General features: G+C 45.2%; 96 protein-coding genes, 2 tRNA genes, 1 rRNA gene, 3 riboswitches and 1 other annotated feature (1 of these 103 running past the window's edge). Of the genes, 24 read left to right on the forward strand and 75 right to left on the reverse strand.

Going from position 1 to position 115,343, the window contains the following annotated elements:
* The 46 genes from HFE01_RS21265 to HFE01_RS21490 all read right to left on the reverse strand — a co-directional run.
* Positions 1-176 (reverse strand): 16S ribosomal RNA (locus HFE01_RS21265); the annotation flags it as partial.
* Between the two features lie 547 nt (positions 177-723).
* Complete coding sequence (locus HFE01_RS21270; RefSeq protein ID WP_167438379.1) at positions 724-2,397, reverse strand: LysM peptidoglycan-binding domain-containing protein; 1,674 nt, start codon at positions 2,395-2,397, stop codon at positions 724-726.
* A 158-nt stretch (positions 2,398-2,555) separates the two neighbouring features.
* Positions 2,556-3,440: a branched-chain-amino-acid transaminase gene (ilvE, locus tag HFE01_RS21275; protein ID WP_107734833.1), complete on the reverse strand. Its 885-nt coding sequence runs from the start codon at positions 3,438-3,440 to the stop codon at positions 2,556-2,558.
* 17 nt (positions 3,441-3,457) lie between these two features.
* Positions 3,458-4,357 carry a prephenate dehydratase gene (gene pheA / locus HFE01_RS21280; RefSeq protein ID WP_107734834.1) on the reverse strand — a complete coding sequence of 300 codons (900 nt, stop codon included), beginning with the start codon at positions 4,355-4,357 and terminating at the stop codon, positions 3,458-3,460.
* Complete coding sequence (gene thrB, locus HFE01_RS21285) at positions 4,354-5,322, reverse strand: homoserine kinase (RefSeq protein ID WP_107734835.1); 969 nt, start codon at positions 5,320-5,322, stop codon at positions 4,354-4,356. Before thrB ends, pheA begins: the two co-directional genes overlap by 4 nt.
* 27 nt (positions 5,323-5,349) lie before the next feature.
* Entirely contained in the window at positions 5,350-6,636 is a 1,287-nt protein-coding gene (locus tag HFE01_RS21290; RefSeq protein ID WP_107734836.1) for a homoserine dehydrogenase, read from the reverse strand.
* 42 nt (positions 6,637-6,678) lie between these two features.
* Positions 6,679-7,116 carry an ACT domain-containing protein gene (locus HFE01_RS21295; RefSeq protein ID WP_013372659.1) on the reverse strand — a complete coding sequence of 146 codons (438 nt, stop codon included), beginning with the start codon at positions 7,114-7,116 and terminating at the stop codon, positions 6,679-6,681.
* A gap of 158 nt (positions 7,117-7,274) precedes the next feature.
* A complete protein-coding gene (gene obgE, locus HFE01_RS21300) occupies positions 7,275-8,585 on the reverse strand; it encodes a GTPase ObgE (protein WP_107734837.1) in 1,311 nt (436 codons plus the stop codon).
* A 13-nt stretch (positions 8,586-8,598) separates the two neighbouring features.
* Complete coding sequence (locus HFE01_RS21305; RefSeq protein ID WP_103042560.1) at positions 8,599-9,336, reverse strand: Spo0B domain-containing protein; 738 nt, start codon at positions 9,334-9,336, stop codon at positions 8,599-8,601.
* A 146-nt stretch (positions 9,337-9,482) separates the two neighbouring features.
* Complete coding sequence (gene rpmA, locus HFE01_RS21310) at positions 9,483-9,800, reverse strand: 50S ribosomal protein L27 (protein ID WP_013311590.1); 318 nt, start codon at positions 9,798-9,800, stop codon at positions 9,483-9,485.
* A 5-nt stretch (positions 9,801-9,805) separates the two neighbouring features.
* Positions 9,806-10,144, reverse strand: a complete 339-nt coding sequence (locus HFE01_RS21315; protein ID WP_016818432.1) for a ribosomal-processing cysteine protease Prp — start codon at positions 10,142-10,144, stop codon at positions 9,806-9,808.
* 13 nt (positions 10,145-10,157) lie between these two features.
* Positions 10,158-10,469 (reverse strand): 50S ribosomal protein L21, encoded by a 312-nt coding sequence (rplU, locus tag HFE01_RS21320; protein ID WP_013311592.1) that lies wholly within the window; start codon positions 10,467-10,469, stop codon positions 10,158-10,160.
* A 13-nt stretch (positions 10,470-10,482) separates the two neighbouring features.
* Positions 10,483-10,569 (reverse strand) — a sequence feature (ribosomal protein L21 leader region).
* A 96-nt stretch (positions 10,570-10,665) separates the two neighbouring features.
* Entirely contained in the window at positions 10,666-11,850 is a 1,185-nt protein-coding gene (locus HFE01_RS21325; RefSeq protein WP_107734838.1) for an Rne/Rng family ribonuclease, read from the reverse strand.
* A 48-nt stretch (positions 11,851-11,898) separates the two neighbouring features.
* Positions 11,899-12,777: a M50 family metallopeptidase gene (locus tag HFE01_RS21330; protein ID WP_016818430.1), complete on the reverse strand. Its 879-nt coding sequence runs from the start codon at positions 12,775-12,777 to the stop codon at positions 11,899-11,901.
* Positions 12,770-13,615: a peptidoglycan DD-metalloendopeptidase family protein gene (locus HFE01_RS21335; RefSeq protein WP_107734839.1), complete on the reverse strand. Its 846-nt coding sequence runs from the start codon at positions 13,613-13,615 to the stop codon at positions 12,770-12,772. The genes HFE01_RS21330 and HFE01_RS21335 overlap by 8 nt, the downstream gene beginning before the upstream one ends.
* 292 nt (positions 13,616-13,907) lie before the next feature.
* Entirely contained in the window at positions 13,908-14,705 is a 798-nt protein-coding gene (minD, locus tag HFE01_RS21340) for a septum site-determining protein MinD (protein WP_107734840.1), read from the reverse strand.
* Positions 14,706-14,708: 3 nt separating this feature from the next.
* Positions 14,709-15,371: a septum site-determining protein MinC gene (gene minC, locus HFE01_RS21345; protein WP_017427422.1), complete on the reverse strand. Its 663-nt coding sequence runs from the start codon at positions 15,369-15,371 to the stop codon at positions 14,709-14,711.
* A gap of 82 nt (positions 15,372-15,453) precedes the next feature.
* Entirely contained in the window at positions 15,454-15,984 is a 531-nt protein-coding gene (mreD, locus tag HFE01_RS21350) for a rod shape-determining protein MreD (protein WP_013372670.1), read from the reverse strand.
* Positions 15,984-16,805, reverse strand: coding sequence for a rod shape-determining protein MreC (gene mreC, locus HFE01_RS21355; RefSeq protein WP_016818427.1), 822 nt, complete (start codon positions 16,803-16,805; stop codon positions 15,984-15,986). Before mreC ends, mreD begins: the two co-directional genes overlap by 1 nt.
* Positions 16,806-16,860: 55 nt before the next feature.
* Positions 16,861-17,895, reverse strand: coding sequence for a rod shape-determining protein (locus HFE01_RS21360; RefSeq protein ID WP_013311600.1), 1,035 nt, complete (start codon positions 17,893-17,895; stop codon positions 16,861-16,863).
* Between the two features lie 106 nt (positions 17,896-18,001).
* Positions 18,002-18,694 carry a RadC family protein gene (radC, locus tag HFE01_RS21365; RefSeq protein WP_017427420.1) on the reverse strand — a complete coding sequence of 231 codons (693 nt, stop codon included), beginning with the start codon at positions 18,692-18,694 and terminating at the stop codon, positions 18,002-18,004.
* Between the two features lie 14 nt (positions 18,695-18,708).
* Positions 18,709-19,317, reverse strand: coding sequence for a Maf family protein (locus HFE01_RS21370; protein WP_102998278.1), 609 nt, complete (start codon positions 19,315-19,317; stop codon positions 18,709-18,711).
* Between the two features lie 22 nt (positions 19,318-19,339).
* Positions 19,340-19,582 carry a DUF4321 domain-containing protein gene (locus HFE01_RS21375; RefSeq protein WP_013372674.1) on the reverse strand — a complete coding sequence of 81 codons (243 nt, stop codon included), beginning with the start codon at positions 19,580-19,582 and terminating at the stop codon, positions 19,340-19,342.
* A gap of 121 nt (positions 19,583-19,703) precedes the next feature.
* The gene (locus HFE01_RS21380; protein WP_107734841.1) at positions 19,704-20,981 is read right to left on the reverse strand and encodes an SPOR domain-containing protein; all 1,278 of its coding nucleotides are present in this window, start codon (positions 20,979-20,981) and stop codon (positions 19,704-19,706) included.
* 166 nt (positions 20,982-21,147) lie between these two features.
* Complete coding sequence (gene murC / locus HFE01_RS21385; RefSeq protein WP_038978209.1) at positions 21,148-22,527, reverse strand: UDP-N-acetylmuramate--L-alanine ligase; 1,380 nt, start codon at positions 22,525-22,527, stop codon at positions 21,148-21,150.
* A 6-nt stretch (positions 22,528-22,533) separates the two neighbouring features.
* The gene (locus HFE01_RS21390; protein WP_107734842.1) at positions 22,534-23,910 is read right to left on the reverse strand and encodes a bifunctional folylpolyglutamate synthase/dihydrofolate synthase; all 1,377 of its coding nucleotides are present in this window, start codon (positions 23,908-23,910) and stop codon (positions 22,534-22,536) included.
* A 36-nt stretch (positions 23,911-23,946) separates the two neighbouring features.
* On the reverse strand, positions 23,947-26,613 hold the full coding sequence (locus HFE01_RS21395) for a valine--tRNA ligase (RefSeq protein WP_107734843.1): 2,667 nt from the start codon (positions 26,611-26,613) through the stop codon (positions 23,947-23,949).
* A gap of 434 nt (positions 26,614-27,047) precedes the next feature.
* The gene (locus HFE01_RS21400; protein WP_107734844.1) at positions 27,048-28,379 is read right to left on the reverse strand and encodes a LysM peptidoglycan-binding domain-containing protein; all 1,332 of its coding nucleotides are present in this window, start codon (positions 28,377-28,379) and stop codon (positions 27,048-27,050) included.
* A 125-nt stretch (positions 28,380-28,504) separates the two neighbouring features.
* Entirely contained in the window at positions 28,505-29,434 is a 930-nt protein-coding gene (locus HFE01_RS21405) for an RluA family pseudouridine synthase (protein ID WP_107734845.1), read from the reverse strand.
* On the reverse strand, positions 29,431-30,735 hold the full coding sequence (gene hemL / locus HFE01_RS21410; RefSeq protein WP_107734846.1) for a glutamate-1-semialdehyde 2,1-aminomutase: 1,305 nt from the start codon (positions 30,733-30,735) through the stop codon (positions 29,431-29,433). The genes HFE01_RS21405 and hemL overlap by 4 nt, the downstream gene beginning before the upstream one ends.
* A gap of 31 nt (positions 30,736-30,766) precedes the next feature.
* Positions 30,767-31,765, reverse strand: a complete 999-nt coding sequence (hemB, locus tag HFE01_RS21415) for a porphobilinogen synthase (protein ID WP_016818416.1) — start codon at positions 31,763-31,765, stop codon at positions 30,767-30,769.
* 48 nt (positions 31,766-31,813) lie between these two features.
* Entirely contained in the window at positions 31,814-33,370 is a 1,557-nt protein-coding gene (gene cobA, locus HFE01_RS21420; protein ID WP_167438378.1) for a uroporphyrinogen-III C-methyltransferase, read from the reverse strand.
* 4 nt (positions 33,371-33,374) lie between these two features.
* Complete coding sequence (hemC, locus tag HFE01_RS21425; RefSeq protein WP_107734848.1) at positions 33,375-34,301, reverse strand: hydroxymethylbilane synthase; 927 nt, start codon at positions 34,299-34,301, stop codon at positions 33,375-33,377.
* A 1-nt stretch (position 34,302) separates the two neighbouring features.
* Positions 34,303-34,950 (reverse strand): precorrin-2 dehydrogenase/sirohydrochlorin ferrochelatase family protein, encoded by a 648-nt coding sequence (locus tag HFE01_RS21430; protein ID WP_107734849.1) that lies wholly within the window; start codon positions 34,948-34,950, stop codon positions 34,303-34,305.
* A gap of 8 nt (positions 34,951-34,958) precedes the next feature.
* Positions 34,959-35,786, reverse strand: a complete 828-nt coding sequence (gene ccsA, locus HFE01_RS21435; protein ID WP_016818412.1) for a cytochrome c biogenesis protein CcsA — start codon at positions 35,784-35,786, stop codon at positions 34,959-34,961.
* A gap of 16 nt (positions 35,787-35,802) precedes the next feature.
* Positions 35,803-37,197: a glutamyl-tRNA reductase gene (gene hemA / locus HFE01_RS21440; protein WP_016818411.1), complete on the reverse strand. Its 1,395-nt coding sequence runs from the start codon at positions 37,195-37,197 to the stop codon at positions 35,803-35,805.
* A 246-nt stretch (positions 37,198-37,443) separates the two neighbouring features.
* Positions 37,444-37,842 (reverse strand): adenosylmethionine decarboxylase, encoded by a 399-nt coding sequence (gene speD / locus HFE01_RS21445; RefSeq protein ID WP_025365654.1) that lies wholly within the window; start codon positions 37,840-37,842, stop codon positions 37,444-37,446.
* 265 nt (positions 37,843-38,107) lie between these two features.
* Positions 38,108-38,695 (reverse strand): non-ribosomal peptide synthetase module, encoded by a 588-nt coding sequence (locus HFE01_RS21450; protein ID WP_167438377.1) that lies wholly within the window; start codon positions 38,693-38,695, stop codon positions 38,108-38,110.
* 287 nt (positions 38,696-38,982) lie between these two features.
* Complete coding sequence (gene yihA / locus HFE01_RS21455; protein WP_013372691.1) at positions 38,983-39,594, reverse strand: ribosome biogenesis GTP-binding protein YihA/YsxC; 612 nt, start codon at positions 39,592-39,594, stop codon at positions 38,983-38,985.
* 18 nt (positions 39,595-39,612) lie between these two features.
* Positions 39,613-41,949 carry an endopeptidase La gene (lon, locus tag HFE01_RS21460; RefSeq protein WP_044788190.1) on the reverse strand — a complete coding sequence of 779 codons (2,337 nt, stop codon included), beginning with the start codon at positions 41,947-41,949 and terminating at the stop codon, positions 39,613-39,615.
* A gap of 110 nt (positions 41,950-42,059) precedes the next feature.
* Positions 42,060-43,787, reverse strand: a complete 1,728-nt coding sequence (gene lonB, locus HFE01_RS21465) for an ATP-dependent protease LonB (protein ID WP_167438376.1) — start codon at positions 43,785-43,787, stop codon at positions 42,060-42,062.
* A gap of 217 nt (positions 43,788-44,004) precedes the next feature.
* Entirely contained in the window at positions 44,005-45,123 is a 1,119-nt protein-coding gene (ispG, locus tag HFE01_RS21470) for a flavodoxin-dependent (E)-4-hydroxy-3-methylbut-2-enyl-diphosphate synthase (RefSeq protein WP_017427410.1), read from the reverse strand.
* A 110-nt stretch (positions 45,124-45,233) separates the two neighbouring features.
* On the reverse strand, positions 45,234-46,490 hold the full coding sequence (gene clpX / locus HFE01_RS21475; protein ID WP_013372695.1) for an ATP-dependent protease ATP-binding subunit ClpX: 1,257 nt from the start codon (positions 46,488-46,490) through the stop codon (positions 45,234-45,236).
* Positions 46,491-46,502: 12 nt separating this feature from the next.
* Positions 46,503-47,093 carry an ATP-dependent Clp endopeptidase proteolytic subunit ClpP gene (clpP, locus tag HFE01_RS21480; RefSeq protein ID WP_016324659.1) on the reverse strand — a complete coding sequence of 197 codons (591 nt, stop codon included), beginning with the start codon at positions 47,091-47,093 and terminating at the stop codon, positions 46,503-46,505.
* Positions 47,094-47,502: 409 nt separating this feature from the next.
* Positions 47,503-48,816, reverse strand: a complete 1,314-nt coding sequence (gene tig / locus HFE01_RS21485; protein ID WP_107734850.1) for a trigger factor — start codon at positions 48,814-48,816, stop codon at positions 47,503-47,505.
* 143 nt (positions 48,817-48,959) lie between these two features.
* Positions 48,960-49,892 (reverse strand): hypothetical protein, encoded by a 933-nt coding sequence (locus tag HFE01_RS21490; protein ID WP_107734851.1) that lies wholly within the window; start codon positions 49,890-49,892, stop codon positions 48,960-48,962.
* 237 nt (positions 49,893-50,129) lie between these two features.
* Here HFE01_RS21490 and HFE01_RS21495 point away from each other — a divergent pair.
* Both HFE01_RS21495 and HFE01_RS21500 read left to right on the forward strand, forming a co-directional pair.
* Positions 50,130-50,203, forward strand: a tRNA-Arg gene (locus HFE01_RS21495).
* A 214-nt stretch (positions 50,204-50,417) separates the two neighbouring features.
* Complete coding sequence (locus HFE01_RS21500) at positions 50,418-51,182, forward strand: exodeoxyribonuclease III (protein WP_016818629.1); 765 nt, start codon at positions 50,418-50,420, stop codon at positions 51,180-51,182.
* A 73-nt stretch (positions 51,183-51,255) separates the two neighbouring features.
* Here the strand turns inward: HFE01_RS21500 and HFE01_RS21505 are convergent, their stop codons facing one another.
* The 5 genes from HFE01_RS21505 to HFE01_RS21525 all read right to left on the reverse strand — a co-directional run bounded on the left by HFE01_RS21505 (position 51,256) and on the right by HFE01_RS21525 (position 58,994).
* Entirely contained in the window at positions 51,256-54,495 is a 3,240-nt protein-coding gene (locus tag HFE01_RS21505; RefSeq protein ID WP_107734852.1) for a cellobiose phosphorylase, read from the reverse strand.
* 18 nt (positions 54,496-54,513) lie between these two features.
* Positions 54,514-55,860, reverse strand: coding sequence for a GH1 family beta-glucosidase (locus HFE01_RS21510; RefSeq protein WP_107734903.1), 1,347 nt, complete (start codon positions 55,858-55,860; stop codon positions 54,514-54,516).
* Between the two features lie 23 nt (positions 55,861-55,883).
* Entirely contained in the window at positions 55,884-56,702 is an 819-nt protein-coding gene (locus tag HFE01_RS21515) for a carbohydrate ABC transporter permease (RefSeq protein ID WP_107734853.1), read from the reverse strand.
* Positions 56,702-57,595, reverse strand: a complete 894-nt coding sequence (locus HFE01_RS21520) for a carbohydrate ABC transporter permease (protein WP_016818625.1) — start codon at positions 57,593-57,595, stop codon at positions 56,702-56,704. The genes HFE01_RS21515 and HFE01_RS21520 overlap by 1 nt, the downstream gene beginning before the upstream one ends.
* Before the next feature lie 70 nt (positions 57,596-57,665).
* A complete protein-coding gene (locus HFE01_RS21525; protein ID WP_107734854.1) occupies positions 57,666-58,994 on the reverse strand; it encodes an ABC transporter substrate-binding protein in 1,329 nt (442 codons plus the stop codon).
* A gap of 294 nt (positions 58,995-59,288) precedes the next feature.
* Here HFE01_RS21525 and HFE01_RS21530 point away from each other — a divergent pair, with 294 nt between their 5' ends.
* Entirely contained in the window at positions 59,289-60,329 is a 1,041-nt protein-coding gene (locus HFE01_RS21530) for a LacI family DNA-binding transcriptional regulator (protein WP_019688423.1), read from the forward strand.
* A gap of 84 nt (positions 60,330-60,413) precedes the next feature.
* Here the strand turns inward: HFE01_RS21530 and glpK are convergent, their stop codons facing one another.
* Complete coding sequence (gene glpK / locus HFE01_RS21535; protein ID WP_016818622.1) at positions 60,414-61,907, reverse strand: glycerol kinase GlpK; 1,494 nt, start codon at positions 61,905-61,907, stop codon at positions 60,414-60,416.
* A gap of 31 nt (positions 61,908-61,938) precedes the next feature.
* Positions 61,939-62,763, reverse strand: coding sequence for an MIP/aquaporin family protein (locus HFE01_RS21540; RefSeq protein ID WP_167438375.1), 825 nt, complete (start codon positions 62,761-62,763; stop codon positions 61,939-61,941).
* Between the two features lie 318 nt (positions 62,764-63,081).
* On the opposite strand from HFE01_RS21540, the gene HFE01_RS21545 reads away from it, so the two are divergent.
* The 4 genes from HFE01_RS21545 (at position 63,082) to HFE01_RS21560 (ending at position 67,808) form a co-directional block, all read left to right on the forward strand.
* Positions 63,082-64,563, forward strand: coding sequence for a PTS transporter subunit EIIC (locus HFE01_RS21545; protein ID WP_107734855.1), 1,482 nt, complete (start codon positions 63,082-63,084; stop codon positions 64,561-64,563).
* Between the two features lie 197 nt (positions 64,564-64,760).
* Positions 64,761-66,050, forward strand: a complete 1,290-nt coding sequence (locus tag HFE01_RS21550) for an ABC transporter substrate-binding protein (RefSeq protein WP_107734856.1) — start codon at positions 64,761-64,763, stop codon at positions 66,048-66,050.
* A 33-nt stretch (positions 66,051-66,083) separates the two neighbouring features.
* Positions 66,084-66,959 (forward strand): carbohydrate ABC transporter permease, encoded by an 876-nt coding sequence (locus HFE01_RS21555; RefSeq protein WP_016818618.1) that lies wholly within the window; start codon positions 66,084-66,086, stop codon positions 66,957-66,959.
* Positions 66,960-66,980: 21 nt separating this feature from the next.
* Positions 66,981-67,808, forward strand: coding sequence for a carbohydrate ABC transporter permease (locus HFE01_RS21560; RefSeq protein WP_107734857.1), 828 nt, complete (start codon positions 66,981-66,983; stop codon positions 67,806-67,808).
* 546 nt (positions 67,809-68,354) lie between these two features.
* Here HFE01_RS21560 and HFE01_RS21565 read toward each other — a convergent pair.
* From HFE01_RS21565 to HFE01_RS21580, 4 genes are all read right to left on the reverse strand, one after another.
* The gene (locus HFE01_RS21565) at positions 68,355-69,818 is read right to left on the reverse strand and encodes a radical SAM protein (protein WP_235332727.1); all 1,464 of its coding nucleotides are present in this window, start codon (positions 69,816-69,818) and stop codon (positions 68,355-68,357) included.
* 34 nt (positions 69,819-69,852) lie between these two features.
* Complete coding sequence (locus HFE01_RS21570) at positions 69,853-71,508, reverse strand: ATP-binding cassette domain-containing protein (protein ID WP_243208230.1); 1,656 nt, start codon at positions 71,506-71,508, stop codon at positions 69,853-69,855.
* Between the two features lie 268 nt (positions 71,509-71,776).
* The gene (locus HFE01_RS21575; protein WP_044787399.1) at positions 71,777-72,424 is read right to left on the reverse strand and encodes a hypothetical protein; all 648 of its coding nucleotides are present in this window, start codon (positions 72,422-72,424) and stop codon (positions 71,777-71,779) included.
* Positions 72,418-73,746, reverse strand: a complete 1,329-nt coding sequence (locus tag HFE01_RS21580; protein ID WP_044787398.1) for a radical SAM/SPASM domain-containing protein — start codon at positions 73,744-73,746, stop codon at positions 72,418-72,420. Before HFE01_RS21580 ends, HFE01_RS21575 begins: the two co-directional genes overlap by 7 nt.
* Positions 73,747-74,521: 775 nt before the next feature.
* Between HFE01_RS21580 and HFE01_RS21585 the strand changes: the two genes are divergently transcribed.
* A complete protein-coding gene (locus HFE01_RS21585) occupies positions 74,522-75,268 on the forward strand; it encodes a LytR/AlgR family response regulator transcription factor (protein ID WP_226888824.1) in 747 nt (248 codons plus the stop codon).
* Positions 75,269-75,618: 350 nt separating this feature from the next.
* Positions 75,619-76,287, forward strand: coding sequence for a sensor histidine kinase (locus tag HFE01_RS21590; RefSeq protein WP_243208231.1), 669 nt, complete (start codon positions 75,619-75,621; stop codon positions 76,285-76,287).
* A gap of 125 nt (positions 76,288-76,412) precedes the next feature.
* On the opposite strand, the gene HFE01_RS21595 is transcribed toward HFE01_RS21590, so the two are convergent.
* Entirely contained in the window at positions 76,413-77,831 is a 1,419-nt protein-coding gene (locus HFE01_RS21595) for an alanine/glycine:cation symporter family protein (RefSeq protein WP_039269192.1), read from the reverse strand.
* A 157-nt stretch (positions 77,832-77,988) separates the two neighbouring features.
* Positions 77,989-78,083, reverse strand: a riboswitch (glycine riboswitch).
* An 11-nt stretch (positions 78,084-78,094) separates the two neighbouring features.
* Positions 78,095-78,179, reverse strand: a riboswitch (glycine riboswitch).
* Between the two features lie 168 nt (positions 78,180-78,347).
* Entirely contained in the window at positions 78,348-79,805 is a 1,458-nt protein-coding gene (locus HFE01_RS21600; protein WP_167438374.1) for a glycoside hydrolase family 1 protein, read from the reverse strand.
* Positions 79,806-80,016: 211 nt separating this feature from the next.
* On the opposite strand from HFE01_RS21600, the gene HFE01_RS21605 reads away from it, so the two are divergent.
* From HFE01_RS21605 to HFE01_RS21620, 4 genes are all read left to right on the forward strand, one after another.
* Positions 80,017-80,988, forward strand: coding sequence for a LacI family DNA-binding transcriptional regulator (locus tag HFE01_RS21605; protein WP_019688430.1), 972 nt, complete (start codon positions 80,017-80,019; stop codon positions 80,986-80,988).
* 233 nt (positions 80,989-81,221) lie between these two features.
* A complete protein-coding gene (gene licT / locus HFE01_RS21610; protein WP_016818607.1) occupies positions 81,222-82,070 on the forward strand; it encodes a BglG family transcription antiterminator LicT in 849 nt (282 codons plus the stop codon).
* 226 nt (positions 82,071-82,296) lie between these two features.
* Positions 82,297-84,153, forward strand: a complete 1,857-nt coding sequence (locus HFE01_RS21615; protein ID WP_167438373.1) for a beta-glucoside-specific PTS transporter subunit IIABC — start codon at positions 82,297-82,299, stop codon at positions 84,151-84,153.
* A 134-nt stretch (positions 84,154-84,287) separates the two neighbouring features.
* Positions 84,288-84,803 (forward strand): thioredoxin family protein, encoded by a 516-nt coding sequence (locus HFE01_RS21620; RefSeq protein ID WP_016818604.1) that lies wholly within the window; start codon positions 84,288-84,290, stop codon positions 84,801-84,803.
* Between the two features lie 190 nt (positions 84,804-84,993).
* Here the strand turns inward: HFE01_RS21620 and HFE01_RS21625 are convergent, their stop codons facing one another.
* Positions 84,994-86,349, reverse strand: a complete 1,356-nt coding sequence (locus tag HFE01_RS21625; protein WP_090890481.1) for a sugar phosphate nucleotidyltransferase — start codon at positions 86,347-86,349, stop codon at positions 84,994-84,996.
* A 160-nt stretch (positions 86,350-86,509) separates the two neighbouring features.
* On the opposite strand from HFE01_RS21625, the gene HFE01_RS21630 reads away from it, so the two are divergent.
* Entirely contained in the window at positions 86,510-87,205 is a 696-nt protein-coding gene (locus HFE01_RS21630) for a response regulator transcription factor (RefSeq protein WP_016818602.1), read from the forward strand.
* 40 nt (positions 87,206-87,245) lie between these two features.
* On the opposite strand, the gene HFE01_RS21635 is transcribed toward HFE01_RS21630, so the two are convergent.
* From HFE01_RS21635 to HFE01_RS21645, 3 genes are read right to left on the reverse strand one after another with little or no spacing between them, the layout of a single operon-like run.
* Positions 87,246-91,673, reverse strand: a complete 4,428-nt coding sequence (locus HFE01_RS21635) for a hypothetical protein (protein ID WP_107734861.1) — start codon at positions 91,671-91,673, stop codon at positions 87,246-87,248.
* A gap of 52 nt (positions 91,674-91,725) precedes the next feature.
* Entirely contained in the window at positions 91,726-93,459 is a 1,734-nt protein-coding gene (locus tag HFE01_RS21640) for an ATP-binding protein (protein ID WP_107734862.1), read from the reverse strand.
* On the reverse strand, positions 93,456-93,902 hold the full coding sequence (locus tag HFE01_RS21645) for a hypothetical protein (RefSeq protein ID WP_016818599.1): 447 nt from the start codon (positions 93,900-93,902) through the stop codon (positions 93,456-93,458). Before HFE01_RS21645 ends, HFE01_RS21640 begins: the two co-directional genes overlap by 4 nt.
* A gap of 45 nt (positions 93,903-93,947) precedes the next feature.
* Between HFE01_RS21645 and HFE01_RS21650 the strand changes: the two genes are divergently transcribed.
* The gene (locus tag HFE01_RS21650; RefSeq protein ID WP_016818598.1) at positions 93,948-94,652 is read left to right on the forward strand and encodes a response regulator; all 705 of its coding nucleotides are present in this window, start codon (positions 93,948-93,950) and stop codon (positions 94,650-94,652) included.
* On the opposite strand, the gene HFE01_RS21655 is transcribed toward HFE01_RS21650, so the two are convergent.
* From HFE01_RS21655 to HFE01_RS21670, 4 genes are read right to left on the reverse strand one after another with little or no spacing between them, the layout of a single operon-like run.
* On the reverse strand, positions 94,620-95,531 hold the full coding sequence (locus tag HFE01_RS21655) for a glycosyltransferase family 2 protein (protein ID WP_044787385.1): 912 nt from the start codon (positions 95,529-95,531) through the stop codon (positions 94,620-94,622). The genes HFE01_RS21650 and HFE01_RS21655 overlap by 33 nt on opposite strands.
* The gene (locus tag HFE01_RS21660) at positions 95,491-96,717 is read right to left on the reverse strand and encodes a glycosyltransferase family 4 protein (protein WP_045244846.1); all 1,227 of its coding nucleotides are present in this window, start codon (positions 96,715-96,717) and stop codon (positions 95,491-95,493) included. The genes HFE01_RS21655 and HFE01_RS21660 overlap by 41 nt, the downstream gene beginning before the upstream one ends.
* Entirely contained in the window at positions 96,714-97,967 is a 1,254-nt protein-coding gene (locus tag HFE01_RS21665; protein ID WP_103042564.1) for a polysaccharide biosynthesis protein, read from the reverse strand. Before HFE01_RS21665 ends, HFE01_RS21660 begins: the two co-directional genes overlap by 4 nt.
* A gap of 4 nt (positions 97,968-97,971) precedes the next feature.
* Positions 97,972-99,093, reverse strand: coding sequence for a glycosyltransferase (locus tag HFE01_RS21670; protein WP_016818594.1), 1,122 nt, complete (start codon positions 99,091-99,093; stop codon positions 97,972-97,974).
* 395 nt (positions 99,094-99,488) lie between these two features.
* Here HFE01_RS21670 and HFE01_RS21675 point away from each other — a divergent pair, with 395 nt between their 5' ends.
* From HFE01_RS21675 to thiE, 5 genes are all read left to right on the forward strand, one after another.
* Positions 99,489-101,210: an NAD-dependent malic enzyme gene (locus tag HFE01_RS21675; RefSeq protein ID WP_167438372.1), complete on the forward strand. Its 1,722-nt coding sequence runs from the start codon at positions 99,489-99,491 to the stop codon at positions 101,208-101,210.
* A 69-nt stretch (positions 101,211-101,279) separates the two neighbouring features.
* Positions 101,280-101,382, forward strand: a riboswitch (TPP riboswitch).
* 132 nt (positions 101,383-101,514) lie between these two features.
* Positions 101,515-102,204: a thiaminase II gene (gene tenA / locus HFE01_RS21680; protein ID WP_025365674.1), complete on the forward strand. Its 690-nt coding sequence runs from the start codon at positions 101,515-101,517 to the stop codon at positions 102,202-102,204.
* 25 nt (positions 102,205-102,229) lie between these two features.
* Complete coding sequence (gene thiM / locus HFE01_RS21685) at positions 102,230-103,075, forward strand: hydroxyethylthiazole kinase (protein ID WP_167438371.1); 846 nt, start codon at positions 102,230-102,232, stop codon at positions 103,073-103,075.
* Positions 103,072-103,902: a bifunctional hydroxymethylpyrimidine kinase/phosphomethylpyrimidine kinase gene (gene thiD, locus HFE01_RS21690; protein ID WP_031462102.1), complete on the forward strand. Its 831-nt coding sequence runs from the start codon at positions 103,072-103,074 to the stop codon at positions 103,900-103,902. The genes thiM and thiD overlap by 4 nt, the downstream gene beginning before the upstream one ends.
* Positions 103,899-104,588: a thiamine phosphate synthase gene (gene thiE, locus HFE01_RS21695; protein ID WP_167438370.1), complete on the forward strand. Its 690-nt coding sequence runs from the start codon at positions 103,899-103,901 to the stop codon at positions 104,586-104,588. Before thiD ends, thiE begins: the two co-directional genes overlap by 4 nt.
* A 411-nt stretch (positions 104,589-104,999) precedes the next feature.
* On the opposite strand, the gene HFE01_RS21700 is transcribed toward thiE, so the two are convergent.
* Positions 105,000-105,341: a winged helix-turn-helix transcriptional regulator gene (locus HFE01_RS21700; RefSeq protein WP_019688443.1), complete on the reverse strand. Its 342-nt coding sequence runs from the start codon at positions 105,339-105,341 to the stop codon at positions 105,000-105,002.
* 104 nt (positions 105,342-105,445) lie between these two features.
* Between HFE01_RS21700 and HFE01_RS21705 the strand changes: the two genes are divergently transcribed.
* A complete protein-coding gene (locus HFE01_RS21705; RefSeq protein ID WP_167438369.1) occupies positions 105,446-106,357 on the forward strand; it encodes an arginase family protein in 912 nt (303 codons plus the stop codon).
* Between the two features lie 135 nt (positions 106,358-106,492).
* Here the strand turns inward: HFE01_RS21705 and HFE01_RS21710 are convergent, their stop codons facing one another.
* Positions 106,493-106,747, reverse strand: coding sequence for a hypothetical protein (locus HFE01_RS21710; RefSeq protein WP_143069147.1), 255 nt, complete (start codon positions 106,745-106,747; stop codon positions 106,493-106,495).
* A gap of 65 nt (positions 106,748-106,812) precedes the next feature.
* On the reverse strand, positions 106,813-107,781 hold the full coding sequence (locus tag HFE01_RS21715) for a LacI family DNA-binding transcriptional regulator (protein ID WP_117289135.1): 969 nt from the start codon (positions 107,779-107,781) through the stop codon (positions 106,813-106,815).
* Positions 107,782-107,968: 187 nt separating this feature from the next.
* Here HFE01_RS21715 and HFE01_RS21720 point away from each other — a divergent pair, with 187 nt between their 5' ends.
* Positions 107,969-109,312 carry a 6-phospho-beta-glucosidase gene (locus HFE01_RS21720; RefSeq protein WP_113050795.1) on the forward strand — a complete coding sequence of 448 codons (1,344 nt, stop codon included), beginning with the start codon at positions 107,969-107,971 and terminating at the stop codon, positions 109,310-109,312.
* A gap of 217 nt (positions 109,313-109,529) precedes the next feature.
* On the opposite strand, the gene HFE01_RS21725 is transcribed toward HFE01_RS21720, so the two are convergent.
* A tRNA-Arg gene (locus HFE01_RS21725) sits at positions 109,530-109,603 on the reverse strand.
* Between the two features lie 175 nt (positions 109,604-109,778).
* Between HFE01_RS21725 and HFE01_RS21730 the strand changes: the two genes are divergently transcribed.
* Entirely contained in the window at positions 109,779-110,072 is a 294-nt protein-coding gene (locus HFE01_RS21730; RefSeq protein ID WP_016324668.1) for a magnetosome magnetite crystal formation protein family, read from the forward strand.
* A 309-nt stretch (positions 110,073-110,381) separates the two neighbouring features.
* Here HFE01_RS21730 and HFE01_RS21735 read toward each other — a convergent pair whose 3' ends face one another.
* Positions 110,382-110,741, reverse strand: coding sequence for a hypothetical protein (locus tag HFE01_RS21735; protein WP_031462108.1), 360 nt, complete (start codon positions 110,739-110,741; stop codon positions 110,382-110,384).
* Positions 110,742-110,904: 163 nt separating this feature from the next.
* On the opposite strand from HFE01_RS21735, the gene asnB reads away from it, so the two are divergent.
* The gene (gene asnB, locus HFE01_RS21740; protein WP_113050794.1) at positions 110,905-112,749 is read left to right on the forward strand and encodes an asparagine synthase (glutamine-hydrolyzing); all 1,845 of its coding nucleotides are present in this window, start codon (positions 110,905-110,907) and stop codon (positions 112,747-112,749) included.
* A 166-nt stretch (positions 112,750-112,915) separates the two neighbouring features.
* Here the strand turns inward: asnB and HFE01_RS21745 are convergent, their stop codons facing one another.
* The 3 genes from HFE01_RS21745 to HFE01_RS21755 all read right to left on the reverse strand — a co-directional run.
* Positions 112,916-113,548, reverse strand: a complete 633-nt coding sequence (locus HFE01_RS21745; RefSeq protein ID WP_102998249.1) for an XTP/dITP diphosphatase — start codon at positions 113,546-113,548, stop codon at positions 112,916-112,918.
* Positions 113,548-114,309, reverse strand: coding sequence for a ribonuclease PH (gene rph, locus HFE01_RS21750; protein WP_013372747.1), 762 nt, complete (start codon positions 114,307-114,309; stop codon positions 113,548-113,550). Before rph ends, HFE01_RS21745 begins: the two co-directional genes overlap by 1 nt.
* A 93-nt stretch (positions 114,310-114,402) precedes the next feature.
* Positions 114,403-115,343: the 3' portion of a GerMN domain-containing protein gene (locus HFE01_RS21755; RefSeq protein WP_102998248.1), read on the reverse strand. It continues 118 nt past the right edge of the window; 941 of the gene's 1,059 nt are visible here — the last part of the coding sequence; the start codon falls outside the window, past its right edge; it ends in the stop codon at positions 114,403-114,405.

Consider the following 115,343-nt stretch of genomic DNA (forward strand, 5'->3'; position numbering starts at 1 on the left):
GTATTAGCTACCGTTTCCGGTAGTTATCCCTGTCTTGTGGGCAGGTTGCCTACGTGTTACTCACCCGTCCGCCGCTAGGTTGTTTAGAAGCAAGCTTCTAAACAACCCCGCTCGACTTGCATGTATTAGGCACGCCGCCAGCGTTCGTCCTGAGCCAGGATCAAACTCTCCATTAAAGACGTTACAAAGTAACGTCAACCTGTTTCATCTTCATCCACTCCAAGGAGAAGAACCGAAGATAAAACAATATAGAAAGAGCGATTAGCTCATTTTGAAACTGACGAGATAAAATATCTCTTTTGGATTTTGTAAACAAAATCCGTACTCACTCGTTGTTCAGTTTTCAAAGATCAAACCTGCGTAACTCTTTACTCTAACTCACTTCGTTTCTTCACCGCATCTCAGCGGCGACTTAAATAATATATCATGTTTCTTTTATCTTTGCAACATTTTTTTAAGAGAATTTTTCAATAAATTCTAATTTGTTTTTATGTTGCTAATTATCTTGTAAAAGACAACTATAAGAATATACCACATGACTATGCTAATTAGCAACATCTTTTTTAGTGACATTATTCATGTGTAGGATTACTGCATTAAAAAAAAAGAGACTATCATTCTCAACTAGCAGAATAACAGCCTCTTTAACATTTATTCCTTTCACCTTATGACTAACAAATCGGGACAGTAATAGCGTTTACCTCTTTCTTATATTTTTCTGCGTCAGTCATTAATCCATGGATTTTGACGTGCACGAGCACTATAGGATGAGGAGCGAGATCTTCCTCCTGTCGATTTACGGGATTTATGCTTCTTAACAGTAGCATGTTCACTTGAAACCTTGGCTTTAGATGTTTCTTCCTTGGATGTACTGCTAGAGTTGTCTTTTGATTTGCCTTTAGACGCGCTATTGTCTTTTTTTGAAGAAGCACCTTCATTTTGCGATGGAATAGTCAGATTGTTACCTACCTCTTGCGTTCCCGGAGAGGCTGGCGCCGACTCGATGTTTCCTTCCCGGCATCCACAGTCTGGCATAAACATATAGGGCGTTGTATATCCCTCTAATGGATACATAGGTGCATTTCCATGTGCGAACGGATGATATGGATGATTCGCGGCGTGTTGAGCCATTGGTTGGCTAAAGTCGGACACGTATCCACTTGCAGGCATACTATATTGTGGTCCTCCCCATGCGTTGCCCCACTGGCTACTCTGGACTGCACTCTCTGGTTGCTGCTGCGGACCCCCTTGGTGGATAAATGGAGGATAGACAGGATAGGATGTATTTTCAGACGCTTCATGACTCGGATAATATCCAGGGGTGCAGCAGCAATCTGAATAGGCAGGATAAGGTGTGGGATGAGCATGTATGGGTGCTGCTGTCTGCACAGGTCCCCAGCACCATGGATGCTCACAGTCATGATGATAGCCCTGATCTGCAACTACAGTAGGAGAGGCATGTTCTGCAAAGGAAGTATTTACAGGAGCATTCCCCCAATTCTGAGGAGACCCAATCCCCGGATACAACGAGTTCGGCATTGCATTTATTGGCGGACTGTAATCAAATGTCGGTTGCTGTAATGGCCATGAGGAATTTTCCATCGGCTTCGAGCTTGTGCAGCCACAAAACTTTTCAGTTACAGGTTGCTTTTCGATATTAATTGGAAGCTGCGGTTTAGGTGCAATCGGTTGAGTGACTATAGGTTGGGTGACTATAGGTTGCATTTGTTGAGGTGGGGCAGTTTGAGTAATTATGGGCTGCAATTGAGGTGGAGCAGGATTTACGGGCGCCATATTGACAGGTGCCATGTTCACGGGTGCCATATTGACGGGCGCCATAGGAGCTTCAGGCAGTTTTAATTCAGGAAGCTTAGGAGGATTCACTGTTTCTTTCGGCTGTGTCATTTCTTCTTTAGGGCTAGGTATATTCTCCGGTTTAGGCTGTGTTAATTCCGCCTTGGGCTGGGTAAGTTCTTCCTTGGTCGGGGATTCGGTTTTAGGCTGTGTCATCTCTTCTTTCACTGCGGTATTTTTTTTATTCATAGAAAGATCAGATGCGTTTTCTTTGTAGTGTGGAATATTAACTGTTTCTCCAACCAGAAGTGCGTTCGGGTTTTTAAGTTGGGAATTGGCATCAATAATTATCTTAAGCGGTACATTCCACGCCTTGGACAACTTCCATAACGTATCACCTTGCTTAACCTTGTGTTGATAGACCGTTGACGGCTGTGTTTCCATCGTAACAGGATCTGTCGGAATTTTGATCTTCTCACCGATGCTCAACTGATTAGGGTCTGCCAATTGGGGATTGGCGGCAATAACTTTCTCTAGTGTCACATTATACTTCTGTGCCAGTAAGTATAGAGTGTCACCTTTTTTGACGATGTGTATTTTCACAGGTCACAAACCTCCTAGACTTTCGTTCGGGCGGGATAAACGCCCGGCTTCTGTTATTACATCCTATGCACCTCCCGGGCGAATGACCCCCTACAAACAAAAAAATCCTCTCAACCGAATACTCTTACAAGCATTCAGTCAAAAGGATCTCGATTATTTTAGTCCTGCCACACTTTATAGCCATCCTGATCCACAATCTTCCGGAACTCAGCCAGAAGCTCCAAAGTCACTGGACCAGCAACACCGGAGCCAATCGTACGACCATCTACTTCATAAGCTGCAATCACTTCTGCCGCAGTTCCCGTAAAAAACACCTCGTCCGCGACATATACATCATGCAATGTAAAAGGTTGCTCCTTAAGCGAATATCCAAGCTTAGCACACAAATCGATGATAGCATTACGAGTAATCCCCTCAAGCGCTCCCAAATAACAAGGCGGTGTGTACAACACTCCATTTTTGACAATGAAAATGTTGTCAGCAGAACCTTCCGTCACATATCCTTGGGAATTGAGCATAATAGCCTCACCTACACCAGCATAGTTAGATTGGATCTTCACCAGGATATTGTTGAGGTAGTTCAATGATTTAATCTTTGGATTCAAAGCATCCGGGATGTTGCGACGCTGAGAGACAGAGATTGTCTTCAGGCCTGTCAAATAAGCTTCTTCCGGGTAAATGGCGAGCTGCTCGACGATAATGATGACACTCGCTTTTGCACAACGAAGGGGATCCAAACCTAGATTTCCAGCACCACGGGATACAACCAATCGAATATATCCATTACGCATTTCGTTAAGGCGAATCGTTTCAGCCATGGCTTCCAACATTTCATCAGGAGACAACGGAATGTTCAACTGAATAGATTTCGCAGAATCATACAGACGCTCTAAATGCTCCTTACATTTAAAAATATTTCCGTTATAAATACGAATACCCTCAAATATACCGTCTCCGTACAAGAAACCATGGTCATATACGGAAACCTTTGCGTTCTCCTTAGTTACATGCCGCCCATCCAGATAGATCCATTGTTCTGCCATTACAACCACACCTCCGATTAATCTTCCTTCAAAATAGGTTCGATCGCTGCTTCAACATACTTGTAGCTTGGATAAGAGCCAAGAATGCGTACATGGCACCCCAAAGCCTCGATCTCTGCAAAGGCTGCCGGAAGCAAAACGGAATGCAGAGATTCCAGAACTTCAATGTAAAAATAATAATTCCCCAATTGCTTTTTGGTCGGACGCGATTCAATACGAGACAGGTTTAACCTGCGCCATGCAAATGCAGATAAAACCTGATGCAGCGCTCCCGGGAAATCCTGTGGCGGCGTGACCAAAATACTGGTTCGCTGGCCTTCTGGCGTACGCGGGAACCTTACAGGTTCATGTCCAATCAAGACAAAGCGGGTAAAATTGTTATCGTGATCCGTCACCTTGCTGGCCAAAATGTCCAATCCGTGTTTGGCAGCCGCAAGCTTGGTTCCGAGAGCGGTCCAACCTTTACCTGGGTTATGTTTAACAATTTCGACGGCTTCGGCCGTACTTCCTGCACTCTCCAGCTCAGCTTGAGGAGCGAAAGCTTGTATGAATTCTTTACATTGGGGAAGCGCTACAGGATGGGACATAATTTTGACTACTTTGCTCAAATCCAGCTCGTCCTGATCCCCAAGAAATTCACTACGATGTCCAATAAGATTTTGAATCGAAGGATATACCCATTCCGCCTGCATTGGAATGTCTACCTCATGTACAAGCCAGTCCATATGCAAACTCACAGAGCCGTCAATCGTATTTTCAATAGGAATTACACTATAGTCTGCCTGTCCCTTGTCTATTGCCTGAAATACGTCTGCTATATGTTTGTAAAATAGAAGTTCACAGGGTGTATCTCCTAACAAATATTTAATCGCTTCATGAGAAACAGTCCCCTCAGGAAGAAGTGCAATTCGTTTCATATCGTAAGTTCCCCTTTAATCATATCCATAAAAGGGTGTGTATTCCCTTCTGTATATACTTTAACCCCTTCAACCTCTGGGCTCAATTTCAAAACAGACGCAGTGATCCCTTCTTTGTTCATTGTCTCCGTTAAATACAGTTCTAGCTCCGCTTTGCGATTTTCCCGTTGATCCATCAATGCCAGCAACGTCGGTCCAGCACCACTAAGGGCCACACCCAATGCACCATAATGGTGCGCATCCTGTAGGATCTCTGTCATACCCGGCACTAGTGCCGCGCGGTAAGGCTGATGAAGCTGATCCCGCATCGCTTCGGCGATTAGATCTGTTCGGCCCGATGCCAATGCCGCTACCAGCATTGAAGCATGACTTATATTATATACAGCATCCTTCAAGGATACGTGGGTAGGCAGGACCTCTCTGGCCTTCGACGTAGACAGTTGAAAATCTGGAATAACTACCATTACCTCTAGATTAGCATCCGGTTCAATCCGTAAGTGCTTGGCATGCTCGCCATCCCACATAGCAGTAATAATACCACCAAACAGAGAGGCTCCGACATTGTCCGGATGCTTTTCGATAGCGCTTGCCATGTCAAATAGCTTGGAATCCGACAGAGGCGAGCCAATCAGCGTATTAGCAGCCACCAGGGCACCTACAATGGCGGAAGCACTGCTGCCCAAACCACGGGTAAGCGGAATATCCGAGTACATCGAAATTTCCAGCTCAGGAACAGATACACCTGCTTCACGAAAAACCATTTGTGCTACCTTGTAAATCAAATTGGTTTTATCTTGGGGAACGCCATTCATTTGATCTCCGTACAGATGGAAAGCTGTCTGCTCGGCCTCTTTTAATTCAATCCATGCGTATAGAGACAACGCCATGCCCAATGTATCAAAGCCAGGTCCTAGGTTAGCTGTACTCGCAGGCACGCGCACTCTTGCTGTTTTCAAAACGGTCATACAGATGATTCCTCCTGCTTTTATTGACTATCCCTCTACCCGATATACACTCTTGATGCGGCGAATCACGTCCAAAGTTTCAAAATGCTCTAAAACCTTTTTCATACTTGCTTTGCTAGCTAAATGAGTCACGATAATAATTTCAGCATCGGGATTAGTCTCATTCGGTTGCTGCACGACAGATGCCAAACTGACATTGAATTCAGCAAATACCTGCGTAATCTGTGCCAATACCCCCGCTTTATCATCCACGTGCAAAAGCACGAAATTTTTGAAATACACGTCTTCGTCATTGCTAATTTTTTTAGGATTGTAGGGTACGATTGCTTTAAGCCCATTTACGCCGAGTTTGAGGTTTTTCACTACAGCCACCAGGTCAGCCACAACTGATGTAGCTGTTGGCATTTCGCCTGCACCTGCACCATAAAACATGGTTTCACCCACCGCTTCACCATGTACATAAACTGCGTTGAACACCCCGTTCACCGAAGCCAATGGATGCTGCTTGCGCACCATAGTTGGCTGAACATTAATCGTAAATTCATCACCTTGACGCTCTGCAATGCCAAGTAATTTCATTTCATATCCTAATCTTTTAGCAAAAGCAATATCTTCACTGGTTACCTTGGAAATGCCGCTCACGCTTACATCCTTGAGCTCTACATTGGAACGGAAACCAAGGGTCCCAAGTATCGCCATCTTTCGGGCCGCATCCAACCCTTCGACATCTGAGGTCGGATCAGATTCTGCGTATCCAAGCTCTTGGGCTTCCTTAAGAACCTCCTCATACGAGGCTCCTTCCTGGCTCATTTTAGTTAAAATATAGTTTGTTGTCCCGTTCACAATCCCCATAATGCGGGTAATACGGTCAGAGGAGAAACCTTCGATGAGCGTACGAATGATCGGTATACCGCCCGCTACGCTAGCCTCATAAAAAATATCACATTGTTTTTTCTGTGCCTTTGCCAATACTTCAGAACCGTGCAATGCCATTAAGTCCTTGTTGGCCGTTACAATGTGCTTGCCCCTCTCTAGCGCTTCGAGAATGTACTCCTTCGTCTGATCAATCCCACCCATGACTTCGATAATCACATCAATTTCAGGATCTCGAATGACTTCCCACGGGTCCTCCGTAAGCTTGGCGGTGTCCACTTCAATGGCACGATACTTTTCTATGTTTTTTACAGCTATTTTTTCAATGACGATCGGTGAACCGACTTGTCTGCTCAAGTCTTCCTGATTACCCTCAACGATTCGAACGACTCCCGTACCTACAGTCCCCAAGCCTAACAATCCTACTTTGACCGGTTTCATCCATTCCCCTCCTGCAACTTTTATCTAACGAACTGTATCGCCTCAGCCTTGCCCAATCAGGCGGACCCGCTTGACTCCAGAAATACTTTCCAAGCCCTCCAGCAGAACACCCAATTCATCACTAAGCCTGGACATTTCTACTGAGATGACTACGTTGGCTCTGCCTTGCAGTGGAATACTTTGCTGGATTGTCAGCACATTACCTCCGTAATCTGCCACTCTGCCGAGCACCCTAGACAGCATGCCGGATTGATGCTCTAGATCAATAGAGATATTGACAATTCGCTCGCGCTCCAACTGGTTAACCAAATGTATGCCATCTTTATATTTATAAAAGGCGCTTCGGCTTAGCCCAACTTGCTCCACGGCATCATGCACGGTTTTAACATCCCCCGAAGCCAGCAGCAGTTTTACCTGTATGGTCTTAACAATAGCTTCAGGCAAAATATCTTCCCGTACCAAGTAATAGCGCTCTTTCAAGAACGTCCTCTCCTCAAAGACTTATGTTTTTGTATAGAGGACATTATATCGAAACTCTTGAAAATCGGCAAGCTAACAATACAAAAAAACGGCTACTGCCTTCTATAGAATTCCCTATAGTGCAGTAACCGTTCAGGTTTTAAAGCCTTATTTCATTTTTAGTAGTAGCTGCTACCTTCTACAAATTCGAACTCGAAATCAGCAATGCGTACAGATGTACCATCTGTGGCACCACGCTTACGTAGCTCAGCATCCACACCCATATGACGCAACGTTCTTGCTAATTTTAAGATGGCATCATGAGAATTCATCTGCATGCGCTTCATCATGCGCTCAATTTTGGGGCTGTGCACTACGAATGTGTCGTTTTCACGTACAATCGTAAAGCCCTCGTCTTCGGCCGTATCCAACTTAAATACCTTACGTTCATTGACTTCTGCTACTTCCTCAACAACTGGCTCGTCCGGCATTTGATCCAACAGATCAGCAGCCCGATAGAGCAGTTCTTTTACCCCCTGACGTGTCAGAGAGGAAATAGGCATGATTTCAAGGTCAGGACGTATTGCAGCAATCTGCTCTTTGAAGTGAGCAAGATTTTCTTCAGCTTCCGGCATATCCATTTTATTGGCCGCCACAATTTGTGGACGCTCAGCCAGAGCTGCATTATATTGCTTTAATTCGTCGTTTATTTTGGTCCAGTCTTCAAACGGGTCACGCCCTTCAGAGCCCGCCATATCCACAACATGGATAATGATTCGCGTCCGCTCAATATGCCGCAGGAATTCATGACCCAGTCCAGTGCCTTCATGAGCTCCTTCGATCAAACCAGGCAAATCGGCCATCACAAAGTTCCGCTGATCCCCCACATCTACGACGCCCAGATTTGGGGTAATCGTTGTAAAGTGGTATGCGCCAATTTTAGGTTTTGCGGAAGATACAACTGACAACAAGGTAGACTTTCCTACACTAGGAAATCCGACCAAGCCTACGTCAGCCATCACTTTTAACTCAAGTGTAATATAACGTTCTTGCCCCTCCGCACCGTTTTCAGCCAATTCAGGCGCTGGATTGCTTGGTGTAGCAAAACGAATATTACCGCGTCCTCCGCGTCCTCCTTTAGCTACAACGACCTGTTGGCCATGACGTGTCATATCTGCCAATACTTCACCAGTGTCATCATCCATGATAACTGTTCCCGGTGGTATACGGACGATCATGTGCTCTGCGTTGGCTCCGTGTTGGCTTTTGTTGCGACCTTTTACTCCACGCTGGGCTTTAAAATGCCGTTGGTATCGAAAATCCATCAAGGTGCGCAAACCCTCATCTACACGGAAAATCACATCTCCACCGTTCCCTCCGTCACCACCAGCTGGGCCACCATTAGGAACATATTTCTCACGGCGAAACGCAATTAATCCGTCTCCACCGTCACCGCCTTTAACAAAAATCTTCGCTTTATCTACAAACATGGTTACACCTTCCTTATGTCTGGCACTGCATTCGAATTTGAAGCATATCTCCTGTAGGGAGCTTCTCTGTTCGAAGGCGTTCACTTCCGAGTACGGATCTGACCTGCTTTAGTATATTTAAATCGGTAGGTATGTCACTTCCTTCAAAGCGGACGATAACATCATTCTGATCCATACCGAAATAAAGTGTCAATCTGCGCACTTCTCCCCAGGACGACCGGCCCCCGCCATATTGATACGCACGCACCGTTTGTATGACGGCCGAGGCAAGCGACTCGCCGTCTTCGGGAGACATGACAGCGTCTAACTTTAACTCTTCCTCAACCTTTACCGACAATTGTAAATTTCCGGCGTTCACGCGAAAAGACTGCAAATAAAACACCAGCGAGGGAATACCCAGCTTAGATATTTTACTGTCTTCCGACACCCGCCCTTTTATTGTTTCCACATAAGCAGCTGATTTATCATGCTTATTCATACGAATATAGCCATAAAGCACCTGTAAATCATTCATCCAGTCATGCCGATGATGGTTAAGCGTCGCTATCGCTGTACGCTCAAAAGAACGCAAAGCAGCTTTCCGCTCAAGTTCAACCTGTCTATGGGTATACCACATACCAAAACAAGCAGCAGCTACAGCCCACACAGCTAGTATGATAATCGTTAATGCTTTGGGATAGAGCAGTGAAAAAACCAAAGGAATCAGAATGGAACCCAACGCCAGATAAGGCGCTCTTATCCGCTGGAACATGGCTTCTCTCCGTTCTGCGATAATTAAATGGACTAGTCAACAACCTTAATCCAGTATAGCACAGACTAACTTTCCAGTTCATTACCATCATGCAAAAAAGCCTCCGACAAAAGTGCCGGAGGCTTTTCAGCGTGTCTAAGCCGCTATTAAGCTTCTACAGTAGCTGCTACTGGAGCAACGTCGATCGGGTAGATGCTCACCTTTTTGCGATCACGGCCCCAACGTTCGAACTTCACAACGCCGTCCACTTTCGCGAACAGAGTGTCGTCCTTACCGATGCCCACGTTCGTGCCCGGGTGAATTTTCGTTCCGCGTTGACGAACCAAGATGCTACCGCCGGTAACTGCTTGACCGTCAGCACGTTTCACTCCAAGACGTTTCGATCTGCTGTCACGTCCGTTTTTTGTGGAACCTACACCTTTTTTCGATGCGAATAACTGAAGATCCAATGTCAATTTCAACATGATGTCTACCTCCTTCTTTGTTTATTTTCTATTTGAATATACTTACCGTATGATTCAGCAATGCTTGTCAGCATAATCACCATGGATTCCAACAACAGTTGAACCTGTGCGTTCGCATCATGATAACTTTCAGGAGATAGATACGCGCTTAAAAAGCCGTTTTCCATTTCCGTTTCCATTTCAACGTCCGTAAGAGCTACAATCGAATTGACAGTTCCTACGGTTACCGCCGAAACACCAGCACATACGATATCTTCGCCAGATTTAGCAAAATTCGCATGGCCTTTAACAGAAAACCCCTGTATGCTGCCATCCTCCAGTCGTATAATACGCACGATAATCAATTATCGCACCCTCTTACGCTTGGATTTTTTCAATCGTCACTTTCGTGTACGGTTGACGATGACCTTGCTTCACATGGTAGTTCTTTTTAGGTTTGTATTTGTATACGATGACCTTTTGACCTTGACCATGCTTCTCAACTTTAGCCGTTACAGAAGCTCCAGAAAGAAGCGGTGTACCTGCTGTCAAGCCATTGTCGCCGGACACTGCCAGAACACGATCGAACGTTACAGTTTCACCATCATTAGCTTCCAACTTCTCGATGAACAATACGTCGCCCTCTTGAACTTTGTATTGCTTACCACCTGTTTCGATAATTGCGTACATTTGCTTGCACCTCCTTATGTCTCAGACTCGCCTAATAGCAGGTGGCAGTTTCTTTAAGATACTGCACTTCAGTACCTGATTGGAGCGGTTACAGCATGTGCAGCCAATCTTACGCATCACACATACTAAATGATTGTAGCACAAGCTTCGTACACATTCAACCTTTAGTTTTGAAATAATTTTGATTACGCACGTTCTATACGAGAGTCTTTTCTTCACGCACTTTTTTGCGGGTCATTTCCAGTAAACCTAACCGCGTCCAACCGACAACATAGGATTTAGTCCGGTCCTTTTTTAATCTTGCCTCCAGCACAGAGGATACTTCCCTACGATTCTCCTCTTGTTCCATATCAATAAAATCAATGATGATAATACCACCAATATCACGGACACGTACCAGGCGGGCAATTTCTTCTGCTGCTTCAATGTTAGTCTGGGTCACCGTCTCTTCCAGATTACTGCCGCCCGTAAACTTCCCAGTATTCACATCAACGACGGTCAATGCCTCCGTATGATCAATGACAATGTATCCGCCACCCTGAAGCCATACCTTTCGCGCAAAATCGCGTTCCAGCTGCTCATGAATGCCATAAGCTTTGAAAATAGTTTCTTCTGCACTGCGAAATATACTTACATGAGCTTTCGCAGAACCGATCTGTTGCAGCATTATTTCTGCATCCTTTGCTTGCTCCTCACTGTCAATGACCAGTTCATCCTGCTCAGGTGTAAACACATCGCGAATTAAACGCTGAACGATACTCAGATCCCGGTGCAATTCACACGGTGCAGAGTGTTCGCCCGCTTTACGCTGAATAGCCGCCCATTGCTTGCGTAGTTGATTCAGATCATTTTCAATCGCCTCTATACTCATTTCCTCTGAAACAGTACGAATGATGGCCCCTTCCTCACCCGTGCGCAGTTGCTCTCCCATTGCTTTCAAACGGGCACGTTCTCCCTCACGCTCAATCTTCTTGGATACGGCCACATAATCAGCACGGGGCATGTAAACAATCCAGCGGCCGGGAAGTGAAAAATGAGTGGTCACCCTGGCTCCTTTGCTACCAACTGCCTCTTTTAATACCTGTACTACGATTTCCTGCCCCACCTTTAACAGTTCAGAAATGGACGGCTTTACCTCTGGCTGCTTGTCCAAATGGGCATGAAGTACGTCATCCACATACAAAAAGGCATTCTTGCGCTGTCCAATGTCAACAAAAGCGGCTTGCATTCCCGGTAGCACATTGACCACCCTAGCTTTGAAAAAAGAACCTAGAATTCCCCGTTTTCGCGGTAGTTCAGCCGCATATTCAACCAACCGTCCCTCTTCCAACAGTGCCATTTGGGTCATCTGCTGTTGGCATTGTACAATCATTTGCTTCATGGTTTTTCAACCTCTCTGAATACAGCCTCTTCCTCAATTCATAAAACATTATTTAGGCTTGGATTCTCCACCATTTGGCGGGCGTGCCGCAAAATAAGAGCGTATAAGTCGTTGCTCCGGCAATACAGCTACAATCCGTCCCTGTTCATTCATAACGTAAACCATATGATATCGATCTCTTCTGAAAAGACGCAAAACAGGCTCCAAATGTTTCACTGGCAGGGATACAATAGGTAAAGCAATGCTTCCTTTAGCCGCTTCGCGGTAAAAAAGCTCGTCCCTCCCCAGCAAAAAACGTATAAAACGGTAAGGGATATTCCGATAATCCACAATATTAGAATAAAGCAAAAAAATCCCTACCGCCAGCAGATTTAAATGTAAAGGCTCATCTTGCCTTAATAACGGCGAAATACCATACAGGCAAAACAGCAGACTGGTTACGATACTGGCTCTAAAAGTCCATACTAATGTGCGATGATAAGAAAAGAATAAGCTAATCAGTGACTGTAATATTTTCCCACCATCGAGCGGTAAAATGGGCAACAAATTAAACAATGCAATAACAGCATTTCCCTGAATTATATAATTTACATAATCATGCTCCAACCCACTCACATGCCTAAGCCACAAAAGAATGATGATCATGATTCCGTTTTGCAGGGGGCCCGCTAGAGCAATGACAATTTCCTTCCACGCATTGAGCTTCCCTTGATCCTCAATGACAGCTACTCCTCCAAAGGGTAACATCTGTATGGAAAGCAACCGCGCCCCCAACAACGAAGCAGCTGTCGCATGACCTAGTTCATGTATAAACACCAGTGTAAACAAGGTCATGATCTCGATAAAATGTCCAGTTAATACAGAGGTCAGCATAACTAGTACAAACAGTGGATGCAGTGATAGGGTCACCCCTCGGACATTAATCAAGGGCTACCACTTCCGACGGGTCAATGTATTGATCCCCTCTTTGAATTGCCAAAAATAAAGTTGCCACCTCGCTACCGCTGTGACTTGCTGGCAATACACCGATCTCTTCACCCTCCTGAACCCAATCGTTCACTTTTAAGGTAGAGCGTGAAAGCCTTCCGTAAGTTGCTGTGATGCCCCCAGTGTGACGAACTGTAACCGAAATCCCACTTTTGGGATGGTTTAATACGTCTAATACACGTCCTGCATCTATACTTTTAACAGCGATTGCCCCGTTATCGGTAACATTCGGCGTAATTTCTACTCCTTTAAGGCTCAGTACAAACGGCTGTGTTATATTGCCTTCAATCGGTGGAGAGCCCTTTCGACTAGCGTCTACCTGGTTCGTTTCATGCTCCTCGCCAAAAATCGGTAAAAAGGAAGGAGCTCCGTCAAAATAAGTTTTATACCATTGTCCGGCGGCTACAAAATCCATGTCCTTATTCAAGGCATCCGCGACAAACATTCTCAAATTTACTGCATAGGGAATATCCCAGCGAAATAAGCCCCATACCACTCCAAATAACACTGTTGCTATGACAGTTCTGCGCCAAAAGGAACTCCAAAAAGACGGACCACGATTTGCCCCAAAAGATTGCTGCCAACGTTGTCGATCATTTTTCCACTCGGTTTCTGGGTCTCTGGGCGAGTTGGCACTGACTACAGGCATCGATTTCATTTCTCTGTACCCGTACCTGTCCTGATCTGTGCCTGAGGAATACGCCTCCGCTTTGTTACCCTCGATTAGCTGCTGTATACGTTCTTTTCTGCGCTGCTTGATTCCGGAATTTTTGTCCATCTTATTCAGCCCCCTCAGCGAGGTAAGTTTATTACATCTTATGAGGACGGGCTTCAACTTATGTTGTCCGGGTGGGAATTACATACCCTAAAAAATCAAAAAAACCGGCGCTAGCGCACCGGATATGTTTTGTATTTATAACATTTATGTAATGACCTAAATTTACGAACCATTATCATAGAAATTAAAAAAGCAAACCAAAAACACTTAAATAAGTTGCCACTTATTTAAGTGTCTAGTATTACAAATGAACGCTACTGTAACACTTACCTTAGAAATCTTCCTGTTTTCCTTATCCACCCATACCAAAAAATTTCTTAAAGCGTGTCATCACGCTCTTCTTCTGGTCCAGCTGCATAAGAGGCACAGTATCGCCCAAGATTCGTCTCGCAATGTTCCGATAGGCAATCGCTGCCTGTGCATCCGGATTCATAACAGTAGGCTCTCCTGTATTAGCTGCTTTAATTACCATTTCATCATCCGGTACAATCCCAATAAGGTCTATGCTAAGCACTTGTAGAATCCCATCAATATCTAACATATCTCCGGATCTAACCATACTATTGCGAATACGGTTAACCACCAACTTAGGTGATATCACATGTGAACTTTCCAGTAAACCAATGACCCGATCTGCATCGCGTACAGCAGCATTTTCTGGAGTAGTCACAACAATGGCCTGATCCGCACCAGCAATGGCATTTTTAAAGCCTTGCTCAATACCCGCAGGGCAGTCGATCAATATATATTCAAAATCCTTCTTAAGCTCTAAAATAATATCCTTGACCTGCTCCGGCGTAACAGCACTCTTGTCCTTGGTTTGAGCAGCTGGCAGCATATACAACTCCTCAAAACGCTTGTCCTTAACCAGTGCCTGATTCAGACGGCAACGACCTTCCGCTACATCAACAAGGTCATAAATAATCCGGTTTTCCAGACCCATCACAACGTCTAGATTACGCAAACCGATATCCGTATCCACCAAACACACCTTTTTGCCGAGCAGTGCAAGCGCTGTTCCTATATTGGCTGACGTCGTCGTTTTGCCGACGCCGCCTTTTCCTGAAGTGACGACGATAGCCTCTCCCATGTGCTACACCCCTTTGAACACGTTAAAATCGCGGCCCAGACGCACAATATTGCTCATTTTGTCTATTTGCATAGCGCCATCCTTGAGATACGCAAATTCCATGCCGGATTCACGCGTCTCCCATTCATCTGGTGGACGGCTGATCATTTCGGAAATTCGCAGCTGTGTTGGTGCAAAATAGGAGGCCGCGATAATCGCTTCACTATTTCCCTCCATCCCTGCATGCGCCATGCCCCGCAGAGCGCCAAGGACATAAATATCACCGGTACAAGTTATAATTCCACCCGGGTTAACATCTCCCAAAAAGAGTAAGTTTCCATCATGATGAAGCACTTGTCCTGAGCGGATAATCCCTGTCACCGTGTGAATGGGGGGCTTGCCCTGCACTACCGCAGGCAATCCGGGTGATTCTACAGACCTGATGAGCAGATTACCCTTCTGCTTTAAAATCTCCAGAATACTTTCCTTCTGCTCCTCCGTTACTTCCCGACTTCCCAGCTTAATATCCACATGAATGATCGGGCCTGTTAAAATATTTTGATGACTGTGCTCCAGCTTAAAACGCAGCTCACCCAGCAAATCCTCAAATTCGCATTGATCGTCCAGCAGGAATACCAGGCCATCTTTGATGCCTTTAATCGTGACATGATTCGATTTCACCGCCATTAGCCTGTCCCTCCTATCTCAATCATTTCGTCCCCGGGACGTCAAATCCCTGCTAACCCGGACAAAATGTGTGTAAAAAGACCTAGACAGTCTCTTCCTTTTTCACACGGGTACCCAAACGCTGTAATTGCTTGCGAACAGGGACATAAATGATGAGGGCGAACAGAAAATGGATAAATAAATCAGGAATCATATACTGGGCAAGTGCCCAATTGAAAGTCTGATGATTCAGCTGGAACAGCTGATCAATGGCAAAGAGCATAGAATCCAGCAAGAAACTACCAATCAACACGGCCGCCATCATAATGGGCATCGGTGCACGTCTAGCTGTAAACACAAGCCCTAATAAGTATGCAGACAATCCCATTGCAAAAGAATAAGGGCCAATGATAAACCCGTAGTACACTACGTCATGAATAAGTCCAAAAACAATACCTAGCACCAACGCTGTATGACGGCTGTAATACACAGATACAAACAAAATTACGACATACACAAAATTTGGGACCATTCTTGAATGCCAACTATCCGGGAGAAGCCACGGAAGAATCGTTCCTTCAGCTATAAACAGGACAAACAGCAGCAGTATCAAAACCTGACCGCGCATCTTCATTATTCCGGTACCTCAGGAGTGTAGAGGACGAGCAGTTCTTTCCAATCCACAAAGCTGGCTGCCGGTTTAATAATCGCTGTCCGTGTTTTGCCGAACTCTCCAACCTGAATTTTCTCCACCGTTCCAATCATTAGGTTTTTGCGGAACTTCCCGCCTGCACCAGACGTAATAATCTGATCACCCTTTGCGATTGGATCTTTTTCTTCAATGCGAGTCATTTGAAATCTGTTCGTACCCGGATCATAGCTTTCAATCATACCAAACGATTGATTTTCCTTACCCAAGACTGTCGCTGCAATAGCATAAGAATTCGGATTTTTAGGGTCCAATGTAGTCAACAGCGTAACGGTAGACGTAAAATTCCCCGTGCGGCTAATGACTCCAACAAATCCTTCAAGTGAACTGACTTCCTGACCAACCTTGGCTCCATCCTTCTCACCAATATCAATCACGAGCGTTTTGGAATCATTGCTAACACTGTTCACTTGAGCAACACGATAATCATAATTATTTTTCGCCTTTTGCGTTTGGGTGAACTTCAGTTCATTCTGCAATCTGGCATTTGTCTCAACATAATTATGAGTCTGAATCTGGTCACGAGTCAGCTTAGCCACGGCTATTTTTAACCGCTCATTTTCTTCGTAAATACTACGCATATTGCCAATATCTTCAAAGAAGCCCGCTATTGCTGAAGCGGGCCTGTAAAAGATACCTTGCACAAAGCCAATTGAATCTCTGGCGAACTTCTCGGGCCAGGTTAAGGAACTTCTCTGTCCAAGTGTAATCCCCATAAGGGCAATAAACAGAACGATTCCGATCAATAGAACAAATAGTCTTTTATTGCCAAACAGCTTAAACAGTTCCTACACCCCCGATTCAACGTTTGGAACGGACGGCAGAACTGCTGCGCGATTTGAACAAATGGATATTTTCCAGTGCTCTACCCGTACCGATTGCCACACAATCCAGAGGATTTTCCGCTACGATCACCGGCATTCCGGTCTCACCTGCCAACAGCTTATCCAGGTTGCGCAGTAGTGCTCCACCACCAGTCAGTACAATTCCTCTATCCATGATGTCCGCCGCCAGCTCGGGAGGGCATTTTTCCAATGTTACTTTGACTGCGTCCACGATCGCATTCACGGTGTCTGACAATGCTTCGCTAATTTCATCGGAGGTAATCGTAATTGTCTTCGGCAAGCCTGTAACCAGATCGCGTCCGCGGATTTCCGATGTTTCCACTTGCTCTAATGGCATAGCTGAACCAACTTCCATTTTCAGCTGCTCAGAAGTCCGTTCACCAATCATCAGGTTGTATTGACGTTTCACGTATTGAATGATGGACTCGTCCATTTCATCGCCAGCCACTCGTACAGAACGACTTGTTACGATCCCCCCCAAGGAAATGACCGCAACTTCGGTTGTACCTCCACCGATATCGACAACCATACTGCCCGTAGGCTCCCATACTGGCAGATCAGCGCCAATTGCCGCTGCAAACGGCTCTTCAATCGTGTACGCCTCTCTTGCGCCTGCTTGCTTGGTCGCATCTTCAACAGCACGCTGTTCCACTGCAGTAATGCCCGAAGGCACGCAAACCATCACGTTCGGATGGCGCGGAAACAATGAACGTTGTGCTTGCGCCTGACGGATGAAATATTTAATCATCGTTGCAGTCGTATCAAAATCGGCAATGACTCCATCCTTCATTGGACGAATTGCACGGATATTTCCCGGTGTGCGACCGATCATTTTTTTCGCAGATTCCCCAACAGCCTCAATGGTTTTTGTATCTGTACGCAATGCGACTACAGATGGTTCACGAACCACGATTCCCTTACCTCTTACGTATACAAGCGTGTTTGCCGTCCCCAAGTCAATTCCCAAATCTTTTGTAAAGCCACCCAGCATGATGTTAATCTCCTTTTCTCTTCCCTGAAATCTGTTATCCCTGTATAAACGGTTTATTCAGGCCGGTTTATCCGGTCGTGTTTAAATGTTTGATTTAAATATTATATTATATCAGACCTTGTTCCTTCAAACTTACAAAGGTCCCGTCCCCGATCACAATATGATCAAGCACGTCGATACCCACGATGTTGCCCGCTTCCATCAAGCGGCGGGTCAACTGGATATCTTCCGGGCTTGGCTTCGGATCACCGCTCGGATGGTTATGAGCGCAAATAATCGAAGCACTGCTGCACTTGATTGCAGCCCGGAATACTTCACGAGGATGCACGATGGCGGAATTCAGGCTGCCCATAGATAGCGTTTCCTGAGCAATGACATGGTTTTTGGTATTTAGAAACAGGCAAACAAAATGCTCTTTCTGCAAATAACGAAGCTGCTCGAACAGCAGATCTGCCACATCCCGCGGGCAACTAATCACCGGGGTCTCCAAGTGGCGTGACAATGCCAATCGACGCCCGAGTTCGATACCCGCTTTTAGCTGTATCGCTTTAGCATTTCCAATACCCTTAATCTGGGTCAACTCGCTCAGACTCATATCCACCAGTTGACGCAGATTCCCTGCCTGCTGCAAAATACGCTGCGCTAAATGCACAGATGATTCTCTTTGTGTTCCTGTACGCAGTAGTATTGCTAGCAACTCCGCGTTGCTCAAGGCATCCGCCCCATATGTCATCATGCGCTCTCTTGGTCGTTCTTCATGGGGGAGGTCGCGAAGCATCAGTATTGGCGACTCCAGCATATGTTTATCCCCTTTTATGGACGCAGCACATTTACTCCAAAATCGGACAGCATGTCCGACAGCAAAGAAAGCGGCAATCCTACGACGTTAAAATAACAACCCTGAATAGATTCCACCAACGTAGCACCCATGCCTTGAATGCCATACGATCCTGCTTTGTCAGACGGTTCACCAGTATTTACGTATGCCACAATTTGTTCTTGGCTCAAAGGCTTCATTGTGACATCCGTTTGGCGATGTCTAACAAGCATCTTGCCGGTTCCGGTATGTATGCAGGCTACCCCAGTGTACACACGGTGTGTTCTTCCCTGCAATGCAGTCAACATGCGAACTGCGTCCGCATGGTCGGCAGGCTTGCCCAATACCGAATCCTCCAGCACGACAATCGTATCACTGCCAATCACCAATCCAGCTTCCTGGGACTGCGCAGCAGTGCGCACGACCGCTTCGGCTTTGCGGGCCGCAAGGGTCTCCACGATTTGCTGAGGCGTCCAGCTCTCAGGCGTGCTTTCATCCGCATGACTCGGCACCACCTCAAAGGGGAGTCTCAAATATGCGAGTAATTCCTTCCTTCTTGGTGAAGTCGATGCCAGAATAATGCGGGGCGTAATTTTCCCGTCCATAAGGGAAGCTCCTTTTCATCAGTTAGAGCCTGCGGTACAGCCAGAATGCGGCGATGATGCCGATCAGACTAAGCAGGCTCAATTCAAAATTTATCGTTATGTTGTAGCTGATAATATCCAGATCCGCTCTCGGCGACCAGGATATCGTAGTGGGGTGGGTCAGAAAGGAAAGGACTTTGACCGATTGAAGGGCCTTAGCAATCCAGGCACCCAAAAGCCAACCGAGCAACAAAAACAGTATAAGCATTCCTACATTTTTTTTCATCCTGATCTTCCCTCGCCATTTTTTGACACCTTCATTATTATACGGTGATTTGTACTGCAATACAAACAGAAATCCGGCATGGGGAACTATTTCCAGTTCCTTGCCGGAAAGTATGGTTAGTCTACTGTTTTATGAATTGAATAAATTCCTTCTCACGCAAAACATATTCCATCATGGAGGACTGAATCTCCCAAATGTGTTCCTTGGCTGTATTCTTGTTATATTCTCCAAGTGCAGAGACTGCGCTGTTCATCGCCTTTTCAAGCGAGGTTGCGGTGGCAGCCGCTTCCTTCGGAAGACCAGTGGGAAGCACAGCGATATTTTGTGTCCACTGCTGATGCAGGTCGTTCAGCTCGCTCATGTCGGAGGCTGGCACCGTATTTGAGCCTTCTTCTCTGAGCAAATTTGAAGAAAGTCCGCTCAGCTTCCCCACTAATGAGTTGCTTAACTGAAAAAAGGTAGTGAGTTTATCACCATTACCTCCGTAAGCCGCTTTTTCGAATCCGGGTAATTCGAGCTCGCGGACATACAATTCCACTCCTTGTGTCTTCAATTGATTACTGAGCAACTTGGCTTGCTCCCTATCCGACGATATTCCTGCATATACCCGGTTTTGATCCTCGCTATCCCCTCCTGCTGCAATGCCTGCCTTCAACAGTTCTTCCTTTGCCTGTAAAGCCCGCTCTGGAGTGCTGAAAACCCCATACTGCAGCAAATAATAGGTTTGTGGAGGCACTTGAGTCGCTACGACGGCGACAGGAGCAGCATTCTCTTTTGCATACGTGTTATCGACATCAACGGATTTTTTAAAAACAGGTACAGCTTCATCAGCAGAAGGATCAGATCCCGGGACCATACCGCCTCCGTTAAACAGCAACAACAAAATATATCCGAACATGCCTCCAGTCACCAACGCGCTGGCTACAGAACCGATTAATCTCCATCTGGAAGGGTGAGGTGGACGCTTTCTATACTCTTGACCGGAATAATAGGTTTCCTCAACCTCAACATCGTCCTCTTCCGGACTTTCCGGTAGAATGTCCGCATCTGACCAGGAAGCTGCCGAACGACCAAAAGGGTCGTCCCATCCCTCTTGTACCCTCAATGTTGGAGTAAAGCGCCGAGTTGCAGTGCGTTTGTTCGTCTCAACAGGCTTACCAAGCTCTGAATGTTGTGTAGTTCGAGTATGTTTCTCCATACTGCTAGTCCGTTCCATCCCTTTATGCTGGTTATCCGTTTGATAAAGCTCATCATCGTGGTATAACTCCGTATCTCTAATCGGGTCACGCTGTCCGTTCGTAAATGACTCATTTTGGTTCGGAAGCACCTGTAGCTTATCCTCCCGGCTTGTTTCCGGCAACTGTTGATCGAACCGGAATGTCATCTTGGCCTTGTTCATGGATGCACTCCCTCCTTGTCCCATACTTCCTCATAGTCTGTTGTATGAGTCAAGCTGAGAAAATATGCCTCAGCTTTACAAAAAAAGGGTATCCCGAAACACCTTCGTGTTCGGAATACCCTTCAAAGCTATAATACATTGGCGTAACAGCCCATGTTCATACGTATTACACTTGTTGCCCGCGAAGATGGCGTGCTAACGCGTCGCCAGCTTTCCAGATATCTCCTGCTCCCATTGTCAGCACAAGATCGCCTGGTTGTAACCGATCTTTCAGCTCTTCGATCACAGCTTCTTTGGTTGGTAAATAGATTGCATTCGCATTGCTGTTTTGGACGATTAAATCCACCAGTTTGGAAGAATGCACACCTTCAATCTGTTTTTCTCCCGCTGGTGAATAAATATCGGTAATGATCACTTCACCAGCCTCGCTAAACGCACGGCTGAACGCATCCAGCAGGAAAAAGGTACGACTGTAGCGTTGTGGCTGGAACACGGCAATAATACGCTTGCCAGTTGCTCTCGCTGCACTGATCGTAGCCTCAATCTCTGTTGGGTGATGCGCATAATCATCAATAATCAAAATGTCATTGCCTTCACCTAGCACTTGAAAACGACGTTTCGCTCCATGAAATTCCACAATAGTTGCAGCAATTTGATCAAATGGAATCCCTGCTTCCAGACATGAAATCACGGTAGCCATCGCATTATACATGTTATGTTTACCAGGTACAGACAATTCAATCGTTCCGAGTGCTGTTCCCTTACGGCTCATCGTAAAGCTTAATCGGCGGTCACCCAGTTGGATATCTGTCGCCATGTAATCCGCTTCATGCTCTACCCCATAAGTAATGACCCGAGTTTGGAGCTGAGGCAGCATCTCTCGGATGTTCTGATCATCTGCGCATACAATAGCTGCTCCATCCGGCCGAATTTGGCTCAAGAATTGCACGTAAGCACTTTTTAGGCGATTGAAGTCCCCATCGTAATTTTCCAAATGATCTGCTTCAATATTGGTTACGATCCCCTGCCAAGGATGATATTGTAGAAAAGAACCATCGCTCTCATCCGCCTCGGCAACGACAAACTCGCTTTTCCCCGCTTTGGCGTTCGTCCCCAAATTCGTGATTTCGCCGCCGATAATATACGTTGGGTCAACGTTACATCTCTCCATAACCAGAGCGATCATAGAAGAGGTTGTCGTTTTCCCGTGCGCACCCGCAACCGCTATACCCTTACGTTCGTTAAGCAAGCGAGCCAGCATCTGCGAACGGTGCAGTGTTGGAATATTCAATTCTTCTGCTGCCACCCGCTCTACATTGTCACGTGACAATGCTGTTGAATAGACGACGATATCTGCGCCCGCAATATGTTCAGGCGTGTGTCCAATATATATTTTTGCGCCTTTTGCCGCCAGTTTTTCTGTCAGCTCCTGTGATGCCACATCTGAGCCAGTCACGGTATATCCCATCTCCAGCATGACCCGAGCAATCGCGCTCATCCCGTAGCCGCCGATACCGATAAAATGAACATGTTCCGAAGTAATCAACAAATTTCACCAACCTTTTTCCGAATCGGTTTGATACATAAGGGTAGCCCGTACATCCGCAATAAGATACAGCGTGCCGGACACCACCCCCAGATCTTCCGCTTCCGTATGTGACTGAAGCAGGTTTAAAGCCTTTTTCCAGTCACCTTCTACAATAATTTTTAAATCCGTTTTGGCATAAGACGGCCGCAGCTTCTCCACGAGATGAGCCAAATCAGCGGCATTCATTTTGCGGCGAAAATCGGGCTCGGTCAGGATAAGCGTATCCACTAGTGGCAGTATATGCTGCAAGTATGCCTCATGATGCTTGTTTGATAGCATCCCCATCATTAAAATCAATTTTTTGTACGAATACACTTGTGGGAGACTCTTGGCCAGCGTTTGCGCCCCTTCTGGATTATGAGCCCCATCAAGGACAATTCTCGGCGAGGTACTGACTTGTTCGAGGCGCCCTGCCCAGGCAGCTTGCCTAAATCCCTCCAGCAGATCCTCATCATCCAACACAAAAGCCATATACTGACGTAGGACTTCAAGTGCCATCAGAGCTCCTGCCGCATTAGAACATTGATGCTCACCTAACAACGTGATGTCGATTTCCATATGTCGGAAGGGTCCGGCGAATGAAAAGGTCTGACCTGTTTCATTCCCGTTTAACCGTTCATACGTAAATTGTTCTCCTGCCAGGTACAAGGTAGCTCCTTGCTTGACCGCCGTTTCACGTATGACCTGAATAGCCTCGGGCTGGGAAACACAACTGACGACAGGTACACCCGGCTTGATGATCCCAGCCTTTTCTCTTGCAATCTGTTCCAGTGTATCTCCCAAAATGTCCGTATGGTCATAGCCGACATTCGTAATGACCGAAACGATAGGACTCACGATATTAGTTACATCCATCCTTCCCCCGAGGCCTGTCTCCCATACCACAACATCTGGAAAAGATACCGTAGCATAGTACAAAATAGCCAACGCTGTGGACACCTCAAACATCGTAGGTGATCCCAACTCACTATCTGCGATTTCTTTCACCAACGGATACAAGCGATTGGCCAGTGAAACCAGCGTTTCATCTGGAATATCGGTCCCGTTGAATTGAAAACGGTTCGTAAATCGGGTGATGTACGGAGAAGTAAAGGTCCCAACATCGTATCCACATTTCAGAAGCACAGAGGTTAGAAAAGCACAAGTCGAGCCCTTACCGTTGGTTCCTGCAATATGAATAAATTTCAGATGTCGTTGCGGATCACCCAGCCTACTCATCAGCTGTTCGATTCGTTCCAATCCGGGTCTAATGCCAAACGGAATCAACCCATTAATCCATTCCACTGCTTCATCATAACTTTGTAAAGGGGCTATGTCGCCGCCCCTGATCGTATCTGACATCCTCTTCACCTTCAGGTCATTTTATTGTGAGTGAAATTATCCCTTGAGTTCTTCAATACGTGCGATAACTTTAGCGCGCTTATCTGAGTAATCGGCTTGCTTGGCCTTCTCTTCCTCGATGACTTTGGCTGGTGCCTTCGCCACGAAGCCTTGGTTGGAGAGTTTTTTCTCCACGCGCTCCACTTCACTGTTCAAATGCTGAAGTTCTTTTTCAAGTCTGCTAATTTCCTGGGTAATATCTAGCAGTCCGGCTAACGGCAGGTATAGCTCTGCGCCGCTAACAATAGATGTCATGGCTTTATCTGGAGCGGTGAACTCTAAGCCTGCGTCGAATTCAGACGTGTTACAGAATCGACGTACATACTCCCCATTGCGGTTAATGATATCAAGAACGGCTTGATCGCCGGGTTTTATGAGCAATTCAATTTTTTTACTCATCGGCACGTTGACTTCAGCGCGGATATTGCGCACAGCACGAATCACGTCGATCAGCAAATTCATTTCAGCGACCGCGTCCTTATCCTCGAAAGCAGGATCGTAAGCAGGCCAAGCGGCCAGTGTGATCGTTTCTCCCTCATGCGGAAGATGCTGCCATATTTCCTCGGAGATAAACGGCATGAACGGATGAATCATTCGCAGTGTCCGATCCAAAACGTATGCAAGTACGGATTGTGTTTTCTTTTTCGCCTCTGCATTATCGCCATATAGGGAAAGCTTCGCAAACTCAATGTACCAGTCGCACAAATCATCCCAAATAAAGTTATACAGAAGGCGACCTGTCTCGCCAAATTCATAAGCATCTATTAGACGCGTGATGTCGCGTGAAGTTTCGTTTAGACGGTGCAGAATCCAACGGTCAACGGTGCTCAAGTCACCAGTAATGTCTATATCTGCCGCAGTGACGCCTTCCAGATTCATCAGCGCAAAGCGTGATGCATTCCAGATTTTATTGGCAAAGTTACGCGCCTGCTCCACACGTTCCCAGCGGAAACGAAGATCTTGTCCAGGTGTGCTGCTGGTGGAGATCATATAACGCATTGCATCGGTACCATATTGGTCGATCACGTCGAGCGGATCAACACCATTGCCCAGGGATTTGGACATTTTTCTTCCGTCCGCGTCACGAACCAAACCGTGCATAAGTACATCCTTGAACGGAATCTCTTCCGTGAACTCCAGCGCGGTAAAGATCATACGCGATACCCAGAAATAAATAATGTCATAGCCTGTCACCAGAACATTCGTCGGATAATAGCGTTTGAGATCCTCTGTCTGCTCAGGCCAACCTAGGGTCGAAAACGGCCACAAAGCAGAGCTGAACCAAGTATCGAGTACATCCTCATCCTGTTTGAGCTTTCTACCGGCATATTCAGGCAAAGTGGTAGGGTCCTCCGCCGATACAATAACTTCTCCGGTTTCCTCATCATACCAAGCCGGAATACGGTGTCCCCACCATAATTGACGGGAAATACACCAATCTCGCACATTTTCAATCCAATGCAGATAAGTACGCTCAAAGCGATCCGGTACAAAGTTTACACCGTTGCCAGCCTTCTGTGCTTCAATCGCCTTAGCTGCCAGAGGCTTCATTTCCACGAACCATTGCGTCGACAGATAAGGTTCTACAACTACGCCAGAACGCTCACTATGACCTACTTGGTGTACATGCTCTTCAATACGAATCAGTACACCCTGCTCTTTCAAATCAGCGACGATTTGCTTACGGCAATCGCTGCGATCCAGTCCCTGATATTTGCCTGCTTCAGCATTCATCGTTCCCGTCTCGTCCATCACCGTAATTTGAGGCAACTGGTGACGTTGACCCATTTCAAAGTCATTCGGATCGTGAGCCGGTGTGATTTTAACCGCGCCGCTACCGAAATCTTTATCTACATAGTCATCCGCAATGACCGGAATTTCACGCCCGATGATTGGAAGCACAAGCGTTTTGCCGATCATTTGCTTATAGCGTTCATCTTCTGGATGTACAGCTACAGCCGTATCGCCCAGCATCGTTTCAGGGCGTGTAGTGGCTACAGTAATAAATCCGCTACCGTCTTTCAGAGGGTATTGCAGGTGATACAGATTTCCGTTCACCTCTTTGTATTCCACCTCAATATCCGACAATGCGGTACGTGCAGCAGGGTCCCAGTTAATGATGCGTTTACCGCGATAAATCAGACCCTTTTTGTACAGTTTAACGAATACTTCGCGTACCGCCTTGGACAGTCCCTCATCCAATGTAAAACGTTCACGAGAATAATCGAGAGAAAAGCCCATTTTCTCCCATTGATTGTGGATATTGTCCAGATAAAGATCTTTCCACTCCCACACTTTCTCCAAAAACTTCTCACGGCCCAAATCATAGCGAGTCAAACCTTCTTCACGTAGCTTCTGCTCTACTTTTGTTTGAGTAGCAATACCTGCATGGTCTGCCCCTGGCAGCCACAAGGCATCATAACCCTGCATCCGCTTGGCGCGGATAATAATATCCTGCAAAGTAAAGTCAAGAGCATGTCCAATATGCAACATACCCGTAACATTCGGTGGTGGAATAACGATAGTAAAAGGCTCTGCCTCTGGATGTTGCCCGGCGCGGAAATAGCCCTTCTCCATCCACGTTTTGTACCATTTTTGTTCTGCTGATTTGGGATCGTACGTTGTTGGCATTTCCAAGGTTGTCTTGTTGTCTTGTTCTGACATATCAGGATACCTCCATGATTTTCAATTGGCAAATAAAAAAAGCCCTTCATCCTCAAAGGACGAAAGGCTGTTCTCTCGCGGTACCACCTTTGTTTCACCCCTAGTGCATGTATCCACTGATCCATTACACATGGTGTGACACTTTATGCAGATAACGGTTGCGGACCGGCCTTATTCTACCGTGAACCTCTTACCTTCCGAAGGAATGAAATGAGGAACCGTTCAAACAGGCGACTCCCGGGTGACTTCGGCCAGTAGCTTCCTGCGGAACCTCACAGCGCTGCAATTCCACTCTCTGAAGGGCTTGCTGCCTACTCTTCCCGATCTCAGTCTTTCAATAACTATACCACATCATACATTTCCCATTGACTATAGTCAACACCCATTTCTCATTGACGATAGTCAGCACTTCGTCGCATGTTTCAGCAACCGAATCAAGGGATGTACAATACCTGCCCTTCTTCTACATGATGCTCTGCCAATCTATTATACAATTGAAGCTCCCGTGTGCTGAGCTGATAACGGTCTGCTATCGTTTCCAGTGTATCCTCGCGCTGTACAATGCATAACCGCACCTTGCGGAAAGGCGTTTCATCCTGTGTATGGAAAAAAAGATTTTTCCACTTGGCATCCTCACGCTCTTCCTCGGCTTTCTGATCCTGACCTTGCGGTTCATGTTCCAATTGCTGCTGGTGTTCGGCTTCCTTCACCGAACGGCTGGATTGAAGCAATGATGAGTAGACAACCGGGTCCGGCTCGTCTGCTCCTTCATTCTTTTTACTGTTAAGCGCCACGCGCATCTCTGGCTTTTCCTCAGTAAAGGTATCCTGAACTTCATGGTTTACCTGTTCTGACGCTTCAGGCCTGAAGTCAAAGTCATTCGCCTGACTTGCTTCCAACTGCGGCTCCAGATAAATCTCCGACTCTGTGGCAGAATGTGGCTCTGACAGCAAAGGGTCGTATGCTACATTAGGAGATGCAGAGGATACTTTGGGCTCGTTCCCTTCCGTCTCTGCTTCCTCTTGCTGAAATGCCCACACTTCCGACGCCTCCTGCTCACGCTTAACTTCGGAAGAGCTGTCTTCAACTACTTTTCCCGTCCACGGCTCATAATATCGGTTCGGATCTACTATCGGATCATAAGCTTGATGCTCCAATGATGGCTTCTGTTCCCCTTGATCCTCTGACGACTGTTCCCAGTAAGCTGACTCTTGTTGTGCTGGTACTTTGTATGAAGTTTCCGGGTCTGAAATGTTGTTGTATACCGAGTCTTGGGTAGAATAAGCCTCTTCGTGACGATGCTCTCCAGCGCCGTAAAGAGATAGAGCCGGATGTTCAGGTGCATGCACCACAGTAAATTCCTCATCCAGCCAAACCGCCGTCTCCTCTGCATGCGAGCTTTCCACCCCATGCAAAGAAAGCACCCCTGTAATGTTTAGACTACGTAAAGAGAGCAGGTCCACATCAAAATTTTCAATCTCCACGGAGATATCTTCCAATCTTCCTACCCGGTTAAGCGGAATGGTAATTTCCACAGGGATCAAATGATGAAGCTCGCTCGTCATCTGTTCAGGTGTGCGGTACACGCCCTCCAGCAGCAAATGCCCTCGCAAAGCGGCATGGTCGCCGTGGGTTACAACCTGAATGCGTGGCAGAAGCTCAATTTCCTCCAACTCGGCAATCCCGGCAGCTTCCTCCGTCAAATGAATGCGTTCATAGATATCAAAACGCAAGCCTTGCGGCTGATCATTCTGTTGTTTATTCAAGGATGGCATCCTCCTTTGGGCAGCCTCCGCACATCCTCTGACTCGTGTCAGGCGCACGGAAACTCCATATTGCAAACCGTTTCTAGGTTCAAGTATATGCGCCAAAATAGAAGGCATGCCATCTTTTATAGCTGTTTGTGCAGCTTTTGAAAATCATCCGGCCAAGCATCCTCGACGATAATCGTTTCGCCGCTCAGCGGATGACAAAAGGTGAGCCGCTCTCCGTGAAGGGCCTGTCTGCCAAAATCAGCAGCACGACCGCCGTATAATACGTCCCCAAGTAAAGGATAGCCAGCATGACTAAGATGTACGCGTATCTGGTGCGTCCGACCTGTCTCCAGCGTCAGATACACGAGACTGACCGCATTCGGACCACTCCCCCATACTTCACCAACTTCCACATGGGTAACCGCCTTCTGTCCAGTTGGGGATACACGGCGGCGCTGTTTATGATGCCTATCCTTGCCAATCGGCCAATCCAACGTCCGCAGCGATGGAGGTACTTTCCCTCGTACCAAAGCTACATAGCGACGACCGATGTCTTTAGCTCGCATTTGTTCGTCCAGCTTGAGCAACGAAAATTCATTTTTTGCATATAGCACCGGGCCTGTCGTGTCCACATCCAGACGATGTACATGCCGTACTGCTGTATGAATGTCGTTGATTTCATAGTAGGATGCGACAGCATGATCCAATGTTAGCGGACCATCCTTTACACCACCGTCTGGATGGACCGCCATCCCCGCTGGTTTGTGTACAACCAAGCAAAAATCATCCTCGTATAGTATCTTCAAATCATACCAACGTGGGATGACGCCGAGGTCCACTACAGGAAAAAGGGCCAGCCGCAGCCGGTCCCCTGTAAGTTCAATCCCTTTTTCATGCCGTAGCCTGCGCCACAGCTTGTCCGGTAATCCCAGACGGTTCAGCAACCAGCGGTCCACAGCTTCAACGCTATCTACAAGCTCAGCGCGATTTTCATCAGTTGCAATTTCTCGCCCTGGTGTGACTTCCAGCCACGGTCCTCTTCTTTTCCAGCTGCCTTTCCAACTCATAGACGTTTGAGCGCGCGATAGTTCGCTTCAACGGTCGCATCAATATCCTCAACGGTATGCACACCTGATACGAACATGCCCTCAAATTGAGATGGAGCTACACTAACGCCCTCATTCACCATTTCAGTAAAGTAACGGCGGAAGTGGTCCTGATTACTCGTTTTAGCAGTGTCAAAATTGACAACCTTCTCGTCTGTGAAGAACGGACACACCATAGAACCGACACGGTTGATCGTGACAGGAATACCCAGTTCACGCGCGTTATGTTCGAATCCGGCCTGAAGCCGTGCTGCCCGTTCTTCCAGACGATCATATACTTCCGGTGTCAGCAATTTAAGCGTCGAATAACCTGCTGCCATAGCCAGCGGATTTCCGCTCAGCGTACCCGCTTGATAGATCGGGCCAGATGGTGCAATTTGCTCTAGAATGTCGCGACGGCCGCCATATGCACCTACAGGTAGGCCACCACCAATCACTTTGCCCAGACACGTAAGATCCGGCGTCACACCAAAGCGCCCTTGAGCAGAATGAAGTCCTACCCGGAATCCAGTCATCACTTCATCAAAAATCAGCAGACTTCCGTACTGTCGGGTTACCTCACGCAATCCTTCCAAAAATCCAGGCTGTGGCGGTACAACACCCATATTGCCGGCTACTGGCTCGACAATAATCGCAGCAATCTCTTCGCCAAATTTCTCAAAAGCCAGCTTCACCGACGCCAAATCATTATAAGGGACAGTGATTGTATGTGTGGCCACGACTTCAGGTACACCCGGACTATCAGGTAGACCTAGGGTCGCAACACCAGAGCCCGCTTTAATCAGCAAGCTGTCCGCATGACCGTGATAAGAACCTTCAAATTTAAGGATTTTACTGCGTTTCGTAAATCCACGCGCGAGTCGGATCGCACTCATTGTCGCCTCGGTCCCCGAGTTGACCATTCGAACAATGTCCATAGAAGGAACACGCTCACATACGAGCTTGGCCATTTCCGTTTCCGCAAGCGTTGGGGCTCCGAAGCTGGTTCCTTTTACAACAGCAGCCTGTAAGGCTTTAACCACTTCAGGGTGCGCATGACCCATAATAAGCGGTCCCCACGAACATACATAGTCTATATAGGATTGACCGTCGATATCATATACACGTGATCCTTCCCCACGATCAATATATACCGGTGTTATACCCACGGATTTAAAAGCTCGAACCGGACTGTTTACGCCACCCGGAATATATTGTTTTGCCTCATCAAAGGCTGCTTTGGAACGCGTATCCTTGCGTACCGTTCGTTGTTCGTCCATCATTCTAATCACTCCTGTCTTCTGAAAAATACACTTATTGATTCAACCATCTTGCCGCATCCTTGGCAGAATAGGTAATAATCATATCTGCACCGGCACGCTTCATGCTTGTCAGAATCTCCAGCACCATCGCCTTTTCATCAATCCAGCCTTGAAGGGCTGCCGCTTTGACCATTGCATATTCACCACTGACGTTGTAAGCCACCATAGGCAAATCAAATTGGTCCTTAATGGTGCGCATTACATCCAGATAAGAAAGAGAAGGCTTCACCATCAGCATGTCCGCACCCTCCATCACGTCAGACTCCGCTTCCCGCAACGCCTCACGTGCATTGGCAGGGTCCATCTGATAGGATTTGCGGTCACCAAACTGCGGCGCAGAATCAGCAGCTTCACGGAAAGGACCATAAAAAGCAGACGCATATTTGACGGAATACGACATAATCGGAATATGTGAAAAACCTTCCAGATCGAGTCCCTGCCGAATCGCCTGTACAAAACCGTCCATCATATTAGAAGGAGCGATAATATCTGCACCGGCTCTGGCCTGAGAAACGGCTGTGCGTACCAGCACCTCCAGAGATTCATCATTCAATACTTCACCGCACACTTCACCATCATGCTCATGCATGTGTACCATACCGCAGTGTCCATGGTCCGTAAACTCACACAAACAAGTGTCTGCCACGACCAGCAGTTCGGGATAACGCGATTTGATCAAACGAGTAGCTTCCTGAACAATACCGTTGTCCACAAAAGCTGAAGTCCCTACACTGTCTTTGGTTTCTGGTATGCCAAACAGGAGCACAGCAGGAATGCCAAGCTCACTAATTTCTTTCAGTTCTTCCTCCAGCCGATCCAGAGAAAAACGGTATACACCTGGCATGGAGCTAATCTCCTGTTTCACTCCAGTACCAAATGTTACGTAGATCGGTTGGATGAAATCAGACGGATTCAAAACCGTTTCACGCACCATGCTGCGGATGGCAGCTGACTGACGCAAACGACGATGTCTGGTAAAAGGGACACTCATAATTACAAACCTCCATTTTTTTATACATTCATTTGTAAAAATTAAAATTTATAATGTCATAACCGTACTTGATTGTTTCCAGTCACATAGCGATTGAATTAGACTTTCAATGGTCGCCTTCTCTGACATCAAACTGACAGTCAATCCGGCTTGGGTTGCTGTCTCACCAGTCAAGGGGCCGATCACAGCGATCGTAACTCCCTCCAGCAGCGATACTGGATCACTGATCCCCATTTGTCTGAGGGCTTCCAAGAAAAAGGTTACGGTTGAGGAACTGGTAAACGTAATCGCGTGAATGGCACGCTCCTCCAGCAGCTTGAGAAGTTCATCATCCTGTGTGTTGGCAGCCAGCACCGTTTGATACAAATCAGCCTCGGTCACATGCAGTCCCATCTCCCTCAGCTGATCCGGCAGCCATGAGCGAGCGAGATCACCTCTTGGAAGAAATACGTTTTGCCCTGCTTGCAAATCTTGCTCAAATGTTTCAAGCAGTCCCTCTGCCTGAAAAGGACCTTCGATCTGTTCTGCTACAATTCCGTGTTTTCGAAGTGCGGCTGCTGTAGCTGGTCCCACTGCGGCAATACGAGCTTTGTATAGCGCACGTACATCCTTGCCCTGTTCCTTTAAATGAGTGAAAAAGTATTCCACTCCGTTAACGCTGGTAAAAAACACCCAGTCATATTCAGGAAGTCGCGCAAACGCCTCTTTGATTTTCTGTTTTGCCTGCTCGTCCGAAGGGACGACGGTCTGGATAACTGGGAATTCATAAGGTTCACCGCCAAGCTCTTCAATCCGGTGAACCAGACTGCTGGCTTGCGCGCGTGCGCGAGTAACCAAAATTCGCTTGCCAAACAAAGGCATATCCTCTGCCCATTTTAACTGTTCACGCTGATTGACCACTTCTCCGACAACGATGACGGCGGGCGGTTGAAAATTCGCTGCCTTCACTTTGGCTTCAATATCCGCCAGCGTACCCACTAGCGTATCTTGCTCGGCGCGGGTCCCCCAACGAATCAAAGCAACTGGAGTATCGGACGGCTTACCATGCTTTATCAGCTGATCACTGATATAGCCGATCTTCGCTACACCCATCATAAAGATCAGTGTACCCGTTGCGTTCGTTACTTTATCCCAATGAATACTTTTATCGAGTTTATCAGGACTTTCATGACCTGTAATGATAGACAGCGACGAGGCCATCTCCCGATGTGTAACGGGAATGCCTGCATACGCAGGCACGCTGATGGCTGATGTGATGCCAGGTATGATTTCATAGGAAATACCGTGTTTACGTAATAGCCCGGCTTCCTCGCCGACTCGCCCAAAAATAGTGGGGTCTCCCCCTTTGAGCCGGACGACTGTCTTTCCTTCCAAGGCTAAATCCACCAGCAGCTGATTAATTTCCTCTTGCTTCATGGTGTGACGATCTGGCAGTTTGCCGACATATATTTTTTGGGCCCCTGGCTTCATCAGCCCCAAGAGGCGAGGGCTTGCCAGTCTGTCATACACAATGACATCGCCCAGTTGAATGCACTCCCAACCCTTGACCGTAATTAATCTTGCATCTCCGGGTCCTGCACCTACTAAATATACCTTTCCCACCATTCCATTATCCCCTCACCTGCGCCAGAATCTGTTCCGCTCCTTTGGCTATCAAACTGGCCGCCACCGCTTCTCCCAGCTTCTGCGGATCATTTCCCTGGAGCGTTTCCTTCAAAATAACCTCGCCATCTGGCGAACCTACCATCCCTGTGAGGCTGATTTCTTGACCAGCCCAAACCGCATGAGCTCCGATTGGCACTTGGCATCCCCCATTTAACACACCCAGAAAGGTTCGCTCAGCCGCAACCGTAGCCGAGGTATCCTGGTGGTTGTAGAGTTTCAACAATGCCAATAGCTCTTCATCGCTCGCACGGCATTCAATACCGAGCGCTCCCTGTCCTACTGCCGGTAAGCATGCCTCCTCTGGTATATAGGACGTAATGCGGTCTTTCCAGCCCATCCGGTGCAAACCAGCTGCTGCCAAAATGATGGCGTCAAAACCTTCCGTCTCCAGCTTTTTCAGACGGGAATCAATATTGCCACGTACTGGCTCTAATTGTAGATCAGGTCGCATGGACTTGATTTGACTGGCTCTGCGCAAGCTGCTTGTGCCTACCTTCGCTCCTGGAGGCAAATCCTCCAGACTCTTGGCGCCCAATGTGATCAGGCAATCGCGTGGGTCCTCACGGCGCGGCACAGCGCCATTGACAAGACCTTCTGGCAATTCGGACGGCATATCCTTCATACTATGTACTGCCATATCAATCTCACCAGCCAGCATGGCCTGTTCAATCTCTTTGACAAAAAGTCCTTTGCCACCCACTTTGGACAAGGTTACATCCAATATTCGATCACCCTTGGTCAGGATTTTCTTCACGACAAATTGTAAATCCAATCCATGCTCCGCGCACAGTGCATTCAAATCCTCAATGACATGCCCGGTCTGAGTTAACGCCAGAGCGCTCTGTCTGCTGCCTACCACAATTGTTCGCATGTTATTCCTCCTGATTTTGCGCAATCCATAGATCTATTTCTTTTTCGGTCCAAGCCATAAATTCATGACGTCGTATCTGTTCCAAAATTCCGCTACTCGCCAAGCGTCTTAATAGTTTGGCCCTTTGCTGTGGGGAACTTATCTTGCGTTTGATGACTTGTCGCATATCGTGCATGAAATCCAGATAAGGCTCGTATTCGCTACCGAACAACGTATCCAGGGCTGATGTAATATCAGCGGTCACAGCGGGGCCTGCCCCTTCGGTGGAAATACTAATCGTCAGTCTCCCTCGTCGGATGATGCCCGGCGTTATAAAATCTCCCTCTTCCGAGCGATCCGCCACATTTACCAGTATACCCCTTTGTCTGGCCTCATGCGCAACCTTATTATTCACTTCTCTCTGGTTCGTAGCGGCATATACAAGAAAGGCTCCCTGGAGGTCACCCTCGCGATATACGCGATTTACCCAGTGGAGCTGCTTGTGATCGGCCAGGATCTGCAAATCCGGCGTTATATTCGGGCTAATGACGGTAATGGATGCCCCACTTTCCATCAACCCCTTAACCTTTCGTTCCGCAATCCTGCCGCCGCCTACAACACAACAGAGCTTATTGTTACAATTCAACGAAATCGGGACAAAATGCTGCAAGTGGCTTTTCACTCCCCCGTCCACTGATGAAATACAGACCAGGAATTCAGCAAAAAATTAAGAATGAGTAGCGTGTAGCCAACCAAAGACCACTTTGCCATGACCAGGCCAGAACGCTGGTTCAATCTTTTGCTCACTAAAAATACAATATACACGCATAAGGCAATCGCTGTCATCAGCACTTTGGTATCTAGCAAAAGACGCCAGCGTTCCTCGGCAATAATAGAAATAACAGCAACAACAATAGAAACTCCCAGCAAAGGAGTACCAATTAAAAGCGCCATATGTGTATACCGATCCATCATTTCCAGACTCGGCAGGCGCTTGATCGTGTCATTCCATTTCTTGACTTTCAATTTACGATGCAAAAACAGATACAACCCCGAAAATACAGCCGCTACCGTCATCGCGACAAAGCCAAGATTAGCCAGCGCAATATGAATCAGAAGCAGCCCATGTACGGTATGCCAATTTCCAAGCGGGTTGTCGATCGGCTCCATCCATATATTGTTGAGCACAAGAACAGCAAAACTAATGATATTAAGCAGCAACACCGCAAATTCCGATCGCTGATAACGTGACAGAATCAAAGAAATCAGTACCAGGATAAATGAGAACAGAAACAGAAAGTCGTAGGTCACAAAAATAGGAAGATGCCCTTCATTCCAGGTTCGCATTCCCATAAAAACAAGCTGGAGCATTACAACGACAATAAGAAGCCCTGTACCTGTCCGTTTAGCATTCGCATTGCGACGAATTCCATCCGAAAATACAAACAGAAGGCTCAGGGCAAAAACATAAATCATTGAATCATATATAAGCATGCCTGAGGCCACGTCTGTTCACCCACCTTTACAGGCTGGCCGGCGCAAACGACGCTGGCAAAGCCTGAGCCTGACCGGTTTTTCCATGAACACCAGCCTCCGGTTTTATTAACGCAGATGCATCGCTTTTATCTACTTTCTGAGCGGCGTCCTCCAAACGATCCTCCAGAGCAAAAATGTGGCTAAACATGTCTAGCGCCTCATTTCCCTGCTTTTGGACAGCCAGTTCCTTAACCCGATTGATCGGATCATGCATCATCTGATTCAGCATACTCTTCGTCAAACGGCTTATCACTTTACGCTGCCGTTCATCCAGCTCGGGAAGCTTGTTATACAAGCTTTCCAGCGTATCCTGATGTATGGACTCCGATTTTTCCTGTAATGCACGAATCACCGGACGCACTCCCATCGTTTTCAACCATTGATAAAACTCACTAAGCTCATCTTCAATCATATGCTCGATTTTTGCAGCTTCAGTACGACGCATTTCCAGATTGCTCTCCACGATCCCTTCCAGATCATCAATGTCATATAGGAAAACATTCTGCAATTCGCCAATAGCTGGGTCCAAATCGCGTGGAACCGCGATATCAATCATAAACAAAGGACGAGACTGACGACGTTTCATACTGGCTTCGACACGATTGCGATCCAGAATATACCCTTGAGCACCAGTCGAGCTAATCACAATATCCACATCCGCCAACCGATTCATGCCTTCCTCCATCGTAACTGGAGTTCCGTTAAACTTGGAGGCCAGATCCTCGGCGCGGGACAAAGTTCGATTTGCTACAATAACCTCGGCAGCTCCGCCGCTGTACAAATGCTTAACGGTAAGCTCGCTCATTTTACCAGCACCGAGAATCAGTACCTTTTTATCCGTAAACATCCCGAAAATCCGTTTGCCCAACTCAACGGCTGCATAGCTAACAGATACGGCGCTTTCTCCAATAGACGTCTCCGAATGGGCACGCTTGCCCAATGTGACGGCCTGCTTAAACAACATATTAAACCACGTTGCTGTAATTTTCTGAGATTGAGCCTGAAGAAAGGCATTCTTTACCTGTCCCAAAATTTGTGTTTCTCCGATGACCATAGAATCCAGACCACAAGTCACGCGGAACAAATGTCGAATTGCCTGCTCGTCCTCATATATATATAAATGTTGTGTAAACTGATCACGAGGAATACCAAACCATTGTTCCATAAAACTGCGTATAAAATAACCGCACATGTGAAGGCGGTCCACCACAACATATATTTCAGTCCGATTGCAGGTTGCGACAACTACGCCCTCCAACACACTTTTGGTAAGTTTGAGTTGTTCCAGCGCTTTTGGCAAATCCTGTTCTGCAAATGTAAACCGTTCTCTGACTTCCACAGGCGCCGTACGATAATTCAACCCAACAACGACGATGTGCATTGTAAAATTCACCTGCCTAAACTGTAATAAGAATACTCACTGTTATCATAAACTATGTTAATTATATCACAGAAGTCCGAATCCCCTTCGGCTGTTTTATGAATTGTTTATGAAAATTGGATGGCTTTCATAAACATCCAGCACGTTTTGTATGATTTAGTTTAGTGTAAACCACTTTTAAAACAAATAACCATGGAAATGTTCCATGGTTATGATATAGGACGCACACGGCTCCATAAAGGAGATTTACACCAACTCAGCCAGCTTGCACTCCGGGGATTCCACCTGAAGTTCTCCCAAGCCGCGAATCAGCTTCTTCGCATATGTTTTTTTCGGTTTTAGAACGGATACCAGGTAATCAATAGCTAACTGCGGATCAACAGTCTCACCGCAAGTATAACAATCAATAGCGGCAAACCCTCTCTCAGGATACGTATGAATAGAGAGATGACTCTCCGACAACAGTACAAGCACGGTAGCTCCCTGTGGTTCGAATTGCTTGGATTGAACGGACATCACCGTTGCTCCGCAAGCTTCAGCAGCTTCAACTAATTGAGCCTCCAGAAACTGCGCATCATTCAGTAATTCAAACTCAACACCCCAAGTATCTACGGCAACGTGTCTTCCGAAAGTTGAGTATTCCAATTCCATCTTTCGGTTCCCCCTTCCTAGGAATAAAATGTTTGAAAAAAATTTCATCCGCTAGGACCTACGTCATTCACTTCCCGAGGGATAACCTCTCGCAACATTCAATGTCCTGAGTGAATCCTGGTTCCTATATTCATTTTCAACGAGATTAAAAATAACATCTATGTGCAGCAAATGCAATCATTTTTTTGGAATAAAAAAGCCCCTTTCGGTAAAGAAAGGGACTACACTGTATAACAATTCATTCCATATATTCAGCCTCTTAAGCTTCCAAGGCAAATAATTTGGAGCAACTCATCCGAAGCTTGTGGTCAATCTGTTCCAGCTCAGAGAAAGTACGCGCCAGATTCCGCTCATCAAGTAACGAATTAATGAGATTGTATACATCTGCTATTTCCTTTTCGACGTTCTGATGTTGAAAAAGCTGTTGCAGCTCTTGCACTGTATTTCTATATTCAAACACCAACCTGGAGCCTTCTGCATCCTTTTCCATAATTTTGCGAACCGCACCTTCATTATAAAAATACACCATAGTGAATCCTTGATACATGCGGTAAACAATACCTTCACCCTTAAAACGAACAAATAGTTGGCGTATAAACAGGGTTAGCTGTGGATGAACTAAGCGGCAAGTTAATTCACAGACAAACGCTCCCTCTTTGGCTTCAAAAAATAAATGAACTTCCTCACCTGCAATATGCTCCAGAACGATTTCCTGTCTTCCGTTATCCAGAACTTTAATGCGGTAATGCACCTGAGGATCATTCACTGCCTGTAAAAATTCGTCCATTTGGGTTTCTGACAAGGTCAAAGTGGTTTTTACATACTCTGTGGCTAACCGCTGTGCCATACCAATCTCCTCAATTCTTTCCTCAATCCTGTAGTGTAAGCTTTATGCTTTATTATACATCAGACCCGCAGCGCTTTCTTGCGCATCAAATCATAAATATCCGGCATTCATCGGAAATAAACGAAAAATAACGGAGTCGCAGCTGCATTATCCACCATATGCTCACTTTTATGCTTAAATCCCACGATTTCCTTTGTTTATTATATATTATTCCTACCCATTTAATAAGTTTAATGTTTTTAATCCAACATCACGAAAAAAAGGCGTCCTTCAGGACGCCCCTAACCTTACAATTCCGTCTGCTCTTCGTCGTCATTCTCGATATAGCTGGAGATGACCGACCACAGCTCTTCCTTGCCCATGCCTTCTTCGGATGAAAAGGGGATAAACAAACCCCCGGGAAGTATTCCGAGTTCCTGCTTGATTACCTTATAGTGCTTTTCTCGCCGTGTTTTAGGGATTTTATCTGCTTTTGTGCCTACAACACAGACCGGAAGCCCATTATGACGCAACCAGTCGTACATCATGATATCATCCTTGGAGGGTGGGTGGCGCAAATCTACCATTTGAAGCACCAGTTTAAGCGGCTCACGTTCCAGCAAATAAGACTCAATCATCTGCCCCCAAGCCTTGCGAGACGTTTTGGATACCTTAGCATAACCGTAACCGGGAAAATCCACAAAATAGAGCTCATCATTGATCCGGTAATAATTGAGTTGCTGGGTTTTACCTGGCGTTGAACTGGTACGCGCCAAATTTTTACGGTTAATCATCCGATTAATCAGTGATGATTTTCCAACATTGGAGCGCCCCGCCAGAGCAATCTCTGGCAAAGCGTCCACAGGAAACTGATCCGGGCCAACCGCACTTATTATAAATTCTGCTTTTGTTACTTTCATTGTGTCTTTAATTCCTCTCTAATGTACCCTTGCCTGCTCAACCAAAGCATGCTTTAACACCTGATCCATATGGGCAACGGGGACAAATTCAACATCCTGCCGGATACTGTCGGGAATATCCTTCAAATCCCGTTCATTATCTTTGGGAAGCAGAATTTTTTTGTAGCCTGCCCGATGGGCAGCCAGCGACTTTTCTTTCAAACCGCCAATCGGCAATACGCGACCGCGCAAGGTAATTTCGCCCGTCATCGCTACATCCTTGGATACATGACGGTTGGTTAAAGCCGAAATTAATGCGGTAGCAATCGTAATTCCGGCAGATGGGCCATCCTTTGGTATCGCTCCCTCAGGAATATGAATGTGGATATCATTTTTCTCATAGAAGTCCAGTTCAATGCCCAGATCGACTGCCTTGGAACGAGTGTAGCTGAATGCCGCCTGCGCGGATTCTTTCATAACGTCTCCCAGTTTACCCGTAAGAATCAGTTTCCCGCTACCAGGCACGACCGTCACTTCAATCATCAGTGTTTCACCACCGACCTCGGTCCATGCCAAGCCTGTAACCGTACCGATCTGATCCTCCAGTTCTGCTACACCGTAACGGAATTTGGCGATACCCAAATAATCTTTCAAATTATCCGGTGTGATTTGAATCGGTCCTTCACCACCGGAAACAACTGACTTCGCTGCCTTGCGACACAGAGAAGCCATTTGCTGTTCAAGATTTCGCACACCGGATTCACGGGTATATTCGCGAATGACACGCAGCAGCGTATCCTCCCCAATAACCAATTGTTCCTCTCCCAAGCCATGCTCTCTCTTCTGCTTAGGCAATAGATATCGATTGGCGATTTCCAGCTTCTCCAGTTCGGTGTAGCCGGGAATATAGAGCGTCTCCATACGATCCATCAGCGGACGTGGGATATTATGTGCAGCATTGGCTGTCGTAACAAACATCACGCTGGACAGATCAAACGGCAACTCAACAAAATGGTCACTGAACGTGTTGTTTTGCTCAGGATCGAGCACTTCGAGCAATGCCGCCGATGGATCGCCCCGGAAGTCGGAGGCCATTTTATCAATCTCATCCAGCAAAAAGACTGGATTAGATGTTCCTGCGGTCTTCATTCCCTGAATAATCCGACCCGGCATCGCGCCAACATAAGTCCGGCGGTGACCACGGATTTCCGCTTCATCCCGCACACCTCCGAGAGAGATGCGAACAAATTCCCGACCCATGGATTTGGCAATCGAGCGAGCCAGCGAGGTCTTGCCGACTCCTGGCGGACCTACGAGACACAGAATGGGTCCCTTAATGGTCTTCACCAGTTTGCGCACGGCCAAATACTCCAACACCCGCTCCTTGGGCTTATCCAGCCCGTAATGGTCGTTATCGAGTATTTCTTCTGCTTTGACAATATCAAGATCATCATCGGTAAACTTGTTCCACGGCAAGCTTAACAGCCAATCGACATAATTGCGGATGACACCACCCTCGGCAGAGCTTGCCGGCATTTTTTCCAGACGGTCAATTTCCTTTTCGACCTTCTCCTTCACCGGAACCGGCAACTCTTGTTCACTTAGCTGGTTGCGTAGTTCTTCAACTTCTCCTGCGCGACCTTCCTTCTCACCAAGTTCCTTCTGAATCGCCTTCATTTGTTCACGCAGATAATACTCCTTCTGCGTCTTTTCCATCTGCTTCTTCACACGCTGGTTGATTTTACGTTCCAGCTCCAGCACTTCACGCTCATTGTTTAAAATATCTAGAAGCTTCTCCAGACGCTGAGTTACGTCGATCGTCTCCAATATATCCTGCTTTTCCTTAATTTTGAGCGTCAAATGGCTTGTGATCACATCAGCCAGGCGTCCTGGCTCCTCAATATCAGATACCGCAGCGAGAGTCTCCGGTGTTACCTTTTTGGACAAATTGATATAATGCTCGAACTGAGTTAATACAGTGCGCATAAGCGCATCCGTTTCAGGCTGCACATTTTCTGCCTCGTGCAGTTCCTTCGCCATTACCTCGTAATATTCTTCATTGTCCGTATATTGAATAATCTCAGCACGTTCCAGCCCTTCCACCAATACTCGAATGGTTCCGTTGGGAAGCTTGAGCATTTGGCGTACTTTGGCTACCGTGCCGACTCGAAAAATATCCTCTTGTGTGGGTTCTTCAATATTAACTTCTGATTGAGAACACAGGAGAATCAAATTGTCTTCAACCATCGCTTTTTCCAAAGCCTTGACCGATTTTTCCCGGCCCACATCGAGATGTAGAACCATGCTCGGGTAAACCAGAAGTCCTCTTAAAGGCAGCAAAGGAAAACGACGACCTTTTGTCTTGGTGGGTCCCATCGCTTTCGCACCTCCAGTGATTCTCAGGTTCCGGATTTTACAATCCTCACGTTGCTATCTTTCATATTTTATCAAATGTTTTATAAAAAAACCAATGAAAGACTAGTTCATTAGCAAGATCCCGTATCTGAAATCGTCCCATTATGTGTTCCATCTGCCTGTAACAAGGAGGATTGAGATGGGCGAAAAGTCTCAATTGGCGCATGTACAGGCGCATCCGTGGTCATCTCTTCTCCAAACACATGACGGAACACTTCGGTAACCGACTGTACAGGGATGACTTTTAGTCCCTCAATGCTGTCAAATAGAGCTTGCCAGTTATCCTGCGGAATGATCACTTTTTTGGCACCAGCCTGAAAAGCAGCTTCGACCTTGGCTAATACGCCACCAATCGGCTTGACTCGACCATGGATGCTAATCTCGCCAGTCATGGCAATTTCATGATCCACCGGAATTCCCCGCATCGCGGAGGCAATAGCTGTTGCCATCGCAATCCCTGCCGACGGACCATCTACTGGCGTCCCCCCGGGAAAATTGATATGCAGATCGTAATTGGACGGGGACAAACCGAGCGTACGCAAAACAGTCAGAACATTTTCCACAGAGCCTTTAGCCATGCTCTTACGACGCAGTGTACGGGAGTTACCTCCGATCTCTTCTTCATCCACAACACCCGTAATATTATAGCTTCCCTTTCCTTCAGGAACCGGAACCGCAGTAACCTCAATTTCCAGCAGCATGCCCATGTTCGGACCGTATACAGCTAATCCGTTAACGAATCCGATTTGCGGCAAGCCCGGTATTTTTCGATCAGGACGAGGTTGAATTTGGCTGCTACCCGCTACCCATTCTACATCCGAAGCATCGAGTCGTTCCCTTTTCTCGGTAAGCGCCAAACCAGCAGCAAGCTGGATCATATTGACTGCCTCCCGGCCGTTGGTCGCATAACGCTGTACAACCTCAACTGCCTCTGGACAAGGACCAAAGCCCAACTTGTGTACAGCATCTTCAGCAATACGAGCAATCTCCTGAGGTTGCAGGGCACGGAAATAAATTTCCATACACCGGGATCGAATAGCAGGTGGCAGCTCATGCGGCGAACGGGTCGTCGCACCTACCAAACGGAAATCCGCAGGCAAACCATTTTGGAAAATATCGTGAATGTAAGCAGGCGTATGCGAGTCTTCTGAATTGTAATATGCACTTTCCAAAAATACCTTTCGATCCTCCAGCACTTTCAACAGCTTATTCATCTGCGTTGGATGCAGCTCGCCAATCTCATCAATGAACAGCATCCCTCCATGAGCCTTCGTTACAGCTCCGGGTTTAGGTTGAGGGATACCCGCTACACCCATCGCTCCTGCCCCTTGATAGATTGGATCATGTACTGAACCAATTAACGGGTCCGCAATACCACGTTCGTCAAAACGGGCCGTTGTGGCATCAATCTCCGTGAATTTAGCATCCCCCTTGAACGGGGAGGACTGATTCTTCTTAGCCTCTTCCAGCACCACACGTGCTGCAGCCGTTTTCCCTACACCAGGAGGGCCATAAATAATGACATGCTGCGGATTTGCACTGCATAACGCCGCTTTGAGCACTCGCAGACCGTCCTTCTGACCGACGATATCCTGTAACGTGGCAGGTCGCGTGCGTTCAGCCAGCGGCTTAGTAAGTGAAATAGAGCGCAATTTGCGCAACTTATCCAATTCCTTCCTAGATTCCCGATCCACCGCACTACGGTTCGTTTTCTGGCTCCGCAGAAGATTCCAGAAATACAGACCAATGACAATCCCGAAAAACATTTGCACCAATAACAATATCATAGTCAAGTCCATCGTATTTCCTCCGTTTCTCATCTCAGCAATTTGAAAATGCTGTTCTATGAAAGACAGTATTTCCTTTTCCACGAGAGCTAAACGGCTGTCTTTCAAAAGATCAGAGAGAAATACAAAAACGCCGCGAAAAACAGTTCTGTAGCAGAGCTGCTCTCCACGGCGCTTATACAATGACCATAGTTTATGATTATACCTGTTTTAAAATAACCGCTTTTGCCTACACCTTCTCGGCAGTGTGACGCTCTTCACGTCCCGGTATTTTACCTGTTTCCTCATAAGCCTTGACGATGATATCAATTTCTTTTTTCAATTCGTCAACCATTTCAGCCTCAGGGACTTTGCGAATCATCTTTCCATAACGGAACAATAGACCTTCTCCACGTGCTCCGGCAATTCCGATATCAGCTTCCTTCGCTTCACCCGGACCGTTAACTGCACACCCCAGTACGGATACTTTAATCGGCACCTTGAGTTTTGCAATGTAATCCTCTACTTCGTTCGCAATAGAGAACAGATCAATATCCAGACGCCCGCAAGTCGGACAAGAAATCAATGTAGCTGCATTCGTGATCAACCCAAACGTTTTGAGCAACTCCCGTGCTACCTTCACTTCTTCGACCGGATCGGCACTTAGTGAGATACGCATGGTGGACCCGATACCAGCTGCCAACAGTGCTCCCATACCCGCTGCGCTTTTAACCGTTCCAGTAAAGAGTGTACCGGCTTCGGTGATGCCCAAATGGAGGGGATACTTAATAATTTCAGCTGCCTTCGTGTAAGCCGCAATCGCCATTGGAACGTCAGAAGCCTTCAGTGATACGATAATATCATGGAAATCAAGCTCTTCGAGTATCCCGATATGGTACAGTGCACTTTCTACCATCGCTTCTGGCGTCGGGTAGCCATACTTATCCAGTAAATGCTGTTCCAATGATCCGGCGTTCACACCAATCCGAATCGGAATCCCTTTTTCTTTACACGCCTTAACGACTGCTTCCACTTTTTCACGTCGTCCAATGTTGCCTGGGTTAATACGAACCTTGTCAATCCCATTTTCAATCGCCAGTAGAGCCAGCTTGTGATTAAAGTGAATATCTGCAACCAGCGGAATATGAATCCGCTTCTTAATTTCCTTAATAGCTGCGGCAGCTTCCTCATTGTTGACGGTAACCCGCACTATCTGACATCCGGCTTCTTCCAAGCGAAGAATCTCAGCTACTGTAGCTTCCACATCTGCCGTTTTGGTTGTACACATGCTTTGGATGATGACTTCATTGCTGCCGCCAATCGTCAGATTCCCGACTTTAACGGGACGTGTGTCTTGTCTTAAGAACATGTACTTTTCTCTCCCATTAACGCCAAACCTCCACCCCATAAAACCTCATACGGGTTTAGTGAAGTGGAGATCTGGCTTCTCATATTGTAGAGATCGCGAAGTATCAATCCTTAGGCGCTCTCTTCTTGTTTTTTATCCTTATCTGTACCACCGAGTTCCGGTGCGATTTTATCTTTTACTACCTGCTCGTTGATGACGCAAGTCGTCACATCATCACGGGAAGGAACTTCGTACATAACGTCGAGCATAATACCTTCGATGATTGCACGAAGGCCACGGGCACCCGTGTTACGCTTGATCGCCTCACGAGCAATGGCTTCCAGAGCATCTTGCTTAAATTCCAGCTGCACATTGTCCAGTTCCAGCATCTTCTGATATTGCTTGGTCAAGGCATTTTTTGGTTCAGACAAAATACGAACCAATGTCTTCTCATCAAGCGGCTCCAGCGTAGAAATAACTGGCAAACGTCCTACGAATTCCGGAATCAGACCGAATTTCAGCAGATCCTCTGGCAATACCATGGAGGTATATTCGCCTGGTTTCAGATCTTTTTGTTCACTAGTCGCGTTAAAGCCGATGACCTTCTTACCGATACGACGTTTGATCATTTGCTCCAGACCATCAAAGGCACCACCGCAAATGAACAGGATATTCGTGGTATCAATTTGAATGAATTCTTGATGTGGATGCTTACGACCACCTTGCGGAGGTACAGAAGCAACTGTGCCTTCCAAAATTTTAAGCAACGCTTGCTGTACACCTTCACCCGATACGTCACGCGTAATGGACGGGTTTTCGGATTTGCGGGCTACTTTATCAATTTCGTCAATATAGATAATGCCGCGCTCGGCTTTTTCTACATCATAATCGGCAGCTTGAATCAGTTTCAGCAAAATGTTTTCAACGTCTTCACCCACATAACCAGCTTCCGTAAGGGAAGTGGCATCTGCGATTGCAAATGGGACGTTCAAAATTTTAGCCATGGTTTGCGCAAGTAACGTTTTACCCGAACCTGTAGGTCCAAGCATCAGAATGTTACTTTTTTGCAATTCCACATCATCAATTTTGTTTTGTGTATTAATACGTTTGTAGTGATTATATACCGCAACAGACAATGATTTTTTCGCTTGATCCTGACCAATAACATATTGGTCCAGAATTTCACGGATTTGCATTGGTTTTGGAATGTCTTTTAGATCTACTTCTTCTTCATGACCCAATTCTTCCTCCACAATTTCCGTGCACAACTCGATGCATTCGTCACATATATATACGCCCGGTCCGGCAACAAGCTTGCGAACCTGATCCTGAGATTTACCGCAGAAAGAACATTTTAATTGTCCTTTTTCATCATTAAATTTAAACATAGAGCCACCCCTTTACAGATTAATCGGTTTAGACAGCACCTGGTCAATGATACCGTATGCTTTCGCCTCTTCCGCTTCCATGAAGAAATCCCGGTCAGTATCACGTTCGATTTTTTCGAGGGGCTGACCTGTACGCTCCACATAGATTTGATTCAGCTTGGCACGTGTTTTGATAATCCAGTCCGCATGAATCAGCATGTCGGAGGCTTGCCCCTGAATGCCGCCGAGCGGCTGGTGAATCATAACTTCACTATTGGTAAGTGCATATCTCTTGCCTGGTGCACCAGCTGTGAGCAATAAAGAGCCCATACTAGCAGCCATACCTACACAAATCGTCGATACATCCGGCTTAATGAATTGCATTGTATCATATATACCCATGCCTGCAGTAACAGAACCGCCTGGCGAGTTAATGTACAAATTAATGTCCTTCTCCGGGTCTTCCGCAGAAAGGAACAATAGCTGTGCAATGACGAGATTGGCGACATCGTCATCAATCGGGCCACTTAGGAAAATGATGCGATCCTTAAGCAACCGCGAGTAAATATCGTAAGATCGTTCTCCTCGATTCGTTTGTTCCACAACCATAGGGACGAGACTCATCACGACCAACCTCTTTTCTTTATTAAAATGAACACCTGTATTCATCCGCTTCCTTAAGTCCCATTAAAACGGAAGCGGCAATCATGAAACGTGAACACCTTACAAAATATTTTAACATGTTCAGAGTCTCGTGTCATATTTGCCTGTGCTCATATATAAAATGCAGGCTATTTACAGACGTCCTGCCGAGACCTTCTCATATTTAACCATGTTTCGTATGTATGTGCAAATGTACGGTAGTGACTTATGTAAAACAGAAAACACCATTCACAGCGCTTTCCATAAACGACTAAAATTTGGATTGTCTAAGGTAAAAATAAGGCACGTAACTTTCACTACGTGCCTTATCCTTATCTAATTACTACGTTGCAGCCTGTTACAGCATACACCGTATATTTTATCGTTTAAATTACTCAGCAGCTGCAGCTGGCGCTTCAACTTTTTTGCTGTTTTCAACCAGCAAAGCGATTGTTTTGCGCAGTGAGATCTCTTCTTTCAAGTTAGCGAACGAGCCGTTACTTTCCAGAATGCTGCGGATCTCTTCTACAGAACGTTTGTAAGCATCAGCCATGTTTTGCAGCTCTTCATTAATTTCCGCTTCGGAAACTTCGATGTTTTCTGCTTTAGCCACTTGCTCCAGCACGAGGTTGTTGCGTACGCGCTTCTCAGCATCAGCTTTCATTTGCTCTTCCAGGTCTTCTTTGCTTTGACCGGAGAAGCCGAGGAACATTTCAAGATTCATGCCTTGGCTGCGCAGACGGTTGTCGAAATCGCGAACCATGTTTTGCACTTCACTCTTAACCATTGCCTCAGGAATGTCGATTGTTGCATTTTCAGCAACTTTCTCCACTACAGCGCCCTCACGAGCTGCTTTAGCTTCGTTTTCTTTGCGTTCCAGCAATTGCTTTTTCAAGTCTTCCTTGAATTCAGCAAGTGTGTCAAATTCACTTACATCTTTAGCAAATTCATCGTCCAATTCAGGAAGAACTTTGCGTTTCAGTTCATGAACTTTCACTTTAAATACAGCTTGTTTACCAGCGAGGTCAGCAGAATGGTAGTTCTCAGGGAACGTTACTTCAACGTCCTTGGAATCACCAGTGTGCAAACCAATCACTTGATCTTCAAAGCCTGGGATGAAGGTATTGGAACCCAGTTCCAGAGAATACTTCTCAGCTTGTCCACCTTCGAACTGTACACCGTCTACGGAACCGTCGAAGTCAATGATAGCTGTATCGCCGGATTGAGCAGCATCTTCATCAACGACAACCAATTCAGCATGACGTTGTTGCAGGCGCTCCAGCTCTTGAGCCAATTCTTCGTCGCTTACTTCGATTTTGCTTACAGGCACTTCTACGCCTTTGTAATCGCCCAAAGTTACTTCAGGTTTAACAGTAACTTTTGCTTTGAATTTGAAAGTTTCGCCTTTAGCAAATTGATCAATTTCAACATCTGGGCTATCTACTGGGAAGATGTCTGTTTGCTCTACAGCTTGGCTGTATGCTTCTGGCAACAGGAAGTCAATTGCATCCTGGTACAGACTTTCAATGCCATAACGTTTTTCAAAGATAGGACGTGGCACTTTACCTTTACGGAATCCTGGTACGCTTACTTGTTTAACCACTTTATTAAAAGCTTTGTCGAGTGCAGCGGCTACACGATCCGCGTCTACCTCAACTTCAAGAACCCCAAGGTTCTTCTCTATTTTCTCCCAAGTTGCTTTCATTTTATGCTTTCCCCTCCAACAAAATCTTCACTTAGTTTTCATTACAATCAACGCACACAAAATAACCACTATAGTATATCTAACATTACTGTCTTTTTCAAGAGCAGCCCTTGAATGCTTTAACAGGTAAACGTTTCCGGTCATTAAGGAGTGTTCATTCCCGCCGCTACGAATAATCGCATCGACCGATATGCTTGCTCAAAACGGAAGCGCAGTGCATCTGTAATGCCATATATAGCGCGGGTTTCTTCTTCATTGTTGTTCCCGTTCAAACTTTCCGAAACGGTCTGATGGAGTGCTGCTGCCCAAATATCCGGCATTCCGTCCTCCTCTATCAACATTGATCTATAATCTTTAGTACCGTACACGGCCATCACAAACTGTGACCACAGCTCCTGTGCAAAATAGAATAGTGTGGGCTCATGCACTTCAGTCTGGTCGGCTACCCGTTCCAAAATACGCATAATCGCCTCTGGAAACTCATCAGGCTGTAACGGAACCGTTTCAATATCGATTTCCGTCTGTTCATCACCCCGTCTGATTTCTATCGTTCCTTCCATTCCGCGGCGTCTCAATGTCTGTAGAACACGGAATTGGAGAAGAGGATGGATTTCCCGTTCAGTAATCCAGCGAAGCAAAGCATCGTCGATCTCCGGCAGTTCCAAGTAGGATAGCTGTTCCAAAGCTAGAATCGTCTGTTCGGATAACGGTTGATCCATAGCCATCTGCAAAAGCTTGTTACCGTAGCCTGCATCCTGTTCCTGCTTAAAACGTGCATGACGGCGAGCCAACTCAACTTCACTGACTTCGTCTTCTTCCACACTGTCCGTTACCGCTCCGCTGTCAGCATACTGTGGAAATGCAGCTTCCAACCATTGTGATAGAGCGTTCCATTCATCGTATTGTTTCTGCTCCTGTCCCTGACACTGCATCAAAAAGCGCAGCATCGCCATCGCCTCTCCGTAACGTTCGTTTTCAAGCATCACCGTAAGTTGAATTTGATAGTAGTCCAGTGTCTTCGGAAACAATACGATATTATTTTCTTTTGTCGTCACCTTGGAGTCCTTTATTTTCAAGGCACCCCCTCTCCTCCGCAAGCTAAGTATTTGTAGATTATATGAGAAACAGCAGCCGAAGTTCAACCACTCGTCTTCAACATATTCACCTGTATTCTAACATACCCTTTTATAAGGCAAAAAAAACGATGTGTAGTCTGAATTTATGTGGTGTAGAGCCCGAATAAGCGATATATGTAAAATAAGACTTGAATCTTTTTCATCCATATGATATATTAATATTCGCTTGAATTTTATGTCCCAGTAGCTCAGCTGGATAGAGCAACGGCCTTCTAAGCCGTCGGTCGGGGGTTCGAATCCCTCCTGGGACGTATAGCCGAAGCTTCCTATTTAGGAAGCTTTTTTTATTTTCCAGCGAAATAGGACCCACCGTGAACGTTGGAGCCCAGCATCGTATTACAACCTATTAATGTAGAAAAGGCTGTTTCCGTAGCGCTGTTCGAGCGCTTGTCTGGGACAGCCTTTTAATCGAGGATATACCCATTACACCGCTTGACTGCGTGGAGTAGTAAGGAGTTTAATCAAATGAAATTAATATCTTGGAATGTAAATGGCTTAAGAGCCTGTGTAACCAAAGGATTCTATACTTATCTAAAAGAAACGAATGCCGATATTTTTTGCGTACAGGAAACGAAGCTTCAAGAAGGACAAATCCTCATGGAGAACATGGAGGAATACATGCAATACTGGAATTATGCTGAGAAAAAAGGGTATTCTGGCACAGCTATTTTCACCAAAATCAAGCCGCTCTCTGTGCATTATGGACTCGAAGAAAATGAAGAACCGGAGGGTCGAACCCTTACGCTGGAATTTGAAAAATTTTATCTTGTCAATGTGTACACACCGAATACCAAACGGGATTTATCCCGATTGCCATACAGGCTCGAATGGGAAGACCGTTTTCGCAACTATCTGCAACAACTAGACACTCTGAAGCCTGTCATCATTTGCGGAGACTTGAACGTGGCTCATCAGGAGATCGATCTCAAAAATGCCAAAGCCAACTACGGAAATGCTGGCTTCACGCCCGAGGAACGAGACCGCATGTCACAGCTGCTCAACGCTGGATTTATAGACACCTTCAGATATTTTTATCCTGATCGAACGGATGTTTATTCCTGGTGGTCCTATATGCCAAAGGTGAGAGAACGGAATATCGGCTGGCGGATTGATTACTTCCTCGTCTCGGAGCGGCTTCGTCCGCTTTTAATAGATGCGAGTATTGATTGCCATATTACAGGCAGTGACCACTGCCCTGTTATATTGGATTTGCAAGATATTTCCGCATAATTCGCACTAATACAAGAGTCTAAAGTTTTAAAAGCCGTCATGCTCCGTTTGGCAGCATGACGGCTTAAATGAATTAAAGCGATCTCTCCAGATGCACCTCGATACGAGAAACCAGCCGGTCTCTCACATCCTGCGCCTCTTTTGGGTCTAATACAGCCTGGTTTATTGTCTTCTGTTCCTCATTGCTATAATGCAGTATATACTGTTTCACTATGCAGTCCGGCGCGTAAGTATCCATGCGACTTGTATTATAATACGTCACCTGGCAGCTTCCGAGAAAGCAGAAGGTTAACTCACCTGTAGCTGTGAACAGCCAGCCTGGCAACTTGGGCTCCAGCTTCAAGGTAAGCCCCCTAGAATCATAGCCAAATGGCTGCCCGCCTGTCATCATCCATAGCCACATATGAATAAATTCTGCCGTTGATCCACTCAGCCTCGCAATATATCCCGTTCCATGCAAACTTGCATCAGGATTAGCACTGCTAGCAATAAAGGAACTGTTTTCCAGCGTACTTCTTCCATAGATCGCAGCGTCCATAAAAGGGGGTAGCGCTTTTTGGATGTCTGCAAAAAATTCAGTGTATAGACCCACCTTTAAACACTCAAGTAAATATTTATATTCCATATGCATAAATATCGATTCATTTTCCAGCCACCCTGGCGTGAAAGCTCTGGAACGACCAAGTTCAAACGGCTGTCCCGCCAGACTCTCATTCACCTTATACATACCCAGCTTTTTGTCGTAAAGCTCGCTCTGTCTGATAAGTCGATACAGCTTGCGCCCATTTATAATGTCGCCAGTTACTTTCATAGCCCGGGTTGGCCCTTCTAGGAAGAACGGTATATCCTTGCGTTTAAAGGAATGTATATTTACAAACACCCCCCCGTTCTCATCCTCCTGTACCTCGAATTCTTTGGCTTCATAATAAAAGAAGGTTGGGTATATCCCCTTTCCTATACGCAGAGCCTTATCCATCCCCTCTTGAATCTTACGTTCAGCCCGCTGCAAAAACACCAGCACATCAGCAAAGGATAATGCTGCTTCGGTCCCTTCAAATCCAAAACGAACCGTTTCGCGATATGCTTCTCTAGCATCCGAAATCCGTGACCAGAAGCCATGATCGGCACTACCATTCCCAGGCTCCGCATCATTAAAATCGTGGTAGTACTCTTCAACTGCGAGCCCTAATTCTTGGATCAACCTGGCGACCTCTAGCGGTAGTCTCAGCACAAAGTCTGCCGAAAGCTTCATCTGTGCATGTATTAAAAATCTTACGAGTCGCTGTAACTCGCATAGCTCACTAAAGCCCGAAGCAAACAGCCCCGGAAGTCCGTTCATGGAATCATTCCATCCTGGTTTCCCCGCCTCCATCTCAATTCCCAAGCCTTCTGGATCTAATGTAGACAGCTTGATGGCAGCCAAGGACAGCAGCTTCTCGTACAAATTGGACTTGTAAATCTCTCCGTTGCCTCGTCCGGTTCGAACCCAGTGAACATCACGACTCCGCATGTGAAGTTGAGCTTTCTTCTCCTTGCTTTCTACAACCGCTCCGTACTGACGAATACGTCCATCCTTCATCTGCACGTATTTGTTTTGACGCGGCTGTACCCATGCCGGACTGTCGTAATACATGTACTCTCTTGTCGAGAGCAGGAGTTCTTCTTGTTTGTCTGGAAAGATACTTAAATAGCTTTCGATTAGATCCATATTATAAGTCCAATGGTCGATCCAGAAGCCTTCACCAAAATCAGCCTCATAGCATTGCTCGGAATGCTTGAGGGCTTCGGTCACAAATGTCTCTACCGTTTGCTTTAGTCCAATATTGTCATGAATGATGTGCTGAATCAGCTCGCCCGGGGTAAATGATGATTGAAAAAAAGTACACAAAGACGAATGGGCCGCCACTTCCACCTGTTCCAGCAACGGTTCGAGCTCTCGTATTTGAAAGCTACAGCCTTTTACAACAAGCGGGTTATAGCCGTCCGGCTGAATCAGGCTCATAAACAAACGAATATTAAAATCTCCGACGTCCGGGTTAAACCACACATCATTTCTCCGATTCTGGTTCGCATCGCGGAAATTACCATTTCCTTGAGAATAATACCCCGCCTGAAGCTTGAAAAAATTATAGTCTCGTTCCAGATCCCCATGCTTGCGCGAAAATACATGATACACAAAGGGTTGCTCCGTGCCGTTGTCCAGCAATAATGGATAACCACCACGTAACAGATTATCCAGATAGCTCTGACGACAGTATTCGTCAAACAACGGAATGGATGTCTGCGTGGCCATTCCATCCGTCAACTCTTCAACTAACGTTCTAGCTTCCTTCGCCTTTTGATCGATATAAGACATCGTTGCAATTTCTGTAATCCGTTTATTGATCAATTGAATATCATTCACATGCCCGATGACCGAACAATGATTTACAGTTGTACCTGCCGCCAATCGTGCCGCATAACCGCTAAACCCACAAGGCACTTTATTCGTCGTCACTGGCTGCTGTGAAATCAGGTCTTCGACACGTGTATGGATAAAGCAGTCAGGGAAGGTCAGGGACGTATTTTCACCAAATATAATGGATGGATCGACAATGGGACGTACTAGTCTGGCCTTGCCATCCTGCTCCACAAAGCTATACATAAAATGTCCCGCCTCAATCTGATGGACCTCACTTGTATCCGCTGTACTTCCACGTACCTTATAGTAAGGTATGCTGTTATTGAGGTTATACACATCCATCCAGCTTTTCAGTGTATATCCAAGCTCCTTGTAAGCCGTATTGTCAATACCGAAGGGCAGCACAGCCGGCATGCCGTCCAGCACCTCCAGCTCAAGTTCTTGATCGGAATGATTGACAATCTCAACCTTGCGCACCAAAGCAGCGTAGCTTTCATGAGGAAGCGTAAAATATTGCACACGCACCTCCAGCCCTATATCTGGATGAGAGCTATTAATTTCCAGCATATGGCGGGATATTAACATTTTTTGTTGCTCATGCTCTAAAGGACGCACAGCCGAAAACGGCTCCATATAGCTCCACTCATCCTGCCTTTTTACCTTTAAAAAGGTACGGAAGCCATGGATCGGTACGAGGCTATAGCTGCGGTTAGCCGGAAAAAATTCCATAATCGCTCCATTTTTATCCTCCACACCAAAGCTCGCAATTCCTTGTCCACGATTAACATAATACGCCCACAGGGGAATCCCCTGAACACCAGCAATGCCGGGCAAGAAACTGGAAAAGGGCTTGGCATGCGCAAAATTTTCAATCACAAAACGTCCTTGATTGTCAAAATAATACGGCTGCATCGTATCCCCCTTTTCTATTTAAAACCCGTTCTTTGCCATCATTTGCTTGAACCACAGCGCACTTTGTTTGGGAGTCCGTTCCTGTGTCTCATAATTGATATGCACAATGCCAAAACGCTTGCTGTAGCCCCAGGCCCATTCAAAGTTATCAAGGAAAGACCAGACAAAATAACCCTTGAGTTGGCCTCCCTCTCTAATGAAGCGATGACAGGCCTTTAAATGTTCTTCAATATAGCGCTGACGCCCGGTATCCTCAATCTGTCCATTTACCAGTTCATCCCTCATCGCTGCTCCATTTTCCGTAATCAGAATGGGCAAGCCCTTGCTAAAATCCTTCTCAATACGTGTCAGCAGCTTATAAAAAGATTCAGGGTGAATCTCCCATCCCATGTCCGTTACTGGCTCCTCCATGTGAACCTGCTCTACTTGCAGCAACGAAGCGTCGTTCGTTGATCGAATGATGCTGCGGGAATAATAGTTAATGCCCAAAAAATCCCCCGGTTGCTGAATCAGCTCCATATCACCAGGCTGTACAAAATCCAATCCATTCAGATACGTTCCGTACCATTCCACCATATCTTCAGGATACTTTCCGTTAAACAATGGCTCCGCAAACCAACGATTAATAAAGCCATCTCTTCTGATGGCAGCGGCCACGTCCTCGGGTCGCTCGGAAGCCGCATCCACATGTTCCATGTTCAACGTAATGCCAATCTTACCCGTTAACCCTTTCTCCTTGTGCAAATTGCTGGCAATCCCATGACACATTAGAATATGATGGGCGGCAGTAAAGGCTTCCCTCCAGTCCTCATGGCCAGGGGCATGCTCTCCTGTACCATAGCCCAAAATAGAGGCGCAATAAGGCTCATTGATCGTATTCCACCAGTTTATCCGCTCGCCGAATCGATCCATGATTACAGAGGCATACGTTTTAAAATGTTGGATAGTCTCTCGCTGTGTCCATCCACCCTCGTCCTCAATCCACTGTGGTAGATCCCAATGATACAACGTCAGCATCGGAATCAGCCCCGCCGACTCTATTTCATCTAGAAGATGCTCATAGAACAGTAGCCCCTGTTCGTTAACCACACCAGGCGCGGGCATAATGCGCGGCCAAGCCACAGAAAAACGATAATGTAAAAAACCAAGCTGTTTCATTAATTGCACGTCTTCTTTAAAGTGGTGAAAATGATCACATGCTACATCTCCACAGTCCCCTCCGATTACCTTCCCGGGGATTTGACAAAAAGCATCCCAAATGGAGGGCGTTCTGCCGCCCTCAGCTGTACCCCCTTCAATTTGATAAGAAGAGGTTGAAGTTCCCCACATAAACGTGGCAGGAAATATAAAGGTATTCTCGCTCATACTCGGTACCGTCCTTTCAGGAATCAAGACTTCACAGCTCCAGCCATTGCACCGCCGACAATAAAGCGCTGGAGGAAAATATACAAAATAACCAGCGGTAGTGTAACAATCAAGATACCGCAAGCAAGCAGCGGCCAGTTGTTCATGTATTGTCCATAGAAAGAGAACAGTCCCTTGGTCACTGGCTGATAGGCGGGATCAGACAAATAAATGGTAGGACCTATAATGTCGTTCCATGCACCAATGGCTGTCAAAATGATGCCTGTCGCCAACACGGGCTTCATCAGTGGTACAAGAATCGTGAACAAATAACGTGAATAACCGCATCCGTCCATTGCAGCCGCTTCATCCAGCTCTCGGGAGACAGACTTGATATACCCCACAAACATCAGGAAAGCGATGCCGGTACCTGTCGTTTTCAGCAAAATAAAACCAAGCTGTGTATTGTACAGTCCCAGACTATTAATAAGGGCAAATTGCGGAATTAGCGGATTGGGGAGATACATGGAAATCAGGAAAAACACATAAAAGAAGGTGCTGAACTTAACATATCCCCGTGCTAGCGGAAAGGCGGCAAACACGGATATAATCAGGGTTAATAACGTAGAAACTCCTGTATACAAAATACTGTTCCACATATATTGAGAGAAATTCCCTTTATCCCAAGCATCCATGAAATTCTCCAAACGCAGACCCTTGGCTAGCGCTACAGGATCCATCAAATACTCGCTTTGCGTCTTCATCGATACATTAAAAAGGTAGAAAAGCGGGAGTACATATAACGAAAGCATGAGCAGTACGATGGTGTAGCTCACTATTTTGGCTCCTTTGCTACTGCTCATTACATTTCCACCTCTCTTCTGCGCAAGTAATAAAGTGCAATCATCGATACCGTAAACACGAATACAAACTGGATCATCGCAACTGCGGAAGCAAGACCATAATCTGATGTCCCGGAGCCAAAGGCTGTGGCATATACATCAAATGCAAGTGTCGTCGTGTTGAATTTACCCCCTGTCAGCACATAAATAATGTCAAAGGTTTGCAAGGCGCCGATAATGGACAGCAGCATATTGACGGTAAAAGACGGTGCAATCATTGGAAAGGTAATATTTTTGAACGCTTTCCATCCAGAAGCGCCGTCCATATATCCCGCTTCATATAAGTCACTAGGAATGGATTGGAGTCCAGCTAAGAAAATAGTCATCGAGTAACCCATGTACATCCAAATTTGCACAAAAATGACCAATTCAAATGCAATATCATAATCCCCAAAGAAGTTGGAGCTGGTTCCAAAAAAGTTCAGCAATGCTTGCGCAGGACCGCCAAGCGGATTGGCAAGCAACTGCCAGATCAGACCGGATACCGTTACCCCGAGCACAACGGGCAGAAAAAATACAGAACGATATAACACATCACCTTTGAGCTTTTTATTAATAAGGATAGCCATGAATAGCCCAACTGCGTTTTGGATCACAACCACCGCTACGGCAAAATATAAGGAACGGCCAATGGAAGCAATGCGATCTCCAGAATCGGAGGAGGTAAAAAAGGTCGTGTAATTCTCGAATCCGATAAAATTCCACGTCTGTCCCGGAACCCCGGTAGCATCTGTAAAGGAAAAAAGCACGGTTACCATAGAGGGTCCAAAACCAAGAAGCAAATAGAGCAGCACCGGGATACTCAGCAAAAGATAGGGCATTATCCGGGCAGCACCCTTTCCAAAGGGATACATGGGTCTCACACCTTTTCACATTATTATGGGAGCTTTGCAGTTACCATTGTGTTCATGTAAAATCTATGGATTATTTAGGGGCTGCCGCATCCCAGTCTGCTTGAGATTTCTGCGCAAGCTCCAAAGGCGTTTTTAACGGACCGGCAGGCGCCAAAAATTCCGCATGTACACTGGCTTCCTTAATGTACTGTCCAACATTCTTACGATTGATAAACAGCTGATCCCAAGAGAGCTTGAAGTTTTCCAGTGAAGGCTGGATTTCATTAACGAAATCGCTGCTTATCTTCACATCAGACTGTGTTGGCAAAAATCCAGCAGCGTTCACAAAATCCGTGTAGTTCTGTTTCTCAGAGAGCATTTCAAGCCATTTGATCGCATACTCCTTGTTTGGTGACTTTTCTAGTACCATCCAGGTCATATCATACTTGCCTGCCAGGTTTTTATTTTTGGCGGGGTCGTTACTGCCCGGAATCGGGAAATAACCAAATTTCAGCTCTGGATTGGCTGTCTGGATCGTAGTTGCATCCCACGTACCATCTGCAATCATAGCTACACGACCTGAAGCAAACAAACTTGGCAAGGTGCCATAGTCAATTCCCATAAATCCACCAATGGCATTGTTCATCAAAATTTGTGATTTTTCCAGCACCTCAAGCTGGACAGGATCAGTCAGTTTGGTCTTGCCTGTCCACAGCCCTTTGATATATTCCAGCTGATCATCATGGATAGAGGCTTGAAGTCCTTGGACTGCAAGATTAATAGGCCATACATCTTTACCGCCGAAACCAATCGGTTCTACGCCGTTATCTTTGAGCACCTTCATAACATTCACCAGTTCGTCCCATGTCGTGGGCACAGCAAGATTATATTTTTCAAAAATCTCTTTGTTATAAAACAGTCCTGTCAGGGCCACCTTCCCCATGTTCACACCATATACCTTGTCGTTATAGGTCATGGCATTTTTGACATCTGTAGGATTATAGTTTTTGATAAAAGCTTGATCTGACAGATCTGCAATGAGTCCTCCCTCGATCCACTGCTTCCACATCGGATCAGCAGCTCCCTTAGACCATTCCTGCGGTGCGCCTACGAAGCTGAATTTCAGAGGAATAATATCTGCATCACCGGTTGAACCCGCATTCATACGCGTTTGCATCAGTTGATCATAAGTGGAATCAGCAGGAACCGTCGTATACTCCACCTGAACATCAGGATACTTCTCTTCAAACTTTTTATTAAATTCCTTTATATAGTTATTAATATTCTCCTGCTGCCAATGAATAATTTTTAACGTGACCTTTTTATTCCCGTTCTGCCCAGCTTCGTTACCTTTACCGCAAGCGGCTAATACCACGATTAAAGCGGTTACAACAAGTAAAGAAAAACACTTTTTCAGCATTGCAAAATTCCCCCTGTAATCTTAGAATAAATGCACTCACTCTTACGAAAGCGGTTTAGTTAATTACAGCTACTATTATGTATCGAATAGCCTGTATTTGTAAATAGCAATTTGTAAATTATCAAAAAATCATTAACTATCGTTAAATCGAACTTCATTATCCATAATATATTAGGATTTATCCTATAATAGCACGGTTGACTCTCTTCTATGAGGTAGCATAGAATACGAGTAATCATTAATTTTAGAATGCAAGGTCAAATGAACTAAATCAGTTTAGTTACGGAGGATTCCATGAATATAAAAACAATAGCTAGCATGGCAGGCGTTTCAGTAGCAACGGTTTCGAAGATCATAAACAATTACACAGATATCAGTGAGGAAACCCGGCAGCGAGTACTCAAAATTATGGAGGAAACAGGCTATAGACCTTCCTCCTCGGCTAAAACGCTTGCTACCAAAAAATCTAATCTGGTAGGCGTTATATTCGCTGGCAAGCTGAATGTCGATTTTAGTCATCCTTTTTTTGTAGACATCATTAATGTTTTCAAAAAGCAGATTGGCTTGCTCGGTTACGACCTGCTTTTTTTTTCAAATGAGAAATTTCTGGATAATGGAGAGGACTATTTGGCTCGCTCAAAATATTTCTCAGTGGACGGGTGCATTATTATTGCCGGAGACGAAGTGGAGAAGAGTGTTTTTGATCTCGATGCCAGCCCTATCCCCTGCATCGGTGTTGATATCGAATTAACCGGAGCCAGCTCCTGCTACATCATGTCCGACAATCAGAAGATTTCAATGAAAGTTGTTGAGCACTTTTACATGAATGGATACCGCGAAATGGGTTTTATAGGCATAGAACGCCCCTCCTTGGTTATTAAAGAGAGAGAAGAAGCTTTTATCTCATCACTAAAGCGGTTTAGCCTTGATGTCAGACCGGAATGGATCGTGTATGGCAAGGACTATGCAGCAGAGGATGGATACCAGATCGCAAAGGCGTGGATAGAGCAAGAAAATTTACCAAGAGCTATTTTTGCGGCTACCGACCTGCTTGCCTTTGGTGCCATTCGTGCTTTCAAGGAGAGCGGCTTGAAGGTACCCGAGGATATTGCCGTAGTAGGATGTGATGATATTGAAGCCTGTCGTTATACTGATCCTCCACTGACGACTGTAAAACAAGACAAGCAAAAAATAGGTCGTCTGGCTGCTATGGTGCTGTTTGACCTGATGAATAAACAAATGGATACGAAATGTATTAAAGTGGAGCCCGAACTCGTCATTCGCACCTCCTGCGGAGCCCGGCAACATTGGAACCCTACAAGGGTTGAGGGATAGCACATACCTAAAAAAGGTGACTCCTGTCGAATTCAGAAGTCACCTTTTTGCAGTTATATAACAAGAGCCCTTTCGTTTAAGCCATTATTTGTAGGCCATCGTCGCATTCACAGCCTTTTTCCAGCCTTCATACAGGCTGTCACGTGTTGCTTCATCCATCGTAGGGGTAAAAGAAGTTTCCACTCTCACTCGCTTACGAAGTTCATCTGTACTCTTCCAGTATCCTATCGCCAACCCTGCCAGACACGCGGCACCCAGCGCCGTTGTCTCATGGATAACTGGCCGTTCCACCGTCGCATCCAGAATATCGCTCTGGAATTGCATCAGGAAATTGTTCAACACGGCTCCTCCATCCACTCGCAGCATCTTCACCGTAATACCTGAATCAATCTCCATGGCTGTAAGCACATCCTTGGTCTGATAAGCGAGCGACTCCAGGGTGGCACGGATAAAATGCTCCTTCGTGGTCCCACGTGTCAGACCAAACATCGCTCCACGTACCTCGCTATCCCAGTAGGGGCTGCCCAGCCCGACAAAAGCGGGTACAAGATATACTCCTTCTGTGGAGGAAACACGGGCCGCGTAAGGCTCACTGTCCTTTGCTTCACGGAACATGCGCAGCCCATCTCGCAGCCACTGGATCGCAGAGCCCGCAACAAACACACTCCCTTCAAGTGCGTATTGCACTTTGCCTTCCTCCAGCCCCCAAGCGATGGTCGTGATCAGACCGTGCTTGGATTCAACCGGCTGATCTCCCGTATTCATCAACATGAAGCAACCTGTACCGTAAGTGTTTTTGATCATTCCTTTTTCGTAACAAGCCTGACCGAACAAGGCTGCCTGCTGGTCACCCGCTGCACCGGCGATCGGTACATTCTGACCAAAAAAATGATAATCCACGGTGTGCGCATATACCTCGGAAGAAGGCCTTACCTCAGGCAACATGATTTTCGGAACTCCCAGAATATCCAGTAGCTCTTCATCCCACTTTAGCTCATAAATATTGTACATCAGCGTTCTGGCCGCATTGGAGTAGTCTGTTACATGGGCCTTTCCGCCGGATAGTTTCCAGATTAGCCACGAGTCAATCGTACCAAATAATAAGTCACCTCGTTCCGCTCTTTCCCGCGCTCCTTCTACATGGTCCAGTATCCACTTTACTTTAGTGCCTGAAAAATACGGATCGATCAATAGCCCTGTTTTGCTGTGAAACAACTCCTCATGCCCTTGCCGCTTCAGTTCTTCGCAAATATCCGAGGTTTGGCGTGATTGCCATACGAGTACGTTATACACGGGTAATCCGGTATTTTTGTCCCACACGGCCACCGATTCTCGCTGATTGGTAATGCCGATGGCAGCAATTTGTTTTGCTTTTACACCGGATTCGGAAAGACAGGAGGCAATAACGCCCAGAATAGAACTCCAGATTTCATTCGCATTCTGCTCTACCCAGCCGGGGTGAGGAAAATATTGCGGAAATTCCCGCTGGGCCGAGTACACCACATCTCCTTCGCTATTGAACAAAATCGCTCTTGAACTTGTCGTTCCCTGGTCTAGTGACAAAATATATTTTCCCATGTTCATCTCTCCCCGTGTAAATCCATCGTTTTTACGCTGTAAGCTTGTGATCCATTTTATGATTTTTATAAATACGACTAATACGGAAGGTAATCAAGAGTACAACCACGATAGCCCCTAATAAAATCCAGAACGCCGGAGTCATACTCCCCTTAAAAACGGCCTGATAAAACGGCCCTGCGAAAGATCCCCCCAATAGCGGTCCTACAATGGGCACCCATGCATATTTCCAGTTGGATGCTCCCTTACCGGGTATCGGTAGTAAATAATGCATCAGACGCGGCCCAAAATCCCTCGCTGGATTGATGGCATAGCCCGTTGTGCCTCCAAGGGATAAACCGATACTGACAACCAAAAAACCAACAATTAGCGGTTTAAGGCCGTCTGTAAACGAATTGGCACCAAACGACAGTAAAGCAAGAACAAAGATAAAAGTACCTATCATTTCACTAAGCACGTTACCAAACGGATGATCAATAGCTGGTCCTGTCGCAAATACACTGAGTTTGGCTGCTGTGTCCTCCGTCTCTTTCCAGTGGGGCCAATAATGCAAAATGACGATCACTGCACCCGCCATGGCTCCAAGAACCTGAGCCACAATATAACCGGGAACATCCTGCCATGGAAAACTACCCTGAAATGCCAACGCGAGTGTAACTGCGGGATTCAAATGCGCTCCGCTGATTTGGCCCACCGCATACACCCCAATAGCTACCGCGAGCCCCCACCCCAATCCGACCACAATCCAGCCGGAAGCGTGGGCAAAAGACTTTTTCAGGGACACCCCTGCGCACACTCCGCCACCTAGGGCAATAAGAATCATTGTCCCTATGAATTCGGCTGCGTATGGCGACATACAACCAACCTCCTCAATAGATCATCCGATTTTGATCGTTTTCATCGCGCAAAAAAAAGAAAAGCCATCACAAACCAACCCTGTGCTGTAACATGGGATGTCTGCGTGGCTCTCTTGTCTCCGTCACGATTATTAACTTAAATTTGATATTATATAAGCATGTAAGCGATGTCAACTGCGGATTTACGTCTTCTGATATCCTAAAATAATCGTTGACCATGTTAGATTGCCCGATTTATGATGTAAAAAAATGGCTGAATGTAAGGATTTCAGAATGAATACGACACTCCCCAACTTGATGATGAAGGGAAGAATGTTATGCTGAAATTTCTGCAAAAAATCGGCAAGTCGTTAATGCTTCCAGTAGCTACATTACCCGCCGCAGGGATTTTGCAAGGGCTGGCTCTCATTAATTATGAAACGGATATTCCGCTTGGCCCTGGAGTTGGTGGATTTCTGAATCATTATGTCACTCCTTTTCTGAATGAAGGGGCGGGTGCTATCTTTGGCAATCTGGCGCTCATTTTCTCCATCGGTGTTGCTATTGGTCTGGCAGGCGACGCGGTAGCCGCACTTTCGGCAGTCATTGCCTATTTGGTGCTGACCCGTATTTTGGCGGCCGTACCGGGTATATTTGCGTATATTCCAGACGACGTCAAGCTGGACATGGGCGTATTGGGCGGTATTTTTATCGGCGGATGGTCTGCTTATCTGTTCAAAAAATATCACAATATTCAGCTTCCAGATTGGCTTGGCTTTTTTTCGGGCAAACGTTTTGTCCCCATGATTACCGCCTTCACGACCATGATTTTAGCCATTCTGCTTGGCATGATCTGGAGTCCAATACAAGATGGCATTGCAGCCTTCGGCAACTGGATTGTTGGCTTTGGTGGAATCGGGTCAATGGTGTTCATGATTGCCAATCGACTGCTGATCCCGCTCGGTCTGCATCATGTGCTGAACTCGATCGCATGGTTTCAAATTGGGGACTATACCAACGCTGCAGGTGAAGTTGTTCATGGTGACCTGACACGTTTTTTCGCAGGCGATACATCGGCGGGTATGTTCATGTCCGGTTTCTTCCCCATTATGATGTTCGCTCTGCCAGCGGCGGCTCTCGCATTCATCCATACGGCCAAGTCGGAAAAACGTAAAGCTGTCGCTTCCATCTTTATCGGCTCTGCACTAGCGTCGTTCCTGACCGGTATTACTGAGCCCCTCGAATTTTCTTTTATGTTCATTGCACCTCTGCTTTACGGCATTCATGCTCTGCTAACAGGTCTGAGCGGCCTAGTCGTATACCTACTGGATGTCAAACTCGGCTTTTCCTTTTCAGCAGGACTCATTGACTATCTGGTCAATATGAAGCTCTCCACCCACCCATTGCGAATGATCCCGATCGGGCTTGTCTTCGCCTTCATTTATTATTTTCTGTTCCGCTTCATCATCCTCAAATTCAACCTAAAGACTCCCGGGCGCGAAGACGATGTAGATGACACCCTTCTATTTGAGGCTAACAAATCCATACCCGTTGGAAAAGCAAGCGCCTCATCCGGCCCCCAGTCCAGTCAGGCAGGCCAGGTCCTAACCTATCTCGGCGGTTCAGACAATATCCAAAGCATTGATGCCTGCATCACGCGGTTGCGTCTTGTCGTCAAGGACGACAAAGCGGTTAACGATCAAGCTCTTAAGCAGCTCGGAGCGTCAGGAATTATCAGGCTTGGGAACGGTACCCTACAGGTTATTTTCGGTACTCGATCCGAAGCTCTGAAAGATGAGATACAACGATTGATGTCATGAAGCTAATCCCCTGCCTTAAGCACGTGCGATCTTCCTATAACAGACGCACGTGCTTTTTTTTATGGATAAACGTTTCAAATTTTTTGTTTTTGGTTAAGGCAATGCACATAAATGGGTAACAGCTTCATATGATGGAGCTAAACCATTTACAACTTGTTCAGTAGGCAGATTATTCAGACAGCAAGGAGGGAAATGATGTGAAGACAGTACAATGGCAATGGCTGGTATTATGTCTTGCTTTTCTCACTATGATTAGTGGTTGTAGTGGGTCCCTATCCTCTAAAGGTCAATCATCTGAAGTTAATTTGTCAAACAGCAAAAAGATAACGCTTACATTGTGGTACTGGAACCGTTCTATTGACGATGAATTGCTCGTCCAAGCCGAAAAACAGTTTCCCAACATTGAATTAAAAACTCAAAAAATAGGCGGTGACTTTAAAGCCAAGCTGAAGACAACGCTCGCAGCTCGTTCCGGTGAACCGGACATCGTAGCTCTGAACGACTGGATGGTGGAGCTATTCCCGAGTGCGGATCGTTTTTATGATCTAAAGGAACTCGGAGCAGACCGACTGAAGGATCAATATTTGGAATGGAAATGGAATCAGGGCATCACTCCTGATGGTAAAATGATTGCATTTCCCATGGATACTGGGCCTACCGCCCTCTTCTATCGAAGCGACCTGTTTGAACAGGCAGGCTTGCCAAGTGATCCTGAACAGGTCAGTGCCTCGATTCGCACATGGGATGATTATATGGCAGCCGGAGAACAACTTCGGCAGAAATTCGGAAGCCATTCATTTTTGGCCGATAATATTGTAAACGTTTACAATCAGGTACTCGCTCAACATACGAACCTGTACTTCAAGCCGGACGGAAGTTATATCGGTAATCAATCTCCTGACATCCGCCTGGGCTGGAAAACCGCTGTGGATTTCCACAGGAAGCATCTGCTCGCCAATGCAGATGGCTGGACTCCTGAATGGAATGCTTCGGTCAATAACGGCAAAATCGCCTCGTTCGTAGGGGCAATCTGGATGAAGCAAGTTCTCACAGAAGCCGCACCGGATACAGCGGGCAAATGGAGAGTCGCCCGTGCTCCTGGAGGAGACGGCAATCTGGGAGGGTCTTTCATCTCTATCCTCAAATCTAGCCAACACCCCAAAGAAGCCTTTGAAGTTCTGACCTGGCTGCAAAGCCCGGAACACCAACTGGAAGCCTACCATAAAATCGGCCTGTTCCCATCCACTCCCGGCGTCTATGACGATCCAGTGATGGAGACACCCGAGCCTTTCTTTGGTGGTCAGGCCACTGGCCTCATTTTTGCTGCCTCCGCACGTCATGTGAAAAATAGCTATTTCGGCGAGCGCTATCCTGTCATCCACGGCATTGTGACCCGTCGTCTTGCCAATGTGGCCAAGCAAAATGCCGATCCCGACTCATTATGGACGGAAACAATGCAACGAATTGAACGGGAATTACAGCGGTAAAAAATAAAACTTCAAAAAAGGCGTGTGGACAATATGCTGAGAGAAATCTGGAAGCACCGGGCTGTTTATGCTGCGATCTCGCCATTTTATTTGCTGTTTGGCATCTTTGGCTTGTTTCCGATTGGCTTTTCATTGTACCTGGCGTTTCACAAATGGGACGGGATCGGAGACATGACCTACAACGGCTGGGGCAACTTTCGTTACCTTGTGACAGATAACGAATTTTGGCAGGCTGTAGGTAATACGTTTGTGATCTGGGTGTACGCCACGATTCCAATGCTATTTCTAGCACTCATTGTTGCCTTTCTGCTTTATGCCCCTTTTGTGAAAATGCGCACCTTATGGCGAGTTGGATTCTTCCTGCCCAATGTGACATCTATTGTTGCTGTTGCCATCATCTTTGGCGCCTTATTTGCCAACAATTTTGGATTTCTCAACTACCTTTTGCAGCTCTTGGGGCTACCTATGATCCAATGGCTGAATGTGCCATGGGGTATCCAAATCGCCATTTCTTCCATGGTCGTCTGGAGATGGATGGGTTACAACGCCATTATCTATCTGGCTGGGCTCCAGAGTATCCCACATGTGCTGTATGAGGCCGCCAAAATAGACGGGGCAACCGGAGCGCAAGCTTTTTTCCGCATCACCATTCCGATGCTGCGCCCAGTCATTCTGTTTACGGTCATTACGTCCACCATCGGTGGCATGCAGCTGTTCACCGAGCCACAGGTCCTGGTCGGTAATGACGGCGGTGCCGGGGCAAGTGGCATGACCATCGTTTTATACCTGTACCGCGAGTCGTTCATTAACAACTATTTTGGATATGGCGCTGCTGTCGGATGGGGCATGTTTCTCATCATTGCTCTATTCTCCATCATCAATTGGAAACTCGTTCAAGGTAAAAAATAACGATGGAAGGAGCTTTACCACATGATACAGACACGTGCAAAATCCATTGTTTTATATGCCGGGCTGTTGGTAGGTATCATCCTGTCGATGTTTCCATTTTACTGGCTAATCGTCATGGCAACCCGTACAACCTCAGACATCTATCGTTTTCCGCCACAATTGTGGTTCGGCAGCCACTTCCTGGATAACATCACGAGAGTATTGCAGCAGATTGATTTTGCCGGCGCCTTTTTGAATACCCTTTTTGTAGCCAGTTCGATTACCCTATTGGTGCTGTTTTTTGATTCACTGGCCGGTTTTGCATTCGCAAAGTTTGATTTTCCGGGCAAAAAGGTGCTATTCGTCATTCTGCTAGCTACAATGATGGTCCCTTCACAACTTTCGCTCGTCCCCTCCTTTGTCATGATGGCTTCCTTTGGATGGGTAGGTACGTTCAAAGCGCTCATCATCCCGGGCATGGTAAATGCCTTCGGGATTTTCTGGATTCGTCAGTATGCAGAAGAGTCTATTCCCAAGGAGCTCCTGGATGCGGGGCGTATGGACGGGTGCAGCTTTTTTCGACTGTACTGGAATGTAGCACTGCCGATTTTACGCCCTGCGTTCGCTTTTCTCGGCGCATTTACCTTTATAGGAGCTTGGAATGATTACTTATGGCCATTAATCGTTTTAACGGATGAGCGCAAATTCACCCTCCAGATTGCATTGTCGCAGTTGAACGGGATTTACAATACGGATTATGCGATGGTCATTGCTGGCACCCTGCTGGCTGTACTTCCGCTTATTATTTTGTTTCTTTTCATCAGCCGCCAATTTATTTCCGATCTTGCCGCTGGAGCGATCAAAGATTAGCTTCACTTGATTCCCCTTTTACTTGCTCTAAAGCGTCATCGAAAATGGACTTAAGCTCTGGAGAGGACTTGCACAACTATGAGCTCCGTGCGATTTTATTAATTGGAACGACTGCTCTAAATGGAACCCTCAAATAGGCTACTTCCGAGGCTGGGTCTACACACGATTGAACATGCACTGTCTACCTGTTATCCATATTTCCTTGTAAATTATTCTCTATAGTTATCTAACGATTAATAAAAATCGCTTCCACTCATTTAACAGAGTAGAAGCGATTTTTCAAAAGTTATATAAACGTTTCTCTAATAGGTCAACTTAAAGCCATATCATAGTTTGCACTACTATTCATTTGCCTATCAGAGCGACATTTACATGCACAATTCGAGCCATGTCCGAAGTCATGAAGTATATTATTAGCACCGGAAGAACAGATACAAGATAAAGGAACAATTCCAAGGGTATTTGCCATTAAAGGCTTCCTTCCAAATGGATTTACAATTCTCAATTTATAATCCTCCTTCGACTCGTTTTGATTATAGATTGGAATTACACCAATGTAATATGGTTTAATTCCTCTAATAAATGTGGTTTGTGTTCCAAGATAGTATGATAGCTTATCAATGCATGTTCCAGCATATCTAAAGAACGCCTACAAGCTATTCTCTTTTTTTCGATATTAAACTTATCACTATCGTAACATTCGACGTAACAAACCGAACAAAGGCGTATAGCCCAACATTTGGAACACTGGGACAAACTCTCCTTACCATAGTCGTCTATATAACGATCGATTAACACAGATTCATCTATACCACTATAAACGTTTCCAACTGAAGGTGATTTTCCAATGCGTTCGCATAAATGAAAGTCTCCATTTACCGTTACATAAATTCTTCTTGAGGCAGGTGAACAGCAGCCGTTTAAACAATAGTCCGGGTAAGGAGTTTCAGTTAAAATCCTATCATGTATTATTGAGAATTGTTTGTGTAAAAAATCGATTGTAAAGGGAGTATTTTTTGATATAGAAGTATTATTTAACATTAGATCAATTGTCCAGTTCCCTACAGGGTTATCATAACAATACATAGAGCTTTTTTCAGTAATCGTTTTTTCTATGTCAGACGAGTGTCTCACATAAGAAATATTTTTAGTAATATCCTTAGGTACCCACGAAAGAGAATTGAAGAAATTTTGAATTTTTTTCATAACTACATCATTAGCTGGTCTAGGTGTTACCATGCTTAGCGATATAAGAGAATTACTCTTTTCTCCATAAGCATTAATTATATGTTTAAGACCATTAATTGCCTTGTCATACGTGCCCTCACCATTTTTAAACACCCTCCTACAATCATGTATTTCCTTTGGACCGTCAATACTACAAACTACTCCAAAGTTAGGAATTGTAGATAGATATTCTGCGATTTCAGCAGTTATTAAGGTTAAGTTTGTTGTCATTGAAAATGTTAATTCTTTATCAGCACCATTTTTCAAAGCATAGTCTACACAATGCTTTAATAATTTAAATTCTATTAATGGCTCCCCGCCATAAAAAGTTACCGCCACTTTTTTACCTGAGTTTTTCAGAGTATAATCGATTGCTAACTCTGCTACCTGCCAGGACATGTGCCTGCGTCCAAACTCCCTGAAGTCTATGTTCCCTGAATGATATATGCAATAATGGCATGCCATATTACATTGTTCGGTCAACTCCAGAGTAACCTGTTCTAGATGACTTCTTGCATTTTCTAAAACCTCATCTTTTGATAGTGCAAAGGATAAAAGAGGAGGTGCTTGAAATAAATGCTGTTCCTGCGCAGCATGTATTAAGTCAATTAGAACAGTCAATGTATCATCATTAACTTTGGTAGGTTTTATTACCTCTTCGATATCTCCGTACACTTGTAAGTTATTTAGAAATACATATTCTATTTCAGTGCATTCCATAACTTTGCCTGTGCCCACATCATATAAATAGGATTTATTCTTTGTCTGAAACAACTTAAACAATCGTGAGTAATTCCCATACTGTTTTTTGATGTTTCTAAAGAACTCCATAACTGTGGAATCCAATATCATCACGTTCCTTTTGGGTTTCGATATTCAAAATATGGTCACATGCTGCTAATAGTCTCTGGTCATGTGATACTACAATTGTTATCCTTCTTGACTTTTGCTTGGTCAATATTTCTATAAGTCCACTTACACTCCTTGAATCTAAGGCTGATGTGGGCTCATCAAGAATCGTTAAGAAAGAATCTTTACTTAATGCACGAATCAAAGCTAATTTTTGCTTTTCACCACCAGAAAAGTTGCTTCCATTTTCATTTATTAGTATATTTTCAAGGTTAGCTTTTGTTATTATCTCTTCAAGCCCAAAGGCTGTTATAAGCTCATCTTGATTACTGGCAATCTCTTTTGAAAAAGTAATTCCAAATTTCAAATATTCCTTTATTGGTAGATTTAAAAACTCCGGATTCTGTTCTACATAAGAAATTCTATAACGCCTCATATCAAGCATATCTATATCTTTGATGGAGCAATTATTAAAAGCTATTTCTCCTGTGTAAAGATCACTATAAAGACCTATCAGAGTATTAAGTAATGTTGTTTTGCCTGAACCATTGTGGCCACAAATCCCGTAAATTCCCCCTCTAAAAAAATCATAAGAAAAATCTTTAAATACGCTTTCACCAGAATATTTAACACCTAATTTTTTAATACTTATTTTCTCTAATTCTCCAAGTGTTGTGCTACCATAAATATCATTTTTAGAATTCATAACGTCATTTAACCGTTCTATCGATACTTTCGTCTCTTGGTATGAGCTTGCTAAGCTTAATAAATATGAAGTTGACGAGATGATCATTGAAAGGTACGTGTTAATTATGGTGAACTGCCCTATACTCATTTGGCCAATTACAACTTTATGACCGCCAATTCCGATTACAAATATATAGCAGATGATCAATATAAATTGATTTAGATTGGAGAAAATATAATTAGTTTTTACTTGTGAAGTCGCAACTCTAAATAATGAATTAAATGCTTTATTTAACCGCTCATTCATTTCATTAAAGAGTACATTTTTCTTTATAAAAACCAGTTTGTTAATTTGTTCGACTTTTTTAGAGTAGTATTCATTTGCTTCTTTTTTATACTTCAGATTTGCTTTATATAATTTTTTTCTAAAAACCATATATGTAAATATATAAAATGGAATAAGCGAAAATATAATAACGCATAATAGTACATCAGCTTTTAAAACAATAATTCCACTTACAATTATTGTAATTACTTGTAATGCTAAGTTAGAAATATTATTAGAGAAAAAGTCAACTACTGTGGATGAATCATGATTGATTTGATCAACTAAGTATGCATTATCCTTATCTTTGAAGACCGATAGTTTGGTTTTGAATATTTTTTGGTAGATATCATTGCAGATTTCGTATAATAATAGATTATTTAATTTCGTAGAGAATAGTGCAGTTAAATATTGTATGCAAATATTTACTAAATTTATGATACCTAGTAGAAGCACGAAATATAAAATGATACTTATGTTACTTTTTGATACTAAATAGTCAATATATATGCCTGTAATGTATGGCACAATAATTCCTATAATCCACAATATTGAAGTAACAGCAATATAAAAAAATACATACTTGCGTGTTTTTAAAAGGTATTTTTTCAAGTATTCCAGGACTATCATATTCATCACCTATGCTTCGCTTCATATTAGGTAAATCTTAGCGAGATGCTGAAACAACATCTCGCTAAGTAATAGTACTCCTCTTAAGCTACTGCTTGTAGGAACAAGAAAGAGTACAGCCACTTGAACCGTGGAAAGGGCAATGTGCACTTACTTGTACAGCACTTTTTACCAATACGTCCATGTTTTCTACCTCCCTAAGATTTGATTTATATAAATAACATACAGTTTAGAAACTATATGCTACTTATCACTTTGGAGCTGCAATAGAAAATGAACTGTTCTCGAGCGTGATATTTATCTTTGCTTTACCTGCACCGTTTATATAGTTGTATGTTAAATTTGGTCTAAACAGTGGCCATCCCGTAGGAACACTTAATGCACTTGCAGTCGGTTTAACTGTAACCGTGTAATCCGAAGCTCCTTTACTAAAAGTTAAGGAACCTGAACCTTTTATATTCTCATAATTAATAGCTTTGGAGTAGCCTGCGGGCACACGAACAGACATTGAAGAACCATCTGTGCCTGTGACATCAAGATTAGTATTTAGCTCTGGAAGTGAAACTCCAGCCTTTGTACTTTCTACCGTTATTTTTTCATAACTTTTATCAGGAATTAAAATATTAACTCTGTCGGAAATGCCGTTAGCTGAGCCTTTCCCCTTTACTGTGATGTAAATTGTAGATCCACTTAATGTAGAAGTGACAGTATACAAGGATTTGTTATACTCATAGCTAAAATCACTTGCTGAAGTTTTTGTAACGGTGACATTACAATTTATAGCCGTTAGATTGATATTCTTAACATCATTTGAAGCCGCATTACTTGAAGCACCTAATGGCATCCCCATAAGTAAGAAACCACATAAAACAATACACATTTTTTTTAGCATTAACATGATTCAGAAACCTCCTTCTTATTTTCCGTTAATTGTCCAGCCAGTAATACTTTCGTGCACTCGGTAATATACTCCTGCAAATTATAACGATATTGCTCACATATGTTAAAGTCTGCCATTCTATTGTGAGGACATCCGCCTAAACACACAGGTAAGTACTTACAGTCTGAACATTTTTCATCTTCAGTAGGATCATATAATAAATAACAACCAAGAAGCTCAGTATTCCAATTCACTGATGTATCTTCATTTATATTTCCAACACACTGCTCAATAATTCCAATATCGCTCCAACATTTATATAAATGACCAAGAGGATCAATAACGAAACTATTATATTTGTCCGCAGAACAATAATTACCTTTAGGTGCAGGATAAATATAACTAATTGGGATATCATTTTCCGACATAAATTTTAAATTAAATTTTGAATACATCTCGTCTGTCAAGCACTTAGTTCCCTCATACTTTCCATTCGTCGGCGTAACTAATCCTAGATAAGGTATTACATTTTCCAATAAAGAATTTTCCTTTAAGAATCCTACGATTTCATGTAAATTCAACCAGTTGTCTTGGTCAGTATTTATTCTCATAAATATTTTAATCATCCCTTTAATTTGCTTGAGGTTATTCATTATGACATCAAATGTCCCTCTTCCACTTACTAAAGGGCGTCTAAGATCATGTACTTCTTTAGGACCGTCAACAGTGACTTGAATATCATTTACTCCACATGATATTAACGTTTGAACTTTTTCTTTATTTAAAAGATAGCCGTTTGTAATGACACTGGCCGTATATTGTATATTGTTTTCTTTACATATTTCCAAAAAATCTTCCGATATCCTAACTATCTGCTTCATTGCAATCAAGGGTTCACCGCCATACCATGTAACATTAAGAGTGTCAAGTTTACTAGCATTTGTTTTAACAAAATTGACTATACTTTGAGCTGTTTCTTGACTCATAGTTTTGTTATGATATTGGTCTTTCTCAAAACAGTATACACATCTAAAATTGCAGGCCATTGTAGGGGCAATTGTTAGCATTAAATTAGAAGATTCAAACCGATTTTTTAAGAGGTTTACCTTTACATATGCTTTTTCATTCATATTATCTTCTACGATATAGCCACATTCGATAAGATTTTTAAGATAAGTATCATTATTAATTGCCAATCCATTGTTTGTAAGTTCACAAAACTGTTTATAGTACTCCGGTTCAAGAACTGCCAATGCACCTGTTCGAGAATTATAAAGTACCGTTTTATCGGTATTTTCAATAATGTCATTAAAAATAAAGTTATATTGCGAAGCTTTCATTTTAGCCCTCCTTAGAATGGATGCGGTCCCTATGTAATTATGAATCGATTAACTAGTGACAAAATTCACATAAGTTTTAAAAATAAGATGTACGCTCATTCTGAGTTGTAATTGCATTCTCGCAGTGCACACTAGCCACCAAGATTAGATGTCCATCATCCGAAACCGGACTGAATTTAAAAGCCATCCTACACCTTCATAGTTTATTCATATACTTTATTCTCTCTGGACAATATCTATACTAGATAGCTTTTCCTTCTCGGCTTTTAATGTAGCATAAGGCAAAAAGAAAAAATAAGCTTGTATCCTGAAATGCAAAGAAGTCCATCTCAACAACCAAATATGTCAGCTTCATGTGAGATTAATATTTTTGTTACCTATATTTCTTTAATGGCAAAGTACGTTACTTGTTAATTCTTTGTTTATATGTCCAAAGAAAGTAAAGGATTAGACTGCTTGAGACAGCAACAAAGATTAAAAGTACTAGGAGCGTGCAACTGCTTGTTCCTGCCGTTATCGTGACGCGAACTGAACCAGTAGAGCCTTAACTGAATACTTTTATAAAGGCTGAAAATAAGGTTTCTAAGCAATAAAGAAGAACGTATCCATTCCCTCGCCTGCGCTACGTCCTCTCCACAGTATAAGTATGCATTTGAACTTTTACTAACAAAAATTCCATAACCTGATGGTAATTTTTTTCATATGTAAAACATCACTTCGAATAGACTTTTTTTACAATATACTGGATTTATATAACATATTTGAGGTGGTCTATTTGTTTCAAGTTGCTGTTTGTGACGATGATCCCGCAATGCATAAAATTTTACAACACTTTTTCATGTGTATGTCAGTAAGTGAATCCTTAGATTTTAATCTACAATTCTTTTTATCTGGGGAAGATCTAATCAAATCTTACAGTTCACAAGAGCGATACCCCTTTCATATTATCTTGTTAGATATTGAAATGAGGGAATTATCGGGAATTGAAACTGCAAAACTTATTCGCCTTTTTCCTGACCGAGAAGTTCAAATCATATTTCTAACTAACTATCCAGAATACATGCTAGAAAGTTTTGAAGTACAAGCATTTCAATATTTACTTAAACCCCTTACTTATAAACTCTTTGTAGAAAAAATAAATAAACTATGTCATTATATGCGTTCTTCAGTATCCCACTTTCTGTCTGTGAAAAATAAAACTGAGCATCTTGTATTGAGACACTCTGAGATCATAGCCATCTCAAAAGGTGAAAACAATTACATCCATAATGAACTTTGTATTGCAACGGATTCACACAACTATTTTATTTCCGGAACGTTGAAAGCGGTTTATGAACAATTAAAATATCCGTTTGTGTTTATACATAGGTCAATAATTGTGAATTTAGTTCATATACGTAAGTTTTCAGCTACTTCTGTTATTATGTCAAACGAACAAGAATTCCCTGTAGGTCGTTCTCACGCTAAATCACTTCGTGAGGCGTATGCTCGTTTTATAATTTCTCGTTTTCAGGAAGGGTGAGTTTTTTGAATCATTGCGTTTACATTAATGTCACCTCGTTTTCTAATTACTCTTTATTTTTATTTAGCACAACAAAGCAAAGTCATTTTTCCAATCCAATAGTTAACCTTTTTTTACTTTTCGCCTCTTTACACTTCATACTTATTACAGTACTAGTAGTTCATTATTTTAAAAAAGGAAGGAAATACAAGATAGGGATTGTGTATTATTTTGTAATATTAATAGGAACATCGTTTAACTTGCTCATACATTACGGTTTATTTTCTTTTATGAAACATAATTTATTCTTTATAATGTCAATCATCAGTATTCTTGGAATGAACGTGATTATTGTCTTTCTAACGGACAAGTTGATAGAAAAGTCAAACCTCTCATGCTTTTTTCAAAAGCAAATGCTGATGCAAGAAAAACGTTATAAAGAAACAACTCGATCTCTTAGTGATATCAAACGAAGTATTCATGATTTCAAAAAACAGTTAATTTTTGTCCGTGCTTGTTTACAAGAACAGAGGACGGAAGAGGGTGTTAATCACATCAACCAAACTCTAAAAAATATAGACTCACCAAAACTTCATATAACAACAGGACATCTCGTTATTGATGCTTTAGTAAATCATACTTTCAGCATCGCTAATAAAAGTGGGATAGCTTTCTTCCATCAAATCCATATTAACCCGGCAAATATTAGTATTGGAAGTCATGATCTATGTATTGTCTTAGGTAATGTTTTCGATAATGCTATTGAAGCTGTAATGCAGCTTCCTAGAAAGAAAGAGCATTCAATTCATTTGGAAATTTTCACCGATAATATTGCCCTATGGATTTATGTTCGCAATTCAAAAAGTAATTATCTCAATACAGCATTCTCAACCAAAACATACAATCCCCCTTTAAAAAAACATGGGTATGGATTACTTAACATCCAGCAAGTGATAAAGAAATATGGTGGTTATTTAAATACAACTATTACGGATTCGCATTTTCAAATTACGATTATGCTCCCATGTAATAACTCTTAGGTTTGTAAACGTTATGGATTAAGAGATATTCAGAATAAATAAAATGTCGGTAATCACCAGTCTTATAACCTAAAAAAAGGAGTACCCTCAAGCCTGTGATGGCTGAGGATACTCCCTTTTAGTATTTATGAATTTACCGTTTGTCCCTTTTCTTCTACTTGGATAGCCGCCCCTACATTGGCACCAGCAAGAATACCCTTGTTCTTATTAGGATACAAGGAATTCATATAAGTCCGGGTTTCTGCAACAACAATTCCCGACAAGCCGAGCAGTGCAATCAGGTTCGGAAAAGCCATCATGGCGTTAAAAATATCTGCCAGCAGCCAAATCGCATCCAGTTTAATGAACGCGCCCCCGCCAACCAGTACAATGAACAAATAACGATAAGGCTTGATCCACTTAACCCCAAGCAAGTATTCAACACAGCGTTCCCCGTAATAGTTCCAGCCGAGCATGGTGGTGAATGCGAACATAATCAGGATGATGGTGAGCAGCTCTGCTCCCAGCGGAAATGCACTGGAAAAGGCTTGCTGAGTCATCAAGCCTGCATCGGTAGGCCCGCTCCACACCCCGCTAACCAGTAACGTCAACCCGGTCATCACACAAATAACCATCGTATCAATAAATACGCCTGTCATGGAAATCAGCCCTTGTTCCGCAGGCCATTTGGTTTTGGCAGCTGCGGCTGCAATCGGTGCGCTCCCCAATCCAGCTTCGTTGGCAAAAATACCTCTGGCTACCCCACTGCGCATGGCCAGCATAATCGTAGCTCCTGCAAATCCGCCGGTTGCCGATGTAGTTGAAAATGCCGAATGAAGCACAAGCGCAATTGCGGCAGGAAGTTGGTCAGCAAATCGAATCAGTACAATGATACAAATTAATACATACAGGCCTGTTTTAAAAGGAACGACCTTCGTCGATACCTTGGCAATGCTTTTGAGTCCACCAATGGTCACAAGACCTGTAAGGACAGCAATTGTCAGCGCCGTTACAATCGGCGGAACGCCAAAACTGTTTTCAGTCGAAGATACAATCGCCTTGACCTGAGGGAATGTTCCAATTCCGAACAACGCTACCAGCATCCCTGAAAAAGCAAACAGCATCGCCAACGGTTTAAAACGGCGTCCCAGGCCTTTTTCAATATAATACATCGGGCCGCCGGAAAATTGTCCATTCCGATCCTTCACCCGGTATTTTACCGCAAGTACACCTTCCGCATATTTCGTCGCCATCCCAAAGAAGGCTGCAACGACCATCCAGAACAAGGCACCCGGCCCGCCCAGCTTAATGGCCGTCGCTACACCGACAATACTTCCTGTACCGACGGTAGCCGCCAATGCTGTACTCAAAGCCGCAAAACTACTTACATCCCCGCTACCTTCATTCGGGGCCTTACCGATGAGCTTGATCGCCAGGGGCAGGCGGAATACCTGCAACATTTTTAGACGTATGGTCAGCCATAACCCCGTTCCCATAACAAGGATGATGAGAGGCGCCCCCCATATCCAACTACTAATCGTTTCTAACACATGTACCAAATTCATTTCAACCCGCTCCTCCAGCATAGTAGAAAACAAAAAAGAGTCAAATCTGTTGATTCGACTCCTGGAGAGGTTAAAGGCACGAAAAAATACAACCATCTTGTGCAGGATTTCACCTCTAAAAGCTTATAAAAGCCTAGGGCTATCCCTGTCACAGGTTATTCGCGTCTCTGTCCTTTTGCCTGAGAGTTTAAGCAGATGTGATCTGCGGTGCACCTTCGGCGCCCAATTAAGGGTCTCTCCAGAGTTCTGTCCGTTTACGGTCCCTGCTCGTTGCTGTAAATCAGCCTAAGCACCTGAGAGTTTTGCCCCTTCGGTTGGAACTTTCATTCCATCTCCCGCAAACATCAACCAGACATATGAAATTTTTATTCATTATACAGAAAAATTTCAGCTTATTACAAGTGAAAAATTTGTGAAGCCCTCTGAAAGAATCAATAGAGTGTCTATACAAAAAGCGGGTACAGCAGATTGCATCCTGAGGATTTTCTCTGCTGTACCCGCCAAAACGATATGGAATTACAATTCTTCACCGTTGGTTGCTATCACATTTTTATACCAGTTAAATGAGTCCTTTTTGGAGCGTTGAAGCGTTCCGTTACCGTCATCATCCAGATCAACGTAAATAAATCCGTAGCGCTTGGACATTTCGGACGTAGACATGCTCACAAGGTCGATAGGTCCCCAGCTGGTGTAACCAATCAGATCAACACCGTCAGCAATCGCTTCCTTCATTTGGGCAATATGCTGACGCAAGTAATCAATGCGATACGTGTCATGCACAGAGCCGTCTTCTTCTACCTTATCATACGCACCCAGGCCATTTTCCACGATGAACAGTGGCTTTTGATAGCGATCATAAAACGTATTCAGTGTAACACGCAAACCGATCGGATCGATCTGCCATCCCCAGTCGGAAGACTGCAGATACGGATTTTTCACACCGCCTATCAGGTTCCCTGCTGCCTTTTCGCCTTCTGGCCCTGCCGATACGGTCAAGGTCATATAGTAACTAAATGAGATAAAATCGACCGTGTTATTTTTCAAAATTTCGGCATCGCCGGGTTCTGTCTGGATCACAATATTATTTTCTTCAAAATAGCGGTTCATATAGTTGGGATATTCCCCACGAGCATGCACATCCGTAAAGAACAGGTTCATTTGATTTTCATGCTGTGCTTTCAGGATATCTTCTGGGTTACACGTATGTGGGTAGCTTTCAATGCGGGCCAGCATACAGCCGATCTGAGCACCCGGAATGATCTCATGTCCCCGTTTGGTCGCCAATGCACTTGCTACAAATTGATGGTGCAATGCTTGATATATCGCTTGTTGCTTGTTTTCTACACGGTCAATAACCACACCTCCGCCTGTAAACGGGCTCATAGTCATGACATTAATTTCGTTAAAGGGCAGCCAGTATTTTACTTTATCCTTATAGCGTGTAAATACCGTTTCGGCATATTTTACGTAATGATCCACGACTTCGCGTCCCAACCAGCCATTATACTTCTGTGTCAGACCTAGCGGTGTTTCATAATGCGACAGTGTTACCAAAGGCTCAATACCATACTTGCGCAGCTCATCGAATACATTGTCGTAGAATTGCAATCCCGCTTCATTCGGCTCGGCATCATATCCATTCGGGAAAATCCGCGACCAGTGGATGGACATCCGGAATACTTTAAAGCCCATTTCTGCAAACAAGGCAATATCTTCTTTGTAGTGGTGGTAAAAGTCCACACCTTCACGCTTTGGAAAACGGGCGTTTACCTTCCCTGCCAAGATGTCCTCCAGTCGTTCGGACGAAATTTCTATAGCATGATCGTTCTTACGTTCTGATTTAGGTACATAGGCTATCATGTCTGCGCTGGACAGACCTTTTCCATCTACGTCAAAAGCACCTTCCAATTGGTTGGCTGCAGTTGCCCCGCCCCAGAGGAAGTTTTTCGGGAATCCTTTTAGCGTCTTCGTCATGGTATGAAAACCTCTTTCCTTAATTTAATGTTTTCACTTTAGTCAGTAACCCGTCAGGTGCTGCAATGCGAATCCATAACTAACGGTAACCGTTCTCCTTTGAAATGCATCGACAGATGCTTTAAAATAGACGTAATGCCCTCATAAAGCATCCTAATTGTTGTAACGCGTTTCATGTCAAGTATTTTTTTCTCAGGTGAGGAGAAGCATCATGTCGAATCTTGATCAAATTGCAAAACTGGCGGGCTTTTCCAAAGCTACGGTTTCCAGAGTGTTAAATCAGTCCCCCCATGTAAGTCACGAAACCAGAGCTAAAATTTTAAAAATCATGCAGGAATTAGATTATGTTCCTAATCGGAATGCGATCTCTCTATCCAAGGGTCAGACGCTTCAGATTGGTATCATCACTTCAACTATCAATGAAATTGTGCTGGCATTTCTGGACAGCTTTGTGGAAATCGCAGGCCAATATGAATTCCAAACCATTATTTATACTTCGGGAGAAGACAAAAAGAAAGAGCTTCAAGCTTTCGAGGATTTAAAAAGAAAAAGAGTCGATGCGCTGGTCATCATTTCCTGCGTGAATGACACTGATTTTTTGAGTACCTATTGTAAATATGGACCGATCGTGGCATGGCAACGTATGGAGCATACCGATATTCGCTCCGTCGCTATGGATCAATATGAAGGATACATGTTAGCATTAAAACATTTGATACAAAAAGGCTATACACGTATAGCCAATGCTTTTGGTCGTCCAAGCAGCATCAATACTCACAGCAGACAACGAGCCTATGAGCAGATCATGAGTGAACACAATCTGCCGGTGCTGCCACACTGGAACTATTCTTCTATTTATAACATTCGTGATGGCGAACAGGTCGTGCGCAATTTGTTACAGCATCGTGAGGAATTTCCAGAGGCTATCTTGTGTGCTAACGATTATGTAGCAGTGGGCATTCTCTGCGAAGCGCGCAGACAATTGCTGAGGGTACCGGAAGATCTGGCGATTGTTGGGTTTGATAACACGGAGCTGGCGCACACCATGGGGATTACAACGGTTCAAAATCCCATTATGGCTCAGGCGGAAAATGCCTTTTTCATGCTTTCCCCTCAGCTGATTGGACGCCAAATGGAGCTTCATTCGCTAGAATACAGTCTCATTGAGCGTACGACCACTTAAGGGCACAATTGACTTGCAAATTAGGCAAATGGGCCTTGATATGAAATATTTTTTGTCGAAAGAGAATAAAATATGTTGAAATCGCTTTTTTTTGTGCTACAATAGCACTATATCGAAGGATTGTGACCGGTGATGCGGGCAATGCCTGAGTTCAATTGAGTGCTATTGCTAACAATAGTGTTGAATTGTGCTTGGGCATTTTTTATTGGTAAAGGATGGGAGGGGGAACTTCAATGATTATTGAGAAGGTGCTCAATAACAACGTCCTGTTGACTAAAAACGATAAAGGCAAAGAGGTCATCGTCATGGGAAGAGGTATTTCCTTCAAAAAGGTGGCTGGGGACCAAGTCGATGATCATAAAATAGATAAGATTTTCATGTTAAATGAAAACGAGTTCACGGCCAGACTAACTGAGCTGCTAAACGATATTCCTGTGTCTCATCTGGAGGTCGTGAATGAAATCGTGACCCATGCAGCCGAAGTGCTGGATACGGAGTTAAGTGATAACATTTATTTAACATTGACCGACCATATTCATTTTGCCATACAGCGGGAAGAAAAAGGATTGGCACTCAAAAACGCGATGCTGTATGAAATTAAACGCTTTTACAAAAAAGAATTTGCAGTTGGGCTGGATGCTCTACAAAAAATTGAAAATACGCTCGGTGTAAAATTGGGCGAAGACGAAGCGGGATTTATCGCATTGCATATGGTGAATGCGCGGATCGACGGTAACGAAATGAAGGCTACACTAAAAATGACTGAGATTGTCCAACACATATTGAATATTATTACGTATCATTACGGGATTGTGCTGGATGAGTCTTCTTTTAGCTATTCGAGATTTTTGACCCATTTGCAATATTTTGCAATGCGAGTGATTCGCAAAGAGGTTATTCACAGTGGTGAAGAATTTTTGTACAACCAGGTAAAGCAAACATATACCGAGGCTTTTGCTTGTGCCCAAAAAATTAATGAGTATCTGGAAAAAACATATGATCAATATTTAAGCAAAGATGAGTATGTATATCTAACGATTCACATTCATCGGGTAACTGAGCGTAATAACATATCAGGCTAAAAACTTTATATCCTCATCGTTCATGGATTGTGACTGGTAAGGCAGGCAAAACCTAAACTGATGGTGAAATCGACGTTCCCTTATAGGAGGAGTGCGCAGTTTTCACCACGAGTTTAGGTTTTTCTTGTTTACAAGGTTAAAAAAGATGCACGCCGGCGCATCTCAGCAACAAATGTAAACGGTAAATCCTATCAGTAGCAAGAATAACACTTAAGGAGTTCTGAACATGAGTGATAAAGAGCTATCCAAAAAAATAGTGACTCTCGTTGGCGGCGAAGAGAATGTCAATTCGGTATTCCATTGCGCTACACGCTTGAGATTTAAATTAAAAGATCGCACAAAAGCGGACAAAGCTGCACTGGAAGCAACACCTGGTGTCATTACAGTGGTGGAAAGCAGCGGCCAGTTCCAAGTGGTCATCGGTAACAATGTAGGTCAGGTCTTTGAGCATATGATGACAGAAACAAATCTGCAGGATGCAGATAACCCAAATGCGAAAAAAGAAGAATCTTCCGAAAAAACGAATTTTCTTGGCAAAGCGGTCGATATCATTTCCAGCATTTTCTCACCTCTCTTGGGTGCTCTTGCCGGAGCTGGTTTGCTCAAAGGGATTATGGCCTTAATTGCGTCGCTCCATTGGATTGATACTGCAAGCGGTACGTATCTCATTCTGAACGCCGCTTCGGACAGCGTGTTTTATTTCTTGCCTATATTCCTAGCTATTACATCGTCCCGTAAATTTAAGACGAATGCCTTTGTATCGGTCGCAGTTGCTGGAGCCCTCGTCTACCCGGATGTTATTGCTGCGGTGGACCATCCGGCAAAACTGGCTTTTCTCGGAATTCCAATCATTCTGATTAAATATAGTTCTAGCGTAATCCCAATTATTCTCGCGGTATGGGTACAGTCCTATGTGGAACGTTGGTTTAATTCCTTTGTTCATCAATCGGTTAAAAACATTATCGTCCCTATGCTATCACTGCTAGTTGTTGTTCCGTTGACGTTTTTGGCCTTTGGTCCAGTCGGTAACCTGATCAGCCAAGGCTTGGCGAACGGTTTTACATGGGTGTACAATTTAAGCCCATTGATTGCCGGAGCTGTTGCTGGGGCATTCTGGCAAGTATTTGTTATTTTCGGCGTACACTGGGGCTTCGTTCCTATTATGCTGTCCAATATTCAAACATTGGGTTATGACACGATGCTTCCAATGCTTACAGCAGCCGTACTTTCTCAAGCGGGTGCAACACTGGGGGTATTCCTGAAATCACGAAATACTCAAATGAAAGCTTTGGCTGGTTCTTCTACACTGGCAGCTGTATTCGGGATTACTGAACCTACGATTTATGGTGTAACTTTGAAATTGAAAAAGCCTTTCATTTACGCTTGTATTTCTGGTGGTATCGGTGGCGCGATTATCGCTTCCGGCGGAGCAACTGCAAAGTCCTTCTCCCTGCCTAGTTTACTGGCGTTGCCAACTTATTTTGGAGCTGGGTTCTTGTGGGTTGTTATCGGCTTACTCGTTGCCTTTGTACTTGCAGTTGTATTGGTTATGATTTTGGGCTTTGATGATCCAAAAGAAGAAGCTGCAAAAACAGAAACAGCACCCGTAAAAAAAGAAGTAGCGATCGAAAAGGAAATCCTCGTAAGTCCGCTGCAAGGTAAAGTGCTGCCATTGGAACAATCTTCTGATGTTGCTTTTGCTTCAGGCGCTATGGGAAAAGGAATCTTGATCGATCCTACAGAGGGTGTGCTGACTTCTCCGGTTAACGGAACGATTACGACAGTATTCCCGACCGGACATGCCATCGGTATTACTTCCAATGACGGAGCAGAAATTTTGATTCACGTTGGTGTTAATACAGTGAAGCTGAAAGGACAATTCTTTGACAAACGCGTCAAAGAGGGTGATGTGGTGAAGCAAGGACAGTTGTTGCTTGAATTTGATATCGAACAAATTAAAGCGGCAGGCTATACAACGACTACGCCGATCATCGTAACCAATTCCGCTCAATATCTGGATGTACTGAACACCATGGAAACGGAAGTGAAGCGTGAGGATTACTTGTTGACCGTTGTAGTCTAACGTTTAACTTTCAGACTAAAAGAAGCTTTCCTAATGGAAAGCTTCTTTTTTATACACCATGAGACAAGTGTTACAGCGAAAAATGGAAATATCATATATTGTAAGTTTGAGATTGTAAAAAAAGGAGGATTTCTGTGAAAAAAGGATATATCGCCGGGTTAAGTGTCATTGTGTTGCTTATCATTGGTATCGCTATTTCAGCTGTAGTTAAATTTCAAGACCTGGAGCAGGTAGTTCAGCAGAAAGATAAAGAGATCCAAGCGAGCAAAAGCAATTACCCCGAAATATATGATCACTTGAATGCGGTTACAATGGATGGTTTTAAACAATTGATTCAGCAGGATCAAAGTGTATTTGTCTATGTTGGCAGACCCAGTTGTGGCGACTGCAATCGGTTTGAGCCTAACTTTAACAAGATGATTGAACAGTATAATCTGGGCTCCAAAATTACTTTTTTAAACGTTCACAAAATTCACAAGGACAAATCCCAATGGAATAAGTTCAAAGCAGATTACAACGTAAAATACACCCCCACGATTGCAGAATTCAGGAACGGCAAGCTGGTGGATAAAATAGAATGGACGCCAAAAAGAGATCTCAGTACAGATGCCGTAAAAGAATGGCTAACCTCCAAAAAACTCATTTTATAAGCCTCTTTTATATCCATTTCATTGAGAATAATAGAGTTGTTCATGCAAAAAAGGTATTCAAGCGAACAACGCATGAATACCTTTTATTAAGAATGTCCAAATCATCAAGCTGATTAAAAATAGTTCCTAGCGCTCTTCACTCGCTTCGGAAAGCCTTGTTTACACCCATCCGTTCCTATATTGCAGGCGATTATACAGTACGAGCATCAATCGAATCGGGAAATTCATATCGAATAATATCCGTTTCGGATACGATATGTCCGATTTGTGACTCAATGAATTCCAAATCTCCCTCTACTGCACCTATAAAATGCTTGGTACCAGGTTCTACAACGATGACCATACCAGGGCTGACTGTCTGTGTCATCCCATTGATACAGACACTTCCGGTTCCTGAAACAATGGTCCAAACCTCTTTTCGGAACTGATGCTCATGATAGCTGATAAATCTCCCGTTCGAAATGACAACACGTTTGGTGACCGTTTGTAACCCGCTTGCCGCTTGTTGATGGGACAAGACCGTTTGCTTTCCCCAGAATCGCTCCTCAAAACGCGGTCCAATTTCAATTTCTGCCACCATATCCTTAATTCCTGTTGATGATTGTCGATCCGTAACCAGCACACCATCCGGCCCAGCAACAACAATAATGTTTGGGACATTCCAGATGCTAACCGGAATTTCCAGTTCATTGATGATATGCGAGTCATGTGATGCTTCCGAAATATATCCGGGACCGCTTAGCTTTGAACTTACTTCCCGCACCAACGAATCCCACGTTCCCAAGTCCCTCCACTCTCCATGATATGGGAGCACGGAGAGCTTACGAGTGTGCTCTACTACCGCAATATCAAAGCTGGTTTTAGGCAAGTCTGCGTAATTTGTCGAAAGTGTTTTATAATCGGCTGGTAAACTCATTTGCGCCAGCACATCCAATAAAAAGCCGAGTCTAAAAGCAAACACTCCGCAGTTCCATAAGGCTCCTTCACGGATCAAGGCTTCAGATCGAATCAGATCGGGCTTTTCTACAAATGAACTCACCCTATAATATTCCTGGTCAAGTAAAGGAGCTGAAGGCACAATATATCCATATTTATCTGAGGGCTCCGTTGGAACAGCCCCCATCAATGCGATATGGCTTCCTGATTGCTCTAATATGGAAGGAAGCCTGCGCAGATGCTCGAAAAATTCATCCCCCGCATAGCCATCCACCGGCATGACCCCCACGATCTCGTCACGTGATGCACCTGCAATGTCATGCAAGTAAGCGGTAGCCAAGGAAATGGCCGGGAAGGTATCCCGCTGAGTCGGCTCCTCAATCACTACAGCGTCTCCACCAATTTGTCCCTGAATCAGTTCGACCTGAGTTCCACTCGTAGAAAAATAGGCTTGATCTGCCAAATTCGCCTCATCCAACTGCCTCCATATCCGTTGCAGCATGCTTTCCGGCCGCTCGTCATGACGTAGGATGGAAAGAAACTGCTTCGGACGGTTCACATTGGATAAGGGCCATAGACGTTTACCCGAGCCTCCGGATAATAAAATCATTCGCAAAGATGCAACCTTCTTCCTCTAAATTCATATTTTCTTACATTATTGGACTGTTTGCTTTTCGTGCTTTTGCCGAATACATAAGTATGTATCATCGTAGAACATACATAGTTATGCCATGTTAATGGTATCTTTGTCCGTACAGGAGATGTCAGTCATGCCTATAAAAATACTCATCCTTGAAGATCAAAAAAGTTTGGCTGATATGATTGCTCTTCATCTTCAGGAGGAAGGCTATCATACCGAACTAATCTATGATTGTAAACTCGCAATTCCTACATTAATGCACTTTAAGCCGGACATTATTGTGACCGCTCTAATGTTTTCCGGTAAAGTCGAATCTGAGCTGATCAGTCACATCCGTCAATTTACCACGGTTCCTATGCTCGTCATCTCTAATAACACCCTGCTGAATATAAGAATAAAGGCTCTGGATGACGGAGCGGATGACTTTTTATGCAAACCTTTCAGTCTGAGGGAGCTAAATGCCCGCATCAAAGCCTTGCTGCGCCGCAGTGGTAGCAACATGCTCACTGAATCACGAACGATAACCCAAAAGCTTAAAAAGGTAAGAGTTTGGGTGAATGATTACCGTCATAGCCTGTTGGTCGATGACCAGGAAATCGAAGTTACTCACATCGAATTTTCTATTATAAAAGAGATGTCCAGCAATCCAGGGAAAGTCTTTACCCGTAGCGAGCTGATGGATCGGGTCAAAGGCGGAGATGGCGCTTATCTGGACCGTACCATCGACGTACATATCTCCAGCCTCCGCAAAAAAATTGAACGTGATCCTAAAAATCCTCAGCATATCCGTACCGTTTGGGGCAGAGGCTACAAATACGAGATGTAGCCATATTGTGGCGCCTGTTTCCCTCCGGGCAGCTTGCTTCTTATGGAATTTTCCGCTTATTCCATCGCCGATATGGAAGAAAACAAGCTGCTCCGCTCAGGATCCCTATGACAAACAATACCCAGCCAAAACGGTAGGCTGAAGCCAGAATAACGACAACCTTACCGTTTCCGCTGCCATTCGTTATGAATCCAGTAGTTACTCCATTCACAGACAGACGCGCTCGCTGATTTTCGTTACCCAGCCTGAACTCCCATAGTGGATTGGGTGATTCCGTCTCCCGGATCAGCACCTGCTGATGCATTGGATTATATAGCGTAAAACTACGTTCCATGGAATTTTCACGAGTAGCCTGAATGCTTTCCGCAGCGTGTGGTGCCATAAAAAAGGTATCCATATCCGTTCCCTCAAACAGCGTAAATTGATCCACTGTAATCATCGCTTGATAAGGGATGATGGAATATTGCTTCATTTGAAATAAGCCCGTCTGCTTCTTGTGCGCATGCGCTAAAATCTGAAACTGCATCATGGTGGTTCCTGCCGGAGCCTTTACAATCTGGTCATAATGATTCCATTGCTCCTTATCTCTCTCCTCCACCTCATCAATATAGGAGGTTTGAAGAACCTGGGACGCTTTATTTAAGAAAATGACCTTCATGTGCCGGCTTCCAATTTGTTCTGACCGTGCATCCAACTGCACGGCATACTCTTGCAGCGGTTCCGCCTTCATTTTTTTGGACGCATAAATATTCCAATCACAGGAATAGCTAGGTGCGTAACGGATGGACAGTTCTGTGTCCTTGATGGATAGATCCGTCTGGCCAGGTCGAATATCTGCTACACAACCAACATCCGTGCTCAATGATTCCTTCGTGTCCTGCCCAGGCATCACGATCACTTCCTGCCCGCCCATTCGATGAATATCTGCAAAATGGCTCAATGACGGCACCTGACTGTCCAGTACAAGGGTTAAGCGATATTTTCCCTTGGTTAAGAACAGATTTTTAAATTCGACTCGGCCATAGTCGTTCAGCAGACCGGGAATTTGTATGCTTTTCTTGGCAAAACCATCCTGATTGGGCACCGTTTCAATAACCTTCTTTTCGGATAAAGAGGTAGCGGGTAATCGCTTATAAGAGTCCTCCGTACGAAGCGTTCTGGTCAGCACCTCTCCAGTCTCTTCATTCTTCCATTTCATGGTTAACGATCCTTCATATCCGGCAGGTAAATTAGCCAAAATAGCTGTGGCATAGGTTCCCGTTTTGGCGACTTCCACTTCTCTGCTTAACGTCCCTTTTTGGTAACTGATTCCCCGCCCCATACTAAGTCTAGGTAAAGCACGTTCCGTCTGCACATTCCCTTGAGCATTAAAATCGTTCTCTGCCTCCAAGGTAAAAAAGAGCTTACCCCGCTTCAATGCCTGCTCCACCGGAAAAGATAACCGATCCAGTTGATCCACAGGAACAATCGCAAATTGATTGACCGCATTAAAGCCTTGCAGGTTATTAACCGTGATTGGGTTATCTCCCTTTGGAAAAACATGTTCTCCCAAATCAACCCAATGAAATTGGTTTAATCCCTCATCACGGGTCTTGATGTTAGCCACTCCATCCGGCAGTGTGACTTGCAATTTCCCGCCTGCCTTATTCATGAACACTCTTGCATATACATGCGAGGTTTGAGGCTGGTCCATCTTTGTATGCATCGTAAACGTGTTGGGCTTGCTGTATTTCCCCAAATCACGCAGCTGAATATCGTGAATCCACCAGTAATTTTTTTGCTGCGGACGCTGGAGGGTTAACAAATCCATTCGCATCCAATAGCTGCCAGGCGGCGAGACGTATTCCCCGTAAAATTTTACACTGTCAAAATTATATCCCTCTGAAGGCGCCACAACATAGCTAACCCCCAGCTCACGCATTTGCTTATCATAAAACCTCATTTTTACATGCATTTTGTTCGTCCCACGACCAGAAACGGTGATGTGGAACTGATAAGGGTTATTTTCCTTGGCCTCTAGCAATCCCGATCTAGCAACCTGCCATATATTACTCGGATCTCCCTTCATAATCTCACCATGCAGAGTCGGCACGTCGTTCGATTCCTCTCGGGGGTTAGCCTGCACACTGAACAACTGTGGATTATCAGGCTTGAAAAAGGTTTCCGTTCTCAGCATAGAGTCAAAATCAAGCACCGTTTTGCCTTCAATACTGCTCATCTGATAGGGTGCCACATCCAGCTTCTTACTGGCGAAGGTGACCGCAATCCCTGCATCCATCTCCATATCAAACGGGAAGTTCCGTATATTTTGGGAGGATAAATACCACAACCAATCGTTGGTTGATGCAAAAGTTTTGGACCATTTTAAAAATGCATTACCATCCTCAATGGCATCAAAAGGCCGCAAGTAATCCTCTGCCGGGAGCTGGGACAACAGCAAGTCATTAAAGGAGGCTGCCTCCACATAATCCCCCTTGTTGACCGTCTGAATGGTGTTTAACTCAGGCTTCAACGCGCTGAACAGCACGCCAAAACGGCTGAAATCAAAACCAGGCAGATGACTGTAGCTCTCCAGTCGGCTAAATCCGTAAGGTGTCACAATTTTACTTGCAAGAATATTCATATAGGGCGGTGTCTGATCAAGATTGAATATGGAAAACAAATCGTTCTTATACGTACGTTTCAACCCGGTCTGACCTTCCAGCTGAGACAGGTGGAAATCCTGCCGCTTCTCCTGTCCTTCATATTCATCATGGTAGACCAGCTGGTTGACCCCAAAGGTAGAGAACAGCCAGCCTAATCGCGAGCTTAGTCCGTTGTCCATAACATACTGTAGAAAATTCATATAGTATGTGATACCGGGATCATTGCCTTCATGATGAAAGATCGTATTTTTAGGAGAAGAGTATACCTGAAAATCCCCGGTTGCCTTCTCGGTTGCCGTTTTTCCTTTATTCCATTTGGGCGTCGCTACTCCGTTATAGCTTTGAATCATATTATCGGCAATCGGAAAATACAGTGCCTTGCTGTCAAAACGATCTGGGTCAGTCAGCTTTTCAGCCATTTGACTATAAGCCTTCGGCACTTGTACCGGCTTGTAGTACCCCTCAATGAACTGGGTACGCAAGGGAGCAAAATATACGCCCAGGCACAAAACGACGATAACAACCGCCAGCTTTTTATACACACGCTGTAGCGGCGATGATCCAAACCATTCCATACATTGAATGACGCCAAAGGTCAGCAACACACCGAAATTAAGGGAAAGCAGTCCAATAAATTTGTTAGGATCACGGAAAACCGAACCAATTACAGGGGTTTTCGTAACCAAAATAACAAACCACTTGGCAATGGACGGAAATGTCGTTCCAGTCGCTGCAACCATAAATAACAGCGTAAGGAGCGAGAAGATCAGAATGATCGGTTTTTTATGTGAACGTGTCACCATCGCGTATCCGATCAATAGCAATAAGAATCCCCCACCTACATAAAACATCGCAGGCAGTGAGGAAAAGGAAAACATTGGCCACCAATAGCTCAGTAAATAACCCACATTATATAAACTGCTATTACGGCTGAACAGAGACAACGTATCCACGACGTTGATATTATGCTGAGACGCTTGAGCGTCCATCAACATGCTACCTACATACAGGGACAACCAGTAAAAACTAAGCAGTCCGAAAAACACACCAAAAATCATGCCTTTACGCAAAAAATTACTGTATAAGGGCTGTAAATAGGCGCGCCCGGCTTTACGATGAGTCCAGGTCAGTTTGAGCAGGAGCAACATGGTGAACAATCCCAAATAAATCATCCCGAAGAAAAAATAATGAATGGCCGCAGCACTAACAGTGAATACTGCAGCCAGCAGGAACAGGTCAATCCAGTTCCGCTGATACAACTTATGGGGATGATAGTTTTTAATTTGTTGAATTTGAAACTTGGGGTCCACCGCACTGAAAAAGAATCGCAGCATTAACGGAAACAAACTATACCCACAGAGCAAATAAATATGCTGGATGCGAAAAATAACCCACGGATTCAGTGCGTAAAACAACGAACCAACCATGATGGCAAAAATACGGGTTTTCGTAAAACTTGGTGAATAATACACGCTGACCAGTCGCTTGGCAAAGGCATACATCGAAAATGCCGAGACAAATAACAAGCCTGTGATAAACGACTTGAGCAAGACCGGGCCGCTTTCGTCAAATAATAGTGAAAGTCCATAGAAGGGCAAGATGTACAGGATACGTGGAGCATTGAACAAGGTCGAGGTAGACCATCGTTCGTTCCATACCCCGGTTATTTCCTCCAGATACCGATGAGAGGTGGCTCCAAAGGCAATGTCACTGAATACGATTTGTCCTAATCCATAGATGGGGGCAAGATATGCGACAATCGCAGCGAGCATCAATAGGATTGCCGCCATATCGTAGCGGTAGCGAAATATCCACTTTTTCATGCTTGTCCCCCTCTCTTGAACCTCTTGTATCTGTTGGTTATCTTGGGCCTATCTATCTTCTCAAATGAACGATGGCCTGCAATCCCTGATCGGTGTTACGCAGCTTTAAGCGACCACCTATAGTCTTCAGATATGCATCCATGTGATACAGGCTGAACGTATGCTCCTGTGCGTTTTGGGAATAGTCCGGCTGGAAATAGCTCCAACGCATCTTGTCATCAATCCCGCCGCCTGTGTCTTCAATGATAATCATAATTTCAGCTTCTTCCAGCCGTGAGCTAACCTTAAGCATATGAGATTGCCGCTTGGACCGCAGACCCGTTCGGCTCCGTTCCTGATCCTCCAGCTGCTCTCCATCTTGGTTCATGGCCTGCACTGCATTTTCCAGCAGCCCCTGTATCGTTTTGTACAGCATGGGTGCTTGTGCTGCAATGGATGGAACTGGCTCTTGCCGCAAGATCACTTGAATGTGCTTCATATTCAGCGAACGGTTCGCCCATTTCAGCGATTCGGACAATACCTCATTCATATCGGTGAAGCTAATTCCGCTATTATCATGCATTTTCTCTTCCAGCTCATCACGCAAACTACGGACGCCTGTCAGTAATTCTCCTAGTGAGGATTCCTGTCTGAGACGACCCTGAATGAAATTTTCATTCAGCTCGCGGAAATACTCCAGTTCCTCATGAGATGCTCCTTTTCCCTGACTGGAAGACACTTCAAAGCGGTTGGCTAGATCTTGATAAAATCCCAACAGCTTTAAATCATCGCCGCCTGTGAGACGGCTAGTCTGTTCTTGTAGCTCTTGCAGCTGTTGCTCAATCGTCTGCATTAACGGCAAATAATACGTGTCCTGCTGCTGTCGCATATCTTCATCCCGCCGCTGGTCACGCACTTGATTGTTCACGATGGCATCTTTCACAATCCGTTTGCGGAACTGTATGAGCATGGCCCACAAAATAATGAGTATTAGAGCCATCACCATCCACAACTGTTTGCGAAAGGAGCTAATTCGCTGGGCAGTATCCTGACTGATATCCTTAACCGATATGTAAAGGGCCTCTTCCCCAATGCGGCTGAATCCTAATCCGTATTTCTCTCCACGATCTTCAACGATACCCGTATTGCCCTCCAGCAGCCTACGGGTTACACTCGTGATGTCCGTCCGGTTGATATCCGAAGTACTTCGGGAAGCTACGATCTTGAATTGACCGTTATAAAATAAAGTCTCATGCTGATTCACCGGCTTACTTTTAACAATTCCACTAAGCATTTCAGCGTCAACTGTACGCACCATAAAACCGCCCGTCTGCGCCCCTTGAATCCTGCACGCTATGTACTGGGCAGGCTGATGATCCTCAGTCACAAAAGAGCTGACCGCACAACCATTTTGCAGCCATTTAATCTGCTGGACCGCATTCCTCATCTCACGATTGTCACGTCCGACCATCACATGATACTGTTCATCCAGCACATAAAAAGACCCGCTCTCACGCTTAAACCCCTCAGCATATTGACGTGTTCCCTGATTCAGCATCTCTCTGCCCAGACTGGACGACAGCTCTTTTAGCTCATCTTGCCATGCGGCATAACGCTCCGTTATGCTGCCAGACAGTTCCTGTACCTCATCCTGGAGCTGCTCGTTCTGAATTTCCGCCAAGTGACCGCTGAATTGCCTCATGACGAACCATTGTAGCACAGCGGCCAAGAACACTGTCACACACAAAACCATCAGGTACAGGATCAGCTTTTGCCAACTTGGTTTCAACAAAGCCCATTGCTTCATGACCTGGCCCCTCCATTTTGTTCAAGACGGCTCAAAATCGCTTGCATCAGGCATTCCAGCTCGTAGCTGACCAGCGGTAGCCGTGCGCACAGCAACCGGGGAGTGCGGCGCTGGAGTGCGGCAAACCTCGCAGCGGTTTCCGTTGCCCCGTCTGTCAGCAGGATCAACTCGCATGTTTTGGCGATATATAGACGATCCAAATCTTCCTCGCTGTATGCTCGCAGATCAACAACGTAAATATCATGACGATCGTCCATATGCTGAAGTGCACTGGAGACGGCCAGAGTCACCCCTGTATGTCGCGCAGCATGATACTGGTGAAGAAGACGCATTCCTTTTTCCCAGAGCGCGTGTTCAACCGAATCAAATCGTTCACAAAAAAGACGCAACGCCCGTTCTGTACTGACATCTTTTAAAAATGCCAAAACGCTGATATTATACATGTAGTTCCTCATTTCTTACTTCCTGATTGGAGTTGCGCAGTTCTTATGACACCCCAAAACATTCTATTTGTTGACGACAGTCCTATGGTGCTGTCCCTGCTTGAACGGACATTGATGCAAGAAACATTCACCTTACATACCGCTCACACGCCTAAAGAAGCTCTGCAAGTGCTGGAAAAGTACCCGATTGATGTTGTCGTCTCCGATCTGCTTATGCCTGGTTTGGACGGAATTACGTTCCTTCGTATGATTAAGAAAGATTATCCACATATCGTACGCATCATTTTGTCTGGTCACCTGCATACGCAGTCCATTTTATCGGCCATTAATCAAGTCGGCGTGTTCCGTTTTTTGACGAAACCGCTGGAGCTGGATGATGATACGCTTAAAAAGATACTGTATGAGGCGCTTGATCAGGCTAGGCTCAATCGAAACAGCCTGTATGCAGACCAGAACGTGGCAACTGACTTGTCGATATTTATAAACAGCATTTTGAATGCTCCGTACCGACCGTATGTCCTGCTGAATGAACAAGATATCGTAACCGCCGTACATATTGCACTTGCTGAGCTGTATCCTGTCGGCTGCTCACTGCGTCATCCTGCTGGCGAAGGTATTCAGTTAACTCCGCATTCATTATATATACCGTATGAGGAGCCAGAATCTTCCGATCCCGACCTGTACTCGCTGGATACGCTGACCCTCGGTCATTCATCGTTACGCCTTATCCGCCTTAGCGAGATCGCCTGAGTGACGGGTGCCGCCCTTTAACACGGCGGCTACCCCAATCACAGTCAGGCAGGTGTACATCCACAACATCCCCCCCGTTAGCAGCGGATGGCGGATGTAGTTTTTCACATTCCCCCATGTATACAACACCGGACGGAAGAAGTACCAACGTTCCAGTGCCTTTCGCAATCCGCCCTCCTCAGATGACATCGTACGATCCATCACCGAGAAGTAGTAGGCTTTTTTACGTAATACATCCTGCAAATATACCTGTTTTTCATCATGATATACCCGTGTAAAAACCGCCCGGCGAATGACTCCGCCAGACTCTATATAGCGTAAGGTTGGCTGTATTTCTTCAAAAGCAATTTGCTCCGCATTAAATCCGCCTGTTGATTCGTAAGCGCTCATTCGCCAGAAGCGTGCAGCTTCAATGGAGCGTTTTCCCAAGGTCTCTCCTGCGTTGTTAATTACATTCCGCTCGAAAACCTTTACTTTGGAGAAAAAATTATTTGCTTCCGAATATGCCTCCTCTGGAATAACCAAGGCACCAATATCTTGATGATCGTCAAAAAAGTCGATGCTTTGCTGAATTAGATGTTCGGCTAAAATCATATCGGAATCCAATACAAATATGTATTCGGCACCCAAGCGCTTCGCTTCCTCAACCGCTTTGACTCTAGCAACTCCCCGCTCTCCATGAGGAAGCTCCAATACGGTAACGGGTACTGAGCTCCCTGCGGACAGCATACGAATCGTCTCAACCGTCCGATCACTGGAGCCATCATCGGCAATTACAATATGCAGATCCCTGTAATTTTGCCCCATACAGCTTCGCAAACAAGGCTCTATTGTACGTTCATTGTTGTACGTGGAGAAGAGAATGACCACTTTGTCCACTCTGTTCCGCCTCCTCTGTCCAATTCTCCATCAACTGCTCAAACGCGGCAGCTGTATGATCAAAATGAAATCTTAGCGCATATTGGTACGCTCGCTCACGGATGGCCATGTAATCTTCGCCACCCTCTGCCGCTCTTTCCATTTGTTCAGATAATCCTCGAATATCGCCGTGAAAGCATAAATATCCGCTTTTTCCGAAATCCGTCGCATCCACCAGACCGGGAGAATTGCTCACAATGCTGGGAGTTCCAACCGCTGCCGCTTCGGTAATCGTCAATCCCCAGCCTTCACGCAGGGAAGGGAATACGAGCGCATGGGCACGGCTCATCAGCTCCAGCTTATACTCTGCTGAAACAAATCCATAAAAGGTAATATCGGCTTGTGATTGTCCCTGTTCATCCGGTTCTCCGTATGTCAATCCATACCGTTCTATAATCGGCAATAATTGTTCTGTCACATAGGTTTTATCGGTTTTTCCGGCAATCCATAACATAGCCTGGGGGAACTTTTCCTTGAGCCGCCCAAAGGCTTCAACGACCAGATCAATGCCCTTATATTTAACAAAGCGTCCGGCATACATGAAGGTTGGGTTAGACTCCTTCGTCAAAAATTGTTCACGCGGCCAATGATCAAACTCAATGCCTTCCGGTAAAAGATGAACGCGATCTGGATGAAAGCCCAGCTTAAGCAGATCATACCGGGTAGACGGGGATACGGTGAGCGTCCGATCCTTCCGTGCCAGCTTAAGCATGAGGGGCTCCATATGAAATCCAATCATATTTAGCGGGAACCTGGCATTTTCATACCATATTTCCCTTGTTAGCTGATGTATGAAAAAAATTCGCTTGGATGCCTCCACCCAAAATCGGGTAAAGAACTGATGCGTATTCGCTTGATTAATTACATAGTCAATCTGCTGCCGATGACGACGGTAATAGCGCATCGCATAATAAATAACACTGTATATGTTTCCTTTTCGAATATACGTAATTCCGTCGATGACTTCATGCTCAGGCATCCCCTCAAATTGGGGTGAGAAATGAATGAACTGAAACCGGCCTTGCTGTGAGCGTTTCAGCATTTCATGGGTGAAAATTTCTGCTCCCCCGCTTTTCGGAGAACGAATGTCACGCCAGGAAAGCAATAGAACTACGGTCTTATCGTCCTGCTCTAGTATGGTATTCATGGGGTGATTCCTCCCCTTATCTTTATTTTGAACAAATACATATAGGCATCTATCACAAAGTAGAGAGACATAGCTCCGTACACAATGAACTCTGACAACAAAAAATCGATCGGGTCTGTGTGAGCCATATGAAAGGCTACTAATAAAGCTGCGGCTCCCGCCATCAGACTGAACATAAAGGTGCGTCTGCCCACTAATACGTGCACATGCACAAAAAATAGCACGATGGAAAAAAGCCAATACACCCAGCCTCCCCATGGAATATAGGCCTCAGCCGCCTGGTAAGAGGCTCCAAATAATATGGGAATAGAGGGTGGGAATATATAAGTTGTGCCCACATATACACACAGCGCGGCTACAGCCATTAATCCAGCATAGATTACAATTAACTTGCCCAAAGCCTGGCGGTCATGCCCCTGCGCACCGATCTTTGGAATAAAGGCAGCAATCAAGCTGTACGAAACGTAATAGACCAACTGGCTGTACTTCAGCGCAATGGCATAGCTGCTGGCCTGCTCAGGAAAATAATGCTGTACATACAACATGTCGATGGATATACAAAACAGAATGAATAAATTCGTCATAAGGCTGTCGGTGAAATCCTGACCTAGTGACTTCCATAACCCAGCAGGGATATGTTCTCCTCTATATGTCAATAGGGACAAGCCTTGGGCCGAAACGATCCAGCCGTGAAGCAACGACAGCAGCATTCCCCCACAGCTCGCTAATAGTAAGGCTTCCAGCCTTAACCCCAGGGCAGCCAGGACAAAAAACAGGCATAGCTTCCCTAATACCTCAATGTAATAGTTCACATTGAGCGCCAGCATGCGTTCCCTCCCCTGTAAATCTCCACGGCACGAACTCACCAGAATATGCAATCCGATCAAGGCATACAGCATGAACAGCGGGCCGGACTCAACGCCCAATAGCGAACGCAGCAACGGATGAAAGGAAAGTGAAATGATCATGGCAAGCAGAGTTAGCACTAGAGGTGCTTTTAGTAATAGAGAACCGAGCGGTAAGCTGCGTAGCAGAAGCTTCTGGTCAGCCTTGGATACCAGCTTGGCGGTTAACAGCTGGATGGATAAGCCCAATACGGACAACAGTGCAAAGAGGGCCAACAGCGCGTTCGCCTGACCATAGGCTTGTCCGGTAAGATACCAGCTCGCTGCAATGTGGAAGAAAAAATTGAATCCGTTAAGCAGCACATTAAAGAGGGGGAACATCAACGAACGCAATCGGTTGTTCACGTGGTTATCTCACCCGCCGATCCAGTCGCCAAATCTCAATGATAGAGCGCAAAAAACGAATGGAATCCTTCCAGACATGAATGTGCGAGCCATCTCGGTCAATGCATTTGACGGGTAGTTGCAGCACACGGAGCTGAAGTCGCTTGGCAATGAACATCATCTCCAGATCTAGCGCTAGTCCGAGTTGTTCCTTCAAATGTGGAAACATCCGCTTCACGGCAACCGAGCTCATCACTTTAAGACCCGTCTGGGAATCTACTACACCGGTTGGTAAAAAGGGGCGAGAGACGACCCGTTTGCCAAAGCTGACGATAGATCGCAATAAAGAACGATTCTCGGCGGTCATATCTTTGGTTCCAATCACAACATCATAGTAGCCCTGTTGAACAACATTGATCATTCTGGCAATATCCTCAATAAAAAAGGAATCGTCCGCGTCCACAAATACGTAGTAATCCGCACCGATGGTCCGCATTCCTTCCAGATACGTCCCTGCCTTGCGCGTATTGCGTCCCAATTCCCTTGTTTGAAGCAGTGGACTCAAGTTCTGGTTAATCCGGTTTACGGACAAGTCCGTTGCTGCCTCCAGCGCTTTAATCAAGGCATTCGTGCCATCGTGGCTACCATCATCAATGAGATAAATCGAACCCTCTATAATATGGCTGCGGATAAAGGCTTGCAGTCGCTCAGCAAAGGTTTTGACATGAACAAAACGTTTCTCTTCGTTATACACAGACAAGATGAATGCAACATGTTGGCTTTTAGTCGAATACTCGGGATAGAGCAAGCTTTGTATTTCAGAAAGTATTTCTTCGGTATCATTGGCTTGCCAAAATAGCAGACGCAATCGGCCTACTCCGATAATCTGCACCATATGCTGATCACTGAACGGAAAGGTTACATCCGTCACCAATAGCAATGGCATTTGCGGAAATTGGCTACGGATCTGATTAGCTTTCCGCACGGCTTGCCCCGGCTCCCTATAATCTATCAGGCAGCAACTTGCGCCCTCGTAGACTGAAGCTTCCTCCGTGTCCTCGCACTGTATATATTGGTAAAAACAAATCACATTGGGATAATCAATAGCCCTGTTGTTATCGCTAAAAATGGCTATAGGTCCCTGCACACAAACCTCTCCTTTTCCTCCGAATAATTCTATTTTGTTGAAAAAGAATTAAAAATGTTTGCTTAGTAAGATTAAATTAATGTCCAAATACTTCATATTTTCTTAACAAAATAGCTCACATCCCTTGATATATAAGCATTCAAGAGAAGAAAAACTAATTTTCATATTTGATAAAACAGAGCATTTAGACCCGATTCATTAGGACTATTACTATACGAATTACAAGGTGAATCCGAAAACAAAATTAGTTCTATAGGATTAATAAAAAGATACACATATGGTCATTTTGTCATAGATTGATAGGCGAATAAAACCAATTTGTACGTCCATACTATGGACAACATGTCATTTTCATCATGAATAATTATCAAAATATAGGGAAAGAAGGTATTTTTATGGAAGCATTTCATGTCAATCGTGATGGGTCATTATCTACTCCCTTACGAGGAAAGGACGTCCTAGCAAACCCTCTTTTGAACAAAGGGGTGGCATTTACAGAAGAAGAACGCAAAGAACTGGGCTTGGAAGGAATTCTTCCTCCCACTGTCCTTTCATTGGAAAAACAGAGCGTTCGGGCATATCAGCAATTCCTGGCACAACCCACCATGCTGCGTAAAAATGCTTCACTTAACGACCTTCATAACCGGAATGTCGTGCTTTACTATCGGCTGCTAACCGACCATTTGAGTGAAATGCTGCCCGTAGTCTACACACCGACTGTAGGAACCGCCATTCAAGAATACAGCCATGAGTACAACCGTCCCGGGGGCGTATATTTATCGATAGATAATCCGAACGGTATCGGACAGGCGTTCTATAATTCCGGCTTACGTAGTGAGGATGTTGACCTGATCGTGGTCACGGATTCAGAAAGTATTTTGGGAATTGGTGACTGGGGTGTCGGGGGAATTAACATTGCTATTGGCAAACTTGCTGTATATACAGCTGCGGCAGGTATTCATCCCGGGCGGGTGCTGCCCATTGTACTGGATGTCGGCACGAATAACGAGAAGCTGCTGAATGATCCGCTATACATCGGAAACCGCCATAAACGAGTTCGCGGAGAAGCCTATCATCAATTTATTGATACCTTTATCAGCAAAACGTTAACACAATTCCCGAAGGCGCTTTTGCATTGGGAGGATGTGGGGAGCGTGAACGCACGCCACATAATAGGGAAATACGGTCAAAACATTCTCACCTTCAATGATGACATCCAGGGCACAGGAGCAGTCACATTAGCTGCGATTGTTTCGGCGGTAGGTGTCACCAAAATTCCGCTACGTGAACAAAAAATACTTGTCTTTGGTCCAGGGGCAGCAGGAATCGGTAACGCCGACCAAATACGGAGCGCTATGATCGAGGACGGGCTTCCTGCAGAAGATTCTTTCAGGTCGTTTTGGGCCTTTGATTATCGTGGGCTATTAACGGACGATATGGAAGATGTACTCGATTATCAGAAACCATATGTGCGTAAAAAGGAAGAAATCAGCTCATGGGCCCGATCGGAAGACGGCAAAATACCGTTGCTGGAGGTCATCCGTCAGGTAAAACCTACAATCTTAATTGGGACTTCCGGTGTAGCGGGTGCCTTTTCTGAAGAGATTATCAAGGAAATGGCAAAGCATGTGGAACGCCCGATCATTATGCCCATGTCCAATCCTACCAATCTGGCTGAAGCGGTACCCGAGGATTTGATACGATGGACTGATGGCAAAGCATTGATTGCTACGGGAAGTCCCTTTGAGCCCGTCAGCTATAACGGTACGAAATTTGAAATTGGACAGGCGAACAATGCCTTTGTTTTCCCGGGACTGGGTCTAGGCGCAATTGTGGTCAAGGCCAAACGAATCACTCCTTCCATGTTTACCGCAGCAGCTGATGCCGTTGCCAACGCCGTAGATTCGAATGAACTTGGCGGCGCACTGCTGCCCCATATTCGAAAATTACGTGATGTTTCGTTTGCGGTTGCGGTTGCGGTAGCAAAGGCCGCAATTCAGGATCAGGTAGCTCAGGCACACCTTCCAGATATTGAGCAAGCCATTCGGGATGCAATGTGGAAACCGGAATATGTGAGGGTCAAAGCCGTGGAAAGTGTAATCCAACACCCTCACTAATCCTTCACTAGGCATAAGCAGTTTGACATAACATAGGAACGAATGTACAGTATTAGTCAAAAGAATAGGAAAGTCCACTAGGGGAGCCATTATGGCTGAGACAAGAATGAATCTTGGACCCTTTGAACCTGATCTAGTTCGTACTAGCGTAGGAAAGTGGAGCCTTCTATATATGGTTTCAGGCGTTTTTGCGCATTGAACCTATGTTGAAGCCGCTCCAGTTTTCGGGGCGGCTTTTTGGCATTGTTCCGAGAGTTGTATCTTACGGGACTTCTTATTCTCCATTTTTGTTGGAGGTGGGGAAATGAGTTTTTCGCAAGAGCTCCGTCAGCAGGCGGATGGCATTTTTCAAGCCATTTATGAGCATCCCTTTGTGAGAGGTATTGCTGAAGGAAATTTAACAAGGGAACAGCTGATTCACTATGTAAAACAAGACTTTGAATATTTGAACGCCTACATGCGGATTTACGGCATCGCGATCTCCAAAAGCACGAGCCGGGAGGATATGGCTGTATTTAACGAACAGATCTCTTTTATTCTCAACAGCGAGGTTCATCCGCATCAAAATTTTTGTGCTATCGCAGGTGTCACCTATGAAGAGATGCAGGGATATCCACTCGCTCCGTCCGCTCATCATTATATCCGCCATATGCTGACCGTCGCACATGAGGGTAGTCTTGGGGAAATCATGGCCGTGCTGCTACCATGTCCATGGACATATCTTGAAATTGGACGCAGGCTAATGGATGAGGTAAGACCGGACGAGTCTCATCCGTTCTATGAGTGGATTTGCTTCTATGGCAACCAAATTGAAGATGTAACCTTCAAATATCGAGAGCGTGTGGATGCTTGGGCGAAAGTCGCCACGGCTGCCGAGCGAGAGCGGATGATTGAGCATTTTATGCTAAGCTGCCAGCTGGAATATATGTTCTGGGATATGGCTTATAAGCAGGAACAATGGCCCGTCCAGATGCGCGCTACGGTCTTGGAATAATCAGTATAGATGAGAGAGGATAAACATGATGAATATATGGGAACAAAGTTATTCGGCGCTCCTGACAAAGGTACAAAACAGCAACCCCCTCGTTCATAATATAACCAATGTGGTGGTCACCAACTTTACAGCCAACGGCCTATATGCACTAGGGGCTTCCCCGGTGATGGCTTATGCACCGGAGGAAGTAGCAGATATGGCCAAAATAGCGGGCGCCGTCGTGTTAAATATCGGTACGCTAAACCGTGAGCTAGTGGATGCCATGATCCTTGCTGGACAATCGGCGAATGCTCACGGTATTCCAGTTCTGTTAGATCCAGTCGGTGCGGGAGCAACTAGTTTTAGAACCGAGTCAGCACTGCGAATCCTAAACGAGGTTAACATCTCACTAGTACGAGGCAATGCAGCCGAAGTCGCTCATCTGATCGGAGAAGCCCGAGAAATTAAAGGGGTAGATGCAGGCGACAGTGCTGACAGCAGTAATGTCGATCTGGCAGTTCGGGCTGCGCAAACGCTCCATACCATGGTTGTCATCACTGGAAAAGAGGACGTCATCACCGATGGGGTTGAAGTACGATTGATTAGTGGCGGAGACGCGCTGCTTACGAAGGTAACCGGAACAGGCTGCCTGCTGACCTCTGTGTTGGGTGCCTTTGCAGCAGTTGAACCCAACCTGCTGCTCGCAGGCACAGCAGGTTTAGCATTTTACAGTGCAGCAGCTTCTCGAGCCGCAGCGCATACCGCAAAGCTGGGACCGGGCAGCTTCCAGATTGCCTTTCTCGACGAGCTTGCCAAACTACATACTGGTTCGCTAGAGGGGCATGTCACGATCCGTGAAGCTGGAACAACTACAACAGGTGGTGCGCGATGAGAGACGTGCATGTACCGAGAGCGCTGACGATTGCCGGTTCAGACAGTGGCGGCGGGGCTGGAATTCAAGCCGATCTCAAAACCTTTCAGGAGCTTGGCGTATACGGCATGTCAGCTATTACGGCCATAACGGTACAAAATACTTTGGGAGTTCACGGTGTATATCCGCTGCCACAGGAAGCAACAGCGCAACAGATCGAAGCTGTAGGATCAGATCTTGGAGTCGACGCCCTAAAGACTGGCATGCTGTTTGATGCAGGCATCATCCGTCTTGTGGCCGAGCAGATCCGAAAGTTCGGCTGGGAAAAGGTTGTCGTCGATCCTGTAATGATTGCCAAAGGGGGTGCAAAGCTGCTGCAACCAGAAGCGGTGCAAGCTTTGAACGACGACCTGCTCCCCTTGGCACTGGTCGTCACACCAAATATCCCGGAAGCGGAGGCCTTAACCGGGATAAGCATTCGTACGATGGAAGGACGCCGGGAAGCTGCGAGACATATTAGTAGCCGGGGTCCCAAATTCGTTGTGATCAAGGGCGGCCACGATGAGGAGAGCGAAAACAGCGGTCAGGTCATTGACCTGCTATTTGACGGAACTGCCTTTACAGAGCTGGGCGGCAAGCGGGTGCGAACTGTCCACACACACGGAACAGGATGTACGTTCTCAGCAGCGATTACCGCTGAATTAGGGAAAGGCGTGTCTGTACCGGAAGCTATTTTGAATGGAAGAGCCTTCATTCAGGCGGCGATTGAAGATACATTGTATTTGGGCCAGGGACACGGTCCAACCAATCATTGGGCCTACCGCCGTCGTCAGGAGATACTCCAATGAGCGGTCGAATATTACCTGAGATCATGCGCCGGCATTTACAGATGTATCTGGTTGTTGGAAGCGTGAACTGCCTCGCGGAACCAAATCGGGTCGTGCAGGAGGCTCTTGCTGGCGGCACAACCATGATCCAGTTCCGGGAAAAGGGCCGTAGCGCGTTAACAGGGGTGCCTATGTTTGAACTTGCGCGTCAGCTACAAGATCTGTGCCACCACGCTGGTATCCCCTTTATCGTCAATGACGATGTGGAGCTGGCTCTTGAGCTCAACGCCGACGGTGTTCACATCGGTCAGGACGATGAATCGGCTGATTCTGTGCGTACGCGGATCGGAAACCGAATCCTTGGCGTCTCCGCCCATACGATTGAGGAAGCTCGTCGAGCCATTCTGCAAGGTGCGGACTACCTCGGCGTCGGCCCCATCTATCCCACCATCTCAAAGGATGATGCTCATGCGGTGCAGGGTCCAGCCATTTTGCATGAGATGCGCAAAGCGGGAATTGATCTGCCCATCGTCGGGATCGGTGGCATTACGATAGACCGTGTGGAGGAAGTGGTAAGTGCGGGTGCCGATGGTGTAGCGGTGATTTCGGCTGTGACGCAGGCAAAACAGATTCGAGCTGCTGCAGAGGAACTAAAGAAAAAGGTAGTGCTAAGCATCAAACATCCGGGGATGTCCCAAAAGCTATAAAATGCTATGTCCCTTCCTTCACCCCATTATGTCACTTTTATTGTTTACGCAAGAGCCTCATTTCCACTAATAAAGTAGAAATGAGGCTCTGTGTTGTCATAAAATTAATCTTTTACAGCTTGATTTCTTGTGTTCTTTTTCTCAGCAATAAGTAATCCTAGCAAAATGTACCCCCTGTACAATATCCCCATGAACAGAACAATACCAACGATTGAAACAAGAATAAGTAGAATATTCGCTACAAATAAAATAATTGCCATAGTCAAAAATATCCCCCCCAAAAGATACTGATTTTTAAGCTTCCTATCCCCAGTACACTTGAGCTTGTAGAATACCTGATTAACTATAAATATATGTCAATCGTCTTTTCTAATATTCGTATAGCATTCGAAAGCAATTAAAAAACGAAACTTAATTATATTGATTTTTGGTTCCCCATTCACATAACCCTTCCAAAACAGGCAATAGTGTTTCCGCTTTTTCTGTAAGACTGTACTCAACTTTAGGTGGAACTTGGGGGTACTCTTTCCGATTCACCAGACCATCCGCTTCCAATTCTTTTAGCTGTGAACTCAATGTTTTATAAGTAATAGCTCCGATTTGTCTTTTCAGATCATTAAAGCGAACCACTTGGTTTTCGGCCAGAAGGTAAATAATAACCATTTTCCATTTACCACCAATAACTGACACTGTATAACCAAAAGGTGTATCTTGAATGTTTTTAACTTTACCTTTAAATTCAGCCATACTCATATTCACACTATCCTTTCGGGTAGTACCTATCAAATTAGTGCGTACTACGTTTTTATTTGCGTTCAGTTTATACTAACCGTAATTTGAAGTAAAGGAGAGAAAATATGACTAAAACAATACGCCTGTTAATGCCGCAATGGCAAGGAGGAAACAATCCTAACTACTCTTTTGGAGCTGAACTGCTGGCTTGGCTAGCCCCAGACAATGATCAACCCCTTATTCATGTTCCAGTTCAAGCTTATGATGGAACTCCGCTTGCCAACGAGAACGGTATGTATGGGAGAAAACAGCTACTTGAACAATTAGAGGCTGCTCAACATATCATTGACGCTCATAAGCCAGATCGCATTGTAATGTTTGGTGGTGACTGCTTAGTCGAACAAGCCCCGTTTGCCTATTTGAACGAACGATACGGTGGAGAATTAGGGTTAATTTGGATCGATGCCCACAGTGATTTAGTTAGATATGTAGGCTATGATAACGGACATACATTACCGCTTGGAAATCTATTGGGAGAAGGAGATGAGGAGTTCGCAAAATATGTGAAATTACCTCTTAAACCTGAAAAAGTCTTTATCGCTGGTTTAGCAACTCCTACAGAAGAAGAAACAAAAGCATTTTCAGAAACATTTCAAAAACTAGGTGTTACTACTATAGAAACAGATGCTGAAGTAATTCAAAGATTAGGGATTCGAACTGCTGGAACCAAAGAGTTAACGATCAGTACCGGATCAATAAAAGAGTGGATTAAAGAAAGCGGCATCAAGCACCTGGCGATTCACCTTGATTTAGATGTACTTGATCCAAAAGCATTTCGTTCTTTATTATTCGCCAACCCTGAAGCTCCCTATAATCTTTCTCCTGCGGGAACAATGCAAATACCTCAACTACTTCATCTGATTAAAGAACTATCTGAAGAAACCGATGTAGTTGGGTTAGGTATAACCGAACATATGCCGTGGGATTCCATTAACTTAAAGAATCTGCTTGGGGAAATACCTATTTTGAATCATTAATTCTACTTACGATCTATACATGTTTTTTTGACTTAATTTTCGAAATGGAATTATTAGAAATTCGTTTGAATTAGAGTATTGTGTAAAGAAAGGACTCCTGGGGATTTATGCTGTTATGGAGTCCTTTTTTATTTTTTACTTTTTATTTTCATTTATTAATTTTAGTACTGGATTAAGGAACTCTTCAAAAAAGAAGTCGCCTCCCTCACCCGGAGTTAGTGCTTTATTATGATCAAAAGATTCGAAATCTTCTGGTACCGAAATATGATAGAGCGTGCCATTTTCCATTAATTCTCCTAAATCCTTATAAGCATTTGTTGGACGTGCAAAGCAGAGAACCCTAGAATTCTCAAGTATATATAAGTGAGTATCAGTTAACCTATATTGCATAAAATAACACCTCAATTATGTGACTTGAATAGCTCAGCACCGGATAAAAAGGAATACTCAGGAGATCAAGTAGTCGCTCGCTCTACTAATTTGAATTCCAAGGGATGTAATTCTTCATGAAGCCCCTCTAGGGCATTTCGAATCATAATGAATGCATTTTCCGCTTGCTTGTCAATCGGGTAATGAATGGTGGTTAAATCAAGCAAATGCGAAATTTCGGTGTTATCAAAGCCCACCACTGCAACATTACTCGGGATAGAAACACCGAGCCTACGTGCTTCGGTCAACAGCCCTGCAGCCAAATAATCGGTAGAACAAGCGAAGGCATCAGGCTTGTTGGATTGTTCGCCCCACCAGTGAGCAATTTGTTCACCCGCTTCTATTGAATTTAAGCCATAAAAATGCGGGAAAGCATCAGCGTTCAAATCATATTTTTTGCAAAAATCATGATAAGCCCGTATGCGCTCCTTCGTATTCAATCCCCTCATATTCCCATATACATTCACAATGCTGCGATAGCCTCTGGCATACAGATGCTCCAGCGCAAGCATGTACCCCTGATACTGGTCCATAAATACAGACGGGATTGCCTCAATGTTTACACGCTGCCATGTCACAATTGGACCATATTGGGTGTAGTGCTCAATCACACTCCACTCATTGACGCGAATCATACAGACCAAGGCGTCCAGTTGCTTTCTCCGCAACATTTCCAGTGCTTCAAGCTCCCGCTCCTTCTCTCCATTCGTAATAAATAGTGCCATATTAAAACCATGCTCCTGGGCATAGGTTGTAAATCCACGCACAAATGAACCCAATGAATCATTAAAAGAAATTGAAATAATTCCTATGAGCTTGGTCATGCCCTTTTTTAATGAAACCGCATTCAAATTAGGTACATAATCCAGTCGGTCTATGATCTCCTGTACACGCTGCCTTGTCGGTTCACTTACGTACGGATGGTTATTAATGACACGGGACACCGTTGCCGAGGATACACCCGCCAGCTTTGCAATTTCATGAATATTTGCCACATTTCTCACCTCGTTCTTTCTATTTTAGCATGTTCGTGTTTAGCATGTTTCGTGGCCCCGCCCTATAATTGTCACCTTCCCCAAATAAGTTTTTTAAAAGCGCTTGACCTGTAATGCATTACAGGGATTACAGTGAATTTGAGCTTAAGAAAGCGGTTTTAAAAAACATACTCAGGAGGCACTAACCATGAAAAAAGGCATAAAGATCGCAACTATTGGCGGAGGCTCCAGCTATACACCAGAATTAGTAGAAGGTTTTATCAAACGCTATGCAGAGCTTCCCATCCGGGAATTATGGCTGGTAGATATTGAAGCAGGACGCGAGAAACTGGAGATCGTAGGGGCCATGGCCCAACGGATGGTGAAAGCCGCCGGCATTGATTGTGAAGTACATTTGACACTGGATCGTCGGGAAGCCTTGAAGGATGCCGATTTTGTAACGACCCAATTTCGGGTAGGCTTATTGGAAGCCCGGATTAAAGATGAAAGTATTCCTTTGAAACACGGTATGATCGGTCAGGAAACCAATGGGGCTGGTGGGATGTTCAAAGCTTTTCGTACCATACCCGTTATCCTCAGTATCGTAGAAGATATGAAAGAACTGTGTCCGAATGCATGGTTGATTAACTTCACCAACCCTGCGGGCATGGTCACCGAAGCAGTGCTTCGTTATGGTCAGTGGGATAAAGTCATCGGATTATGTAATGTTCCAATCGGCGCGATCAAGAGTGCATCGGCTGTGCTGGACAAACCGGAACAAGAGCTGTTCTTTAAATTTGCAGGAATTAACCACCTTCATTGGCACAAAGTTTATGACAAAACCGGAGAAGAATTAACAGAACAAGTCATCGAAGGACTGTATGCGCCTGGCGCACAACCGGAGAAGGTCGTTGAAAATATTAAGAACATGCGCTTCCTGTATGATCAGGTTCGTCAATTGAAAATGCTACCTTGTCCTTACCATCGGTATTACTATATGACCGATAACATGCTCAAGGAAGAATTAGAGGAGGCCAAAAACGAAGGAACTCGGGGCCAAGTCGTCAAACGTCTGGAAGAAAGTCTGTTTGAATTGTACAAAGATCCGAATCTGGATTACAAACCAGAGGAATTATCCAAACGCGGCGGTGCGCATTACAGCGATGCTGCCTGTGAAATCATCAACTCTATTTATAACAACAAAGGCACATTGATGGTAGTTAGTACGCGTAACAACGGTGCGATTGATGATGTCCCTTATGATAGCGCCATCGAAGTAACCAGTGTCATTCGCGCGCATGGTGCGGAGCCTGTCAACTTTGGCAAATTCCCGCCAGCACAACGGGGACTGCTGCAAGTTATGAAGGCGATGGAAGAGCTGACCATTGAAGCGGCGGTCACTGGTGACTATGCGACAGCACTGCAAGCCTTCACCCTGAATCCGCTCGTTCCAAGCGGCGATATCGCCCAAACTGTACTGGATGAATTGCTGGAAGCACACAAAGAGCATCTGCCGCAATTTTTTGCTCATAAAGAGAAGGCGACAGTATAAAGCCAGAATCAATGATACTGCCAGAACACAAAAAAACTTCCTAATATTGAATTAGGAAGTTTTTGCTATACGTCCCAGGAGGGATACTCTCCCTACGGTCGAGACTGCGAAGTTTATGCTAACGATGCTTAGCTCCGACGTCCCCCCAAGGGGTTCTCATCCCACACTGGAACACAAAAAAAACTTCCCAATATTGAATTAGGAAGTTTTTGCTATACGTCCCAGGAGGGATTCGAACCCCCGACCGACGGCTTAGAAGGCCGTTGCTCTATCCAGCTGAGCTACTGGGACAAAATGATAATCCATAAAACCTTATGTATTCAGTGCATTAATGATTATATCACATTTTGGGCAACTGTCAAAAGCATTTTTTCATTATACAGGAAAGCAGGCTGCAAAAGGAATCATTTGGACGCTAACGGGGTATTATGTACAAAGAACGATGCCAAAAAGGAGGGGTTAATCCGTGAGAGGCCTTTTGTCTTCACTTTGTTATTTTAGCATTTTTTTCGCACCTTTTCTGGTGCCGGTCATTGTGTGGATTGCAGTCCGGGACGAATATGTTCAGGGACACGCGAAAAAAGCCATTTTATCGCACATTTTCCCCATTATTGCGGCGATTCCGCTAGTTTATTTTATTATCACTGCCAATCATGCAGGCTCGGTTATCGGGTTTGTACTGCTATTCGTAGTGGTCTATCTCGGCGTTTTTGTCTATAACATCTACAAAGGGATCATGACGCTGCGTGAAGCGGCCTAATTCAAAAGAAGCCTCTCGCATTCGCAATTTTGACGAATACAGAGGCTTCTTCAGGGTCATTTATAAATGAGCGTTTCTCAGTTTATGACTGTTTATTTATTACCGAAGCGTCTAGGACTTCTTCGCACCTCATGTCTTACATTTTTCTCCATCACTTCTTCCGCGAACTCATTGTTATGAATATAACTGCTGCCTTTGTTTTTCTTATACTTCGCTTTGCCGTCTATGATTTCCCCCTCCTTTCACGCTGATCTGGCGATGGCGCCGGTGTCCAAATTAACAAAAGCCGAGGTAGTGCACACCATATCCTCATGCCCCGAACTCCTTGGCAAACTCTGTACTAAGCTGCCCATAGGAGAGCAATTCCCTTTTGAACTTTTCCCGTTCCTCACCAGCGGTAATGTGCGTAGAGTCCGTAAAAGCCTTGTCGGTCACTTCTTCAAATGCCGAATGCAGATTATTGTCATACCAATCCAGCTCCAGATCGGCATCATTGCGGATGATCCGTACCATGTCATAATCAGGCTGACCATCCTTCTGATTCGTAGCTGTGATATAAACCAGCAGCTCCGGGTCATCTGCGGCACCGGGACGCACTTCTACCTCAGCACAGCGCACTCCGTCAAGTTCAGTGAAGCGGCGTATTTTGGCATCCTTGATGTAGTACATTGTCTCCCTCCTTCCTCACATGTAGGCGGGTTGCCCCATCTGTAGTTTTCGGAACGGACAGACATTTTATGCTTCTTTTCGGCATATATACTGATGAACTGGGGATTTAGTTTTTGATTCATTCCAACACTGGATGAACACGACAAAGAGAGGATGAATAGACATGTGCGGAATTACAGGTTTCATACAGTGGAACGGAGATTTAATGCATCAATCTGAGCTGCTGCTAAATATGACGCAAACGCTCTCCGATCGCGGACCGGATGCTGCGGGTACCTGGATATCCAATCCGTGTGCCTTCGGACACCGAAGACTAAGCGTAATGGACCCGGAAAACGGCGCTCAGCCCATGATCCGGCAGCTTGAGGATATCACTTATACGATTGTATATAACGGGGAAATATATAACGCGCCTGAGCTGAAAAAAGAGTTGCAACAACGCGGGCATTTTTTCCGTACACAATGCGACACAGAGGTACTGCTCGAATCCTATATCGAATGGGGCCCGGATTGTGTAGATCGGTTGAACGGCATTTTTGCGTTTGCGGTCTGGGATAGTGAGCGGGAGCAGGTATTTCTGGCACGAGATCGACTGGGAGTGAAGCCGCTATTTTATAGCCAAACTGAAGATGTATTTGTATTTGGCTCCGAACCCAAAGCCCTACTCCAGCATCCAGCGGTAGAGGCAGCAGTAGACGCCGAGGGATTGGCAGAAATTTTTATCATTGGGCCTGCACGCACCCCCGGACACGGCGTCTATTCGTCGATGAAGGAGCTCCGTCCCGGGCATACCCTCACCTACAGCCGCGACGGCGTACGCATTCAAGCCTATTGGAAACTGGAAAGCATTGCGCATGAGGATAACACCGAAGAAACGGCACTCAAGGTACGACAGCTGTTAATGGATACCGTGGAACGGCAGCTTATTTCGGATGTACCGGTATGTACCTTATTGTCTGGCGGGCTGGATTCAAGTGCTCTGTCCGCATTAGCAGTTGATTATTACAAACGTACCGGGCAGGGACAAGTTCATACGTATTCAGTCGATTATGTGGACAACGACAAGCATTTTAAAGCCCATGCGTTCCAGCCCGGAGCCGATGCTCCCTGGATACAGCGGATGGTCGATGAATTAGGGACAAATCATCACTGGATTGAATTCGATACACCTGAAGTTGTAGCCGCTCTGAACAACTCCACGCTAACGCGGGATTTACCCGGCATGGCGGACGTGGATTCGTCACTGTATCTCTTTTGCCGGGAGATTAAAAAGGGCGCTACCGTTGCCATTTCTGGTGAAGCAGCGGATGAAGTGTTTGGCGGATATCCGTGGTTCCATCGGGAGGATATGCTGAACTCAGGCACATTCCCGTGGGCGGTTGCTCCCGATATGAGAGCGAGTCTGCTATCCCCTGAAGTGCGGGACTGGATCAAGCCGCTGGAGTATTTGAACGACCGTTACTCAGAAGCAGTCGGAGAAGTACCAAAGCTACCGGGGGAAACAGGAAAAGCTGCGCAAATGCGCGTCATGTCCTATTTGAACATCACCCGCTTTATGCCTACCCTGCTGGATCGCAAGGATCGGATGAGTATGGGGGTCGGACTCGAAGTACGGGTGCCGTATTGCGATCATCGGTTGGTGCAATATGTATGGAACATTCCGTGGAGCATTAAGATGACAGGCGGACGTGAAAAAGGTATTTTGCGCAAGGCGCTGGAGGGCGTATTGCCGGATGATGTGCTATATCGCAAAAAAAGCCCGTATCCCAAAACGCATAATCCCTCCTATCTTGCCGCTGTGAAAAAGCAGGCGCTGCAACTGCTGGATGATTCCTCTTCCCCACTGCTCAAGCTGATCGATACGAAAAAGATACGGGATATTGCCGCCTCACCGGAGGCATCCACCAATCTGCCTTGGTTCGGCCAGCTAATGTCGGGTCCTCAGTTGTTTGCTTACTTGACCCAAGTGGATAACTGGCTGCGCACTTACAAGGTGGCTATTCGATAAAATGTGCTAACTGCTTAAGCCGTAAACTACGAGGTGGTAACCGCCTGTTTTCCTCGATGCGTGCTATACGTGGAACAGAAAATACCAAAAAGGCTATCCGCGCCTATGACTGACGGATAGCCTTTTTTTCGTATATGACAGGTATATTATTCACCCTGCTGCCAAACTATTCCTGCGGATTCCCCAGCTTTGTTGCCAAATTACGCAGGGCTATGCCTCGGTGACTGATAGCCTGCTTTTGTTCCAACGTCAGCTCCGCCATTGTCTTTTCAAACTCTGGCAAATAGAACAGCGGATCATACCCAAACCCACCGCTGCCTGCGGTTTCAGTCGTAATCCAGCCTTCCACGGAGCCCGTCGATTCCAACGTCTCCCCAGTCTGTGGATTATACAGAATCAAGGTACAGACGAATTGAGCCGGGCTTAGCAAAGGCTGTCCGGTATCATCACCAAGCTGCTTTGATTCCAGAACATCAAGCAGCTTGATATTGTTTTCGTGATCGCTGGCGCCTTCTCCCGCATAACGGGCCGAATATACGCCTGGCGCACCGTCCAGCAAATCCACGCACAGGCCGGAATCATCGGCCAGCACAGGCAATCCGAGCACATCTCCCACCGCTTTGGCTTTTTTCAGCGCATTTTCGGCAAAGGTTGTGCCATCCTCAACGACATCAGGAATGTCTGGATAATCGTACATACTTCTGACTTCCTTGCCAAACGGCGCAAAAGCATGTGCAAATTCCCGCACTTTCCCTTTATTCTTCGTAGCGACAATGACAACCGGACCATCCAGTCGCATTAGGCCCCAGCTCCTGTACGTCCAGCACCGATCTTATCGGCAATCGGTCCGAGTACTTCTTTTTGGCGCTCGATCATTTGCAAAATCCCTTGTTCACCCAAGCTAAGCAGCTGATCCAATTCCTGACGGTCGAATGGGCTTTCTTCCCCCGTACCTTGCAGCTCGACGTATTTTCCACTGCCAGTCATGACGAGATTCATGTCCACCTTAGCCTTGGAATCCTCTTCATAATTCAGATCCAGCAGCGCCTTGTCACCAACAACCCCTACGCTGACGGAAGCCAGAAAATCCGTAATAGGGAAAACAGGCAACTTGTGCTGGATTGCAATTTTATTTACTGCAATCGCCAACGCTACGAAAGAACCGGTAATGGAGGTTGTACGTGTCCCACCGTCCGCCTGAATGACGTCACAGTCCAACGTAATCGTCCGTTCACCAAGCGCCTGCAAATTGACAACCGAACGCAACGCTCTTCCGATCAGACGCTGAATTTCCATAGTACGGCCTGTCAGCTTGCCGCGCGCAGCTTCACGCTGATTGCGGCTATGTGTCGCCCGCGGAAGCATGGAATATTCGGCGGTCACCCAGCCTTTTCCCTGGCCCTTCATAAAGGGAGGAACGCGCTCTTCCACTGTAGCCGTACAGATGACTTTCGTCTCGCCAACCTCTATAAAAACAGAGCCCTCCGCGTATTTATTTACTCCTGCTGTCAATTTCATCGGGCGCAGCTCATCACCGTTTCGTCCGTTAGATCTACTCATGCTTTTTCCTCCTACGTCGTATGCAACCTGTTCTTATATGTTTATTTTACCAAAGTGTGCAGGCAAAAGCACCCCAATGACGATTCCCTGTCCTTAAAGAGGAATTTCGTTAATATGCTGCGGCTTGGCTACAGGCTCTCCATAATTTTGATTATTTTGTCCAATCACGCTTTTCTCACCATTCAGTTCAATGCGAATCTTCGTTTTGACCGCATCATCCGAATTGTCCACTGCTGTCAGTACGACCGATTCTAAAAATTCAGCAGGTACGGCCTCCCCTTTGGCAAACATATCATCCGAGAGTGATACCGTAATGACGTTATCTTTGGAGCGTTCTACCGATTTCAGCGCCGTCTCCCCTGTCATCACTTCCTGCAATCCATCCTTGGTCTGTGGACCTTGAATTAATTGATGCAGAGCGGACTGGACACGATCTTTTTCCGGACTGACCAGTCGTGTTACAGGTACATAATATTGTACTCCAGCAGGCGAAGATGAAGAGAAATATACGGTGACTGGACTGGAATCCAGGGGGGTCACGCCATGACCGACCTCCAAATTAATCCCTACTGCGCGCGTGAGCGGATGGTCCAGTGGTGTGCCGCCAACAGGCATTTCGTTCAGCTTTTTACCATCCACCCAAATCTGCACGCTTTTAATATCGGGACGGTCGGTCAAGGTCCAAGTCAAGCTTTCCATTAATTTGCGTTCTTCCTGTGGCTTATAGTTGGCGAAAGATTTGTTAAATTCGACAACAGCTAGCTTGTTATCCTTGTCCACTGTCACACTTTTCACTTCTGTACCCTGAGGCAGTACACCTTTAAATCCTTCTGGTAATAAGCCGGCATAAGGCCCGCCCTCAACCAGTGTTTCCAGCGCCGACTTGGCATCTGCCTGTACATCGCCTGAAGCAATCGGTAAAGATACAGGGGCCAGCAAGCCGTTATGATCTTGCAAAAAAACAGCCCTCAACTGCCCGGTAGTGGCAGGTGCTTTTCCGGTTACAGCCTTAATCATGGACTGCTCTGTCGTGG

Origin of the sequence: Paenibacillus sp. EKM10P, from assembly GCF_011800655.1 — a bacterium.
Classification (GTDB): domain Bacteria; phylum Bacillota; class Bacilli; order Paenibacillales; family Paenibacillaceae; genus Paenibacillus; species Paenibacillus polymyxa.

Excerpts from the sequence above, each read along its gene's own strand:
- mreD (WP_013372670.1), bottom strand. The coding sequence starts at position 15,984 with ATGAAGATGCGCGGTCAGGTTTTGATACTGCTGCTGTTTGTCCTGTTT.
- HFE01_RS21580 (WP_044787398.1), bottom strand. The coding sequence starts at position 73,746 with ATGAAAGCTTCGCAATATAACTTTATTTTTAATGACATTATTGAAAAT.
- rph (WP_013372747.1), bottom strand. The coding sequence starts at position 114,309 with ATGAGTAGATCTAACGGACGAAACGGTGATGAGCTGCGCCCGATGAAA.
- HFE01_RS21505 (WP_107734852.1), bottom strand. The coding sequence starts at position 54,495 with ATGCAGCCGTATTATTTTGACAATCAAGGACGTTTTGTGATTGAAAAT.
- pheA (WP_107734834.1), bottom strand. The coding sequence starts at position 4,357 with ATGAAACGAATTGCACTTCTTCCTGAGGGGACTGTTTCTCATGAAGCG.
- HFE01_RS21595 (WP_039269192.1), bottom strand. The coding sequence starts at position 77,831 with ATGAATTTGGTACATGTGTTAGAAACGATTAGTAGTTGGATATGGGGG.
- HFE01_RS21520 (WP_016818625.1), bottom strand. The coding sequence starts at position 57,595 with ATGTATCCCTTTGGAAAGGGTGCTGCCCGGATAATGCCCTATCTTTTG.
- HFE01_RS21560 (WP_107734857.1), top strand. The coding sequence starts at position 66,981 with ATGATACAGACACGTGCAAAATCCATTGTTTTATATGCCGGGCTGTTG.
- HFE01_RS21375 (WP_013372674.1), bottom strand. The coding sequence starts at position 19,582 with ATGAAAAAAAATGTAGGAATGCTTATACTGTTTTTGTTGCTCGGTTGG.
- HFE01_RS21370 (WP_102998278.1), bottom strand. The coding sequence starts at position 19,317 with ATGGACGGGAAAATTACGCCCCGCATTATTCTGGCATCGACTTCACCA.
- HFE01_RS21645 (WP_016818599.1), bottom strand. The coding sequence starts at position 93,902 with ATGTATAATATCAGCGTTTTGGCATTTTTAAAAGATGTCAGTACAGAA.
- HFE01_RS21380 (WP_107734841.1), bottom strand. The coding sequence starts at position 20,981 with ATGAACAAGGCCAAGATGACATTCCGGTTCGATCAACAGTTGCCGGAA.
- HFE01_RS21555 (WP_016818618.1), top strand. The coding sequence starts at position 66,084 with ATGCTGAGAGAAATCTGGAAGCACCGGGCTGTTTATGCTGCGATCTCG.
- HFE01_RS21540 (WP_167438375.1), bottom strand. The coding sequence starts at position 62,763 with ATGTCGCCATACGCAGCCGAATTCATAGGGACAATGATTCTTATTGCC.
- lonB (WP_167438376.1), bottom strand. The coding sequence starts at position 43,787 with ATGGACTTGACTATGATATTGTTATTGGTGCAAATGTTTTTCGGGATT.
- HFE01_RS21605 (WP_019688430.1), top strand. The coding sequence starts at position 80,017 with ATGTCGAATCTTGATCAAATTGCAAAACTGGCGGGCTTTTCCAAAGCT.
- licT (WP_016818607.1), top strand. The coding sequence starts at position 81,222 with ATGATTATTGAGAAGGTGCTCAATAACAACGTCCTGTTGACTAAAAAC.
- ispG (WP_017427410.1), bottom strand. The coding sequence starts at position 45,123 with ATGTTCTTAAGACAAGACACACGTCCCGTTAAAGTCGGGAATCTGACG.
- thiD (WP_031462102.1), top strand. The coding sequence starts at position 103,072 with ATGAGAGACGTGCATGTACCGAGAGCGCTGACGATTGCCGGTTCAGAC.
- HFE01_RS21360 (WP_013311600.1), bottom strand. The coding sequence starts at position 17,895 with ATGCTGGGTGGCTTTACAAAAGATTTGGGAATTGACTTGGGGACGGCA.
- hemB (WP_016818416.1), bottom strand. The coding sequence starts at position 31,765 with ATGAGTGTCCCTTTTACCAGACATCGTCGTTTGCGTCAGTCAGCTGCC.
- HFE01_RS21705 (WP_167438369.1), top strand. The coding sequence starts at position 105,446 with ATGACTAAAACAATACGCCTGTTAATGCCGCAATGGCAAGGAGGAAAC.
- ilvE (WP_107734833.1), bottom strand. The coding sequence starts at position 3,440 with ATGGCAGAACAATGGATCTATCTGGATGGGCGGCATGTAACTAAGGAG.
- tig (WP_107734850.1), bottom strand. The coding sequence starts at position 48,816 with ATGAAAGCAACTTGGGAGAAAATAGAGAAGAACCTTGGGGTTCTTGAA.
- HFE01_RS21450 (WP_167438377.1), bottom strand. The coding sequence starts at position 38,695 with ATGGCACAGCGGTTAGCCACAGAGTATGTAAAAACCACTTTGACCTTG.
- minD (WP_107734840.1), bottom strand. The coding sequence starts at position 14,705 with ATGGGAGAGGCTATCGTCGTCACTTCAGGAAAAGGCGGCGTCGGCAAA.
- minC (WP_017427422.1), bottom strand. The coding sequence starts at position 15,371 with ATGGCGGTGAAATCGAATCATGTCACGATTAAAGGCATCAAAGATGGC.
- HFE01_RS21615 (WP_167438373.1), top strand. The coding sequence starts at position 82,297 with ATGAGTGATAAAGAGCTATCCAAAAAAATAGTGACTCTCGTTGGCGGC.
- HFE01_RS21745 (WP_102998249.1), bottom strand. The coding sequence starts at position 113,548 with ATGCGACTGGATGGTCCGGTTGTCATTGTCGCTACGAAGAATAAAGGG.
- thiE (WP_167438370.1), top strand. The coding sequence starts at position 103,899 with ATGAGCGGTCGAATATTACCTGAGATCATGCGCCGGCATTTACAGATG.
- asnB (WP_113050794.1), top strand. The coding sequence starts at position 110,905 with ATGTGCGGAATTACAGGTTTCATACAGTGGAACGGAGATTTAATGCAT.
- HFE01_RS21515 (WP_107734853.1), bottom strand. The coding sequence starts at position 56,702 with ATGAGCAGTAGCAAAGGAGCCAAAATAGTGAGCTACACCATCGTACTG.
- HFE01_RS21325 (WP_107734838.1), bottom strand. The coding sequence starts at position 11,850 with ATGAAGCAAATGATTGTACAATGCCAACAGCAGATGACCCAAATGGCA.
- thrB (WP_107734835.1), bottom strand. The coding sequence starts at position 5,322 with ATGACCGTTTTGAAAACAGCAAGAGTGCGCGTGCCTGCGAGTACAGCT.
- HFE01_RS21710 (WP_143069147.1), bottom strand. The coding sequence starts at position 106,747 with ATGCAATATAGGTTAACTGATACTCACTTATATATACTTGAGAATTCT.
- yihA (WP_013372691.1), bottom strand. The coding sequence starts at position 39,594 with ATGAAAGTAACAAAAGCAGAATTTATAATAAGTGCGGTTGGCCCGGAT.
- HFE01_RS21735 (WP_031462108.1), bottom strand. The coding sequence starts at position 110,741 with ATGTACTACATCAAGGATGCCAAAATACGCCGCTTCACTGAACTTGAC.
- HFE01_RS21500 (WP_016818629.1), top strand. The coding sequence starts at position 50,418 with ATGAAATTAATATCTTGGAATGTAAATGGCTTAAGAGCCTGTGTAACC.
- obgE (WP_107734837.1), bottom strand. The coding sequence starts at position 8,585 with ATGTTTGTAGATAAAGCGAAGATTTTTGTTAAAGGCGGTGACGGTGGA.
- thiM (WP_167438371.1), top strand. The coding sequence starts at position 102,230 with ATGATGAATATATGGGAACAAAGTTATTCGGCGCTCCTGACAAAGGTA.
- HFE01_RS21675 (WP_167438372.1), top strand. The coding sequence starts at position 99,489 with ATGGAAGCATTTCATGTCAATCGTGATGGGTCATTATCTACTCCCTTA.
- HFE01_RS21395 (WP_107734843.1), bottom strand. The coding sequence starts at position 26,613 with ATGTCAGAACAAGACAACAAGACAACCTTGGAAATGCCAACAACGTAC.
- HFE01_RS21510 (WP_107734903.1), bottom strand. The coding sequence starts at position 55,860 with ATGAGCGAGAATACCTTTATATTTCCTGCCACGTTTATGTGGGGAACT.
- hemL (WP_107734846.1), bottom strand. The coding sequence starts at position 30,735 with ATGATGGACGAACAACGAACGGTACGCAAGGATACGCGTTCCAAAGCA.
- HFE01_RS21600 (WP_167438374.1), bottom strand. The coding sequence starts at position 79,805 with ATGACGAAGACGCTAAAAGGATTCCCGAAAAACTTCCTCTGGGGCGGG.
- cobA (WP_167438378.1), bottom strand. The coding sequence starts at position 33,370 with ATGGTGGGAAAGGTATATTTAGTAGGTGCAGGACCCGGAGATGCAAGA.
- HFE01_RS21405 (WP_107734845.1), bottom strand. The coding sequence starts at position 29,434 with ATGAGTTGGAAAGGCAGCTGGAAAAGAAGAGGACCGTGGCTGGAAGTC.
- HFE01_RS21335 (WP_107734839.1), bottom strand. The coding sequence starts at position 13,615 with ATGGACAAAAATTCCGGAATCAAGCAGCGCAGAAAAGAACGTATACAG.
- HFE01_RS21720 (WP_113050795.1), top strand. The coding sequence starts at position 107,969 with ATGAAAAAAGGCATAAAGATCGCAACTATTGGCGGAGGCTCCAGCTAT.
- HFE01_RS21640 (WP_107734862.1), bottom strand. The coding sequence starts at position 93,459 with ATGAAGCAATGGGCTTTGTTGAAACCAAGTTGGCAAAAGCTGATCCTG.
- clpP (WP_016324659.1), bottom strand. The coding sequence starts at position 47,093 with ATGAGTCTCGTCCCTATGGTTGTGGAACAAACGAATCGAGGAGAACGA.
- HFE01_RS21660 (WP_045244846.1), bottom strand. The coding sequence starts at position 96,717 with ATGAATACCATACTAGAGCAGGACGATAAGACCGTAGTTCTATTGCTT.
- HFE01_RS21700 (WP_019688443.1), bottom strand. The coding sequence starts at position 105,341 with ATGAGTATGGCTGAATTTAAAGGTAAAGTTAAAAACATTCAAGATACA.
- rplU (WP_013311592.1), bottom strand. The coding sequence starts at position 10,469 with ATGTACGCAATTATCGAAACAGGTGGTAAGCAATACAAAGTTCAAGAG.
- clpX (WP_013372695.1), bottom strand. The coding sequence starts at position 46,490 with ATGTTTAAATTTAATGATGAAAAAGGACAATTAAAATGTTCTTTCTGC.
- HFE01_RS21545 (WP_107734855.1), top strand. The coding sequence starts at position 63,082 with ATGCTGAAATTTCTGCAAAAAATCGGCAAGTCGTTAATGCTTCCAGTA.
- hemC (WP_107734848.1), bottom strand. The coding sequence starts at position 34,301 with ATGCGAACAATTGTGGTAGGCAGCAGACAGAGCGCTCTGGCGTTAACT.
- rpmA (WP_013311590.1), bottom strand. The coding sequence starts at position 9,800 with ATGTTGAAATTGACATTGGATCTTCAGTTATTCGCATCGAAAAAAGGT.
- HFE01_RS21530 (WP_019688423.1), top strand. The coding sequence starts at position 59,289 with ATGAATATAAAAACAATAGCTAGCATGGCAGGCGTTTCAGTAGCAACG.
- HFE01_RS21650 (WP_016818598.1), top strand. The coding sequence starts at position 93,948 with ATGACACCCCAAAACATTCTATTTGTTGACGACAGTCCTATGGTGCTG.
- HFE01_RS21575 (WP_044787399.1), bottom strand. The coding sequence starts at position 72,424 with ATGTTAATGCTAAAAAAAATGTGTATTGTTTTATGTGGTTTCTTACTT.
- HFE01_RS21635 (WP_107734861.1), bottom strand. The coding sequence starts at position 91,673 with ATGAAAAAGTGGATATTTCGCTACCGCTACGATATGGCGGCAATCCTA.
- radC (WP_017427420.1), bottom strand. The coding sequence starts at position 18,694 with ATGCTGGAGTCGCCAATACTGATGCTTCGCGACCTCCCCCATGAAGAA.
- HFE01_RS21625 (WP_090890481.1), bottom strand. The coding sequence starts at position 86,349 with ATGATTTTATTATCCGGAGGCTCGGGTAAACGTCTATGGCCCTTATCC.
- HFE01_RS21290 (WP_107734836.1), bottom strand. The coding sequence starts at position 6,636 with ATGAAACCGGTCAAAGTAGGATTGTTAGGCTTGGGGACTGTAGGTACG.
- tenA (WP_025365674.1), top strand. The coding sequence starts at position 101,515 with ATGAGTTTTTCGCAAGAGCTCCGTCAGCAGGCGGATGGCATTTTTCAA.
- HFE01_RS21630 (WP_016818602.1), top strand. The coding sequence starts at position 86,510 with ATGCCTATAAAAATACTCATCCTTGAAGATCAAAAAAGTTTGGCTGAT.
- glpK (WP_016818622.1), bottom strand. The coding sequence starts at position 61,907 with ATGGGAAAATATATTTTGTCACTAGACCAGGGAACGACAAGTTCAAGA.
- HFE01_RS21525 (WP_107734854.1), bottom strand. The coding sequence starts at position 58,994 with ATGCTGAAAAAGTGTTTTTCTTTACTTGTTGTAACCGCTTTAATCGTG.
- HFE01_RS21390 (WP_107734842.1), bottom strand. The coding sequence starts at position 23,910 with ATGTCAGATACGATCAGGGGCGGCGACATAGCCCCTTTACAAAGTTAT.
- HFE01_RS21305 (WP_103042560.1), bottom strand. The coding sequence starts at position 9,336 with ATGTTCCAGCGGATAAGAGCGCCTTATCTGGCGTTGGGTTCCATTCTG.
- hemA (WP_016818411.1), bottom strand. The coding sequence starts at position 37,197 with ATGCACATCGTCGTTGTTGGGTTGAATTATCGTACGGCGCCTGTGGAA.
- lon (WP_044788190.1), bottom strand. The coding sequence starts at position 41,949 with ATGGGACCCACCAAGACAAAAGGTCGTCGTTTTCCTTTGCTGCCTTTA.